Source organism: Methylobacterium sp. CM6247, from assembly GCF_054817925.1.
The window spans coordinates 3,949,468-4,064,810 of the sequence record NZ_JBTXKX010000003.1 but is presented as its reverse complement, the minus strand read 5'-3'; the positions used below and the strand labels follow the sequence as shown (position 1 = coordinate 4,064,810).

Below are 115,343 nucleotides of genomic sequence, written 5' to 3'. Positions count from 1 at the left end.
TCACCGAACTGAACATCACGACCGTCTGACCGCCCGTTCCTCGGCCTCCCGCGCGTTCCGCGGGTCACCCGGAAAGTCCAGCCATGTCCTACACCCCCCCGAGGAAACTCCAGGCCGCGATACTCGACTGGGCCGGGACCGTCGTCGATTTCGGCTCCTTCGCGCCGACCCAGATCTTCGTCGAGGCCTTCGCGGAATTCGGCGTCGCCGTCAGCCTGCCCGAGGCGCGCGGCCCGATGGGCATGGGCAAGTGGGACCATATCCGCACGCTCCTGAACCAGCCCGAGATCGCCGCGCGCTACGCGGCCGCCCACGGGCATCCGGCCACCGACACCGATGTCACCGCGATCTACGAGCGCTTCATGCCGTTGCAGATCGAGAAGATCGCCGAGCACTCGGCCGTGATCCCCGGCGCCCTCGACGCCATCGCCGACCTCAGGGCAGGGGGGCTCAAGATCGGCTCCTGCTCCGGTTACCCGGCGCGCGTCATGGAGCGCGTGGTCGCGCTCGCCGCCACCAACGGCTACGTCGCCGACCATGTGGTGGCCACGGACGAAGTTCCGAACGGGCGCCCCTTTCCGGCCCAGGCGCTGGCGAACGTCATCGCGCTCGGCATCGACGACGTCGCCGCCTGCGTGAAGGTGGACGACACGGTGCCGGGCATCCTCGAAGGCCGCAAAGCCGGCATGTGGACGGTGGCGCTCACCTGCTCGGGCAACGCGCTGGGGCTGACCTACGACGCGTTCCGGGCGCTGTCCGCCGATCGCCTCGCCTCCGAGCGGACGCGGATCGCCACCCTGTTCGCGGAATCCAAGCCCCACTTCCTCGTCGACACGATCGCCGACCTGCCGGGCGTCGTCGCCGATATCAACGGATTGCTGGCCGCCGGACGCATGCCACAGGCCTGCTAGAGCTGCACCCGACCACGTTGGGCCGGGGCAGCTCCAGCCCTCCATTTTTTGCCGCGCTCCTTTTCGCCGAACCGGCATCCGCTTCGGCGGAGAGCGCTCTAAGGGACACCGCGTCACGGCTGGAGACCGTTTCACGGGAGCAATCGAAAGGTTTCAACATCGACCCGCGGCCAAGCGCCGGGGGTCGATTTCGGCCGTCCGCAATCAACGTAAGTAATTCTGCGCCATGATCTTGAAATAGGCAGCATATGCAAAAAGCCTGGACTTGATTGCACGGGGTTTTGTCTTCTTCCTGTCATGCATCAGGATTTAAACGTCGGAACGACAAGACTCCGGAGCATTATCGATGAAGATCCTCGGCCTCCTCGCTCTGACCCTCGCCCTGACGTCGCCGACCCTGGCCATGGCCGCCGAGCGCACAAAGCTCACGATCTACACGGCCCTCGAGAACGATCAGCTCGTTCCCTTCAAAGCCGGGATCGAGCGGGCGGTGCCGGAGGTCGAGGTGGTCTGGGTGCGCGATTCGACGGGCGTCATCACCGCACGGTTCCTGGCCGAGAAGGATAATCCCCGCGCCGACATGGTGATGGGGCTGGCTGCCTCCAGCCTGCTGCTGTTCGAGAAGCAGGGCCTGCTCGCCACCTACGAGCCGACGGGCGCCGACGCGCTGAAGCCCGCCTTCCGCGATTCCATCGGCCCCTACAGCTGGACCGGAACCGACGCCTCCATCGGCGTGGTCTGTTTCAATACGGCGGAAGCCGAGAAGGACGGGGTGAAGACCCCCGTGCGCTGGGCCGATCTCCTGGTGCCCGCACTCAAGGGCAAGGTGGTGATGCCGCATCCCGCCTCCTCGGGCACCGGTTACCTGCTGGTCGCCGGCTGGCTCCAGGGCATGGGCGAGGAGGCCGGCTGGGCCTACATGGACAAGCTCCACGAGAACATCGCCGCCTACCTGCATTCCGGCTCGGCTCCCTGCGTCCAGGCGGCGCGCGGCGAGCGCACCGCCGGCCTGTCGCTGGACATGCGCGGCGCCTCGGAGAAGACGAAGGGGGCACCGCTGGCCGTCGTCGTCCCCGCCGACGGTACGGGCTGGGACGAAGAGGCCTACGCCATCGTCGGCACCACCAAGCACCTGGATCTGGCCCGCAAGGTCGCCGACTGGGGCACCACCAAGGCCGCCAACGAACTCTACGCCAAGAGCTACGCGGTGGTGGCCTATCCGGGCGTCGCCAACGTGCCGGCGAACTACCCCGCCAATGCCGAGGCCGCGATGATCAAGAACGATCTCGGCTGGATGGCCGACAACCGTGAGCGGGTGCTCGCCGAATGGTCGCGCCGCTACGAGGCGAAGGCTGCCAAGAAGTAGCCGCGAAGACGCAAAGCGAGCCTGAACGACCACACGAAAGAGCAGGGGGGCACCGCCATGACGCTTCGCGATGCGACGCCGTTCCTCAGGGTTTCGGGATTGTCGAAGCGTTACGGGGCCTTCACCGCCCTCAACGGAATCGACCTGGAAATCGGCCGGGGCGAGTTCGTCTGCTTCCTCGGTCCCTCCGGCTGCGGCAAGACCACCCTGCTGCGCCTGATCGCCGGGCTCGACCGTCAGGATTCGGGACGTATCGAGATCGGCGGCGTCGACGTCTCGACGGCGCCCCCGGCGGCGCGAGACTTCGGCATCGTGTTCCAATCCTACGCGCTGTTTCCGAACCTGACGGTGGCGGCCAACGTCGCCTACGGCCTCGTCAACGGGCGAATGCCGAAGGCGCAGGTCACCGCTCGGGTCGCCGAACTCCTGGCCCTGGTCGGGCTGCCCGAACAGGGGCCTAAATACCCGGTCCAGCTTTCGGGGGGCCAGCAGCAGCGGGTGGCCCTCGCCCGGGCGCTGGCGACCTCGCCCTCCCTGCTCCTCCTCGACGAGCCGCTCTCGGCCCTCGACGCCAAGGTCCGCACCCGGCTGCGCGACGAGATCCGCCAGCTTCAGAAGCGCCTCGGGATCACCACCATCATGGTCACGCACGACCAAGAGGAGGCGCTCGCCATGGCCGACCGGGTCGTGGTGATGAATCGCGGCGCGATCGAGCAGGTCGGCACCCCGGCGGAGATCTACCGGAACCCGGCCACCGCCTTCGTGGCCGACTTCATCGGCGCCATGACGTTCCTCGACGCCCGGGTGGGATCGGCCCGGCAGATCCGGGTCGGTTGCGTCGATCTCGTCTGCGAGGACGGGCGCGGCTTCGTCCCCGGCAGTCCCGTGCGCCTCGGCTTCCGCCCGGAGGAGATCCGGGTCGGCAACGTGCGTCCCACCGACGTCAACGCCTTCCAGGTGCGGGTGCGCAGCCTCGAATTCCTCGGAGCCTTCACCCGCGCCCGCCTGGAACCGAGCCTCGACCTGGGCGGCTCCCTGGTCGCCGACGTCTCGGCCAATCTCCACGGCGACCTCGCCCTGACGGAAGGCCAGTACCTCTACGTCTCCCTGCCGCCGGCGGCCCTGCGGGCCTTCCCCGTGGCCGCCCGCCCGTGAGCCGCGCCATGGCCGAGGCCGTCCTGGGGACATCTCCCCTCGTTGTCTCCCTGCCGGAGGCGGCCCTGTCCCTGCCGGAGGCGGTCCTGTCCCTGCCGGAGGCCTTGCCCGCCAAGCGCCGCACCGTGCCCGAAGCCGCCATCGGCACCGCCCTGATCGCGGTGCTGTGCCTGTTCCTTCTGCTCATCATCGCGCTGCCGCTGGGCACGCTGCTGATCAAGAGCCTGGAGGCGCCGGATGGCGGGATGGCGGGCCTGTCCAACTTCCGCACCTACTTCGCGACGCCGACCCTGGTCGATGCGCTGCTCAACAGCCTCACCGTGGCCGGCATCGTCGTGGCACTCGTGGTGCCCCTGGCCTTCGGCTACGCCTACGCGCTCACCCGCACGGCAATGCCGTTCAAGGGCCTATTCCTGGCCCTGGCCCTGCTGCCGCTGTTCGCGCCCTCGCTGCTCTCGGGGATCGCGCTCACCTACATCCTCGGCAACCAGGGCTTCCTACGCGGGCTCCTGTTCGGCCACAGCGTCTACGGGCCGATCGGCATCACCCTCGCCGAATGCCTCTACGCCTTCCCGCACGCCCTCATCATCCTCGTCACCGCCCTCGGCCTCTCGGACGGACGCCTCTACGAGGCCGCCTCCGCCATGGGCACGAGCCGCCTGCGCACCTTCGTGACCGTGACGCTGCCGGGCGCCCGCTACGGCCTCGTCAGCGCGGCCTTCGTGGTCTTCACCCTCGTGGTCACGGATTTCGGCATCCCGAAGGTGATCGGCGGCCAGTACCCGGTGCTCGCCACCGACGCCTACCGCCAGGTAGTCGGCCAGCAGAACTTCCCCATGGGCGCCGTGGTCGGCCTCCTGATGCTGGTGCCGGCGGTGCTGGCCTTCATCGTCGACCGGCTCATCCAGCGACGGCAATCGTCCCTGCTCTCGGCCCGCTCCGTACCCTACGAGCCGAAGCCCCATCCGGTCCGCGACCGCCTCGTCCTGGTCTACGCCATGCTCGTGGCCGGCGTGATCGTGGGCACCTACGGGGTCGCGGTCTGGGCCTCGTTCATCCGCTACTGGCCCTACAACCTCGGCCTGACCCTGGACCATTACGACTTCGCGGCGGCCGATTCCGATGGCTGGTCGCCCTACTGGAACTCGCTCGCCATGGCGCTCTCGGTCGCGGCCATCGGCACGATGACGATCCTCTGCGGGGCCTACCTCATCGAGAAGCTGAGGCTGTTTCCCGCCGGTCGGGCCTTCGCGCAGTTGCTGGCGATGCTGCCGCTCGCGGTGCCGGGCCTCGTGCTCGGCCTCGGCTACGTGTTCTTCTTCAACGCGCCCTGGAACCCGCTGAACGTCCTCTACGGGACCCTGGCGCTCCTCGTGATCAACACGCTGGCGCATTACTACACGGTCGCCCACGTCACGGCGACGACGGCCCTCAAGCAGATCGACCCGGAATTCGAGGCGGTGTCGGCCTCCCTGAAGGTACCGTTCTGGCAGACCTTCCGCCGGGTCAGCCTGCCGATCTGCCTGCCGACCGTGCTCGAACTGTTCGTCTACCTGTTCGTCAACGCCATGACGACGGTCTCGGCGGTGATCTTCCTCTACGGGCCGAGCACCAAGCTCGCCGCCATCGCCATCGTCCACATGGACGAGGCCGGCACCACGGCCGCCGCCGCCGCGATGGCGAGCGTGATCATGGCGACCGCCCTCGGCGCCCGCCTCGCTCTGGCGCTGCTCAACCGCTTCGTGATCGCCCGCGCCCAGGGCTGGCGCCGCCGTGAGGCGACCGCATGAGCCGGGACGCACGGATCGCCGAATCCGAGGGCGACACCAACCGCACCGACCGGCGCGCCGCGTGGCAGGCGCGGAGCCTCGACAGGGCGACGCACGGGCTGCTGGCGCGGGATTCGGACGCCTTCCTGCACCAGTCGGTCTCGACGCCCTGCCTCAACGCGATCGTGCGGGCGGAGGGCATCTGGATCGAGGACGCGGCCGGGCGCCGCTACATGGATTTCCACGGCAACAACGTCCACCATATCGGCTATGGTCATCCGCGCCTCAAGCGCGCCATCGCCGAGCAGATGGACGCGCTGCCCTTCGCGCCCAGGCGCTACGCCTGCGAGCCTGCCGTGGCTCTGGCCGAAAAGCTCGCTGCGATCACGCCGGGCAACCTCGGGAAGGTGCTGTTCACCACCGGCGGCTCGGACGCGGTCGAGGTGGCGGTGAAGGTCGCCCGCACGGCCACCGGCCGGCACAAGACCCTGTCGTTCTGGGATGCCTTCCACGGCGCCGGCACCGGCTCGGCGGCGATGTCGGGCGAGATGCTGTTCCGCTCCGGCCCCGCCGGGCCCCTGGTGGCCGGTGCCCTGCACGTCGCCCCCTTCGGCGGCTATCGCTGCCCCTACGGCACCGACAGCGCCGAGGCGAGCGGCCGGGCCTGCGCCCGGATGATCGACTACGTCCTCACCCGCGACCCCGACGTGGCGGCCCTCGTCGCCGAGCCGACACGGGCGGTACCCTACATCCCGCCGCCGGGCTTCTGGGCGGAGGTCCGGCGCATCTGCGACCGGCACGGCGTATTGCTGATCTTCGACGAGATCCCCACCGGCCTGGGCAAGACCGGGCGGATGTTCTCCTGCGAGCATGACGGCGTCGCCCCCGACATCCTGGTGATCGGCAAGGGGCTCGGCGGCGGCATCCTGCCCATCGCGGCGGTGATCGCCGACCCGAGCCTTGATGTCGGCGGCGCCTGGGCGTTCGGCCACTATACCCACGAGAAGAACCCGGTGACGACGCGGGCCGCCCTGGAGACGATCCGGATCATCGAGGACGAGGATCTCGTCGCCAACGCCGCGCGCGTCGGGGCGCTGGCCGTTGCCCGCCTCGGCGCCATGATGGAACGCTGCCCGTCCATCGGCGACGTCCGCGGCCGGGGCTGCCTCATCGGCATCGAACTCGTGCGCGACCGCGCCAGCCGCGAGCCCGATTCCGACCTCGCCGAGGCGGTGCTCTACCGGGCGCTCCATGCCGGCCTGTCGTTCAAGACCACCATGGGCAACGTCCTGACCCTGACGCCGCCGCTGACCGTCACGCCGGAGCAGATGACGGACGCCCTCGACATCGTCGAGACAGCCATCGAGGAAGCGACACGAGAGCGCCGGAGATAACCGGCCCCCTGCTGCTCCGCGACGGTTCTTGCGGTTCGCAGTCAAGTCTCGGGAGCACAACCATGCATTCGGCGCCCCTCAGGCCACAGTCGCGTTCACCGGATTGGGAACTCAGGTCTATCGGCCTTTCAGAGTTGGATGAAACAGGGCTTTCCGGCCGATGACGCGATGGAGGTGGTCCATCAGCGCCCCGGTCCGACGTTGTCGGCGGCGAAGGCGTCCCGGCCGCCGAGGGGTTTCGGCCGACCCTCCGTGCTGTCGCGGGCGGTCTGGCGTTCCATCTCCGAGTTGATCTCGGCGCCGAGCAGGACGACCACGATCGACAGCCACATCCACGACATCAAGCCGATGCCGGCGCCGAGCGACCCGTAGATGCGGTTGTAGCTGTCGAAGCTGGCGACGTACCAGGAGAACACCCCGGAGGTGCAGACCCAGAGAAACGCCGCCAGCGCACTACCCCAGGTCACCCAGCGCCATTTCGCCCGGCGCCGGCTCGGGCCGTAGCGATAGATCAGCGACAGGCTCAGACTCACCACGACCAGGATGACCGGCCACCGCGCCACGGACAGGAGCGTGTCGGCCAATCCCCCGAACCCGACCCGCTCCAGGATCGCGGGAAGGAGGACGACCACGCTGATCGTCAGGAGGAGAAACGCGGCCCCGCAGAGGGTGAACAGGAAGGTCGTGGCATAAAACCGGACCAGGGTCCGGTCCTCCCGCTCCCGGTAGATGACGTTGAGGGCATCGAAGAGGGCGCTGACGCCGGAATTCGCGCTCCACAGGGCGATGAGCAGGCTGATCGTCGAGGTGAGACCGAGCGACCCCGTGCTGCGTTCGGCGATCCGCACCAGCTGCTCGGCCAAAAGATCGAGGGCCGCGGTGGGGAGGATGTAGGTCAGGAGGCCGACATGCTGGCTGATCACGGCGGGATCGGAAAACACCCCGTAGATCGAGACCACGGCGACGAGGCCGGGAAACACGGCGAGCAGGGCGAAGAAGGCGACGCCGCCGGCGGTGGTCAGCACGCGATCCTGCGGCAGGGCCCACAGGACACGCCAGAGGATGTCCTTCCATCCCGCCCCCGGAATGTCGGAGGGACGGCTGGCATCGCGGCCCCGGTCCGGCTCCCGCGCCCGCTGCCGGGCCGTCTCGAGGGCGGCGGAATCCTGCGACCGCGTGCCGACCGAGCGCCAGTCGTCTCCCTCGTCAACGTCCTGGACCATGGCTGCGTCTCTGTGGGGGCCGGGTCGCGTCATCGGGCCGCAAGCCTCGGAACCGGCAAGCCTCGGGACCGGCGAAACCGGGAACCCGACGATGGGCGCCATCTCACCTTATGGCATCCGCCGGGACGGCGCATCGGCGTCAGAAAAGCACGGCGCATCGGCGTTGGAAAAGCCCGGCGCATGAGGCGACCGCAATCCGAGCCGGGCCTGGGTCCCGCCTCAATCCTGCGATAGCCCGTACCGACCTTGACAGCCCGTTAACCGGCCGGTCGTCCAGGTTGCATGGGACGGCAGTTTTCGGGGGCACGAGTGTTCGGACGAATTGAACGGGATGGGCGTGCGGCGCTCGTCCTGACGGCACTACTCGCCCTGCCGGCCTGCGCCGGCCGCCCGTCCGGCGTGCTCCTGCCCATCGCCGATGCGGGGGCGGTGCCCGGGACCTCGCGTGTCGACATGCTCGTTGCGACGACCCGCAAATCCGCGGCGGACAAGGGCGTTCTGTTCTCCGGCGAGCGCGGCGAGGCCGTGACCTATACCGACCTCGCGGTCTCTATCCCGCCGGACGCCACGCGACAGCCCGGCTCGGTTCAATGGCCGAAATCCGTTCCGGGCAATCCGGCCACCGACTTCGTGGCGCTACGCGCCGACCCGGTCGAGCGGTCGAAGGTCGCCACCTGGACAGGTCGGTCGGTCCGGCGCGGGGCCAAGCGCCACGCTCTCGTCTTCGTGCACGGCTTCAACAACAAGTTCGAGGACGCCGTCTTTCGGTTCGCGCAGATCGTGCATGATTCCGGCGCCGAGGTCGCACCCGTCCTGTTCACATGGCCGTCGCGCGGCAGTGTGCTCGCCTATGGGTACGACCGGGAGAGTACCAACTTCTCCCGCAACGCCCTGGAGACGCTGTTGCGCGACCTCGCGCGGGACCCGAATGTCGGTGAGATCACCGTCCTGGCCCACTCGATGGGCAACTGGCTCGCCCTGGAAAGCCTCCGTCAGATGGCCATCCGCGACAAGCGCGTGGCCCCCAAGATCCGGAACGTAATCCTGGCGGCACCCGACGTCGATATGGACCTCGCCCGCGCTGCGTTCCACGACATGGGCAAGGATCGCCCACGCCTGACGCTGATGGTCTCCGGGGACGACCAGGCTCTCGCCGTCTCCCGCTTGGTCTGGGGTGACAGCGTCCGGTTGGGGGCCATCGACCCTGCTGCCGAGCCCTATCGTTCCGAGCTGGAACGGGAGAACGTCGCAGTCCTGAACCTGTCGACAGTGAAGTCGGACGATGCGCTCAACCACGGCAAGTTCGCATCCGGCGAAGTCGTCGCCTTGCTGGGCAGACGGCTTGCCGACGGCCAGCCGATCTCGGACGGGCAGATAGGCATCGGCGACCGGCTGGTGAGCACGGCCGCGGGTGCCGCGTCGACGGTGGCGACGGGGGCGGCGTTGGCGGTTGCGGCCCCGGTCGCGCTCGTCGACCCGCAGACCCGTGAAACATATGGCGAGCACCTGTCGAACATGGGCTCGGGCCTCCGCGACACCGTGGGCTCCACGGTCGACCTCGCCGGTGCCCCGGTTCGCGCGCTGGGTGGAAGCGGGCGTTAGCGGGTCGCTCGGACGGAGGCGGAGACGTCCGGTCTCACGGCGGGGCAGGGGCAGGGCGGGCGTCGGAGAATGCCGGCGTCCCGGCGCTACGACCGGATGAGATTCCGTTAGCTTCGTCAAGGCGCTGCTTCGTCGTCAGGATCGGCTTGGCTGCGTCCATGGCTTCGGGATGCCGTACCGATCTCCTCCACCGCTCTCGCGACCCGTTCCGGCCACTCGTCGGCACGCGTGCTCCGCTGGAATGTCGGCATCGCGGGGGTTGACGAGGCGCTGTCTTCGGCCAGTTATATAGCACACTACATGATAGCAAGCTTCACAAATGGCCGACGATCGACAAAGCACCGCCGCGGAATTCTCCTTCGCGCTCAACGCGGCCGCCAACCGCATGGTGCGGCTGCACAAGCCGTTCCTGGAGCCGCTGGGTCTGACGTTCTCGCAGTACCTCGTCGCCCTCGAATTGATGAACGGCTCGCCGCAATCCGTAGGCGAGTTGTGTGCCCGCCTCGACATGGAGACCGGCACCCTGACACCGTTGCTCAAGCGGCTGGAAGCCGCTGGCGTGGTCACGCGGACGCGTGACGCGTCCGACGAACGCCGGGTTCTGATCGATCTCACCCCGCATGGCCGGGCCATGGAAGACGCGCTTCGCGGCATTCCCGACAAGATCCGGACGGCGTGCCAGCTGACCCCGGACGGCCTCGAATCGCTACGGCGCACGCTGGACGCTCTGGCGCGCCCGACCACCGCCCCCTGAAGGGGCCATCCATCCAACTGCAAAGGAACCAGGCATGAAGATCGGCGTCATCGGCACCGGCAATATCGGCGGCACGCTCGCCCGCAAGCTCAGCGCGGCAGGGCACGAGGTCCGCGTCGCGAATTCCAAGGGCCCCGACGGCGTCCGCGCCTTCGCCCAGGAGATCGGCGCGGCTCCGGTCGATATCCGTGGCGCCGTCGAGGGCGCGGACCTCGTGATCCTGTCGATCCCGTTCCCCGCCGTGGCGACGCTGCCGAAGGACCTGTTCGACGGCTTGCCCGCGGCCACTCCGATCGTCGACACGGGCAATTACTATCCCGGCCTGCGCGATCCGCAGATCGCCGAACTCGACGCCGGGAAGACGGAGAGCGTCTGGGTGTCGGAGCAGATCGGCCGCCCCATCATCAAGGCGTTCAACAACATCCTCGCCCATTCCCTCGCCGAACTCGGTCGTCCGGCGGGAGCGCCCGACCGGATCGCCGTCGCCGTGGCCGGCGATGACGATGCCGCGAAGCGGACCGTCATGGGCATCGTGGACCAGATCGGCTTCGACCCGGTGGATGCCGGAATGCTGGCGGAATCTTGGCGTCAGCAGCCCGCGACCCCGAGTTATTGCTGCGACTACGACGCGGAGACGATGCACGAGGCCCTGCTCGCCGCGGTGAAGGGAGAGGCGCCGAAGACCTTGAACCGGGTCTACGGCCTCATGGGAAAGCTCGGTCCCAACCCCAGCCATGCCGAGATCATCGCCATGAACCGCTCGGTGCATTCCGACAACTGAGAACGGCCAAAGCGAACCCTGGGAATACGCGACTTGAAAACCTGCTCCTGCACCGCGGTGACCCTGGCAGACCTGCCCGAAGCACTGGCGGCCGCCGATCTGGCACGCTCGCGCAGGCGGCGGGACCTGATGTTCGCAGTCTACCAGGAGCGGTTCGAATTCGGGACCAATCCGGGTCGGGACTTCATCGTGTGGCTCTCGCAGATCCTGAACGCGGCTTAGAGCCAGCATTCCTGTCCGCCTCTCGTGCAGGGCGCTATCGACCCTACTTGGCCGCCGAGTGAACGAGGCATTCCCAGTCTGAACTCGCCACCCCGTTCGGCTCGGGCGGCCTTGCGAAACCGAGCCGTCCTCGGTAGCCCATCCTCGATTCCGACGGCAATCCCGTCGCACCGCCGATGCCGACCACCGCACCAAGTCTCACCGATCCCGACCGATGGGCCGGCCTCGGTGAGACCCGGCGGATGGCTGCCGCCCGGTCGGCGCCCGGACAGGCCTCGATGAATCAGGCCCAACAGGCTTGGCATGACGCCTCGGGATGGGCGCTCCCTATCTGCCCCAGATGGCTGACGCCGAAGCCCCCGTATTTCGACGCCGCTCCCGAGGCGGCGGTCGAAGCCGACATGCGCGGCCCAGACGAGACCCGCCTCAAGGCTTGGGGCGAGTCACCTTGCTCCCGGACCGGAGCGGCTGCGTCTCAGCTTGGATCAAAGGCATCTGACCCAGCGGCGGTGCGGTCGTTGCGGCACGCGTCGGACCTCGAGGCAGCAACGGCGCGTCGAAGGAAGGTGGCGAGATGGCCGGCGGTCCGAATTCGGACGCCGCCCATCGGCTCGGGCGCGATCCGTCCATTCTGCGGAGAACGCGCGTTCCAGCGGATCGGCTGGCCACTCCGACACCGAAACATCTGACCGCCTGAGGCCAGGATGCGCCCGCTTCCATCGCGTCCACGACGCGCCCGCGCGGATCGATCGACACATCCGGAGGATGGGGATCCTCCCTCGTAGGCCCATCCGCTGAAACGCACGCGATCCGAACCGACCTCCCCCAATCGATTCACCCCGCCAAAGCACGGCTCTGAATGTTCGGAATTCAGAATGCTGATGACAAACCAAGCAGAGCCATGCTCGAAATTTGCTCTTGAGGAAACAATATTGATGTGAGAGAAATTAATTGAAGGCTCGAAAGTCACCTGGGTAGTTTCATTTCGGCTCCGGCACGGACCGGAACAGAGGACGCCCACGCGATCCAGTCTATCACGGCTTTGGATAGTCCGTCGCCAACGACTATCCAAGTAATCATTCAGTCACCCGACCTCCATTTCGAACTCGTGTCGAAGGCTGCCCACTCATGTCAGACGATGAACATCGCCCTCAGCATTCCATGAGCAGGCGCCACCTATTCAGGAATGGAGCGAGCCTCACAGCGGCATCCGTCCTGTTCGGCGCGGGGATGTTTTCGGGACGGGCTGTTGCGGGAAATGTTGCGGCGGCCAATACCACGGGCCTCGCCGTGACGGACAGCGAGGTGACGGTCGGGATCCTTCACTCGATCAGCGGCACGGTGGCGATTTCAGAAACGGGTGCCACACAGGCGGAGAAACTCGCCATCCACCAGATCAACGCGGCGGGCGGTGTCCTCGGCCGCAAGATCAAGTTCATCCAGGAAGACGGCGCCTCGGACTGGCCGACTTTCGCCGAGAAGGCCAAGAAACTTCTGGTCAGCGATCATTGTGCAGCCGTGTTTGGCTGCTACACATCCGCCTCGCGCAAGGCCGTGCTCCCTGTCTTCGAGCAGTACAATGGCCTTCTTTATTACCCGACTTATTATGAAGGCCTAGAACAATCAAAAAATATTATTTATACGGGACAGGAGGCTACCCAGCAAATATTAGCGAGCCTCGATTGGATCTCCAAAGAGAGGGGAGCCAAGTCGTTTTATCTCCTCGGATCGGATTACATCTGGCCCCGGACTTCGAACAAGATCGCCAGGAAGCACATCGAAAACGCACTGAAGGGTAACGTAGTGGGCGAGGAGTACTTCCCGCTCGGCCACACCCAGTTCAATTCCGTTATCAATAAAATAAAGCTGACCAAGCCGGACGTGATCCTGAGCGACGTTGTTGGCGGCTCGAACGTGGCGTTCTACAAGCAGCTGAAATCCGCCGGTATCGACCTGAACAAGCAGATGCTGCTGACGCTTTCGGTCAGCGAAGACGAAGCGGATGGTATTGGCGGAGACAATATCGCCGGTGCCTACTCGTCGATGAAATATTTTCAGTCCATCGATACTCCCACCAATACAAAATTTATCGCCGATTTCAAAGCGATGTGGGGCGACAAGACCGTCATTGGCGACGTGACCCAAGCTGCCTACCTCGCGCCGTTTCTCTGGAAGGCGGCCGTCGAAAAATGTGGCTCCTTCGACGTCGACAAGGTCGTGGAAGCATCGCCTGGGATCGAATTGGCCAATGCCCCCGAAGGCTACGTCAAGATCCACCCCAACCACCATCTCTGGTGCAAAACACGCGTGGGCAAGGCGCTTCCCAACGGACAATTCGAGGTCGTCTATGTCAGCCCGGAATTGATCGCCCCCGATCCTTTCCCGAAAGGCTATCAATAGCCCCCGTCGAGGTGATGACGCGGCCTCATGCTCGCGACAGTAAACGTCAACGTCGTTGCCGGCCATGAAGCCGGCCACAGCGTTCCGTGCCGAGGCATGGCGATGGCTCATCGTTTGCCTGAGTAAAACCTCACCCCGCGGAAGCGCTGACCCGTTCGACATAGAGGATCACGTCAAAATACAATTGACATCAATCGTATTTCTTGCCGATCGCTCTGGAGCAAAAGGATTGATATGACCGCGGAGCATAAGCCGGGCTATTGCGCGCTCTGCACATCGTCTTGCGGCGTGATTTATACGGTCGAGAACGACCGTATCACCGGCGTGAGAAACGATCCGGACCATCCGACCGGCCAATCCATGTGCCTTAAAGGCAAGTCCGCCGCTGAACTTCTAGACAGTACCGAGCGGCTTACGTCCCCCCTGAAGCGGACGCGCCCGAAGGGCGATCCCGATCCGGGATGGAAGCCAATCAGTTGGGAGGAGGCACTGGACGCAGTCGCAGGCAGGCTGCGGACGATCAAGAAGGAAACCGGGGCCCACACCGTCGCGTTCGGAATCACCACGCCATCGGGTACGCCCATGGCGGATAGCGCGCCCTTCGTGGAGCGCTTCGTATTCCAATTTGGAAGCCCGAATATTTCTTATGCTTCAGAATTGTGCAACTGGCACAAAGAAAACGGCCATGCCTTTACTTTCGGGCGCGGTATGCCGACGCCGGACTACATCCATTCCGACCTCATCATATTATGGGGTCATAATCCTACGAATACCGTCTTGTCCCAGGCCCATGCCATTGGGGAGGCCCGAAAGGCGGGAGCCAAGCTGATTGTCGTCGATCCCCGTGAGACCGCTCTGGCGCGGGAAGCCGATGTATGGCTGAGGGTCCGTCCGAGTTCGGACGCCGCCCTCGCCCTCGGCATCGCAGGCGCACTCATCGACCGCGACCAGTATGATCACACCTTCGTTTCGCGATGGTCGAACGGAGCTCTGCTCGTCCGGGACGATAACGGCCTGTTCCTGCGGGGCGGCGACCTCGGTCTCACTCCCGCGGACGCTTACGTCTACTGGGATCACGAAGCCGGCAAGCCGGTTCCATTGGCCGTGGCACGGCCGGGCGAGGGGAGGCCGGTGCCGAGCGAGGCGGCGCTACGCGGACGTTTCCTCGTCGAAACTGACAGACCGTCACCCATCCCCTGCCGGACGGCCTTCGACCTCTACGCCGAAGCCTGTGCACGGTTCTCCATCGACGAAACGTCCCGGACCACCTGGATCGAGCCGGCTCTCATCCGTGCCGCCGCCGATCTCATCGCGGACAGCGCGCGCACCACCCTGCATAGCTGGACCGGCGTGGAGCAACACGCCAACGCCACGCAGAGCATGCGGGCGATGAGCTGCCTCTATGCCCTGACCGGCAGTTATGACAGCCTCGGCGGCAACCGCATCTTCGGCGCGCTTCCCTTCAGCCCCGTCAACGATCCGGCCCAGCTGCCCCCCGAGCAATTGGAGAAAGCGCTCGGCCGTGCGGAGCGCCCGATCGGGCCACCTGCCAGCGGTTGGATCAGCACCCGCAATCTCTACCGCTCCATCCTGGACGGTGCCCCCTACAAGGTTCGCGCCTACGTCTCCTTCGGCGCCAATCCACTTTTATCCCAGGCGGACACGACGATGGCGGAGGCGGCATTTCGCGCCCTCGAATTTCATGTCCATTGCGACCTGTTCATGACTCCCACCGCGGAATACGCCGACATCGTTCTGCCGGTGAATACCCTCTGGGAGAGGGAGGCTCTGCGGATTGGCTTCGAGATCTCGCCCGCAGCGGCAGAATGGGTGCAGCTCCGCTCGCGCATGGTCTCGCCCCGTGGTGATTGCCGTTCCGACGCAGAGATCGTCTTTGCCCTGGCCGGGCGCCTGGGCATGGCCGAAACCTTCTACAACGGTTCACTCGATCGCGGCTGGAACGCCATGCTCGAGCCATTGGGACTGACCACGCAGATTCTGCGGGACAATCCCGCGGGAATGCGGATTCCACTTGCCCATCCGACGACCAAGTACACGAAGGAGGGCTTCGCGACGTCATCCGGCCTGGTCGAGCTGTATTCAGAGCTGATGCATGTTCACGGTGCCGGCGCCCTGCCTGATTTCGACGATCACGACATCAGCCAGCCGTCACAGCGCTATCCGTACGTTCTCACCAACGCGAAGAGTGGCTATTACTGCCACAGCCAGCACCGCAACATCGCGAGCCTGAGACGGAAGGCACGGCAACCAACACTCGACATCGCAACGTCCCTGGCCGTGGAGAAGGGGATCCAGGACGGCGACTGGGTCGTCGTCACGACGCGGACCGGGAATGCACGGTTCCGCGCACGGATCGACGGCAAGCTCGATCCACGGGTCATGGTCGGTGATTATGGGTGGTGGCAGGGCTGCACGCCACTCGGCCAAGCGACGATGCCCGTCAGGGGCCCTCGCACCAGCAACTTCAACGCTCTCGTCGATGCGCGCGATGCCGACCCCGTGAGCGGTTCGGTACCGATGCGGTCCGTCGTCTGCGACCTCCATCGGGAGAGCCGAGCCGGCCGTCAGCCGGAGCGGTGGAAAGGGTTCCGCGCCTTCGGCATCCAGCGCATCGTCGAGGAAGCAGCAGATGTGAAGCGTATCCACCTCGCTCCCATCGGCGGAGGCAAAGTGCCCGGTTTCGAAGCCGGTCAATACATCTCCCTGCAACTCAACATGGGGGACGGCCTTGTCACGCGCTCATACTCGCTCGTCGACGGGGCCGGCACGGAGGAGGCATCCGAGTATGTGATCTGTGTCCGCAACGCGAGGCGACCGGACAGTGAAGCTTCCGGCCAGGCCAGTGTCTCGGCTCATCTCGTGGATCGCGCACGCGCAGGGGATACGCTCGGCGTGCAGATGCCCCAGGGCAGCTTCATTATTCCGGTTCATTCAGAACGCCCCGTGATCCTGTATGCGGGCGGGATCGGCATAACGCCGTTCATGGCAGCCCTCGATGCGGCTGCGGCGCAATCCTCGGCCTCTGAGTTTTATCTCCTGTACAACAACAGGAACAGCGCAACACACGTCTTTCGCCAACGCCTGGGGGCTCTGAAGACCCGGCTTCCGGGATTGAAGATCATCGATTACTATAGTAAGCCCCTCGAAGACGACCACGTCGGGAGCAATTTCGATCGAGTCGGATATATCTCCCCGGAGGCCCTCCCGGCAGGATTGCTCGCGCGGCGCCCGCTGCATTACCTCTGCGGTGGTGATGCATTGATGCGTGACATGACACGAAGTCTCGTATCCGACGGGGCTTTTCCATTCGATATCATGCAGGAGCGCTTCGTAAGTCCGATGCCTTACACGGCCATCGGGAAGCAATCCTATGTCGTCACCTTTGCCCGGTCGGGACAGAGTCTCACCTGGCATGCCCATCAAGGGCCACTCCTCGCCTTTGCCGAGCAATCCGGCATCACCGTTTCGAGCGGGTGCCGAGTCGGGCAATGCGACAACTGCACCGTCAGAATCGTCAGCGGACAGGTCAGGCACCTGCATGACGGCGAGCCGCCCGACGATCACGTCTGCATCTCCTGTCAGGCCGTCCCCACTTCCGATCTGACCCTGGATGCCTGACCGCCACGCCGCGAAATCCGCGGATCGCGGCTTCGATGGTTGGGAAAGCAACCCTTCCAAAAAGGATAGCTCGAAGCCGAGCCATATCGACACTCTGCCGAGGAGACCACGATGAGCATTGCCGCCACGACACAAGTACTTGTCAACATCGACCCTTCGGGAAGCAAGAGCGGCCAGGAAATCCGGGGGCCAGCGACTCTCGGCTCCATCGTAGACGGTGAGTGCCTACAGGTCCTGGATGTATTCATGACCAACGAGAAAGGTAATTTTCTCGCAGGCGTCTGGACCTGCACTGCGGGGACCATGAAACTGACGGATTATCCATTCAACGAAATGGCGGTTGTCATTGAGGGAAGTATCGTCGTGACTGACGAGGACAGCGGCGTTGTCCAGGAATTTGGTCCAGGCGATGGCTTGGCGATCCGAAAAGGTTTCCGGGGTACGTGGCATATGCCATCGGCAGTATTGAAACGCTTCGCGGCTGAAATTCCCGATTGATGGGAAGCGGCTGCCTGTCATAAAGCGGCTCAGAACCGTTCCCGCGGATATCGAAGCCGTACGCGCCCGGCGCGTCGAGAGGCGAGGGGGCGCGCGCAGCCGGATGACGGATACACCGCGCCCGCCGGCTCAGGCGTCGATCTCATAGAAGAAGCTCGATTTGGTCGGCCGACATCACCACCGCATCCGGACGATGGCCGGTGAGGTCGGTCGCGTAGTGCAGCGCATCGTGCCGTGTGCGGAACAGACCGCCGCCGAGGCCGTGGACTTCCATGGCGACCCAGTTCCCCTGCGGGTCCTGGCCAACGATGAAGCGTGTCGAGGGAGGCTCGGCCGCTTTCGAGGCGAGGGCGGCGGCCGGAATGGCGACGGGCATGGAACGGCTGGGGTTCGCGCGATCCATCGGTGGACCGCCCCCATAAGCTGGATCCGGGCGCATAAAGGTTCGAGCGGGAGACGGCGGCTTCCGCATGACTATCCCATCAGGATTCCCCGCAAACGCAAGGACCGACTGAAAGGCGCGCTCGCGGGCTCCTACGGCACCGACCCGCCTATCTTACGCCAATGCGGACGGATCACCCGGCACCCGATCCCCGAGCGTCGGAGATCGGGCATCGGGAAGGGACGGTATCCCTCTCAGACGAACCGCAGGTTGCTGCGCGTCAGCTGGTCGATGGACGCGCAGCCCATCAACCTCATGTCGCGTTCGATCTCGGACCGCATCAGGTCCAGGGCGCGCTCGACGCCCGGCTGACCGGCTGCGGCGAGAGGGAACAGGTAGTACCGACCCAGGCCGACCGCCTTCGCGCCGAGTGACAGGGCCTTCAACACGTGGGTACCGCGCTGAACGCCCCCATCCATGATCACGTCGATCCGGTCGCCGACCGCGTCCACGATCTCCGCGAGCTGATCGAATGCCGAGCAGGAGCCGTCGAGCTGGCGTCCGCCGTGATTCGACAGCACGATACCGGTGCAGCCGATCTCGACCGCACGCTTGGCATCGTCAACCGACATCACGCCTTTCAGGCAGAACTGGCCGCCCCATTCCCGAACCATGGCGGCCACGTCGTCCCATGACAGGCAGGGATCGAGCATCTCGGTGAAGTAGCGGCTGATCGAGAGCGCCCCCCCACCCATGTCCACATGGCCGTCGAGCTGAGGCAGCTTGAAGCTCTCGTGGGTCAGGTAGTTGATCGCCCAGGCCGGCTTCACCGCGAACTGCATCATCCCGGCGAGGGTCAGGCGAAACGGGATGGAGAAGCCCGTCCGCTTGTCGCGCTCGCGGTTGCCGCCCGTAATGCTGTCGACCGTCAGCATCATCACCTCGATACCCGCCTGCTTGGCCCGTTCCATCATCGCGCGGTTCAGGCCGCGGTCCTTGTGGAAGTAGAACTGATAGACCTGCGGACCGCTGCTGATCCGGCGCGCCTCTTCCAGGCTCACCGTCCCGAGGGAGGACACGCCGAACATCGTTCCATGCTTGCCGGCCGCAGCGGCGACGGCCCGCTCGCCCTCGTGGTGGAACAGCCGCTGCAAGGCGGTCGGCGAGCAATAGACCGGCATGGCGAGCTTCTGGCCCATCACCGTCACGGACATGTCGATCTCGCCCACGCCACGGAGGACGTTGGGGACGAGCTGGCAGGTGTCGAACGCGGCGGTGTTGCGCCGGTAGGTCACTTCGTCGTCCGCTGCCCCGTCGATGTAGTCGAAAATCGGTCCCGGCAGGCGCGCCTGTGCCATGCGGCGGAAATCGTGGAAGCTGTGACAGTCGCTCAGACGCATCGTGGGTCTCCGCGGGCGCGTCGCGCCATCGCCGAATGAAGGAAAGAAGCGGGGGCGCTCCTGCGCCCCCTGCCAAGATCTGCGCTCTCTTATCGCCGAACCGGCATCCACTTCGGCGGTGAGCGCTCTAGCAGGTTTCAATGCGCCGGGACCATGGCTGTGAAGGACGGCAGATAGGTTTGCGGCATCACCAGCACACCGACGAGGCAGGCAAGCGCGATCGAGTGGAAGATGTCGTAGCGCAATATCGTCGCCTCAGTGCCGTACCACTGCGTCGCAGTGGAGGCGACGACGATGGACTGCGCGTCGATCATCTTGCCAATCACGCCGCCGGAGGAATTGGATGCCGCCATCAGGACCTGTGACAGCCCGAGTTGCTCTGCCGTGATCTTCTGCAGGTCGCCGAACAACACGTTCGAGGCCGTAAGGGCAACACCGAGCCAAACCAGCATGGCACCGGTGCCGGAGTACGCGGTGACAGATGCACCACATCGACACCGCTCACGCCAACGGCGTGCAGCGCGAGGAAGCGGATGCGGATGCAGAGGGCGTCAGGCTCAAGCGAGTTGGAGATGCCGGATCCGGCGACCTGGGGCGATGGCCTGGGCCGCCGTGGCGATGCCCCGTGCATCGATGCCGAAATGCCGGTGGAGGTCGGCGATCGTGCCGGTCTGCCCAAAATGCGAGACGCCGAGGGCGCGGGTGCGGTGACCCAGCACCGAGCCGAGCCAGCCGAGGGTGGCCGGGTGGCCGTCGAGGACGGTGACGAGGCCGCAATGGCTGGGCACGTCGGCGAGCAGTCGCTCGATATGGCTCGACGCGCCCGGCGCCCCCCGCTCGCGCAGCCCTTGCGCAGCGGTCCAGCCGGCCTGCAGCCGGTCGGCGGAGGTAACGGCGAGGAGGCCGACATCGCGCCGATCCTCGGCCATCAGGCCCGTGGCGGCGATCGCCTCGGGGGCAATGGCGCCCTGATAGGCGACGACGACCTCCGCGTTCGGGCCGGGCCGGCGCAGCCAGTAGGCCCCCGCCACCATGTCGGCGGCAAGATCCGAATCGATCACTCGGACCGGCTGCTCCACGGCCCGCGTCGAGAGCCGGAAATAGGCCGAGCCGCCGGCCGCATCGGGCAGGCAGGTGACCGGGTCGGGCTCGGGCGCGCCGCTCCGCTGCATATGCGCGAAGGCGAAGCGCAGCAGCACGGCGAGTTCGTCCACGAAGGCCGGCTCGAAGGCGGAGAGCCCGTCCTGGCCCATGCCGATCAGCGGCGTCTTGATCGACTGATGGGCGCCGCCCTCGGGGGCGAGGGTGATGCCGGCCGGCGTCGCCACCAGGATGAAGCGCGCATCCTGGTAGCAGGCGTAGTTCAGGGCGTCCAAGCCGCGCTCGATGAAGGGATCGTAGAGGGTGCCCACCGGCAGCAGGCGCTCGCCGAAGATCGAGTGCGACAGGCCGAGCGCCGAGAGCGCGGTGAACAGGTTCGATTCGGCGATGCCGAGTTCGAGGTGCTGGCCGGTGGGCGAGAAGGTCCAGTTGAAGGTCGAGGGAATGCGCTCCTGGCGGAAGAGGTCGGCCATGGCTTGCTTGGCGAAAAGGCCACGCCGGTTCACCCAGGCACCGAGATTGGTCGAGACCGTGACGTCGGGCGAGGTGGTGACGATGCGCGCCGCGAAGGCGCCGTCGGTCTTGGCGATCTCGTGCATCAGCAGGCCGAACCCGGCTTGGGTCGAGAGCGAGGCCTGCCTCGGAGTCGCGAGACGCTCCGGCACCGGGATCGCCGGAGCCTCGTAGCGGCGGCGCCCCCGCTGGACGAAGGGCACCTCGGCGAGGAAGCGCCGCATGGCCTCCGGCGCGATGTCGAGGCCCTCGAAAGGGTCCCATTCGCGGCCGGGCCGGATGCCCATCTCGGCCCGGAAGCCCTCGACCTGGGTCGGGGTCAGCAGGCCCGCATGGTTGTCCTTGTGGCCGGCGAGCGGCAGGCCGTGGCCCTTGATCGTGTAGGCGATGAAGCAGACCGGGCGGTCATGGGCGCGGGCCGCCTCGAAGGCCTCCAGCAGCATGGGCAGGTCGTGGCCGCCGAGATTGCCCATCAGGGCGGCGAGTTCCGCATCCGAGCGCCGGTCGATCAGGGCCGAAACGTCGCCCTGGTCGCCAAGTTCCTCCGTGAGGCGCCGACGCCAGGCCGCGCCGCCCTGGAAGGCCAGCGCCGAATAGGTCTGGTTCGGGCAGGACTCGATCCAGTCCTTCAGGCGCTCGCCGCCCGGCTCCGCGAAGGCGGCGCGCTGGAGCGTGCCATGGCGGAGCACGACGACGTCCCAGCCGAAATTACGGAACATCGCCTCGAATTTCGACCACAGCCCCTCGCGCACCACCGCGTCGAGGCTCTGGCGGTTGTAGTCGACGATCCACCAGGTGTTGCGCAGGCCGTGCTTCCAGCCCTCCAGCAGGGCCTCGAAGATGTTGCCTTCGTCCATCTCGGCATCGCCGATGAGGGCGACCATCTTGCCCTCGGGCCGCTCGCCGCCCCACCCCTTCGCCCGTACGTAATCCTGCGTCAGCGACGCGAAGAGCGTCTGCGCCACGCCGAGGCCGACCGAGCCCGTGGAGAAGTCGACGTCGTCCACGTCCTTGGTGCGCGACGGATAGGACTGGGCGCCGCCGAAGCCCCGGAAGTTCTCCAGCTTATCACGGGTCTGCTGGCCGAACTGGTATTGCAGGGCGTGGAAGACCGGGCTCGCATGGGGCTTCACCGCGACCCGGTCTTCCGGGCGCAGCACGGCGCCGTAGAGCGTCGTCATGATCGCGCAGAGCGAGGCCGAGGAGGCCTGGTGGCCGCCCACCTTCAACCCGTCCGCCGAGGCGCGGAGGTGGTTGGCGTTGTGGATGATCCAGGTCGAGAGCCAGAGGCTCTTCCGGGCCAGCGCGGTCAGGTGGGGTAATCGCGGATCGCTCATGAGCCAATCGTAGCCACGGCGTGGGGCGAAAAGGGACCAAACCCACTTGCCGGATGCAAGGATTGTGGCTCAGATCGGCTGCCGGGGTCACGATCGCGAGTGTTCTGTGCCAAAAGCCGATTTCGACGCCATCGACTGCAATATCCTCGTCGCGCTCCAGGAGGATGCCCGTCTGACGGTGCTGCAACTCGGCGAACGGGTCGGGCTCTCCGCCTCGCCCTGCGCGCGGCGCGTGCGCCGCCTGGAGGCCGCCGGGGTGATCAAGGCCTACGTGGCGGTCGTCGACCAGGTCGCGGTCGGGCTGCCGGTCAGCGTCTTCGCCTCGGTGAAGCTGGAACGCCAGCGCGAGGAGGAGCTCGACCGCTTCGCCATGGCCGTCATCCGCTGGCCGGAGGTGGTCGATTGCTACCTGATGACGGGGCAGCGCGACTACCTGCTCCGGATCGTCGTCGAGGATCTCGAAGCCTACGAGCGCTTTCTCAAGAACAAGCTCACCCGCCTCGACGGCGTCGCAGCGATCGAATCGAGCTTCGCCCTCGGCCAGATCAAGCGCGCGAACGCGTTGCCGATCCGAGCGGAGGATGGAAAACGATGAAGACCGGGCCTCGCCCTCGATCCGCTGGGGTCGGAACATCCAGGCGATGACACGTCGCCTCTGAGCCGACCCGCTCTCGTGGTGCCCCCGGCCCACCGAAGGGTGGAACGGGGGCACGGGTTGCTCGCAGCCGCGACGATCAGGCCGCCATGGGTCCGTAACGACGGTGACCCTTCACGTCGAACCGGTCCAGCATCATGACCTTGTCCCAGACCCGCACGAAATCCGCCACGAACCGGCTTTGGCCATCGCTGCCGGCATAGGCATCGGCGATGTTGCGCAGCTGCGCGTTCGACCCGAAGACGAGATCGTTGCGCGTGGCCTGGAACTTCGTCTGCCCGCTCTCGCGGTCCTTGAGGGCGAAGGACGTCCCGGCCGAGTCGGCCTTTTCCCAGACCAGATTTGTATCGGTCAGGTTCCGGAAGAAGTCCGTCGTCAGCACGCCGACCCGGTCGGTGAAGATGCCCCGGTTCGACCCGTCGTGGTTGGCGTTGAGGGCGCGCAGGCCGCCGGTCAGCACCACCCATTCCGGCGCGGTCAGCGTCAGCAGGTTGGCCTTGTCGAGGAACATCTCCTCCGACGCCAGACGCTGCGCCATCTCCCCGAACCCGTCATCGACGTAGTTGCGGAAGCCGTCCACGACGGGCTTCAGCCACTGGAACATCTCGACGTCGGTCAGGTCCTGCGTGGTATCGACCCGGCCGGGCGTGAACGGCACCTGCGTCTCGACCCCGGCGTCCCGAGCCGCTTTCTCCACGGCGACGCAGCCGGCGAGCACGATGAGGTCGGCCAGTGAGACCTGCTTGCCGTCGCTGCGCCCATGGTTGAAGTCGGCCATGACCCCACGGAGCGCCTCGACCACGGGTGCGGCTCGCCGGTTGACGGCCCAATCCTTCTGCGGGGCCAGGGCGAGCCGGCCGCCATTGGCGCCGCCGCGCTTGTCGCTGTCCCGGTAGGTCGAGGCCGCCGAGAAGGCTGTGAAGGCGAGGTCCGAGACCGAGAGGTTCCGGGCCAGGATCGCCTGCTTGAGGACGGCGATCTCCGCCTCGCCGACCGGGGCATAGGCGGCATCGGGGATCGGATCCTGCCACAGCAGACCGTCCTCGATCGTCACCTCCGGGCCGAGGTAGCGGTGCTTGGGGCCCATGTCGCGGTGGGTGAGCTTGTACCAGGCCTTGGAGAAGGCCTGCGTGAAGGCATCGAAGTCGTTGAGGAACTTCTCGCAGACCTTGCGGTATTCCGGATCGACCTTCAGGGCGATGTCGGAGGTCATCATCATGAGGGGATGCATCTGCCCCGCCACATGGGCGTCGGGGGTCTTGGGCGCGTTCGGATCCGTCGGGGTCCATTGCAGGGCACCGGCCGGGCTCTTGGTCTGCTCCCACTCGAACCGGAAGAGGTTCTCGAGGTAGGCATTGTCCCATTGCGTCGGATCGGGAGTCCAGCTGCCCTCGATGCCGTTCGTCATCGTGTCCTTGCCCGAGCCGGCGCCGTTCGGGTTGTGCCAGCCGAGCCCCATCGCCTCCATCGGCGCCATCTCGGGCGGCGGTCCGATCTCCTTGGCGGGCGTCATGCCGTGGCTCTTGCCGAAGGCATGACCGCCGGCGATGAGCGCCACGGTCTCCTCGTCGTTCATGGCCATGCGGGTGAACGTCGTCCGGATGTCGTTGGCCGAGCCCTGCGGGTCGCCGTTCGCGTAGGGTCCCTCGGGGTTCACGTAGATCAGCGATTGGTGGGAAGCGGCGAGGGGGTTCTCCAGGTCGTAGTCGGCGTCGCCGTTCTTGCCGCGCCAGCGCTCGTCACGGTTGACCATTTCGTCGAAGCTCGAGACCTTGCCCATCTCGACGACCTCGGGCCCCCAGTAGGTGGCGTTGTCCGCCTCCCAGGCGTCGAGACGTCCACCGGCGAATCCGTAGGTCGGCAGGCCCATGATCTCCAGGGCGCAGTTGCCGGTGAGCACCATCAGGTCGGCCCAGGAGAGGGCGTTGCCGTATTTGTGCTTGATCGGCTGCAGCAGCCGGCGCGACTTGTCGGTGTTGCCGTTGTCCCACCAGCTCGAGATCGGCGCGAAGCGCTGCATCCCGGTGCCGGCCCCGCCCCGCCCGTCCGCGATGCGGTAGGTACCGGCCGAGTGCCAGGCCATGCGGATCATCTGCGGGCCGTAATTCTTGTAATCGGACGGCCACCACGCCACCGACGAGGTCAGGAACTGCTTGATGTCGCTTTTCAGGGCATCGAGGTCGATCGTCCGGAATGCGCTGGCGTAGTCGAAATCCGGTCCAAGCGGATCCGACGCGACCCCATTCTGGTGCAAGAGTTCGACCCTCAGACGGTGGGGATACCAGTTCTCCAGTGCCGGACGGCTGCCGAGTGCTCCGCCGATGCGATCGCCGCCAAACGGGCACTTGCCGGCCATCGGGTACGATTCGGTATTGGTCTTGTCGATCATCAACTCGTTCATCAACGTTTCCCTTGGCGCAGGGCCGGCGCCATCGGACGGATCGGGTCGCCTGTCTGTCGCCTGATGCGACGTGGAGCGTGCAACGCCTCGAGCGACAGCAACTTTCGCGCGACCCGACGCTGCGAGCGAAATCTGGCGCGTCTAACAAAAATCAAGGTGCGGTCGCCTTCGATCTTTGCGGGACGCCGTCGGAAACGCCTGACGCGAAGCCGCCTCACGTTTGCGCGAGGCCTCGGCGCGCAACCCGCTTCAGAGCCGAGCGCGATGATGCATGCAGAGGTAGCACCGCAAACGTCGCTCTGCCGAGGGAGATCGCGAGGGGGATCGGATGCGTCATCATCCGATCCTCCGGGCGACGGGAGCGAGGCGATCGGATGCGACCGCGGCCAGGAGGCCGATGCTGAGGCCGACGGCCATCAGAAAGGGGAGGCGCGGCTCGACGTAATAGAGGGAGGTGCCGAGGATCGGCCCCACCACGAATCCGAGAGCCATGGCGGCGGAGACCAGTCCTGCGGCGGCGCCTTGCTCAGCCTGCCCGACCGCCAGGGAGGCCGTGGTCTGCAGACCCGGCATGATGACGCCGTAGCCGACGCCCAAGGCGATGCAGCCAGCGACGATGAGGGCAAGATTCTGTGCCAAGGCGAGGGCGACGAAACCTGTCAGTAGTCCTGCCGCTCCAAGTCTCAGCATCGTACGCGGCGTCGGCGAGAGCTGTCTGACGATGAGAATTTGGCTCGCCAGGGCGGCCAACGCGAAACCGGCCAGGGCGAAGCCGACGTGTCGCGTCGCAGCCGCAGAGTCGAGGCTGAGCAGGTCCTGGACGTAGAAGGACAGGGTCTGCTGGGTCATGGCGATCGTGACGAAGGCGAGCGCGGCAAGGAGCAGGGTCGGCCATAGCCGCGGATCGCTGGGTTTCACCGCGGCCTTGGCTGCCTTCGTCTCGGGTCCCATCGGTGATTCGACCCACACCAGGGTCGCGATCGCCGCGAGGCCTGCCAGGCCGGCGGTGGCAAAGAGCGGTGTCAGCAATCCCCAGCCGACGAGACCGGCTCCGATCACCGGGCCGAGGATGGTTCCGAAGACAAAGCCTGCACCGATCAGTGCCATGCCGGAGGCACGCCCCGCCTCGTCGGTTGCGGCCGCAACGATCGCCGACGCGGAGGGTTGGATGGCTGCGGCGACCAGCGCGTAGAGGACCCGGCTCGCGAGCATCAGTCCGAAGACCACGTAGACCGAGATGTCGCCGATGAGGCCGAGATGCAGCACATAGGCGAAGAGCGCGGTCGTGACGGCGTAGCCGGCCAGGCCCAGCGTCAGCGTGCGCGTTCGTCCCCAGCGGTCGGCGGCACGCCCCCAGAACGGTGAGACGACCACGACGACAAGCGCCGAGACCGTGACGACGAGACCGACATCGACGACGTCGAGGCCGATATCGCGGGCGACAGGGCCGAGCATCGCGAACAGCACGGTCTGGCCGATCCCGAACACGATCAATCCGAACAGGATGGTGGCCAACGTCTGACGGGACAACGAATTCATGCAGCGATCTCCTGGGTCGCGATGGCGCGAAGACGAATGATGGTTTGACGCGGAGCAGACCTTCGTCGGGCCATTCGTGCGCGTCCCGGCCGTGGCAGGGCGCGGCGCTCGATCCGCAAGCTTATGCGGAGAAGAGGGAGAGGCGGTCCTCGCCGATGCGGACACGCATCTCCGGACGCTCGATGCCGGGTCCTTCGCGCGGAGCGAGGCACAGCACGCTGATCTTCCCGACATGGCGGTTGCCCCGCATGCACTCGACGCAGGCGATGGCATCCGACAGGGGATAGGTCCGTGACAGGACCGGGGTGATCACGCCCTGGCAGACGAGATCATTTGCCTTCCACGCCTCGTAATAGGGGCGGCTGCACCGATCATCGCGCGCGCCGCCGCCACTGCTTCCGCGTCATCGCCCGGCCGCCTTGCAGGGAACAGCGCATTCGATCAGGACATAAGGGGAGAACTTACTCGAATTCTTATTATGAAAATGCGATTTCATTCGGTGGAGAGGGCATAGTATTGACCTGTTCCAGTAATACACATGACCGCCCCGCACTTCCGAAGCCTGGATGGTGAGTCCTATGCATCATTGCGAGGGCCTTTGCGCGAAGGATCGCATTTGTGATTCGTCAAAAGATCTTTGCTGCGATCTTCCAAATTGGAAGAATTTTGATCTCGCTTCACAGTGTCCGGCTGCCCCTTGAGCGGTGGGATGAGGAGCTGCCACAACACAGCGTGGAGTCAAAAATTCTTGTTTTCGGCAATGCACGCTGCTAGCACCATGCTTGACTGAGTTTCGGTGCAAACAAACATCGTCATTGTAATAATTCTACATCATAAAGACTGTTCACACTTTCAAATGCACGGGAGCTGTTGCGCATCTTGGAGCGCGGTCGGCATGGAAGGCGGAAGGGAATGGTGTGTCGCTGCGACGCCATCTGCGATTGGGAGAATCCGGGTACGGCGGTCCACCCACCGGAGACACTCAGCGGAAAATCGGCGAAGTACGATGTCGTCTTCAAGGAGGATGGCGTCACCCTGCTCTCCACGAACTTCCAATCGGTCGAGCCGATTTTCGTCGAGGCGCAGACCTTTCCTTGCGTCTGCATGAGCATCGTCCTCGATGGGCGCGCCGAGGGGCAGACGGCTGGGTTCGATGACAGCTTTTCACCGAACGAGGTATGGGTCGCGACCTCGAACGCGCGCATGCACATACAGAAGGTGATCATGCCGGACCTCCCGGTCCGGACCGTTGAACTCATCGTCTTGCCGGAATGGTTCGAGCGGAACGAGCAGCGCTTCCTGAAGGACCGGCCCTTCATGCGGATGTGGGCGGCCTTGAACGGCCCGACATCGGTCCGGCGCCGCCCCCTCGACGCGCGCCTGAAACGCATCGCCTGGGCTGTCCACCATCCGCCGCGTACCGACGGACTCATTGCGTTGCACTACCAGAGCCGGGCTCTCGATCTCCTGAGCGCCCTGGCGGACGAGTTCGACCACGTCGATCCCAAACCGAAGGCGCCTTCCCTCAGTGCTCAGTCGATCGAACGCATCATGGCGGTGCGCCAGTGGATCGACGGCAACCCGAGCGGCACGACATCGATCGTGTCCCTGGCGAGCGAGTTCGGCATGAGCCCGAGCAAGCTCCGGCAGGATTTCTGCGTCGCTTTCGGGGTCTGCATCGGCAGCTATATCTCCGACCGCCGGCTCAACTACGGGCGGGAGCTCATCCAGACCATGGGCCTCACCGTGTCGGAGGCAGCCTATCGTGCCGGCTATGCGCATCCGGCGAACTTCGCGACGGCGTTCAAGCGACGTTTCGGCCATCCCCCGAGCGCGGCGCGCAGCTGAGACCGTATCCCGGACTCGTCGCTCGCCCTCCTTCGCGGTGGCCCGGGGCGGGGGCGTCATGCCCCCGCATAGGCCTTTTGTCAGACTGCAAACGGGATACCGGTAACCTTGGCCGTTGTCGTTTGAGAGACTGGCACCCGGTTCTTCCTTCCGAGTGTCATCATGATCGTCCGCGGCAGCCTTGCCCTCATTCTTGCGTCCGCCGCATCCCCGACTCTCGCTCAACAGGTCGCTGCACCGGCGGATGCCGTGACCCTCGATGAACTCAGCGTGACGGCGCAACACCGGCCGGAGCGGGCCGGTGACGTGCCGATCAGCCTCGGTCTGCGAACAGCGGCCGATCTCGAACGTCATGAGATCCGCCGCGCCGATCAGGCGATCAACGAAATCCCGAATGCCCAGATGGGGACGCTGAGCGGCAGCCTCTACACCAACTTCACCGCCATTCGCGGCATCGGCTCCGGCCTCATCGACACCGACCCGGCGGTCGGCTTTTACAAGGACGGCGTGTCCGTCGGGAATTCTCAAGGCTATTCGGGTGGGCTGCTCGACGTCGACCGCGTCGAGGTTCTGCGGGGCCCGCAGGGAACTCTCTACGGCCGCAACAACCTCGCAGGAGCGATCAACGTCATCTCCAGCTTGCCCGATCCCGCACGGGTGTTCGGCGAAGTCGGGATCGAGTACGGCCGCTTCAACCAGTTGCGCGGCTTCGGCATCGTCAACATGCCGATCGCCAACTCGGGCTGGGCTGTCCGCGGCGCGCTATCGGGCAGCCGGAACGACGGATACACGCCCAATCTCGCCACGCACCGCGATCTGAATTCGCTCGAAGACCTGCACGGGCGCTTCAGCGTGAAGGGGGACATCACCGACACGCTCGAATTCATCGGCAGCGTCGAGAGCCAGAGTCAGCGCAGCTACGACGCGGCTTTCCAGCGGGATCAGGATTTCCGCGCCGGCCGCGCTCGTGTCGATATCCTCGATCCCTTCAACGGCACACTCAACACGACGACGGCCCGCACCCAATTCACCCTCAAGCGCGAGAACGGCGACCGGATCGTCTCGATCACGGGCTTCCAGGACAGAAACAACGAGTATCGCGGCAACACCTTTCCCCGCGGCTACTTCGCGCCGCTGGAGGCGCAGTATCAAGCCTTCGGAATCGCCGGATTTCGCTACCGCACCGACAACCCGTTCCGCGGCAGCTACCAGCAGTTCTCGCAGGAATACCGCTACATCTCCGATTCCGACGACCGGTTCAAATGGCTGGCCGGCGCCTATGTGGAGCACAGCAAGGGCTCGAGCACCTACGGCCTCAAGAGTACGTTCTCTCCCGGTGGCTTCCTCACGGGCGACAGCGTGAGCCTGGCGTCGAAAGCCGACATCGCGACGACCGCCGTCGCGGGCTTCGTCGACGGGTCCTATGCCCTGACCGAACGTCTCAAGCTCTTCGCCGGCGCTCGGGTCGGACATGACTGGAAGGACATCGATTATCGCTTCAGCGTCGACAACCCGTCCTTCGCAGCCCTCGGATTCACCGCCGCCTTCGCGTCCTCGTTCCGCAATACCCTGTCGGAGGCCTACGTGACCCCGCGGGCGGGACTCCAATTCGCGCTAAATCCGGAGGTGAACATCTATGCGAGCGTCAGCCGGGGCTACAAATCCGGCGGATTCAATTCGGCATTCGTCAGTGTGGGTGACGACCGACCATACAAGTCCGAGTCTTTGATGACGTACGAGGCCGGATGGAAGGCGCAGCTTCTCGACAACCGGCTTTCCATCGACGGCGCCGTTTTCTTCAACGATTGGAGCGACCAGCAGGTCCAGGTCAACAACATCGCGACCCAATCGACCCCGATTCAGAATGCCCTCAGCAGCCAATCCTATGGTGCCGAGGCCGAGGGCCGGTTCCGTATCGACGAGCATTGGTCGGTCCGCGCCGGCATCGGCTATGTCGATGCGACCTACGAAGATTTCAAGAATGCCATCGCCACCGGACGCTCGGTCGCGATCGACGCCAGCGGAAACCAGCAGCAATACGTTTCGAAATATAACGGCTCCATCGGCGGAAGCTATGCATGGAATACAGGTTACGATAATCTGACCGGGACCGTCGATGTATGGTACAATGCAAGATCCGGTTTCTACTTCGATGCAGAAAATACGTTGCGGCAACCGGGATACGGTTTGCTCAATGCCCGCATCTCGTTCGAGAACGAGCGTTATGCGCTGAGTCTGTTCGGCACGAATCTGACCGATACCCGCTATCGCAGCATTGCTCTCGACGTCGGCTTCGGTCCTTTGGTCGCCATCGCTCCCCCTCTCATGGTTGGGGGTTCGGTTCGGCTCAAATTCTGACACCGGGATAGGCCCAGGCGGCCAATGCGATGCGACGTCGAGACATCGTATTCTGGCGGGAAAAATGGAATGACCGAAGGAAGACGCTCCTCCGTGCCGACCGAAGACGATCCGGGTCAAAGCCTCGATGCGCCGCCCGTCGTCGTGCTCGACCTGCCGCCACCGGGCACCCCTGACCGGCTGCGCTCGCAGCATGATACGCTCGACCGTCTCATTCAAAACAAGAAGGCGTTCGCGATCGTCACGACCGCCTCCGGCGGAGACGAGACTGCGGAGGAACGCGCGACCCAGGCCGCGTGGCTCAAGGTGCATCTCAATGAGTTTGCCCAGGTCTGCCGCGCGTACTTCGTCGTTGAACCCGATGTTTCACGGCGTGCCGTGCTTCGTCAGCAAGCAGACAAACTCTCGAAGGCGTTTCCAATTCCCATGTATTTTGCAGAGTCAAAGAACGATGCCGTTGCTCAAGCATATAAATTCATGACAAATCGATAAACGCGAACGGGGCGCCTACCAGGCCTACGTCGACCGCGTCTTGGCGTCCGAGCTCGTTCCCGGCGACATCGTCGTCATGGACAACCTCGGCAGCCACAAGGGGCCTGCCGTGCGAGCCGCCATCGAGGCCGCGGGCGCATAGCTGTTGTTCCTCCCGCCCTACAGCCCCGAACCGAAGGACCGCGCAGCGACTTCAACTCTATCGAGATGGCCTTCTCGGAGCTGAAAGCGCTGCTGCGCAAAGCCAAGGAACGGACCGTCGAGGGAATGTGGTCGGCCATCGGGCGCCTCGTCGACGCCGTCACACCCGACGAGTGCGCCAACTTCTTCGCCGCAGCAGGATATGAGCCAGATTAAATCGAGAACGCTCTAAGGGTGGTGGCTCGGGGCTCATAAGGAGCGTGGCTCTTTCCTTTCAGCGGAAAGAAGCTCGTGTCCATATTCTGCAGCATGACAACCGATTTGCTCTGGCAGTTCGCCCGGCTGCCCGAGCGCAAGCGAGCTTGGCGGTAGCGTCAGAGTCAGCCTGGGATCGGTGGATCGAACGAGGTCGGGGCCACCACGTACAACAATTCATTGCATGTCGTTTTATTAAGGTTCCGCTCACTTTGGTGTCATCCCAGCTACGGCATTCAATTGTTTATCAAGTTCTGGCTGCGACGTTGCCTCGTCGCTTCAGGAGCAGGCCATAAAGATGGACCGTATCCCCAGATGTGACGACGAAAGGTTAGAGCATGTCTGGCGCGACTATCGAAAATCAGGCAAATCCTGAGGGTGGGACTGTACAGGAGGCCGTCAATACGACCGCCGGCGGTACAGAAGTCAGCATCCTTTTGCAGGGACTGCGAAGGGCAGTCGGGCCTAACGGGGGTCCACCGACCGTCCCGGAGGTGGCAGGCGAAGACAGCGTGCTCGATGAATCGAGCGGCTATGGCTCCACGATTCTGAGGGATGCGGAGAATTACGGGACTAGATCGGCATTCGCACAAGGCTTCAATGACTGGGCGGCCAACTTCGCGAGCTCACTGTCGCCAGATGGAGCTGCAGTCTTCATTAGATCACTTGGGTATCTTGGAAACGCTGTGAGAGTCGGAGGCGAGTTCGCCGGGCCGGCTTCTGCCGTGGTCGCGGCGGGCATCCTACTTTATCCGGTGGCCAAGGGGTCGCCGGATGAGCAGGTGTCGACGCTGCAACCCGGCACCCCTTGGAACCCGGACGGCACGCCCACGGCGCCATCGATCCTCCCCACCCATGGGGCAGTGCAAGTCCTCGCTGTCGCCAATCAAGCCCAGCTCGCCGCCGCCATCGAGACGGTCAACGCCTCGCCTGGCAACTACGCGATCCATGTCACGGCCGACATCTCCCTGAATGCGGACCTTCCAGCGCTGAACCAGCCCCTCGGCGTGGTTCGGATCGACGGCGAAGGACACGTGCTCGACGGTGCCGATACTTACCGCGGCCTGATGGTGGACGATACGCAGGCTCTCTTGAAAGACCTTACTATTCAGGACGCTGTCGCCCAGGGGGGCGCCGGCGGCATCGGCAAGGCCGGCGGCGGCGGCGGCGCGGGTCTCGGTGGCGGCGTGCTTGCGGTCAACCACGCGACGATCGCCCTCGATGACGTCTCGTTCACGAACGACGCCGCCACCGGCGGACAGGGCGGCGCAAGGGAGGCCGGCGCTCTGCTCGGGAGTGCGGGATATGGCGGCGGCGGTGGCATGGGCGGCGCCGGGGGAGCGGGAAGCGCCTGGCATTCGAGCGTCGGGGGTGTGTTCGGCGATATCGGCCAGCACCTCAACCCCCTAGTTCAGGCCGACGAGGACGATGGGCGGGACGGCAGCAGCGGCGGTGGCGGCGGCCTCGGCATTGCGGCGACGGGGAGCGCCAGCGGCCCTGGTGGGCGCAGTTCCATCCTGACCGGCGCGGATGGTGGCTTGGGCTTGGACGATGGCACATCCGCCAACAACGATGCCGCGGGCGTCGGTGGAGGCCTCGGCGCCAATGGCGTTCAGGGCGGTTGGGGAGGCGGTGGCGCCGGCAGCGCCGGAGATGGCGACAGCGGCGACGTCGGCGGTAATGGCGGGTATGGCGGCGGCGGCGGTGGTGGTGGTGGAGCCGCCGGCTACGGCGGTGGCGGTGGCGGTGGTGGCGGCGCCGTTGGCATCATGGGCGTCGACCAGGGCCAGGCCGGATTCGGCGGCGGTGCCGGTGCTAGGGAAGGCGGCGGCGGTGGAGCGGGTCTCGGCGGCGGTGCCTTCGCCGACGGTACCAGCACGATCAGTATCGAAGGTGGCAGCTTCACCGGCGACACGGCGACCGGTGGCCAGGGTGCGAGCGGTGGAGGAAGCGGCCAGGGATACGGAAATTCGATCTTCCTCTCGGGCAATCAGGTCCTGACGGCCTTCGCCAAGCCGGGCGAGACGACGACACTCGGTGGGGGAATCTCCGACCAGTCCGGCGTCCATGATCCGAGCGGTCAGGGCGGCGCGGCAGTGGTGATGGCCGTCGGCGGCGGTACCGTCGCGATCACGGAAGAGAACGCCCTCTCGGGAGGCATCGTCATCGGTGACGGCACCACGCTGGAGCTCGCGGTGAGCGGGGCCGCAGGCGCCACCAGTGCGATCGCCTTCGGAGATACCGGCGACGGCGCGACCTTGCGCGTGGATGCTCCCGCCCTTCCCGCTGGCGGCCTTCTCGTTACGGGCTTGCGCGATATGCAGACCGGTGATCGGGTAGACTTCGCAGGTCTCGCCGGTGCGACCCAGGTCACGGTTGGGACGGTCGGCGGAGCCATGGCTACGGACGGGCAAACCGCCACACAGGTCACGGCCTCGAACGGCGCGCAGTCGGAGTCGGTCCTGATCGAAGGTCTGAACGCCGGGGCTACCTTCGCCGTGGCGAGCGATGGCCAGGGCGGCTCGACCTTGACCATGACCCAGGCGATGCCGGCACCGACTGGGTTGGTCGAGACGACCGCTGCGGATGGCTCGCCGGTCGTGTCCGGTCAGGCCCAGGCCGGAAGCTCCGTCACCCTGTATCAGGTGCAAGCGCAGGCTGGCATCCTGCTTCAACTCGGGACTGCGACCGCCACATCGAATGGCACGTTCAGCCTGTCGCCCGATACTCTGCCGGATGCCGGCGCCGGCCCCATCGCGGCACTGTCTGCCGACGCCTCGGGCAACCGGTCGGCACTGTCCGCCGCACTCGCCCTTCCGGCTGGGACCGGCGGTACGCCACCCGCCACCGATGCGAGTTTCGGCACGCCGACCCTGGGAAGCATCGTCCTGCGCGTCGGCACCGAGGCGCAGCTCACCGCGGCGATCGACCAAGCCAATGCCGGCACCACGCCGGGGCCGCTGGCGATCGAGTTCACCAATGACATCACCCTCATGGGTGCGAACGACCTGCCCGTGCTGCAGGGCAGCAGCCCCGTCACCATCCTGGGCCAAGGGCATACTCTCGACGGTAACGACTTCGTACGTGGGCTGATGGTGCTCGGCGGGAATGCAGCCATCGAGGACCTGACGATTGCCGATACGGTCGCGTCCGGCGGAATGGGAGGTATCGGCGCGTCCGGCGGTGGCGGCGGCGCGGGCCTCGGTGGCGGCCTGATGGTGGCCGGCGGTGCGAACGTTCTGCTCGCCGACGTCCACTTCTCCAATGACGCCGCGCAAGGCGGTGAGGGAGGGATCTCCGGCGCCTACGGCGAGGGCTACGGCGGCGGCGGCGGCCTCGGCGGGAGTGGTGGCAACACCGCCTCCAGTCTGGTCGGGCTTTCCGGCGGCGGCGGTGGTATCGGAGCCCAGGCGGTCGGGGGCAACGGCATTGATGCCGCGACGGGATCGCAGGGGACGGCGGGTCCGATCACAGGTGCTCCGTCGGATGCCGGCATCGGAGCTCACGGAAGTGTCGCGGGCGGCGGCGGCGATGGTGGTAGCGCCATCTGGCAAGGCGGCGCAGGTGCCGGCGGTGGGATCTACGGTTTGAGCGGCGCCGACACGAGTGAGGGCGGCGAGGGAAGTACTGGTGGCTGGGGCGGCGGCGGCGGCGGCAACAACACCTATGGCGGCAATGGTGGCTTCGGCGGCGGCGGCGGCGGGTCTCAGACCCAGGGAGGCTATGGCGGCTTCGGCGGCGGCGGCGGTGGCGGCGCACCGCTTTTGTCAGGCACAGGCGCCCCAGGGGGCTTCGGTGGCGGTGCGGGAGGGGACGGCACGAACAACCCCCAGAGTGACGGCGGTGGCGGCGGCCTGGGTGCGGGAGGCGCTGTCTTCGTCGAGCAGGGGTCGAGCCTGACGGTCGTCAATTCCGGCAGCACGGGCGATACCGTCGCCGGCGGCCAGGGACAGAACGGCGGCGGCGACGGCCAGGCCTATGGCGCGGGCTGGTTCATTCAGGGCAATCAGGCGATCACACTCGGGGCTCTCACCGGTCAGACCACGACCATCAACGACGTCATTTCCGACGAGACCGGGTCACATGATGCAAGTGGCGCGACCGGTGCCGGTACCGTAATCGCCGCAGGGCCCGGCACGGTCGCGCTCGAGGTGCAGAATACCTATACCGGCGGCACCGTCATCGACGGCGGCACCCTCGAACTCGGTGCGGCCGGTGCGGCCGGCACCGGCGACATCACGTTTGCAACCGGCAGTGTGGGCACGCTGAAGGTGGACGCGGCGGTCACGAGAAGCGGCACCCTCCTCAACGGCATCTCCGGACTGGCGGCCGGCGACGCGATCGACCTCGCCGGCGTCGCGTACCAGCAGGGGGCGATGACCCAGGCCATCGGTGCGCCCGGTAGCGCACCAACCGCCGCCGGCGGTATGGCAGCCTCGCAGGTGCTGATCGGCAACGGCACAGACCATGCCGTTCTGGCGATCGAGGGACTGGCACCGCAGGCTGCCTTGACCCTGGCGAGCGACGGCCAAGGGGGAACTCTGGTGAGCCTCGCTCAGCCGGCCGGGACTGCCTCAGCCGATTCCTCGGCCGTAGCCGCAGCCACTCCGGGGGGCGCCGATGCGGCACCTGCGACGGAGCTGTTCACCCTGCCGCCAGGGCAGATCAGCAGCCTTGGAACCGGCGATCCACGGAATGCGGTCAACAGCATGCTGTTTCAGGCCTCGTCTCCTCCCGGAGTTGCGGTCCCGGTTGCCGCGCCAGCCGGTGGAGTCGCGGCGGCGATCCACGATCCGGAGGCGCAGGCCGGTCTCTTGCCGATGCCCGGAGAGGACGACCGTCACGGAGTAGCGGGGCTCGCCCACGAGTCCGGTCAAGCCACCTCAAGCCTCCATCAACGCTGAAACGAGCCGTGCGGCCTCTTTCGGGAGGCCGGACACCCTCAGATCTGCCAGGACCACAACGATGCCGGACTCCCCTTCCACCGCCGGCCCGCCTCCTGGCGGGCCGGACGGTTCCGATCCGGCTGAACTGCGCATCGCCGCCGTCGCGGCGGCGGCGCGCTTTCACGGCATCGACCTCGATCGCACCCGGTTGAGGGAGGAGGGCGTGCCACCCTCACCCGCTGCTTTGGCGGCTTGGCTATCGGAGGCAGGGCTCTGGGCGCGGGCGGTCAAGCTCTCCTGGCGCCAACTCGCCCAGGCCGCACCCGACCGCCCGGTTGTCGTGCTCTTCACCGATGGAAGCGCCGGCCTGGTCGTCGCGGCCGATACCAAGCGCGACCTCGCCTGGCTGCGGGATCCGGCTAATCCACGGGGCGAGCCGGTCCCGATGGACGCCCTGCGGCTTTCACAATGGTGGTCGGGCGAGGCGCTGTTGGTTCGAAAGGGACGTGGTGTTGCGCAGGCCGAGGCACCGTTCGGCTTCGCCTCCGTGGCCCGCCTCGTTTTTGGCGAACGCGAAATCCTTCGCCACGTCGTGCTGGCATCCCTGGTCCTCAGCGTCCTGGCCATCGTTCCCGCATTGCTGACCTCCATCGTGCTCGATCGGGTGCTGGTCTATCAGAGCTGGTCCACCCTGACCCTGGTGGGCGTCATGGTCGGCATCACTGTGCTGTTCGAGGCGCTGCTGACCCATGCTCGAGGCGAAGCGCTACAGGTTCTGTCTACCCGGATCGACGCACGGCTCAATCTTGCTGTGTTCGAGCGACTCCTGATGTTGCCGCTCGATCATTTCGAGCGGCATCCCACGGGCGAGACCAACCACCGCATCGGCCAGATCTTCCGGATTCGCGCGTTTCTGACCGGAAAGTTGATGAGTACCGTCCTCGACGGCACCACGCTGCTGGTGTTGCTGCCGGTGGTGTTCTGGCTTCAACCCATCCTTGCCGCGATGGTGCTGGCAGCGTCCGGCGTCGTCGCCCTCGTGATCATAGCCTTCATGCCGGCGATGCGCCGCGCCTATGGCCGGGCGATCGCTGCCGAGGTGCGCAAGAGCGGGCTGCTGGTCGAGACGGTGCAGGGCATCCGGACGGTCAAGTCGCTGGTGCTCGAGCCGCAACGGCGGGAGGCATGGGACGCCGCCGTCGCCGAGGCTGGTCTCGCGCAGGTTGCGGCGGGCCGGCTCGGCCGCTGGCCGCGCACCCTGACCCTCCCGGCGGAGCGCTTCATCGATCGCGGGGTCCTGCTGGTTGCCGCCTACCTCGTTCTCGACGGAGTCTCCGGCGTACAGGTCGGTGCGCTCGTCGCCTTCGTCATGCTGAGCGGCCGACTCGCGGCGCCCCTCATCGGTTTCGCCCGGCTGCTCGAAGACGTGGAGGAGGTTCGCACATCCGTGCAGCAGGTCGCGCTGGTGCTGAACAACCCGACCGAGACCGCGGCGATGCAAGGCGGCATCTCACCGCGGATCGCCGGCGCCCTGCGCCTCGAAGGCGTAAGCTTCACCTATCCCGGAGCCCGTGGACCGGCCCTCGACGGCGTTTCATTCGGAATCCCGGCCGGAACGATGCTCGGTATCGTCGGCCGCTCCGGCTCAGGCAAGAGTACCATTACGCGGCTTCTCCAGGGGATCAGCCGAGACTATTCCGGAACGGTGCGGGTCGATGGGACCGACCTGCGTGAGATCAACTTGGCGCATCTGCGCCGTTCGTTCGGCATCGTGCTGCAGGACAACGTACTGTTCCGCGGGACGGTCGCCGACAATATCCTGGCCGGACGTCCCAATCTCACCCTTGAAGACGCCATGGAGGCGGCCCGTCTCGCGGGAGCGGACGAGTTCATCGAGCGCCTGCCGCAGGGCTACGGCACGTGGATCGAGGAGGGCTCGTCCAATCTGTCCGGGGGCCAGCGTCAGCGTCTCGCCATCGCGCGAGCCTTGGTCGCCGACCCGCCGGTGCTGATCCTCGACGAAGCCACGAGTGCCCTCGATCCCGAGAGCGAGGCAGTGGTGAATGCCAACCTGCAGCGGATCGCCCGCGGTCGCACGATGGTGATCGTGTCGCACCGCCTGTCCTCGCTCCTGGATTGCGACCTCATCGCGGTTCTCGACCAAGGACGCCTCGTCGATATCGCGCCGCACGACGCGCTGGTCGAGCGATGCGCGATCTACCAGCAGCTCTGGCGTCAGCAAAACCGTTACCTCGACCGTGAACCCAAGGGGCGGCCGGTCCAGGCGCCGGCCGATGCCCACGAACTTGTCGCGGCGGAGATCTGAGATGTACGGGTTCCATCGTCAGCCGGACGACGGCGCTGCCGCTCTCCTCGACTTCGCCGGCCCCAGCCGCGCCCTGGTCACGCTGCCAATGCAGCCGCTGGCGCGCAGCACTACCCTAGTGATCAGTACGCTGATGCTGAGCAGTCTCGCGGCGCTCGCGTTCATCCCGATCGACAAGGTGGTCACCGGACGCGGCATCGTGGCGGCCCCTAACGGGACGCTCGTGGTGCAGCCGCTGGACACCAGTATCGTGCGCGCCATCCACGTCGAACCCGGGCAACTGGTTCGCAAGGGCGACATGCTCGCTCAACTCGATCCCACCTTCACCGGCTCGGACCAGTCGAGCCGGCAGGAGCAGGTCGCGAGCCTGACGGCCCAGATCGAGCGACTCCAGGCGGAGATCGCCGGTCGGCCCTACGCTCCTTCGACGCAGGATCCCGTGCACGTGCAACAGGCTGCCCTCTTCGAAGAACGGATGGCCGAACACCGCGCGACCCTCGCGCGCTTCGACGCCGAGACCGGCGCGCTTCAGGCGCAATTGCAGCGGGCGCAAACCGACGTCGCGATCGGCACCAAGCGTCTCGGCATCGCCACCGATCTGGCGAGCCGCCGGGCCGAGTTGCAGCGGCTGCAGGTCGGCAGCCTGATGAACACGCTGGCGGCCAACGACACACAGGCGCAGATGCAACAATCCCTCGAGGAGGCACAGAGTGCCGTCACGGCGGGACTGAGCGCCCTGGAAGCCAAAGCCAGCGAACGCGAGGCTTATGCCCGCGGCCGGATCGCCCACAACGAGGCGGACCTGACGTTGCTACAAAGCCGGCTCTCAGGCGCCCAAGCGGCTCTGGCCAAGGCGGACCTGCGCCAAGGACTGGTCTCCTTGAGGGCACAGGCCGATGCGATCGTGCTGAGTGTCGCCCGTGTTTCCGTCGGGTCGGTGCTGCAATCCGGCGCGGAACTGATCACCCTCGTGCCGAACGACGCTCATCTCGAGGTGGAAGCGGCGGTATCGGGTCGTGATGTCGGCTGGGTCCGGCCCGGCCAGGCCGTGACGGTGAAGTTCGATACTTTGCCGTTCTCGCGCTACGGAACGGCGCAGGGAACCGTCCAGGCGATCAGCCCTGCAAGCTTCACCGAGCGCTCGGACCCTGCCGCGGCATCCCTGCCGCGGCAGGATAGCACCGAGCCATACTACCGGGTCAGGGTTTCCCTCGACCGGACAGCCCTGCACGACGTTCCGGAGGGGTTTCGGGTGGTATCGGGCATGCCGGTGGCAGCGGATGTCTCTGTGGGCCGACGCACGGTGCTGGACTATCTGCTGATGCGTGTGCTCACTCCGCTTCAGGATGGCATGCGTGAACCGTGACCCAGATGGCCCCTTCAGGTGGGTGATGGCGTGGCCATGCGCGGCCTTGCGGCGGCATGGCCTCTCGCGGCTCGCTCGACAGGATGTACGCGGCTTGCGCAGCCTTGCACGCGCGGCGCGAGCTGGCGATGTCGAGGCGTGTTTCCACCTGGGGCGAGGCTATTCCACCGGCAAGACGGTTCCCCAATGTGCCACGGAAGCTATCCGGTGGCTGCGCCTTGCTGCGAGTGCGGGACATTCGGGAGCGCAATTCCACCTCGCTGCCTTGCTGGCACAAGGCAATCGCGCCAGTCCGCGCTCGCAAGGTCCGTTCGACAGCGGCTGCGCCCGAGACATCGTGGAAGCCGCCTCATGGGCACAGCGCGCCGCCGAAGGTGGCATCGCGGATGCGCAAGTTCTGTACGCCTGGATTCTTCGGGATGGCCCGGCGGAATTGCGTGACCCGGAAGCTTCGGCTGTCTGGTATCGCCGCGCGGCCGAGAGCGGATCCCCGGAGGGGTGGCTCGGCACCGGGATTGCGCTACTGCGGGCAGCCCCTGGTCCCGCGGATGAGGCGACCGGCGCCGCAGCGGTGACTCGAGCAGCGGATGCTCGTTTGCCGGCCGCGTTGCATCTCCTGGGCATGCTGACAGAGGCGGGGATCGGTGTGCCCGTAGACAAATCGGCGGCTCACCGCCTGTTCCAGGCCGCCGCTGCAGGCGGCTCGCCAGCGGCCCAAGCCAAGTGGGGAGATATCCTGTTGTATGGCCGTGATGGAGGCCGGCGAAACGTCGGAGAGGGGCTGCGCTGGTTGCGCCGTGCTGCCCATTCGGGAGATGCGGAGGCCGCGGCCTTACTGGGCGACTTATGCTTCCGTGGCGAGGCTGTTCCGGTTGATGTAGTCGCAGCCAAAGCTTGGTATCGTCGGGCTGCGGCACTCGGGCACGAAGCTGCTCGGCGGATCTTGCATGAAATGCCAGATAACGCCTCTCCTTGAGGTCATCAGATCGCTTGAAATGTCATCGATCCGTTCGTGCCGGAAGCAAGAAACTGCGGCACGAGCCAAGATTGCGCGATGATTATTTGTAGAGGTGGTGGGCGTCAATCTGTCGAAAACAGTCGTTTTCTCCCTGGTACTGACACAGGTAGTCGACCTTGGTCATGAAGTTGCAGGAGAAAAACCGATTTTTCGCTATAACATTCCTATCGGCTCCGATCTTTCGTAATGGTTGTGCTCCAGGTGAGGACTGGTTCAGGCTTATACTGCGCAGGCAGGTAGCTGTCCGCTAGGCTTCCCTGAACGCCGCAGAACGGAGGCGAGGATGCCACGCTACCGTTACGACGCTCGTCGAGCCTGAGGAGATGTCCGGATCGGTGAATCCGAAGCGTCCACCCTTCAGCATCATCGTCATCGCCTGTCTCGGCCTTGTCCCACGCTACATCAAGGACTTCACCGTCCATCCGTCCAACGCCGATGAATTCGCATGTGAAGATACCCTGGATTGGCTCGTCTGCACGCACCAGGACTGTAAAAGTCGTTTTATCCCGTGGTATGATTTGAAGACTGCCGGTCCCGCTGATCCACGCACCCGCAAATCCCTCTCGCGGAGGGCCGATTGCGTCGAGCCAGTGCTGCCACGTCTCGAGGTAGCGTTGCAGACTTCCGGCCCCTGTCGCGTTGGCATTGTCGCTATCCTCGACAAAGAACCTTTGCTTGTCTTGAAGATCACTTGTCAGGGCTCGGTCACCCTGAAGTCGCCCTCTGGCATGTTTGTAGGCGGTTGCAACCTCGGAATCGAGACGCTTTATGATGGGATCTTTGCAAACTGCCGGATCTGGAATGGTAGATTTATCGCCACATGGAGACGAGGCGACTAGAGAGCTTTCTTGAGCAATGGAGGCCACGGGCAACAAGGCGAGTAGCCCGATGCTTCGGCACAGCATTCTGCCAAAATGGTTTTGCTTCTGGCTGCGTCGTGCACAAGATTGGTTCATCAGATCAATCCAAGGACAGAAAAGTATTAGAAGGGATTTTCCAATCGCCGAGGAAAACCTTCTAATTTTCTCTCTGGACAAAACTATAAGCACTCAACGCAAGCACAGCACATATAAGACCCGCCACAGCACTGGCATAGAAACTATGCGGAATATTCAGCAGGCTCATGGCGAGATATGCCAGTAGATTGGAAAATCCCATAAATAACCCGATAAACCACTTTCTGTTTGCGGCACTGGTTCCATTTTTAGGCATGGCATGGTCCAAAAGTGTGCTAAGCGATCTCTAGTGGAGAGGGTAACGGCTTAAAATCTCGTTAGTGCGCTGAACTGTCTTGTCATATCGACAAGCATAGACCGCTGGAAGAACTCCGTGGCCGTTGTTCCACTCGCTGAAGATAAGGTCGCCGCAATCCGCATCCCGGAACGCCATCCAAGCTCGTTGAGCTGCCGCGAGTTGTGCTGTCCATGCAGTCTTTGCCTTGGCAACCTCCCCGGGGTCATCTTGACCGCGGTCATCCTGCTCGATCACCGATTGAGCCTTCTTGTACGCGAGGTTGAGTTTTTTATCCGCTTCGTTGAGGGCGTTCATTATGCAAACCCCTGTCGCGGTAGTGGTGGGCTCGCTCGTACATAATTTGGCCGAAGGCTGATCTGCCAGCGCCAAGCCCGCAGAGCATGTAATAACACCAAAAATTCCGCCTATAATCGCGACTAAGCGAAAGCGATATACATGGCCTGCCGTATCAATGATGATTTCAGGGCGATTGTTCACTTTGATTGTTCCGCGCCAGCCATGTCTTAGATGCGCCTTATACAATCATCTTTACGAGCGTGCATCTGTCCGCGCAGGCGTATCTCCCGCTATGGTATATCGGGGGTATAGCTATTGCCAATTCGTGGGCCTGCCGTTTCCAAGCGCGAACTGGTGGTAAAAATCTGACAGATGTCGCCCTCCCGAAGCGTCCGAGATGGGTGGCTTTCTTCAGGTCTGCCTCCGGGCAGAGGCCGCCAAAGCAGATCTATTGGTCAGGCCAGCGTCACGCCTGTACTACGATGCGGTGACCGTCGGGGTCCGGCCCTGTACGAAAGGTATCTCCTCCACAGCAAGGAAAATCGGGAGAAGGACGGTGGTGAACGCCATCGGCGGCGGCCTTGAAGCGGTGGTCGGCGGGGACGAAGACGTGGTGGCTTCGACGTTGGGCATCGGAGTTGATCGGCAGGATGGTCAGCGGTCCGAGCCCGGTGGGGTCGAAAGCGTCGAGATGGGTGGACGAAGGGGTGTGGTCGCTGGCGGGGCAGCGGGATGAGGGCGTTGTCGGCCATGATAAAATCCTGACATGCGGCCGCGCTGGTGCGGTCAGGTCAGGATTCCCGTTGCCCGTCGGATCATGAACGAGAATGGGTAGCGGCAGTGGCGGTGGCGGCGTGCCGGACAAAGGCTCGGTGGTAGCGGGATGCCGGATCGGTGTCGGCGGAGTGGGCAGGGGGACGTGCCGACGTGGTGGCTGCGTGGGCAGCGCGTAGGTAGTAGGTGGCGTAGCGCCGACTGCTCGTACGTAGTGCCGTAGGTGGTTGGGTGCATGCCGGCGCCTACCGGACGGCTACATGCCGTACTCACTATCCCATCCGGTACTCCAATGCCCTTATACTTTTATAGCGCGTTCAAGTATCCGAAAACACGCGGGTGTGCCCGGTCCCTCTGTAGCGTTGCGCCGGTGTGTCGTCCGCCTCGCTGGTGCGACGGGTGTTGCGACGCCGATTAGGCTTGCTGCTTTAGGATGGTGCGGGTGACGAAACGGTTCATCGTGTGTTCCGCGAGATCACGCAGTGCATAAGCTATCTCGTCAAGCCAGAACGGCTCGAATCGATACCGGATGCATAAGACCAGTTCGGTCTGTTCCTGCCCTGATCGTGAACGGATCAGGGTCCAGTCGAACGAGAGAGCCAATCCGGTCCCATCCTCACCCTGATCGGCGCCGATCATTCCATCTGTGACGGTCGTGAATCGTTGCTGCGATATGCTCGTCGTCCAGAGGGGGCATCGTTCCTCGATTGCACCGTCGTTGCGGCGAAGCGTGAGGGCTCCTCGTTCACCCCGTACGGCAGCGAGGCGGATACCGACGAGGGGGAACCGGAAAGAATCCGGGCGGGATGGAAAGAGATTCGGGCACTGCAGTACCGGCCCGATCGCATCGGTTGCGGCGCACAGCGAAAGGGCAAATAGTTGGGCGAGTCAGAGGATCTGACTCGAGAAGTTCAGTGTAAGGGGTAAGTCGATGTGTCGACGTATGTATTATGACTGAATCGAGGCGTTGCCGAACGTGCTCGGCAACGTTTCTATGATTCTGAATCTGCTTAATCGAAAGTACTATGCTCTGCAGGAAGCGCACTCACCTCTTTCGGGTTTTTGCCGCCAGGGCAACGCTGCCCGCCAGTATATACGATTGATGGATTTGCGAAATACCAACGCCAAGAAAGACAATATCGGCGATGATGCCGATATTGTGCCTGTCTTGCCGCCGAGAGATGCTACGGCACGAGCAATCCTTTTCGCCGAAGCGGCGATTTATTCATAGCTAAGTTAGACATCCGCCATCCTATTACAGCTGGTTTTCTACGGAAAAATCTTTGCAATCCGCAGCTGGAAGAATGTCGATTGCTTCGTTCCATTCTCGACAATGAAGTCCTGGCCAATCATCGCCTGGATTTGAAGGGTCGGCTCGGGAAAATAGGCGACCGCGAGACGGCCATATTGGGTCGCTTGTGAATTTCGCAGCGACGTCTGCTCGAAGGATTGGTTGCCACCGATCTTGCCGCCGAGGCCACCGCCTACTTCCAAAGCAGGATTGATCTTGTATCGAAGATAGGCCTGCAACTCGAATTGAGGGTCCTGTGAGAGCCGACCGATGCCGCCGAGGTTATAGCGTGTGTTGTCCGAGTAAAAGGCGACATCGCCGATCAGATCGAGCGACCAAACCGGATTGAAGTGCTTGACGTAGGCCGCCTGAATGACGCCCTGCCAGCGATTGGTTCCAAAATTCAGCGCTTTGTTCTCGTCATACGTCCCCGTCGGGGCGATGAGATAAGGTGTGATGGCGAAGACATCGTTGAATTCGGTATTGAGTTTGAACTTGAAGGCGGTGGCCATGATGATGTCGCCCACGCCGCCCGGCGATCCAAGGGGTGACAGGACACCGCCGGTCGAGATCGCCCCAACCGGGAGGAGGAATTGCGGGTCGACCGTCACGCCCGGGGCGATCTCATAAACATGCAGCAGGCGGATGATGCCAACATTCGTCTCGAGCTTCGCATCTGATGTCGTTTTGGCACCCCGCGCGTAGGCTTCGTCTCCACGGCCATGCTGATAATACAGCAATCCGATTGTCGCCCCGGAGGGGAACTGTTCGTAATCGCCGGGATTCACTTCAAGCGCCTCGGCACTAAAGCTCATGCATGTGGATAGGGCAGCCGAAATCAGGCTCAGACCAAATCTTGATTTCATGAGAGACCCCTCGACCCCAGATCAAATGTCGGGGTTTTTCTTCAGGGTCAGCATCCGGATTTTCCGCCTGCGGTCTTTATCCGCAACCATCTTTCGTTGTTCGATTCCTGCTGAAGCCGGCAGCGCGAGCGCGAACGGGCGTTCGCAACGATTTGATCGTCTCGATCCATCCGAAGGAATGGCCGGCCGACGGGAACTCGTCCGGGCTCCGTGGTCATGGCCATGGACGCGACTCGGCCCGGCTCTGCACGCCGCCGGGTTGCGCCTGCGGAACAGCAGGCGTCGAGCGCCGAATGACACCGATACCGCTCCCGAACCAGCGCTCTCGACCCTTGCATCGTGTCATGGAGAAGAGCGCGCTCAATCGATCCTCCGATCTGCGGTCTTCTTGCGGACCCCATCCATGTCCGGAGGTTGGAGACGTCTCTTCGGAGCAAACCGCAGCGTCTATTTCTGAGCGGAGGAACGCATCTGGGCCGGGGTCACGCCCATCGCCTTACGAAAGGCGCGCGTGAAATTCGCCTGCGACGAGAAGCCGATCGCCGCTGCGATCTCGGAGATCGGTGTCTCCTCGGTCACGAGCCGATGCTTGGCGCGTTCGAGCCTGCGTCCACTCACATACTCGTAGGGCGTACGCCCCGTCGCCGCACGGAAACTGCGGGTGAAATGCGCCACGCTCATGCAGGCGGCCGACGCCAGATCGGCGACCGCGAAATCCTCAAACAGGTGCGCCGTGATGTAATTCTCAACCCGTTCCAGGCGTCGTCGATCAAGGGGCTTGTCGCCGCTCTCCGGGATGCGGATGGTCGCGGCCGAATAGCGATGGACCAGATGGGCCGCCAGCGCGACTCCCAGTGTTTCGATAAGAAGACGTCCGGCTGCGGTCTCGTGCTCCATTTCATCGATGACGCGACAGGCAACATATTCAATGAAGGGATCCTGCTGGATCACATCGTAGCGCAATTCACACCGGGCGGGGTCTATGTCGAGATCCCGCAGCATCGTCTGCTCGAATGGGTGAGCCGGCATGAACATATGCAGGCAATCGACCATCGGATCGGCGATATTGATATAGTTTTCTTCGATCCCGGCCGGGCAGAGCCAAATCGTGCCGCGATGGCCGTGAGTCTTTTGACGCCGTCCGTCCCCGACGCGTTCGACGAAGGTGCGACCGCCCAACTGGACGGCAATTTCGGTATCGTGTGGGGTGAGGGACGGGAGCTCGCCGGGCATATGGCTCCAGCGTTCGGCGTGCAGAGTCGACCAGCGCAAATCGTTGGAGGTGTCGAGCAACCGGCCTGTCACGTACTTGTCGACCGAATGGCCCAGCATGGCTCCCTCTCTCGCGTCAGCACTTGGAATCGCTCCAACCGGTGCACAAACCGCGCCATTGAGCCTGAGGTTTAGAAAGACCGTCCGTTCCGCCGGGCTGAGGACCGCAGTCGAGGAATACGAAGGCGCAGGTCCCGATAATGCCCGCGGCCTCGATTATTGGCACGCTCTCCTCCTGTTCGAGAATTACTCAACCGGAGAGTGGATATGGCTCGCGAAGTCGTCATCGGCGCATGCCCGCACGATTGCCCCGATACCTGCTCGATCCTCACGACGGTGGAGGACGGCAAGGCGATCGCTGTCCGGGGCAACCCGGATCATCCCTTCACCAAAGGGCGCCTCTGCGTGAAGGTCAACGATTACCAGAACCGGGTTTATAGCGACCAGCGCGTGCTCTACCCGATGGAGCGCGTCGGTCCGAAGGGAAGCGGCCAGTTCGCGCGCATCACTTGGGACGAGGCTCTGGACGAGATCGCGGGCCGTTGGAAGGCCATCATCGCCGAGAGCGGAGCCAAGGCGATCCTTCCCTACAGCTATCTGGGTACCCAGGGCATCATCAACGGCCTCAACGTCGGCGATCCCCTCTTCAACAAGCTCGGCGCCAGCGTCTGTGAGCGCACCTTCTGCGATTCGGGCGCCTGTACCGCCTACATGATGACAATCGGGCATACGCCGGGCGTGGACCCCGAGAGTTTCGTCCATTCCAAATACATCATCCTGTGGGCATGCAATACGCTCAGCACCAACTCGCACCATTGGCCGTTCATCGAGCAGGCCAAGCGGAACGGTGCCAAGCTCGTCGTCATCGATCCCGTCCGCACCCGCACGGCGCGGCTGGCCGACTGGCACATCCCGATCCAGCCCGGCACCGATGGCGCCCTGGCGATGGCGATGATGCACATCATCATCAAGGAAGGGCTCACGGACCGCGACTACATCGACAAACACACTCTCGGGTTCGACGAACTCGCCGTGCGGTGCGAGGCCTACACGCCGGAATTCGCCTCGGCCGAGACCGGTATCCCGGTCGAGGACATCCTGAAGCTCACCCGTGAATACGCCACGACACCGGCAGCGGTGGTGCGGATCGGCGTGGCGGTCGAGCGCCATGCGGGCGGCGGCCAGACCGTCCGGGCGATCGCCTGCCTTCCGGCGCTGATCGGCGCCTGGAAGCATGTCGGCGGTGGCCTGCTCCAATTGCCGATCTGGGCCTTCCCCGTGAATTGGGCGGGCTTGATGCGACCGGATCTCCAGCCGGAATCGATGCGGGTCATCAATTCCTGGCGCCTCGGCCCGGCTCTCACCGGCGAGATGTCCCTCGACCCGCCAATCCGGTCCTTAATGGTCTACAACGCCAATCCCATGGCGATGGTCTCGCAGCAGCAGGTGATCGAGCAGGGCCTTGCGCGCGAGGACCTGTTCACGGTCGTGAGCGAGCATTTCTTCACCGACACCGCGCGCTACGCCGATATCGTGCTGCCGGCGACGACCCAGCTCGAGCAGGAGGACATCATGTTCTCCTGGGGGCACCTGTATCTGTCCTACAACAACCAGGCCATCGCCCCCCTCGGGGAGGCCGTATCGAATACCGAACTGTTCCGTCGACTCGCCAAGGCGCTCGGGATCGACGATCCGTTCTTCTTCCGGTCGGACGAGGAGATGATCGAAGCCTCGATGGATTGGTCGAGCCCGGTCCTCGCCGGGATCACTCTCGATGAGTTGAAACAGAAGGGCTACATGCGTCTGACGATGGACGCGGCCGATTCCTGGGCCCCACACCGGGACGGCAATTTTCCGACGGCCTCCGGCAAGTGCGAGTTCAAGTCGAGCCTGGCCGAAGGCGGAAACTTCGTAGTGCCATTGTTCCGCCAGGGCTATGGCGGCGATCAGGCGGGTGAGCCGGTCGATCCGCTGCCGCACTATGTGCCCCCGAACGAGAACCCGCGCACCGCGCCGGCGCTGGCCGAGCGCTTCCCCCTCAGCCTGATCTCGCCGAAAAGCCACGCGTTCATGAATTCGAACTACGGCAACCTTCCGGCTCAGGTGGCGCAGGCGGGCGAGCAGCAGGCAGTGCTCCTGCACCCGGAGGATGCCGCGCCCCGTGGCATCGGCGCAGGAACGCCGATCCGCGTGTTCAACGAACGGGGCGCCTTCGAGGCCTTCGCCACCCTGTCGGCCGATGTGATGCGCGGGGTGGTCGTTGCCCCGGCGGGCTTCTGGCAGCGCTCCAACCAGCGCGGGCCGACCGTCCACGCCCTGACGCCCCCGGCCTTCGCCGATCTCGGCCGTGCCCCGACCTTCTCGGACATGCTCGTAGACGTGGCCGCCGCCTGACGGCCCTCTCAGCCTCCCGTCAATGCCAGAGTGAGTAAGACGTCCATGGCTTATGTCGTCACCGATGCGTGTCGAGGGTGTCGCTATACCGAATGCGTCACCGTCTGCCCCGTCGAATGCTTCCATCTCGACGAGCAGATGACCTACATCGACCCTGAGAACTGCATCGATTGCGGCGGTTGCGCGCCGATCTGCCCGGTCGGCGCGATTCACCCGTCCTGGCAGATGCCGGCGGGCAAGTCCGAATGGGTCGAGATCAATCGCCTGCGGGCAGCCGAGACCCCGGTGATCGCCGCCAAGATTCCGCCGTTACCCGGCGCCGACGAGCAGGCAAGGCGGCTGGCCTCATGAGTGCGCTCGCTCGCATCGCAGTGGTCGGGAGCGGTCCTGCCGGCTTCTACGCGACCGAGGCGCTCCTGCGCTCCGGCGTGCCGGTGGCGGTGGACATGTTCGAGCGCCTGCCTGCTCCGTTCGGGCTGGTCAGGTTCGGCGTCGCGCCGGACCACCCGAAGTTGAAGCAGGTGACCACGGTGTTCGACCGGATCGCCGGCCTCCCCGGCTTCCGCTTCATCGGCGGGGTCGAGGTTGGGGCCGATGTCGGCGTGGCCGAACTGAGTGCCTGCTATCATGCCGTCATCCTGGCGAATGGCGCCTCCATGGACCGGCGGATGGATATTCCCGGCGAAGATCTGGCCGGCAGCTATCAGGCGGGCGCGTTCATCGGCTGGTACAACGGTCATCCCGACGCGGCTCACCTGAGCTTCGATCTCTCGGCGGAGCGGGCGGTGGTGATCGGACACGGCAACGTGGCGCTCGACGTGGCCCGCATCCTCCTCAAGACCACCGACGAGTTGCGCCATACCGATATCGCGGCCCATGCGCTGGACGCCTTGGCGGAGAGCCGGATCCGGGAGGTGCAGATCGTTGGGCGCGGCGGGATCGAGCGCGCACGCTTCTCGCCGAAGGAACTCGGTGAGTTCGGCGATCTACGCGATTGCGAAACGGGGCTCGACCCCGATGACCTGCCCGAGGGCATTCCGGAGCCGTCGATAGACGCCGGCATGGAGGCACGCGCCATCGCTCCGATCCTGCGTGGTTTCGCCGACGCTCAGGGCGGTACGGGCAAGCGGCGGCGTTGTCTGATCCGCTTCGGGCTGGAACCCGTCCGCCTGTCGGGCGAGGGCCACGTGCAAAGCTTGCATCTGCGCCGAACCGGCTCGGACAGGACGATCGACCTCGATTGCGGCCTCGTCATCTCCAGCATCGGTCGCCGGACCGCGCCGGTGCAGGGCGTCCCCTACGATGCGCGGGCGGGCATTCACGCCAATCTCGGCGGGCGAATTCAGGCGGAGGGCGTACCGGTGCCCGGCCTCTATACCTGCGGCTGGAGCAAGCGCGGCCCCCACGGCACGATCGGGACGAATCGCGCCTGTGGCGTGGAGACGGCCACGGCCTTGCTCGCCGACCTCGCGTCTCTCCCGGCTCCGATCGGGAACGCCGACGCGCTGTTCGCCAGCCTCGCAAAGCGGACCGGGCACATCCTCGATTATGCCGCCTGGCGCCGGATCGAAGCCGCCGAAGCCGCCCGTGGTCGAGCGGTCGGAAAACCCCGCGAGAAGTTCGTGACGCGCGCAGAGATGCTCGCGGTCGCGGGCGTGGCGGCTTGAGATGGCAGCACAGAATGCGGCCTCCACCTGCGGGCTCATCGACAGCTTCGGACGACGCGTGACCTATCTGCGTCTCTCGGTCACCGACCGATGCGACCTACGCTGCGTCTACTGCATGTCGGAAGACATGACCTTTCGCTCTCGACGGGACATTCTCAGCCTGGACGAATTGGCTCGGCTGGCGCGTCTGTTCATCGCCCGCGGCATCGACAAGCTGCGCATCACCGGGGGGGAGCCGCTGGTGCGGCCCGGCATCCTCGGGCTGTTCGAGGAATTCTCCCAGCCGCTCCGGGACGGCTCGCTGCGCGAACTGACCCTTACGACGAACGGAACGCAGCTCGCCCGTTTCGCCGAGGATCTGGCCCGGACGGGGGTGCGCCGGATCAACGTCTCGCTCGACACCCTCGACTCGGAGCGCTTCCGGATGCTGACCCGTGGCGGTTCCCTCGCCAAGGTGCTGGAGGGGATCGCCGCGGCCCGCGCGGCGGGGCTCGCGGTCAAGCTCAACGCGGTCGCATTGAAGGACGGGACGGAGGGCGAGATCCACGATCTCATCGCCTTCGCCCACGATCGGAACATGACGCTGAGCCTCATCGAGACCATGCCGCTCGGCGATGTCGGTGTCGATCGCCTCGATCAGTACCTACCCCTGGACGCCTTGCGCCGGCGGATCGAGGAGCGCTGGTCGCTCATCGACGTCCCGATGCGAAGCGGCGGCCCGGCCCGGTATGCGCGTGTCGCGGAGACGGGTGGCCTGATCGGTTTCATCACCCCGCACACGCACAACTTCTGCGCGGATTGCAACAGAGTGCGGATCACGGCGTCGGGCACGTTGCACACATGCCTGGGCCAGGACGACGCGACGGACCTGCGGACACTCCTGCGAACCGGCGGGACGGACGACGATCTCGTGAGAATCATCGACGTGGCCCTCGGCCGGAAGCCCAAAGGCCACGATTTCGTTTTGAACCGTGGAGCAGCCACCCAACTCGCGAGAAAGATGTCCGAAACCGGGGGATGAACCTAATCGTGGCCATGTCGTTGATGAGCAAATTGTGAAGATTTTAGCTTTGAACTCTATCTCGCCAATTCAGGATCTGCGGATTTTACGGAAGATTAATCTTGAGAAAGATCGAAGCAAGTCGGTGGAAAACCACCCTCGGCCGACGTGCGGTGAACCAGGCATACGGCCATGATCAACGGCTACGGTGTTGTTCGGTCATGTGAGTCGCTGCGTACGATCACATTGGCATCGACGAGACCGAACGCCCGCCGCAATTGGTGGATGATCATGGGCCGCTGCAGACTGTCCGTCGTCAGATGATTTGGGACAGTCTGCGGTGTTCAGGAGCGGAGGTTCTGGTCCATCTGGGGTGAGAGGTTAGGCGGCCTGCGCGTGGTGGCGCAAGCGGCGATCCATCAGGGTCTGGCGCTTGATGCGTTCGCGCTCGGCCAGGATCCCTTCGCCGCGTCCAAAGTAGACGTCAGCGGGCGTGAGGTTGCTCAGGCTCTCATGGGCTCGGGCATGGTTGTAGTGTTCGACGAAGTCGGCAACCTGCGTCTCCAGCTCGCCGGGCAAGTAGGCGTGTTCGAGCAGGATGCGGTTCTTGAGCGTCTGATGCCAACGCTCGATCTTGCCCTGCGTTTGAGGATGGCATGGCGCACCGCGGATGTGGGTCATGCCCCGAATGCCGAGCCAGTCAGCCAGGTCGCTGGCGACGTAACTCGGCCCGTTGTCGGAGAGCAGGCGTGGCCGCTGCATCACCCGCGCCTGATCGAGTCCAGCCGCACCCAGCGCCAGGTCGAGCGTGGCGGTGACGTCGCTGGCCTGCATCGTCGTGCACAGCTTCCAGGCGACGATGTAGCGCGAGAAGTCGTCTAATACGGTCGACAAGTAGTACCAGCCCCAGCCAACGACCTTCAGATAGGTGAAGTCCGTCTGCCAAAGCTGGTTGGGAGCGGTGGTCTTATCGTGGAACTCGTCGGCGGCCTTGATGACGATATAGGCCGGGCTGGTGATCAGGTCCTGAGCCTTGAGCAGCCGGTAGACGGTCGCTTCCGAGACGAAGTAGCCCCGCTCGTCGGTGAAGCGTACCGCCAGTTCACGCGGGCTGAGTTCAAGCTGCTCCAAGGCCAGGGCAACGATCTGCTCGCGGATCTCCGCAGGTAGGCGGTTCCAGACCCGGCTCGGCCGCGAGGGATGGTCGCTCAACGCCTCGGGGCCGCCGCGCTGGTAAGCGTCGTACCAGCGGTAAAACGTCGAGCGCGTAATGCCGAGCTTGTCCAGGGTGGCACGCACCGGCAGGTGGGATTGCTCGACGAGTCGGATGATCTCCAGCTTCTCGGGGGCCGGGTACCTCATGCCTCGTCGCCCCCAGCCCCGCTCATGCTTTTTTTAAGCAGACGGTTCTCCAGGACGAGATCAGCTACGACCTCCTTCAGCGCCCCCGTTTCGCGACGTAGATCCCGCACCTCATCCGTGGTGGCCGCACGAGCCGTATCGCCCGACAGGCGCTTCTTGCCAGCCTCCAGGAACTCCTTGGACCAGCCGTAGTACATCGAGGCGGCGATCCCCTCACGTCGGCATAACTCGGCGATGCTGTCCTCGCCACGCAAGCCTTCCAGAACCACGCGGATCTTCTCCTCGGACGAGAACTGCCGACGTGTGGCCCGACGGATGTCCTTGATCACCGCTTCTGCCGGCTTCTTGGCCGGTCCGGATGTCTGCTTCATCTTCGCTCCTCAGGGGCTACGATGAACCAGCCATCCTCCGTTCGTGAAGACCCTCAATCTGTCCCACAGGTGCTGACGTCGGACAGCCCGTGTGGGGCGGCAATCCGGTTTCCCGCTGGGGCGGCGGTTCTTCACGATTGGCGATGTCGCCCTGTTTGTTGGGCCGGGGGCAGCGTGTTGTTGCTTCGGCTCGGAGCCATCAGCGTGTTCGGCTGTCTTCGTCTGGATTTTGGTGAACGTTTGAGGGAGGCCGGCTTGCCTAGGGGCAAGGCTTTGCCGGGCATTGGCAAAGCCTTGCATCAAACCGAGGGGTCCGGATCTCGGAGCCACGCCGTCGGTCGACCGGCGGATCGAAGGTGCAACCTTGTTATAGGCGAGGCCGGGGTTGTGCTGTCGGCCTTTGCGCACCGCTTCCCGCCACCTTGGACGGACAACGCGAACGGAACCTATCTGCTCAATCCGCGGACATCGGGGTCGTTCTGGAGGTTTGGGGCAACCCGTTCCCTCCATCCTGCGGTCTGCCCCATTTGGACGGACCGCTTGCTGCCGATGCCCTTCGACTTGCGACCCGGCGATCCCCATCCCGTCTGGTTAGCGGTGGAGGCTCGGGGCTCATAGGGAGCGTGGCTCTTTCCTTTCAGCGGAAAGAAGCTCCCCGCGATGTTCCTCAGCAAGACAAGCGATACGCCAAGACGATCGCACGGCGTGTCGAAGGGCTAGACAGGATCGGTTGCCCCCATCGTCAGGAACATGGCCGAGGAAATCCTGTTGGACCGGCATTCATTCCGGAGACAGGCCATGACGACCGACCCCCTCTATAAGTACCCCCGGCCTCCGTTCGAGGCCCAGCCCCAGGGCTTCCCCGGCAAGACCAGCAAGATGACCCCCGAGCCCGATCACGGCGAGGAGAGCTACAAGGGTTCGGGCAAGCTCGACGGCAAGGTGGCCCTTATCACCGGGGGCGACAGTGGCATTGGACGGGCGGTCGCCATCGCCTTCGCCCGCGAGGGGGCCGACGTCGCAATCTCCTACCTGCCTGAGGAGCAGGCGGACGCCGTGGCGGTCCAGGGTTGGATCGAGAAGGCCGGCCGGCGGGCGCTTCTGCTACCGGGTGATCTCAAGGACCCGGCCTACGGACGTGAGATCGTGGCACGCACTGCCGAGACGTTCGGCGGCCTCGACCTCCTCGTCAACAACGGCGCTTTCCAGCAACCGAACGAGGGGCTCGACGGTATCGACGACACCGTCTTCGAGGACCATTTCCGCACGAACGTGTTCGGCCCGTTCTACGTGACGAAGGCGGCGCTCGCCCACATGAAGCCGGGGGCCTCGGTGATCTTCACCTCGTCGGTGAACTCCAAGCACCCCATGCCGTCGCTGCTCGCCTACAGCGCCACCAAAGGCGCCCTGAGCAACATGGTGTTGAGCCTCGCCCAGTTGCTGTCCGAGAAGGGCATCCGCGTGAACGGAGTGCTGCCGGGGCCGATCTGGACGCCCTTCATCCCCTCCGGCATGGATCAAGACTCGGTGAAATCGTTCGGTTCGAAGGTGCCGTTCGGACGACCGGGACAGCCGGCCGAGCTCGCCTCGGCTTACGTGATGCTGGCGTCCGACGAGAGCAGCTACACCTCGGGTGCCCTCGTCACCGTGGCGGGCGGGATGCCCGTCCTCTGATCGGCGTCGCTTAGAATGGGGCGGTCGTTCTGGCCGTCCCGTGCCGATCGGGAGGCGCCGCGGGCATCGCACGGCCTCCCCGAATCTGGCCTGTTGTCGGGTCAGAAGGTCGGCGGCCCGAGGTGACGGAGGAAATCCGGCTTGCCGAGGGCCACGCCGGATGCGCGAAGAATCGCGTAGGCCGTGGTGACGTGGAAGAAGAAGTTCGGCAACGCGAAACCGGTCAGGTAGGCCTGTCCCGTAAAGCGATAGCCGGTGCCGTTGGGAAAGTTGAGCACTACCTCGCGCTCGGCGCTCGATGCCAGCGCGGCCGGATCGACGCTTTCGATGAAGCTGATTGTCCTGGCGCAACGCTCCTTGAGTTGGGCGAAGCTGGCCTCGGTGTCCGGCATCGAAGGCGCTTCGATGCCGGCGAGACGAGCCACCGCGTTCTTCGCACTATCGGATGCCATCTGATATTGGGCGGGTAAGGCCCGCATGTCGGGCGCGAGGCGTCCGGCGAGAAGCTCGGCCTCCGGCTTTTCGGACGCCGCCTTGTCGAGCCAGGCGCTCATGTTGCGGAGTCCGTTGACGAAGATCGGAACGCTGACGTCGTGCATGCTGGTGCTCATGGCAGCCAGCTAGGCCGCGGATCCCGATCAGGGCAATGGGTTTACCGGGCCTTCGACGCCAAACTGATCGACCGGAGGCGGTGGACCTTCGCCCCCGTGCGGTTCGGCACCGGCCCCTAAGATCCCTGAGGAGATCCCCGTAACTCGATTGGCCACGGTCACGTCCCAAGGCGCCGGCGTCTGGAAGATCTCTCCGAGGAAAGTCAGGAACGCCTTCACGTTTGGGTTTCCCCCGCGGCTCTCCGGCCACAAAGCGGTGATTGGGTGACGGTCAACGGCGTAGTCATGCAGGACCGGGACAAGGTCGCCTCACTCGACATGGGTCGCCGCCAGTAGGTGGGCGAGATGCCGATCCCGCCGCCGGTGACCAGGATGGCCGCGACGGCGTCGCTGACGTCGGTGACGATCCCGGCGTCTGCCACGATGTCCATATTACGGTCGCCTGGCACCTTCGAACCGGCGGAGGGTGGCGGGCCCTGCCAGCGGGCTTCCACAGCGGCGCTGGGTCGTCGAGCGGAGCTTTGGCTGGCTTAGCCACAGGTTGGCCTGAACCGCGAGCGCGCCGGTCGCCTCGACGTTGCAAAAGGTCGTCTCTCCTGCGTCGCCAGCCTCCTGGCCGCCAACTCCCTCAACGATTCAGCTTGAAATAGAGAACTCACTCAGGCTATTATCGACAAGTAACGCATTAACAAAATTTTATTATATACTGCTATAGATCGACTGGCTGGCCGGAGCAAACAGCCGCCATCGGTGGGTCTAATACGGTAAATGCTTCCGGAATGATGCCGCATAGACCTAACTGAGATGACATATAGTATGATTATTCAAAGCATTTAAGCTGAAACGAAAGAGGAGAATGGAATGTCTGAAGAACAAAATTCCGACGCCGTGCTGGTATCCACGAGCGATACGCCGTTGCTTGGGCGGGAAGTACCCTCTGTCCCTACCTCGGAGACGGTGAATAGGGATGTGGACCTGAAAGGGGTGGGCGAGCCCGTGGACAGCCATACGCCTCTTTCAGACGAGGCCCTCGACAGCATGCAGGGCGGTATCTCCGGCGCGGGTATCGGCGGCATTGCGGGCGGCACTCTAGGGGTCGTCGGTGTCGGAGTTCTTGCGGTCGGCTCGGGGGTCGTCGCTGTCGCCAGCGCTCCCGTGCTCATTGCCGGGGCGGTCGTAGGCGGCGTTGCTGCCGGGATCGGCGCAGGAGTGGGTGCTTTGGTGGATTGGGCCAAAAAGTAACCAGGGCCAAATTCCTGCGACGTGCCGCGGAAGATCGGCGCAAAGGTGTGCTGCAGCAAGGCTCCACACCGGGTACTAACGCGCTGGCCACCGTGAATGGTGGCGTGAGCTGGGCGGCGGTCGGCTGCGCGATGACCGCCCCGTTCATCAAGGGACGAGCTTCGCCGACATGGCCGCTGCGATCGCCGGCTTGAGCGGCTGCGCCGCGGCCACGCTCGACGTCGGCACGCTTGCAGCCGGGGTGGTGGGCGCGGGAATCGCCGCCGCCAGTGACGAAGCCACCGAAAACAGTCAAGCCGCAAGGGTGATCGACGGGGCTGAGTTCCGATGGCAGGCGGAAGGCTTCCCTTCCGTTTCCTGCCGCGTCGTCGTTCAAACGAGGGCGCACGCCCCCTCGCTCCGAGACCACACTCCATGACGGCAGTTCTCTACCGCAAAGAGGCGCTCGATAGTCTTGCGGGCCCCGACAGGCTCGACGAGATGGTTCGGGTCACCTCTCCGCATGGCTGGGCGGCACTGGGTACGGCGCTGGTGATCGTGACCGGCTGCCTGGGCTGGTCCATCCTGGGCAGTTATCGCACCACCGTCAGCGGCCATGGCCTGCTCGTGCCGGCGGGAGGCGCTTTCGTCAGCGTCTATGCTCCCAAGGCCGGATGGCTCGACAGCTATCGCCAGCGCGGTGACAAGGTGAAGAAAGGCGATCTGATCGCCCGGCTCAGCGCGCCCGAGGACGCCGCCCGCCTCAACGACGTTGATAGCCGCGTCACCCAGCTCACGGCACAGCGCGTAGAGCTCGCTGCTCGTATCGGGGACCGCATCCGCGTGGAGACGATCGCGGCCCAGCGCAAGCGAGAAGCCTTGCAGGAGACGATCGATCTCGGAGAATCCCGGGTGGACGCGCTCAACACCTTGCTCGGTCAACGCGAATCGCTCTCGTCTAAAGGGCTGATGCCCTCCGACCGGATCATCGAAACCCGCGAGAGGCTGTTCGCCGCGCGCGAATCGATCTCCCGGGCGCGAACGGAACTGTTATCGCTCGACGCCACGCTCCAAACCTTGCGTCACCAGACCGATCAGGAGCTCGCGGCGTTCGATCGCCAGCTTCGCGACGCCGAAGGGCAACGTGCCCAGACCCATCTCAGCGAGAATCTGGCGACCGTCATCGTAGCTCGCTCCGACGGCGCTATCACCACCAACGAGGCCGGTGACCATGCGCTGGTCAGCGCCGGCCAAAAGCTGATGGTGATCGAACAGGGCGGCCCCAGGCTCGACGCGCTGCTCTATGTGCCGGCCGATAGCGGGAAGGAGGTCAAACTCGGCATGGCGGTGCGCCTATCGCCCTCCACCGCCAAGAAGGAGGAATATGGCTCGCTGATCGGCACAGTGACCCAAGTTGACGACAGCCCGGAGAACGAGACGGCGCTGAGCAATCGACTCGGCAATCCCGATCTCGCCCGCCTCTTCACCCGCGCTGGGCCGCCACTCCAGCTCGTTGTGCGGATCAGTCCCGGTTCCGGCGGCCCGGACAGCTACGCCTGGACCTCCAAACGCGGCGAGCAGGTTGAGCTCGCCTCGACCACGCTTCTGGAAGGCCAGGTGACGGTGAAATCGGGCCGGCCGATCAGCCTGTTCATTCCCGCACTACGCCGGTTCATCGGCCTATGAGCGAGGTGCCGCCCCTGCGTTTCCCGCGGACCGGCCGCAAACGGGTACCGACCATCCTGCAGATGGAGGCCGTCGAATGCGGCGCCGCCTGCCTCGCCATGATCCTGGCGCATCACGGCAAATGGATTCCGCTCGAGGAGTTGCGCATCGCCTGCGGCGTGTCGCGCGACGGCAGCAAGGCGAAGAACCTGGTGCAGGCGGCGCGCCGCTACGGCTTGGCGGCCGAGGGCTGGCGCACAGAGCCGGACAAGCTTGCCGACAAGCAGCTACCGGCAATCCTGTTCTGGGAGTTCAACCATTTCGTCGTGCTGGAAGGGGTTGGCCGCAAGGTCGTCTATCTCAACGACCCCGCCAGTGGGCCGCGCACGGTCTCGCATGAGGAATTCAACCGCGCCTTCACCGGCGTGCTGCTGACCATTACGCCGGGGCCAGAGTTCAGGCCTTCGGGTGTGCGAACCAATGTCTGGCGTGCGGTGCGCGACCAACTCGCCCCCTCGCGCGGCGCCGTCGTCTTCCTGGTTTTAGCCGGTATCGCTGCCCTCGTCCCCGGCATCTTCGTTCCAGCGGCGACGAAGGTCTTCGTCGACGACATCCTCGTCCACCACTTGACGGACTGGATGCGACCGTTGCTGCTCGGCCTCGCCTGTGCCGCTATTCTCGGCGGCTTGTTGAGCTGGCTGCAGGGCTATTTCCTGGCGCGCCTGCAATGGAAGCTCGGCGTGTCGCTGGGCTTGAGGCTGACATGGCACCTGCTGCGCCTTTCGCCGAGCTTCTTCGCCCAGCGTTATGCGGGTGACATAGCAAGCCGGCTCGCGACGACAGAGCGGGCGTGCGACCTGATCGGGAGCCAGGTCTCGGCCTTGCTGGTAACGGGGCTCTCCGCAGTGTTTTACGGTGCCCTCATGGCGGCCTACGATCCGGTACTGGCCGGCATCGGGCTGGCGCTCGCCCTCTTCAACGTGGTGTTCGCTCGTCTTGTCGCTCGGCGGCAGGAGAACGCCGCCCGTACCGTGATGCGCGAGCAGGCGGCGCTCGGCAGCCTTTCCATCAGCGGCATTCAGTCGATCGAAACCTTGAAGGCGACCGCCTCCGAGGGCGATTTCCTGAACCGCTGGGCCAATGCTCAAGCGCGCACCTTGAATGCGGTGCATCGTTCTCAGTTGCCGCTCCAGTTCCTCGGTCTGATCCCGCGCGCGCTCGGCGCGCTGACGATGGCCGTGATCCTCGGCGTCGGCGGCTGGCGCGCCATGGAGGGGCTGATCACGGTCGGGACGCTCGCCGCGTTCCAGACCGTGCTGTCGAGCTTCCTGTCGCAGATGAGCGGGCTCGTCGGCGTCGTCTCGGGCATGCGGGAATTGCGGGTGGCGATGGAGCGCGTCGACGACGTGCTGCGCTATCCGCTCGATCGCCGGCTGGTTTCGAAGGTCGCGGAAGCGGTCGAGGGCGCGCCGCGCCGCCTCTCGGGCGCGGTCGAGATCACCGATCTCGCCTATGGCTACAACCCGCTTGATCGGCCATTGATCGAAGACTTTTCGCTGACGGTCGCGCCGGGGGCCCGCATCGCCCTTGTCGGCCCCTCGGGTAGCGGTAAGTCCACGATCGCACGGCTGATCGTTGGACTGGCCGATCCCTGGGCAGGTAGCATCGCTTTCGACGGCCAGCCCGCCGACCGGGTTCTGCCTGGCGTCCGCGCCGCCTCGATCGCCTATGTCGAGCAGTCCGTGGTCCTGATGGAGGGCACCGTTCGCGAGAACATAACGCTCTGGGACCCGCAAGTGAGCGAACGCGCGCTCGTCGATGCCGCCCGCGATGCCGAGTTGCACGACACGATCGCGGTGCGCCCCGGCGGCTACGACGCTCCGGTGAGCGAGGGCGGCAGCAATTGGTCGGGCGGCCAAGCCCAGCGTCTGGAGATCGCCCGGGCCCTGGTAGGGGAGCCTAGCCTCCTCGTGCTCGACGAAGCAACCTCGGCCTTGGATTCCACGACCGAAGCGGCGATCCTGGACAATCTACGCCGCCGCGGCTGCACGATCATTCTCGTCACCCATCGCCTCAGCGCCATCCGCGATTGCGATGAGATCCTCGTGCTCGATCATGGCCGGATCGTCCAGCGCGGGTCGCATGAAACGCTCTACCACCAGCCGGGCACCTATGGGGACCTGATCTGTGCCGCATGAAGCTCCTCACTGGATCGCGGCCTCCGGCACGACGGTCGTCGACCATACCGGGGGGGTGCCCATCGCATCAGCCGGCCTGCGGGTCGATATCGGCTCGGCCGATCTCTATCTTGACTGGGCCGGCCGGGCGGGACGGCGCCGACACCTGGCAACTCTCGGTCTCCACGAGATCGCCCTGCCGCTTTCCCTTACGGCAACCGCGTTGTCGATGCCGGCGGAAGCGCGGCTCCTTGCTTTCCCCAGGCCGGGCTCGCGGCTATCGTCCTTCGCAGTTGAGCCCTTCCTAGCCAGGCTCGATGCCGGCGAGGCTGCCGCGATCGAAGCGGCGGAAAACTGGGTCGACCGCACTGCTCGCGCCGCAGGCGAGGTCTTGACGGGTACATCCGTCTTGCTCGGCGAAGGAAAAGGCACGCTGGAATCGGGTTGCGTCGCGCGACCGGCGCAGGGGCTGCTCTGGGTTGCAGCCGGCGACGCAGCAATTCTCACTAATCTGCCGGGAGCCGGCCCGAGCTTGCCCGGTATGCCTGCGGTTCCGGTGACCTCCGGTGGAATCGTCGCCGATCGCAGCACAGTAATCGACTGCCGCACGAGCGCGGACCTTGCCGTGGAAGGCGGTCTCGCGGACGCCCTGCTCGGACATCACGAGCGGGTCACCCGTGCACTCGCTTTCTCTGAAGCGAACAGGGAGGCCGACGAGGTCACGCGCATCGCCGGTAAGGCAGCCCGCGACCGCGCCGTCCTCGCCGCAACCGTCGCGCCGCTTCTAGCCCCTGCCGCTGGCGGCTCGCCTCACGACGACTCGCTCGCGTCGGCTTTCCGCACCGTCGCCGAGGCCACGGCGGTCAGCATGCCTTCCACGCAGCCGCCCGATGCGAGCAAGTATGACGGCCTATCGATCGAGGGGCAGATCGCCGACCTCGCCGCCTGGGCTGGCGTTCGGACACGCCGCATAAGGCTGGAGCCAGGATGGTGGCGCCGCGGTGGGCAATCGATTCTCAGCGTCCGTCGCGAGGATGGCCGCCCGGTCGCGCTGATCGCCGGAACCGGTTGGCGAGGTGGCTACCGCATTCGCGAGGTTGGCCGGGACCGCCCTGTCGATGCGCGGACGGCCGCCGCTATCGTCGATCACGGCTATGTGCTCCAGCGTCGTTTGCCCGATGCGGCGATCGACGGCGGCGGGCTGCTCCGTTTCGCCGCGCCACTCGCCTGGCCCACTCTGACGGCCATTCTGATCATCGGACTCGTCGGCAGCCTGCTCGGCCTCGTGACGCCGATAGCGACCGAAATCCTGTTCGAGACGGTTATCCCAGCGGCCTCGCATCCCGAACTGCTGCAGCTGACGGCCGGCATCGCAGCACTCGGGCTCGGCGGCATCGTCTTCGAGCTCGTTCGCGGCTTCCTGGTGCTGCGGCTCGCTACACTTCTGAACACTGATCTCGAAGGAGCGGTGTGGGACCGGCTCCTGCACTTGCCGGCTGGTTTCTTCCGGAACTACGCGGCGGGCGATCTCGCCTTGCGAGCCGCGGCGATCAACCAGATGCACGACGTGGTCGGGGGGACCGCGGTCAGTTCACTGCTCTCGGCTGTCTTCTCGGTCTCCAGTCTCGCTCTGATCCTCTACTACGAATGGCGCCTCGCCCTCGTTGCGATCGGGCTCGTCCTCCTTCAGCTTGTCGTGACGGTGGGGGTCAATCTACGGATGCTCTCCTGGAAGCAGCGAGCCCTTGAAAAGGACGGCCAGTTGCAGGCATTGGCGCTGCAACTGATCCAGGGCATCGCCAAGCTGAAGGTCGCGGGTGCCGAGGCGCGGGCCTTCGCTCGCTGGTCGCCGCTATTCATCGCGAGGCGGGCTTTAGGTTTCCGCCAAAGCGGACTTTCGTCCGCCTTCTCCGCTTTCGCAACGGCCTTCGGCATCGCTTCCGCAGCCCTTTTGATCGGGATCGTTGGCCTCGGCGGAATCGAGATTGGAATAGGCCGCTTCGTTGCTTTCAACGCCGCCTATGGCCAGTTCATGTCCGCGACTCTATCGCTGGGAAGCGCGCTGCCCGCTTTGTTGTCCCTGAAGCCGCTCTACGGTCGTGCTGCGCCGTTGCTGGCGGCCTTACCCGAAAACATAGGCCGACACGGCGCGCTGCCCACTCTGCGGGGTGGGATCGAGGTCAGCGATGTGGTCTTCCGCTATCGCGCCGACGGCCCCGTCGTTCTGGACGGGGTATCGATTAGGGTCAATCCTGGCGAATTCGTCGGCATTGTCGGCACCTCCGGTTCCGGCAAGTCGACTCTGATGCGTATCCTGCTCGGTTTCGAGACGCCGGAGAGCGGCTCGGTGTTCTTCGACGATCAGGCATTGAGCAGCCTCGATCTGCTGGGTGTGCGCAGGCAGATGGGCGTCGTGCTCCAATCCAGCCGCGCCACGAGCGGTACAATCCTGGACAATATCCTCAACGGCGCCACGCTGACCGAAGCAGATGCCTGGGAGGCGGCGCGCATAGCTGGGCTGGAGGCCGATATCCGGGCCATGCCGATGCGCATGCACACCTTCGTCGGCGAAGACGGGACGCTGCTCTCCGGCGGCCAGCGGCAGCGCTTGCTGATCGCGCGCGCGGTGGTGCGCCGACCGCGGATCCTGCTCTTCGACGAAGCCACCAGCGCCCTCGATAACCGGACCCAGCAGATCGTTTCCGAAGGGCTCGCATGGCTCGACGCCACCCGCGTCGTCATCGCACACCGCTTGTCGACCATCCAGCACGCCGATCGCATCTATGTGCTGCAGGGAGGACGAATCGCCGAGGAGGGAAGCTATCGGGAGCTTCTGGAGAAGGGCGGAGTGCTTGCCGAACTGGCGCTGAGGCAAGTCGCGTGAGCAGGATATAGTCTATCTGTCTGAGTTAGAAGGTCGGTTGCGGTTTTTTGTTTGGTGGTTTTGTGTGAGTATTGTTCGCACGGAAGCTTTCGATGGCACGTGGTCCCAAACCCGCCGCTATTGACCTGACAGCGGACGAGCGAATGCGCCCAGCGGGGCTCGTCCGCCATAAGATCGGCTAGGCGTTGGCTCCCTGCGTGCAAATCGTGCAGGCCTGCGCCGAGCCGGGATCGACCAACAGCGGCGTTGTGCGTGATCTTGCGTCAGCCGGATGAGCGTCACACCTGGCACGCCCGCCTCCTTGCCCATCGCCTCGTCGGCCTTGTAGACCTTCCCCAATCGGGTGCGCCGCGTCCCGTCGCGGACTCGGCCATCGAAGGGATGGTCACCCTTACTCTGCAGGGACAGCCGGAGAACGCCACGCACTCGTCGACCTGGGCTATGGCCCGGAGGGTCGACATGAGCCAGGGCATGGTCTCGCGGGTCTGGCGCGCCTTCGGGCTGCAGCGCTCATACCGGATTGTTCGCGTTCACGCATTCAAGCTCTCGGCCGGAGTGTTCGCGCGCGGTGCAGGCAGTGATGTGTTGAGGGACACGGGACTGGACCCTGCACGAGGGACCTTTTCGGCGATGTCGGGGTGCCGGCCTCTCCCAATTCCGTCCACCTGTCGAGTGAACCGCGCCGGGTTTCCCGGAGGCCAGTTGGCTTGGGCTGAGATGATCGGGGGCCGAGACCTTGGCCTAAGGATTGGTTTTGCACCCCCGTTGATGCCATGGGGCTGAGCTACAGGTCGGCGGTCGCGATGAAGGGGCGATCCGGGCAGAACTGGCGCGGTTCGGGTTCCATATTTTCAAACACTTAGACTGAGCTGATTTCGCGAGAAGTGTGAGATGTGGTCACTCGGGTGGTCAGGTGACCGGTGGCGTTGTGTGGCCGTGTTCGAGGTGCCGGTAGTGGTGGGTAGTGGGTCCAGATGAACGTTGGTTATTCAGGTGGTGATGCACCCGGCCGCCCGCGCTTCCTCAGCGTATTGGATATCGGCCGGTCTGGGGTGATGTGGGCGTCACGCTCGATCGAGAGACGGAGGCGGCCGCGCATTGTATGCAGTTCGCGGATGAGGACGTCGCCGAGTTCCGGGTAGCCGTGGCCGGTGTCACAGAGGCCGAAGGCACGGTCGGGCTCGGTTGGGTCGAGTTCGCTGAGGAGCCAGATGCCGGGGCCGTCGGGCATGAAGAGCTTGGTCACCGGGGGCGGGTCGAAGTCCGGGTCATGCTGTGATGTGCGCCCGTTCATGAGCAGTTAAGCGCGGTCGGTGTCCGCGATGAGGTTGGCGGTGGTGTCGGCGCTTGGGGGCATGTGCGGGGGGATCGTATTGGATTGGGGCGCGCGGCGCGCGGTCTCCGCCCTGACCGGTGAGGGCCAAGGCGGGTCCCGCCCGTCGTAACGGGAACGATTTTAACGATGATTGGCATTGCGCTCACGCGCGTAGCCGTCGGGTGGGCGGGCGGCGGCGCGGGCACGCCCGAGTTTGGTGCGACCGGTCATATCCTCGTCGCTGGCCTCGTGCTCAGCGTCATCCTCTTACTCGTTCGGTTTGCTCGCGGCTTCGTCGCCAATGTCGCTGTGCTGATTGGCATTCTCGTCGGCTATACTGTGACCGCGGCGATGGGTTGGACAAATCTCGACGGCCTGGGTGCCGAACCGTGGCTACGTGTCGTCTTGCCCTTCGCATTCAGCCTTCCGACCTTTCACCTTGTGCCGTCCCTAATCCTCTGCCTCGTGATGACGATCGTCCTCATAGAGGCAACCGGCATGTTCCTGGCCCTCTCGGTCATGACGGGCCGCCCCGTTGGGACACGCGATATCGCCCGGGGCTTGCGTGCGGACGCGCTCGGGACATTGATCGGTGGTGTGTTCAACACCTTTCCCTACCTGTCCTATTCGCAGAATGTCGGATTGGTTGGTCTCACGGGCGTCCACAGTCGCTGGGTCTGTGCGGCGGCCGGCGGAATCATGCTGTTGCTCGGGCTCGTGCCCAAGGTGGCCTTCGTCGCGGCCTCGATCCCCCAACCCGTCTTGGGCGGCGCTGCGCTCGTCATGTTCGGGATGGTTGCCGCGACCGGCATTCGCATCCTCGGGCAGGTCGACTTCGGCCGGCTAGGCCGCCGAGATGCGCTTATCATCGCGGTCTCACTCGGGATTGGATTGATCCCCATCGTGCAGCCGCAGTTCTTCAAGCTGGTGCCCGAGGCGTGGAACCCTATCGTCAAGGACCCGATCCTGCTGACCGCACTCGCGGCCCTAGCTCTCAATGCCTTATTCAACGGCGCGGGTAAGCGCGCTATCGCTGATCAGGCCGGGACGGACAGTTTGGGCAGCGGGATTGGTTTGCGACCTTCCGATATTGCCGCATCGAGCAGATCGAGTCGATCCTGACCCCAGAACGGCTCTTCGCGGTAGAAGTAAAACGGCGCCCCGAAGGCCTGCCGGGAAATCGCTTCGTGCGTCAGGGCTTGCTCGCGCGCGAGCAAGCCCTGCGCAGATGCACCTTCCAGAAGACGTAAACCATCGAGCCCGGACGCATTGGCGAGCCGTACGATCGTATTTGGATCGGCAATATCGAGTTCGTCTGCCCAAACCGCCGACAGACCTGCATGGACGTAATCGGCGACGTCGGCGCCTTCCTCGAGTGCACCGAGCAGCACGCGGTGCGCAAGCGAGGGGTCGGCAGGGTAGAATTTCGGGTGAAGGACCAGCGGGATGTCGCGGATCTTTCGCCAGCGCTGCATTTCGACAAGCCGGTAGGCTTGGCGTTGCAAAGGCCGCTCTTTGACAGGCTTGCCGCCGCCCGTCGCAAAAACTTCCAGCAGGTTGACGGGTTTATATATAATCTCAGCGGCGTGGCGTTGGGTGAGCGCCTGGAAAGCCCCGCTGCCAACGTAAGACCACAAAGAAATGAAACTGAAATAATAGGTGATCACGGGCCGTTGCGCAGGCTCTGTCACTAATTCGTTCCTCTTTTACGCCGCCGGTGGAGAGCACATTGTTGCCACGTCGCTCTGTGCTGGGGCGATAGTCATCCACATAGTGCTGGTCCGCGGCACGTTCATGCCAAAGGACGACGTGGCGGCACTATATCCCACCGTCGTGTTCTCTCTCAATTTGTGGGAGGCTCTAGGCGATTGGGAGTGCGCGCGATGCGCCATCTATGGCCATCGTCATGCGGTTCCATGAGGCGTGTCCTCTCTACGCTGAAACACGCGTTACCCCCGCCCAAGAAACCAAGGAAGGATTACCTGTCCATTCGCATGGCACGCCGTCAGCGCCGTGAACTCAAGGAGGCCCGAGCGCGCCGGGAGCTCCGATAGGGGTGAGGCGTGGAAGGGGCAGGCCGGCTGGGTCTGTGTGAAGGAGAGTCAAGCAATGTCGTTTAAGGGTCGTGAAGTGGGGGGAGGAGATCAGGTCCCGCTGGCGCGGGCGTGTAAAGTCGATCGTGAGATCGTCGAGAATACGCCCGGGGCGCGGGGTCATTACGACGATGCGGTCGGCCAGGAAGAGCGCCTCGTCGACGTCGTGGGTGACGAATAGGATCGTCGTCCTGTTCTGGCCCCAGACCCTGAGGAGGAGTTCCTGCATCGTCAGGCGCGTTTGCGCGTCGAGGGCCCCGAAGGGCTCGTCCATCAGCAGAACGCGAGGCCGGTTGATCAGCGCGCGAGCGATCTCGACGCGTTGCTGCATGCCGCCCGACAGTTCCGCCGGGTAGCGATCCTCGAAGCCCGAGAGGCCGACCTGGGCCAGGAAATCGCGCGCCTGGGCCAGGCGCTCGCGCTTGGCCACGCCCTTCATCTTGAGGCCGAAGGCGACATTGTCGATGACGCTGCGCCAGGGAAATAGCGTGTGGTGCTGAAACACGATGCCCCGATCGGGATGCGGGCCGGCGATGTCACGGCCGTCGAGGCTGACGCGGCCGGAGCGGAGGGACAGATGTCCTGCGACGGCCCCCAGCAACGTCGACTTGCCGCATCCCGAGGGGCCGAGGAGGCAGACGAACTGCTCGGGCGCGATGTCGAGGTCGATGTCCTCGACGACGTCGAAGGCGGCGGCTCCTCGGCCGAGCCGGATCACGCCACCCTCCAGGGCGACGTGGCCGCCGATGGAGCGCGCGGGCTTGGTCATCGTGCGCCTCCCAGGGCGGCCCAGGGGGTCAGCAGGGATCCGATCCCGCGCACCAGCAGGCTAGATCCCATCCCGAGCAGCCCGATCAACAGCATGCCGACGACGATGTTGTCGTAGTTCTGCAGCGTGTAGGATTCCCAGGTGAAGTAACCGATCCCGTACTGGCCGGAGATCATTTCGGCGGTCACAAGACAGAACCACGCCGTGCCCATCCCGATGGCAGCCCCCGTGACGATGCTCGGGGTCGCGCCGGGCAAGATCACCTCACGGAGGATCGCGGCCCGTCCCGCGCCGAGGCTGCGGGCGGAGGCGACGAGGCGCGGACTCACCGTCTCGACCCCATGCACGGTGTTGAGGAGGATCGGAAACACCGCGCCCGTGAAGGTGATGAACGCCATCGACAGTTCGGAGGACGGAAACATCAGGATCGCCAAGGGAATCCAGGCGACGGCGGGGATGGGCCGAACTACCTCCAGGGGCGGCAGCAGGAGGTCCCGGGCCAGGCGGAAACGGCCGATGGCGACACCGAGACCGATTCCGACGGCGAGCGCTGCCAGAAAGCCCAGCATGACCCGCACGAGGCTGGCGCCGAGATGGGGCCAGAGAATCGGGGATCGGAAGAGGGCGAGGGCCGCCTGCGCGGCCTCGATCGGGGTCGGCACGTTGCGGAAGCTGACGATGCCGAGATCGACCTTGCCGTTCGCGAGGAGATGCCAGGCGGCGAGACTGGCGAGGAGCGAGGTCCCGCGCAGGACGAGGCGCCGCTCGGGCAGGCGACGCAGGACGCCGAGCCATGCCGGCCCCCGGCTTCGCGTTCCCGCTGGGGCAAAGGCGGCCGTGACCGAGGCGCTCACCGGGCGCTCAACTGCGCACCGCCACCGCTGCGGGCGGTCGCGAAATCGATGACCTCGCCGCCATTCCGCGCGGCATGGGCTTCGGCGTCACCCCTGAGTAAGAAGGCGTCGAGGCGCTTGCTCGCGTCCCGGACGAACCAAGCCTGCGTTGCCAGGAGCTTGATTCCCGATTGCCGATCCTGGGCGTAGAAGGCGCGGGCCTCACGTCCCTCGCGGCTCAGGGCGGCAAGTCCCAGCAAAGCCCCTTCGGGGGTAGCGTAATGCCGGACCTTTGGCTCACCGCGCACCCAGATCTGAGCCACACGCGTAACATCGGTGATCGGCAGACCGGTTCCGGCATCGTTCGCGACCAGCGGCGATTGTGCGTAATCCTTCAAGTGGGCCTCGTAATCGAGGCCGGCCTGCACCGACGCGGCACGGATGAAGCGGTCATCGACGAAGCGATCGAGATCGATGTCGGAATCCGCCTTCTTCAGGAGTTTCAAGGTCTCGAAGGAGGTCTTCACTGCTTGGCGGTATTCCGGCTTCCAAGTGATGTCGCGGGTCTGAAGCCCGAGGGGGCCATGGAACAGATAGGCGACCTCCGCCTCGATCCCGGTGACCTTCTCGATCAGTTCGGCGTAACGTTCGGGCTCGGCGGCGACAAGCCGATCCGCTTCGATTCCGGCCCGCAGATAGGCCGTGACGATCTCGGGATATTTCGCCGCGTAATCCGCGTCGGCGAGGGCGCCGTGGAAGGTCGGGGCACCCGCCTGCGAGCCGTCATAGATCTTACGGGCGAAGCCACGCCACGGAAACAACTCCGCGAAGGGTACGAAGTCGGCATGGGCGTCGATTTTGTTGGCGAGCAACGCCGAGCCCGCCACTTCGGGAGCCTGAGTGATGATGGTGACATCGTGCGCCGGGTCCCAGCCCTGGGCCTTCACGGCCCGCAGCAGCAATCCGTGCGCGGTGGAGGCGAAGGGGACGGAGATGGTCTTGCCCTTCAGATCAGAGAGAGACTGGACCGGCGAATCTTTCGGCACCACGATGCCGTTGCCGCTTCCCTTCACGCTGCCGGAGAGCACGCTGATGAACAGGCTGCGGCGTCCGGCCTTGGCGAAGGCGTAACCATTGAGTGAGCCCGGGAAATCAGCCATGGCACCGAGATCGAGCTTGCCCGCCACCATCTCGTTGGTGAGTGGCGCCCCGCTGGTGAAGTTCCGCCATTCAATGGCGTAGGTCGCGTCCTTATACTTGCCGTCACGAGGCAGATACTTCTCAAGAAGCTTCAGCTCACGGATCAGCAGGCCGCCCGTGGCGCAGTTGATCGTGGTGTCCTGCGTGCCGACTGCAATGCGGATCGATTCAGCACGAGCGGCGCCGAGGGCCGTGCCCATGAGAAGAAGCGCTGCGACCGTGCGGCCGAGGCCCCGGGCAAGCGGACGAGGATTGATCACGCGTTGGTCTCCATCGAACTGGCGGATCGCGGAAAATTCAGTGCAGCGACGGTTCAACCGCCGGGAACTCGAAGCCATGCACCGGGACCATTAGGCGAGAAGCGATCCCGCTGGGCGAGCAATTAATTTCATCGCCAAGCGAACACTTGACATGAATTGCGGATGATCTGTTGCTTTGGAAGCAATGTCTCTCGCGGGGCCAACTATTGGAAGATCGTAGCCTTCCAACGTCTGAATTTAGAATTGCTCCAGGCGGCCTTCGCCCGATAATCACCGCGCAGCCCATCCTTGGTGCCGGTGTCGGTTCCCCAGCGCGTGGGCTGCTCGAGAACGAGTCCCATCATGTCTTCGGCAACGCTCGCACACACGGAATTCCGCAGGCCCGCGCCCCTCATCGCGAGTGCCCTGTTCCTCAGCGAGACGACGGATGGCCTCGATGACGGTGCAAGCTTCCTCGACGGCCTGACGCCGTCGGAGATCGCTCGTGTCCGCGCCGCCGGACGTGTCCTGAGGCTTACCCCCGGCGAGAGTGTGTTCACTCAGGGCGAGCCGCATGCGGGCATCTTCCTGATCGAGGAAGGACGCGTCAGGGTGTTCTACTCCGGGCCGTCCGGCAGGGAGGTGACGCTCGCCTATTGGACGCCCGGCCATTTCATCGGTGGCCCGAGCATCTATGGCGGTGGTTCGCACCAATGGTCGGGGGTCGCGATCGAGCCGGTGCGCGTCACCGTCCTGTCGAGCGCGACCCTGCGTAGCCTGATCCGCCAGATGCCGGGCTTCGCCCTCTGCCTCATCGCGGCGCTCGAGGCGAAAGGCCGTTGCTACACCGCGATGGCGCAGATGCTGGGAACGCGCTCGGTGATCGAGCGCCTAGCTCAGCTTCTGCTCAATCTCGGCGAACTCTACGGAACTCCGGAGGGCGGCCGAGAGGGTGGCGTCGTGGTTATTCATAGGCGCATCACCCATGATGAGATCGCCGCCCTGGTCGGCTCGACCCGCCAATGGGTAACGATGATGCTCAAGCGATTCCAGCACGATGGGATCGTCGCGATCGACAAGGCACATATCCGCCTGCTCCGTCCAGGACGGCTGCAGGAAATCGTGCAGACCGAGGGCTGATCTACGGAGCTGGCCGGTTCCGCCCGGGGATCGAGCGAGGCCGTGGGGCGCCTCTTCGAAGGCTCCCCCGGCACTCTGCTCAGGCATTCAGGCGGACAATTGCTCCAAGGCCCAGCGCACGGTCTTGCGGACGTCCGGATCGGAATCGTCCGCGACCGCCGTGAGGCCCGACCGTGCAGCAGGATCGGCAATTTCACCCAAAGCTGCAGCGGCCTCCTTGCGCAAAGCCGGTCGTTCGTCATCGAGGGCGGCCAGGATCGCGGATACGGCGCTCCGCTCCTTCAGCTTACCGAGACTGCGCAGGGCCTTCTGGCGCACCTGCCAGTAGGAGTCTTCCAGCGCATCGAGCAGGGCGGCAGAGCGCACGCCCGGTCCGGTCCTCCCCAACGCCTCTGCGGCGATCTCCCTCACGCTCCAATCGGCGTCGCGGAGCGCATCCGCAATCGCATCCACGGCGTGGCCGTGCCGGGAAAAGGCGAGCGCACCGACTCCGGCCCGCCGTACTTCGGCATCCGGATCGCGGGTGGAACCGATGAGGGAAGGCAGCGCCTCTTCCCTCTTCAAATAGGCGATGACGCCGACGGCTTCCGCCCGCACCGCCGGTTCCGGGTCACCGAGGGCTGCGACGGCAGGGCCGAGGGACGTGTCGAGACGAAGGTTGCGCAGGCCTCTCAGGGAGGCGGCGCGCACGAAGGCATCCGCATGCCGGACGAAGGGCAGCAGCGGCGCGCCGGCGGCTGGATCTTTCAGCTCGGTCAGGCTTTCCGCCGCCGCCTTGGCCACGTCGCGATCGGGATCGGCAAGGGCTCCGGCGAGGGCGGACGCCACCGCCGGACCGTCGAAGCCGCCGAGGGCTTCGGCGACCTGCCGGCGCACTCCGGCATCCGGATCGACGGCGATGCCGGTGAGATGCGGGACCGCGTTGGGATCCGCCGTCTCGGCGAGGTCCAGAACCGCGACGCGACGCACGGCCGGATCGGGATCGGTCAGCCTGAGGGCGAGTTCGGCGACATCGCCGAACTCTTCGAAAGGATCGGTCACCGCCATCATGGTCACCGCAGCAGATAGGGGATCTGGACGCTCACGGCGCCGGTCGGGCAGTCGGTCTCGCAGGGCATGCAATACCAGCACTCGTCGTATTTCATGTAGGCCTTGCCGGTGAGATCGCTGATCCGCAGCACATCGAGGGGGCAGACATCGACGCAGACTGTGCAGCCCTTGTCGGCGATGCACTTGGCGGCATCCACGGTGACGGGCACCGTACTCGGGGCGTGGGCAAGGGGCATCGGTATCCTTCTGGACTGACGTCGCGTCGAGGTGTTTGCTCAGGCCTGCTTACGGACGCGCTGGTGGTCGTAAGCACCACGCTCCTCGTCCGCGATGGCCACGATGTAAGGGGTGATGGGCCGCTTCTCGCTAATCATGCGCCCGGCCTCCTTGCGCAGGATGGTGTGGCAGAACCAGTCGGAATCGTTCTTGTCCGGATGGTCCGTGCGGTTGTGATAGAGGCCCCAGCGGCTCTCGGTCCGGTAGAGTGAGGCCGCCGCCGCCATGTCGGCGCAGTCGAGGATCGAGGAAGCCTCAAGGGCTCGCATCAATTCATGGCTGTCGCGGGCGACCATGCGGGTCTCCAGGTCTTCGCGGATCTCGGCGAAGCGGCGCTGGCCAATCTCCATTTTGGCCGTCACCTTGGGCGGCTGCAGGTAGTCGTTCACGAAGCGCCGGGTCTTGTATTCGATCTGGTTCGGCGGAATGCCGTCCTCCCGCCGTGTCGGAGCCAGCACCCGGTCGCGCTCGCGGGCGATGTCCTCGGCCGAGACCTCCGGCCAGTCGATCTCCGCCGCACGGTCTACGGCATGCTCGCCCGCGATGGCACCGTTGGTGAAGGCGCCAAGCATGTAGCTGTGAGGCACATTGGCCATGTCGCCGGCCGCGTAGAGCCCCGGCACGGTCGTGCGGGCGAATTCGTCGACGAAGACGCCGGACGCGCTGTGGCCCGAGCAGAAGCCGACCTCCGAGATATGCATCTCGATCATCCGCTGGCGGTAATTCGTGCCCCGGTTCTCGTGGAAGCGTCCGCGCGAGGGCCGCTCGACCTTGTGCAGGATCGTCTCTATCTCGCCCACCGTGTCGGCATGCAGATGGTCGAGCCTGAGGAAGACCGGGCCCTTCCCGCTCTGCAACTCGTTATAGAATTCCTGCATCATCTGGCCGGACCAGTAATCGCACTCGATGAAGCGCTTGCCCTCGCTATTGGCCGTGTAGGCGCCGAACGGACCCGCCACGTAGGCGCAGGCCGGGCCGTTATAGTCCTTGATCAAGGGATTGATCTGGTAGCATTCGAGGTTCGCGAGACCGGCGCCGGCATGGTAGGCCATGCTGTAGCCGTCGCCCGAATTGGTGGCGTTTTCGTAGGTTCCCCAGAGATAGCCCGATTGCGGCAGACCGAGGCGTCCGGCGGCTCCCAGGCACAGGATCACCGCCTTGGCGCGGATGACCAGAAATTCGGCACTGCGGGTGTTGACCGCCACGGCCCCTGCAATACGCCCATCCGGCGCATTGAGGAGCCGGGTTGCCATGAAGCGGTTCGAGATCAGCACCTGCGCCTTGCGCAATTGCCGGTAGAGCGCCTTCTTCACCGTCTCGCCATTGGGCATCGGTAGGACGTAGGTGCCGAGATGATGCACCTTCTTGACGTCGTAATCGCCGTTACCGTCGCGCTGGAAGCGGATGCCGAAACGGTCGAGTTCCTGAATGATCTCGTAGCAACGCTCCGCGTATTTGTAGACCGGCGCCTGATCACAGATGCCGTCATTCGCGATGGTGATTTCCTTGGTGTACTGCTCGGGAGTGGCGTAGCCTGGGATGACGGCGTTGTTCAGCCCGTCCATTCCCATTGCGATCGCGCCCGAACGCTTCACGTTTGCTTTCTCCAGGAGCACGACCCTGGCTTTCGGGTTGCGCAGCTTGGCCTTCAGGGCTGCCATTGGGCCCGCCGTGCCGCCGCCGATGACCAGCACGTCGCACGCGATCTCCGACGTGGCATCGTGAATCTCATCCATGGCCGGCCTCGGATGTGGTGCTGGCGCCCTCGGCCAGCGTGCGCAGGTAGGACCACGGGAAAATCCCCCGGTCGTGACCGTCGGAGAAGACGAGGTTCACCGCATAGGCGCCCACCGGCAGGACATCGCGGATCACCAGATCCGCCGTTGGGACCGAGGGGACCGCATCCACGGATGCCCGCACCGAGCCTGCGCTCCGACTTCCCGCCCTGAGGGTCGCGGCCGACAGGGACGAGAGGGTGCCGTCCTCCCACCGGACGTCGAGGCGTCTGGACCCTTTCGTCAGTCTGATCTCGCGTGGGATGTCCACCATCGCCTCCTTCTCGTCGAGCCGAAGGCCAGGGAGACCGGCGGCTCGGAACGGTTAGAGCGGAGGGCGTGCCCGGTTGTTAAGAAACTAATTGCCTCGGCGGCGAGCCCGGCCTTAAAGCCAAGCCATCACACCAAGCCTTGCAAGGCGGTTTGCCGCCCGGAGCCTGTCCGTGCCGGCAACGCGAGCGCTGACGTTGCAAACATCCCCCTTTTCAAGCGGATGAGCATGCGTGCCATGACGTCAAACCGAACGCTGTCCGACGGGCGGTTCCAGGTCCCGCTCGTCAGAGTCGGCGGCATCGGGAAACCCTGACATCGGGATTTTCCAGAATATCGTTCCCATATTCGTCACAACAACGAACGCTCATTCTGCTGCATGAAGGCTATACAGAGGCATACGCAATACGCCTCTGGGTTCATCCGCGGATGCAAGCACTGTAGCGGCCAGCCGATGAGCGAAATAGATTTGTATCTCGAAGACAAACGCCGCGCGCTTGATTCTCGCCAAGAGCGCGTCCGGCAGGGCAAGGTTTCCGCGGTGCCCCTGACGGCGCGCGCGTCGGTGGAGGGCCGCAGCGGCGTGCGCCGCATCGGAATTCGCCGGCACGCGATCGTGTCCGACAGCCAGCCCGACTTCGCGGGGTTCGACCTCGGGCCGAGCTCCCCGGAGCTTCAGCTCGGCGTCCTCGGCTCCTGCCTCGCCCATACGATCCTGATCCAGGCCGCCCTTCAGGATCTGCCGATCACCTCCCTGGAGGTCGAGGTCGCGGGGACGTTCGACCCGCGGGCGGGCACGGAGGGCTTCGAGGATATCCCCGTGCATCCGCGGGACCTGACCTACGAGGTACGCCTCGATTCACCGGCCGAACCGTCGACGGTCCAGGCGTTTCGGGCCCGGGTCGAGAAGGCCTGCCCCATCCTCAATCTGCTTCGCCTGCCACAATCCGTGAGCGGCCGCTTCACCCACACCGCGCCCGGCCATGGGGCGGATGCCACTCTACAGGAGACGAACCCGTGACGATGACCCGACGCCGTGTGCCGGCCTTGCTTCTTGCCCTCGGAACGGGCCTCGCGGCCTTTACTGGGGCGGTCGCCGATGAGAGCGCACCCAAGGACTTCCGCATCGGCTATCAGAAGATCGGCCTTATCGTCGTCGCACGCCAGCAGGGCGTGATCGAGAAGCGCTTGGCGTCCCAGGGCACAAAGGTACAGTGGGTCGAGTTCCAGGCGGGACCACCCCTGCTCGAAGCTTTGAGCGCAGGCAGCATCGACTTCGGCTATACCGGCGACGCGCCACCGATATTCAATCAGGCTGCGGGCGGCAATCTCGTTTATGTCGCCGCCTCGGCGCCCTCGGGAGACGGAGAGGCGATCCTGGTCAAGGAGGACTCACCGATCCGCTCGGTTGCCGACCTCAAGGGCAAGAAGATCGCGTTCGGACGTGGCACCTCTGCGCACAACCTTCTCATCGCCGCTCTTGAGAAAGCTGGCCTGACCTTCGCCGACATCACGCCGGCCTACCTGACGCCGGCCGATGCCGGCTCGGCCTTCGCCAACGACAGCGTCGACGCCTGGTCGATCTGGGACCCTTACTTTGCTGTCGCGCAGGCGCGGAGCAAGACACGGGTTCTTGCCACCTCGGGCCAGACCCTCGACGTGTCCGCCTATTTCCTGGCGAACAAGACCTTCGCCGACAAGCATCCGGGCGTCGTGGTCAGCGCCCTGTCGGCACTCTCCGAGGCGGCGGCCTGGGCCGAAGGACATCGCGACGAAGTGGCCCAAGCGCTAGCGACCGTGACCGGTATTCCCTTTGCGATCCAGAAGACGGCTGCGGACCGAACGCAGTTCGGTGTGCGGCCACTTTCCGACCCGATCCTTGCGAACCAACAGGCGACGGCGGACCGGTTCCATCGCCTCGGCCTGATTCCCCGCGCCATCCAGGTCCGTGACGCCGTATGGACACCGCCTCGCACCTGAGCGCGGCGGCCTCGGTCTGTTGCAGAGTTGAATCGCCTTTAGAACGCCCGATGAGACGAATACGACGTCGTTCGGCTTTCGTCCGAAAACTAAGTTGCCGGAAGAACCGCCCGGCAGTAGACGAACAGATGTCGGTATCGATCTTGCTACCCCGTAGAACAATCATCCATTAAATCGAATTAATATAGTATTAAGCCGATCTTATTGCAGTGCAGCTGAAGAATACATTGTTCAATACGTGGACATCGTGGCTTGTCGGGACAGCTCGGCTGTCTTGGCCTTCGGCGTGTGTGACTGGAGGCGGCGGAATGGTGTTAAGAAATATGCGAGGCGTCGCAGGTGTGATGCTAGCGCTCGCGCTAAGTCCGGTATGCGCAGAGCCCGAGCGGCAAGGCGGGACCCTGACCGCGATCGTCCAGCCAGAGCCGGTGATCCTGACCGCGGCGGTCAGTTCAGCCGCTCCAACCGGGGTGGTAAGCGGGACAATTTTCGACGGGCTCGTCGACTACGACCGCGACCTCAAGCCGATTCCGGCTCTCGCCACGGCCTGGGAGACTGCACGCGACGGGCTCAGTCTGACCCTGCACCTGCGCTCCGGCGTGAGCTGGCACGACGGCCAGCCTTTCACGGCGGCGGACGTTAAATGGACCCTCGAGAACGTCTGGACCAAGATCCATCCGCGCGACCAGATCAGCTTTGGCCCAGATCACCTTTGGTAAGGTGACGACCGTCGAGACGCCCGATCCGCTTACCGTGATCCTGCGCCTCAGCCAGCCCCCGCCTGCGATCCTATCGTCCCTCAATAGCAATGGCGCGCAGGTGCTTCCCAAGCACCTCTATGAGGGCACGGACGTGCTCTCGAACCCTTACAATAAAAAGCCGGTCGGCACGGGTCACTCCTCGATGCTGCCGTGGGATACCTGTCGCTCCCGCTGTTTCTCCTGATCTAGGAAGCCGTGTCGCAGGCGGGCATCGTCAACACCGTGCTTTTCCCGCCGCCGACCGTCGTGGCGCAGGCGCTGCACGAATGGCTGATCTCTGGTGAACTGCCGTCGGACCTAGCCGCGAGCCTTGCGCGGGTTCCTGTGGGCTTCCTGCTGGGATCCATCCGGCCGCACCTGTCGAGCACCGCGCGTTGACAAGCAGCCGTCACCCGCCCGCGAGTTCCCGCGTGATGTGCTTCACCGAGGGCGTGACGATGGCCACGAACTGCGCCTCACGCAGTCGCCGGAAGGGTTCGGAGCCTTCGAGATACCCGCGCGCGCCGAACTGAAGCATGGCGGCTTGCGCCGCCTCCAGGGCGAGCCAGGAAATGTCGAGGCGTAGGCGCAGGGTCTCGCGGAACGCGCCCGCCGCCGGGTCGGCATGGCGTTCGGCCGCGTGCACGAACCGCGTCCACAGGTCGGCCGCCCGCGCGTCGATCCCCTCGGCCCCAAGAGGAAGCGCCGCGCCGTCCCGGCTGCCCCGGCCATCCGCGCGCATCAGCGCGGCGACGCCACGGGCGAGCCCCAGTCCCATGCCGGCCTGGAGTAGAACGAAGCCGTTGCGGATGCGGGGGACGAAGGCCGCGGCGTCAGGGGCGATCACGTCGTCGTCAGGCACGAAGGCGTCGCGGACCATCACCGTGTAGGTCCCGGTGCCTTCGAGGGCTACGAAGCGGGCATTGGCTGCGATGGCAACCCCTTCCTGGCCTGCCGCGAACACCGCCATGACACGGCGGCCGTCGTCCAGGGCGAAGATGCTGGCGAACGGGTGACCGGGGCCGAGATTGGAGACCCAGGGCAAGCGCCCGCGCACCCTGTAGCCGCCTGGCACCCGTCGACCCGTGAGGGCGAGGGGCTCGATGCCGGCGAACGCCTTCATCGGATTAGACAGTCCGGTGCCGCCGAGGCGTACGCCGTTGGCGATGTCGGCCAGATGGCGGTCGCGAGCAGGCGCATCGCCATGGGCGAGGTACCAGGCAAGGGCGTCCTGGCACCAGACGCAGAAGGCCGTCGACAGGCAGGCGGCCCCCACCGCCGCCATCGCTTCCACGGCTCGGATCAGTCCCTCGGGTGTACCCTGCGTGTGGTGGGCATAGGCACCGGCTGCGCCGAGGCCGCGCAGCACGCCGTCTGGATAGAGCCCCCCGTCGATCGCACCGACGATCGGCGCGAGTTCGTCACGCACGACGCCGGCGACGTCCCGAGGGACTTCGGGAAGCGCCGCGGGGCGGGCGAGGGCCGCGCTCATCGATTGCGGACGAGGCTGACGGCGACGGGATTCCTGACCGTGTTGAGCACCGGCGACCAGTCACCCGCATGGGCCACGAGGTCGTCGAGTTCGGCTTGGCTCGCACCCTCGATGTCGAGGCGCGCAGTCAGGCGCACGGCAGTGAGGCCGACGGTCTTCGGCGACAGGTCGCCCGTCCCCCAGACCGAGGTGATGTTGATATCCCCCTCGCTCTCGATCTCGATGCCGCGCACGGTCCAGCCGCGCGCGACTGCGTTGGCTTGGAGGCCAACCGCCACGCAGGTGCCGAGGGCTGCGAGCAGCGCCTCGGTGGGGTTCGGGGCGGTGTCATCGCCGAGGAGGCCGGGCGGCTCGTCCACCACGTGGGCGTCGAGGTTGCGCACGTAATTGAGATGGCGGAAGCGCCGACCCTCGGCGATGGTCCGGGCGCGCACCGTGCGAACGGCCGTCGGATCGGCGCGGCCCTTCTCCGACAGGGCCGCCAGGGCGTCCCGGTCGATGGTCTCGAAAGTCTGGACGATCTCTCTCACGGAGGCGGACGACATGGGCGTTCCTTTCAGGTCGCGGGAATCCAGCGGGCGCGGGCAGCGAGCCGTCCGAGGCCGGCGTCGAGGGCGTAGCCGATCAGTCCGATCAGCAGGACGAGGGCCGCCAAGCGGTCGTACGAGAGGGTGTCGCGCGCATCGTTGATGGCATAGCCGAGGCCGCTAGTGACCCCGAGATACTCGGCCGGCACGAGCACGATCCAGGCGACGCCGAGCGCTAGGCGCAGGCCCGTGAGGATGTCCTGCAGCACCGCCGGAACCACGATCCGGTGCAGGGTGGCGATCCGGCCGCCGCCGAGGTTGCGCGCGAGGGTGAGCCAGATCGGATCGATCCGCTTCACGCCGGCCGCGGTCGAGAACAGGATCGGCCAGATCGCGGCGGCCGCGATGAGAAACACGATGGCGCCCTCCCAGGTCGGGAAGGCCAGCACCGCCACCGGCATCCAGGCCAGCGGCGAGACCATGCGCAGGAGCTGGAAGGGGGGCTGCAGGGCGCGTTCGGCCAGCGGCGAGGCCCCGACGAGCAATCCGAATGGCACCCCGAGCACGAAGGCGTAGGCGAGGCCTTGGCCGATCCTGGCAAGGCTCGGCAGCGCGGCCCGCCAGGCCTCGCCGGAGGTGAGAAGATCGGCGAACGACGCGATGGCCGGTCCGGGAGCGAAGCCCGCGAAGGCGGTATAGGCCGGATCGTTCGCGAGGAAACGGCCGGCCGCGAACCACAGCAAAAGGATGGTGCCGACACCGAGAAGCGGCGCTGTCCAATGCAGCACGCCGGCAAAGGATCGGCTCTCCGGCCAGGCGCGCGCGGACGTGGGGCCGCCGATGTCCGATGGTGCGGACTTCATGAGGCCCACGGTCATAGCGACAGCGTCTCGGTGCGGTCGGTGCCGGACCCGGGGAACGCATCCGGGAAGCGCTTGAGGGATGCGGCCACGAAGCGGTCGTCGACGAGGTCGCGCGCGACGAAATCCGGATCGAGCCCGTTCAGGAAGGTCGCGTCGCCCTCCACCACGGTCCGGCCCATGGCCTCGACGATCAGGCGGGTCGCGGACGGGTAGGGCCAGGGCTGGAAGTCGATGCGGCTCGCCGCCCAGTCCGCGTGGCGGATGGCACCGCTCGCCGCATAGGCGGGACCGTAATCGGTCATTGCCTTGACCACCACGTCGGCGGCCATCGGCAGGTAACCGCGTCCGTCCTTCGAGATGAGCCGGGCCACGGCCTCCTTGTTGGCGGACGCATAGGCCTGCGCGCGCACGATGGCGTCGATGGCCTTGCCCGTCCATTCGGGGCGCTCCACCGTTGTCCGCTCATGGGCGACGACCACGCAGCAGGGGTGATTTTTCCAGATGTCCCCGGTGAAGCGCAGCATCCGGGCGCCGGCCTTGATCTCGCCGAGCGCATTGAACGGCTCGGCCACGATGTAGCCGTCGACCTTGCCGGCCGCCAGCGCCGCCGGCATCTCGGGTGGCGGCAGGATCTGGAGAGCGCATTCACCTGGGCCCGCCTCGCCCCGGATCACCGGCGTGATGCCGGATTCACGCAGCGCGTACTGCAGCACTACGTTGTGCATCGAGTACCAGTACGGAACCGCGACCCGCTTGCCGGCGAGCCCCCTGAAGTCGGTGATGCCGCCCTTGCCCCCGACGACGATGCCGGAGCCGTTGGTGTGGGCCCAGGCCAGAACCTTGACCGGGAACTTGTTGTTGTAGCGCATCCAGACCGGGATGGGCTTGAGCAGGTGGGCGAGGTTGAACTTGCCGGCGGCGAAGCCTTCGACCAGGGCCGACCAGGACCGCACGGGGGTTGGCTCGGCCACCTTGAGGCCTGCCTCCTCGAAATAGCCCTTGGCGTGGGCGACCAGGAGGGCGGTGGCGTCGGTGATCGGAAGGTAGCCGATGCGCACCACATCGTCGTCGGCCGCGTGCACGGCCCGGCTCGACAGGCCGAGGCCGGCACCACCCAGCAGGGCGGCGAGGCCGCCGCGCGCGAGGCTGTCGAGGGTGTCGCGGCGGGTCCAGTCCGCGCGCGTCCATTCATGCGTCCAAAGGGCGGAGAGGTCGTCGGGAGCGGTCATCAGGAGGGTCCGGTTCACGCCGCTTCGCGGTCGACGGGGAGGGGTGATGCGCCGAGCCGCGCCCTCAGTTCGACCGCGGATCGGACGGGGAAATCCGCGACGATCACGGCGGGAGTGCCTGCAAGAACGAGGGCACGTTCGGCCAGAGCTGCGACGTCGGCCGGATCGTGGGTCACGATCACGAGCGTCAGGCCACGCTCGCTCGCAAGGCGCTTCACGTCCGCGCGCAGGGCGGTCCGCATCTCCGGATCGAGGGCGGAGAACGGCTCGTCGAGGAGGAGGAGGCGCGGCCGGCTCGCGAGCGCCCGCGCCAGGGCCACGCGCTGCTGCTGGCCGCCCGAGAGCTCATGTGGCTTGGCATCGACCCTGTCGGCCAGGCCGACTTCTCCGAGGATGCGCAGTGCGTCCGCGCGGTCGCCGCCGGGGCTTCCCAGGGGTCGGCCGGACAGGCGGGCCGGCAGCAGCACGTTGTCGAGGACGCTCGCCCAGGGCAGCAAGGCGGGCCGCTGGAACATCATCGTGCCCCCCGGGACGGGGCCCTTCACGCGCGCACCGTTGATCGTCAGGTCACCGGAGGATGGTGGGACAAGGCCGGCGGCGATCTGCAGCAGCGTCGACTTCCCGACGCCGGACCGCCCGACGATGCCGATCCGTTCACCGGGGGCGATCCTCAGCGAGATCCCATTGAGGATCGGTCGGCCGCCGCGCCGGAAACCAACGGCATCGAAGACGAATTGTGGCGATGGCGCAAGATTTTCAGGCACAGGGAATGGTACGCCGAACCGAGAGTTTTTCATCGAGCCAAGACCATCAAGTCTCGTCTCTAGAACATGAAGGCCTCGGCGAGCTAAGTCGATAGATTAATATAATAAAAATCGAGGCCGAAGTAGAAGGCGACTTCCTGAGTTTCGGAGTAACGAAGAAAAACCTCTCCCTATTGGCTGCATGATACCCAGCGCGCCTACGAGTGAAGCCTTTCACAGCTGGAGACGCGATCGGGTTTCATTCGGCACCGGTGCGAGGTCGACCGTGACCGATATCGTCAGAGTTCGCGTGGGCCGCGCTTCATCGAGTTGGATGCGCTCTGGAAGGCCCACGAACTCGACGATCTGGCCTCGACGGCGGTCGAATCGAATTCTGCGACAACCGCGGCCGTGAAGCAGCCGATGCACTTCCAAAGGAAAAACCACTTGGGTCCTTGTGTGAAGATGCTGGCGCTATGGTAGGCCTACAAGGACGAGCCCAAGGCGAAATCGCTCCTGGGAACATCGCATGTCTGAAGCCAGGTTCTTCGTCGATCTACCGCGACCGCATCGTCGGCGCCTTCGCAGTCAACAGCACGGCCCGCCACGCGAGTAACGCGTCGGTACGGCCTGAGGCAGGCATGCGATACCGACCCGCCGCGACCGCATGCGCCTCGGCGCCTTCCCATATCCCGGCGGCCTGACGATCTCGGTAGCCCGAGGAGGACCGAACTTCGAGGTCACGGTCTGTTCCGTTCAGCTTGAAAGTCAGCAGGCTAACGAAAGCCTCCTCTTGCCGAGGTTCTGACCTCGATCGTGCCGTAAGCCCGCGCCGGTAGCGAGTTGGGGGATAGATCGCTGGGTTCAGGCCGGAACTCGAACCTCCGGGCTATCCGCGAAACGGCTCGGCGGCCGGGCGAGACCGAGATGGTCCCGCAGAGTGATTCCCGAATAGGCGGTGCGGAACAGGCCGCGCTTCTGGAGGATCGGCACAACGGCGTCTACGAAGGTCTCCAGACCGTCGGGCAGCACGTCGGGCATCAGGTTGAAGCCGTCCGCCGCTCCGGCCCGGAACCACGCCTCGATGTCGTCGGCCACGGCCTCCGGCGTGCCTACGATGATGCGGTGGCCGACACCGCCTCCGAGGGCCCGCAGCAATTCACGCACCGTGAGGTTGTCGCGACGGGCGAGCGCCACGGTTCCGAGGAACATGGTGTGGTTGGCATTGGCGGGCAGTGGCAGCGCGTCCGGCAGCGGCTTGTCGAGGGCGAGGCGCTCCGGTGCGATCTGGAGCGTGCCGGCGAGACGAGCCAAGCTGTATTCGAGGGGAACCAGATCCCATAACTCGTCCTGGCGGCGGCGCGCCTCCGCCTCGGTGCTGCCCAGGATGGTGGTGAGCCCCGGCAGGATGACGAGGGAATCCGCCGGGCGCCCGAAGCTGGCGGCCCGGGCGCGCAGATCTTGCGCATAGGACACTCCATCCGGGATGGTCTGCGACAGGGTGAAAACCGCCTCGGCGGTGGCCGCCGCCAGATCACGTCCATCCTGCGAGCCGCCGGCCTGAACCGTCACCGGGCGGCCCTGGGGTGAGCGCGGCACGTTGAGGGGCCCGTCGACGGAGAAGTGAGTGCCCCGGTGGCGGATGGCATGCACCTTCCCCGGGTCGACGAAGCGGCCGCTGGCTTTGTCGCCGATGAGGGCATCGTCCTCCCAGCTGTCCCACAGGGCGTGAGCGACCTCGACGAATTCCCGGGCGCGCGCGTAGCGCGTCCCGTGCTCGACGGCAGCGGTCAGCCCGAAGTTCCGGCTCGCGGCGGCATCGGCCGTGGTGACCACGTTCCAACCGACCCGTCCGCCGCTCGCGTGGTCCAGTGATGCGAAGCGGCGGGCGAGGTTGTAGGGCTCGTTATAGCTGGTCGAGGCCGTCGCGATCAGCCCGATCCGCGCCGTGGCCGCGGCGATGCTGGCCAGCACGATGGTGGGCTCCAGGGCATTGAACGGGCGGTAATCGAGGCGGTCCGAGATCGAGGGGGTGTCGGCGAGGAAGATCGCGTCGAACAAGCCCCGCTCGGCGACCTGGGCGACCCGGACGTAATGGGCGATGTCGACGAAGGCGTCGGGCTGACTGCCGGGCAAGCGCCAGGCCGACGGGTACACGCCCGAATGCAGCAGGTTCACGTTGAGATGCAGCTGGCGTGGAGACATCGGGAAGGTGATCCGTCGATCGCGGGGTGGGACGTGTCAGGGCGAGCGTGGCGCGGTGCGGTCATGTCCGGGAGACGATCCGGTTCTTCGCGCCAATGCGAGTCGAAGTTTTCGTCTCCGCAACGCCGGCTCGGCGCTGGTAAGTTTCCAAATAGCGCGATGCTGTCGGTTGCCTGGTATTTCCCAGTTGATTTTGGCTTCTACGTCGCACTAGATCACGCCAGCAACAACTAGACCGATCAAGATCAGAGATGAAGTCAAAAAATTCCCTCAGCATCAATTAGGGAATGTTTTGCTCGCGTTGAGTCTGGTCGTAGACAAAGCATATCCCGAGCTGAGATTGATGAAAAAATTCGTTTCCTTGCTTGCGCTGGCCACGATCTCCGCGACCGGGCTCGCTCCTCTGTCACCCGTCGATGCTGCGGAACCGCAGCCTCGGCCCGGCGGCACCCTCACCTGGGGCGTGACGACGGAGCCGTCCTGCTTCGATCCGCATCGCTCGTCGCAGCAGGCCGCCTTCTTCGTGGCGCGCAACTACATCGACTCGCTGGTCGGCAAGAGGGCGGACGGGACCTTCGCGCCCTGGCTCGCCACGGAATGGACGATATCGCCGGACGGAAAGGTCTATACCTTCACCTTGCGCGAGGACGTCATCTTCCATGACGGTGAGGTGTTCGATGCGGCGGCGGTGAAAGCGAATTTCGACTTCGTGAAAAACCCCGCCAACGCAGCGAACGCCGTCGCGCTGCTCGAATATTTCAGCTCGGCCGAGGTGATCTCACCGCACGTGGTCAGGCTCACGCTCTCGAAGCCGGATTCGACGTTTCTTGAATCGGTTTCCAACGTCAAACTCGGCCTGATCTCGCCCAAGTCCCTGGCCAAGGGCGATCTCTGCGGCGGCGGTCCGTCCCTGGCCGGCACCGGCCCGTTCGTCTTCGAGCGCTACGTGCGCGGCCAGTCGGCGAGCTTCGTGCGTAATCCGCGCTACGCCTGGCCCCCCGGCTACGCGGCCCGTCGGGGACCGGCCCATCTCGACGGGTTCAGCTTCCGGTTCCTGCCCGAATACGCCGTGCGCACCGGCGCCCTCACGTCGGGGCAGGTAGACGTCATCGAGGGCGTTCAGGCCACCGACGTGTCCCTGTTCGCGGACGATCCGCAGTACCGGCTCCTCATCGGCCCGTCGGGTGCCAGCACGTCCTTCACCCTCAACATCAACTACACCCGGGCGCCGGCCGACGACATCCGGGTTCGACGCGCCCTACGCGACGGGTTCGATCCCGAGCCGATCGTGCGTCAGGTCTATCTCAGTCACGTGAAGCGGGCCTGGTCGATCATCGGGCCGGCCAACCCGGCCTACAACAAGGCTCTGGTGGGGGCCTGGGGCAACGACATCGCGGGCGCGAACCGGCTGCTCGACGAGGCCGGGTGGACGCAGCGCGACGCGCAGGGGTTCCGCACCCGGGAGGGCCGGCGCCTCACCCTCGATGTCGGGTATCCGCAACCCTACGTGCGCGACAACCGGGAGATCCTCATCCAGGGCATCCAGGCGGCCTTGCGCAAGAACATCGGGTTGGACCTCAACCTGCGCATCGTCACGGCGGGCGAGTACGCCAAGGGCAACGCCACCGGCACTTGGTCGATCTATCCCAACACCGACAACCCCGCCGACCCGGCCCGCGAATTATGGGACATGCTCGGCTCGAAGGGCTTCCTCTACACGAAGGTGCCCAATCCCGACCCGGAGATCACCGGCCTGATCGATCAGGCCCTCCAGGCGACGGACCCGGTCGCCAAGCGCGCGCTCACGGACCGCATCCAGGTCCTGGGCGTCGAGAAGGCGTTCATCGTCCCCCTGTTCGCGCCGAGCTGGTTCCTGGCTGCGAAGACGGCCGTGCGCGGGCTGGGCTTCGAGGCGGGGCTCGACTCGCCGTCGAACGCCTACGACGTCTGGATCGCAAAGGAGTAGCCCCCATGGGTTCGCGCGCCCTCTGGTCCCGCGTCGTCGCACGCCTGGGCACGAGCGTCATCGTCGCCTGGGCCAGCGTCACGGCGGCCTTCCTCGCCCTCCATGCGCTCCCGGGCCGGATCGAGGACATCCTGGCGGGCGACATCGATACCCCGGGGCTGCGCGAGGCCATCGCCGCCGAATGGGGGCTCGATCAGAGCCTGCTCGCGCAATATTGGGCCTTCCTATCCCGCATCGCCGGCGGCGACCTCGGCACTTCCTACGTCCTGCGCCAGCCCGTACGCGAGATCGTTGGCTCGCAACTCTGGCCCACGGTTCAACTCGCACTGATGGCAGGCATGCTGGCGGTGGCGCTCGCCGTGGCGGTGGCGCTTCTCACCGCCGGGCGGGGCCGGCTGTCCCGGAAGGTCGCCTCCGCCATTGAACTCGTCCTGGCCTCCACCCCGGTCTTCTGGATCGGCATCCTGCTGCTGATGCTGTTCTCCTTCACCTTGCGGTGGTTTCCGGTCTCGGGAGCGAATGGCTGGCAATCCCTGGTCCTACCCGCGATCGCCCTGGCGCTGCCCACCGCCGGCCTTCTGGCGCAGGTGCTCCGGGAGGCCGTCGAGAAGGCCCTCGACCAGCCCTTCGTCACCACGATCCGCGCCCGTGGGGTCGGCGAACTCACGATCCGGACCCGCCACCTCCTGCGTCATGCCTCACTGCCGGCCGTCACCCTCGGCGGCTGGCTGATCGGTGGGCTGCTGGGCGGCGCGGTCATCACCGAAAAGGTGTTCGGCCGGCCGGGACTCGGCAGCGTCACCCTTGGCGCGGTGCTGACTCATGACGTTCCGGTGGTGCTCGCGGTCGTGCTCCTCGCTGCCTTCATTCACGTTGCAGCCTCGACGCTCCTCGACATCCTGTACCTACTGATCGACCCGAGATTGAGGACCGCATGACTGCTTCCGCTCGCATCGTTCCTCCCTCTGGCCTGCTCCACGATCCCGGCGCGCCCGCGCGGGCCGGACATGATCCCGCCAGTGTCGCGTTGAACCGGCACCGCGCCTATCCGCTTCCCGTCCTGGGCTCTGCCCTGTTCCTCGCCGCCCTTTTCGCTGTGGCGGCGGCGCCCGGCCTCTTCACGGCCCACGACCCGCTGGTTGGCGATGTCCTGGAGGGCCTGAAGGCGCCGGACTGGGCCCATCCCTTCGGCACCGACCGGCTCGGCCGGGATGTCCTCGCCCGCACCTTGTACGGGGCCCGCTACTCCCTGCTGATCGGCCTCGGTGGCATGACGGTCTCGGTGCTGGCGGGCGTCTTCCTCGGGATCCTGGCCGGCCAGCGCAACCGCTTTCTGGATGAGGTGACCTCGCGCCTCTTCGACGTGCTCTCGTCGTTTCCCGGCGTTCTCCTCGCCATGTTGGTCGTCACCTTCCTCGGCCAGGGCATGCTCAACATCGCCCTCGCGGTGGGCATCGCGGGCATTCCGAAGTTCGGCCGCATCGTGCGCGCCCAGACCCAACTGGTCCGCGATGCCGATTACGTGACGCAGGCCGCCATCTACGGGCTCGGCCGGCGCCAGATCTTCCTCCGACACGTGCTGCCGAACGTTCTGGTGGCGGTCCCGGTGATCGCCACCGTGTATATCGGCAGTACCATCCTGACCGTGTCGGGCCTTAGCTTCCTCGGCCTCGGCCCACAGCCGCCGACCCCCGAATGGGGTGTCATGCTGGCCGAGAGCCGCGATGTTCTGCGCGTCGCCTGGTGGCCGGCGGTGTTTCCGGGCGCCGCCATCACCCTGACGGTCATCGCCTTCAGCACCGTCGGGGTCTTCCTACAAAAGCGCTTTGAGGGACGCATCGCATGAAGGGCGCGGCCGAGGCCTCAGCCACCGGCGCGCTTCCGCCGCTGGTCGACATCCGCAACCTGTCCATTGGCTTCGGTGGGCCGCCCATCGTCCAGGGGGTCGATCTCGTCGTCCGGGCCGGAGAGTGCGTCGCGCTCGTCGGCGAGTCCGGGTCCGGCAAGAGCTTGACGGCGCGCAGCCTCCTGAACCTCGCTGGCGCGGGCGCGACGGTGGAGGCCCACCGCTTCCGCCTCCAGGGTCGCGATGCGAAAGCCTTCGGGGCCGCCGACTGGCGCCGCCTGCGCGGCACAGTGACGGGCCTCGTGATGCAGGACGCCCTGGTCTCGCTCGATCCGCTGCGCACCATCGGGCAGGAGGTGGCGGAGGTCCTGTCCGAGCATCGCCTCCTGGCGGGACGGAAAGCCATCGGCGCGCGCGTCCTCGACGTCCTGGCCCGGGTGGGAATTCCGGACCCGGAGCACCGCGCCCGCCAATATGCTCACCAGCTCTCCGGGGGGCTGCGCCAGCGCGCCCTCATCGCCTCGGCCATCGCGGGCGAACCCGACCTGATCATCGCCGACGAGCCGACCACCTCTCTCGACGTGACGGTACAGGCGCAGGTTCTGCAGGTGCTCGCGGGGCGGGTGCGGGCGGGTGCGGGGCTCCTGCTCATCAGCCACGATCTCGCGGTGGTTGCCGGGATCGCGGACCGGGTACTGGTCATGCGGCACGGCCGGGTGGTCGATAGCGGGCCAACGGCGGAGGTCCTAACGCGGCCGCGCCACCCCTATACCAAGGGTCTGATCGCGGCGATTCCTTCCTCCGCCTCGCGGGGTCGCCGGCTCACCGGGGCGGCTCAGGCAATTCACCGGGATGGTGGCGATCCGAGACCCGCTCCCCGCCAGGAGGTCGTCCTAGAGGTGCGCGGGATCGCAAAGCATTACGCGGGGGCCGCGGGCTATGGCCGCCCGGCCTTCGCCACGAAGGCCCTCGACGATGTGAGCTTCGTGGTGAAGGCCGGCGAGGTCGTGGGCCTCGTGGGTGAATCCGGCTCGGGAAAGTCGACCTGCGCCAAAATCGTCCTCGGTTTGCTGGCGCCGGATCGTGGCAGCGTCCGCCTCCTTGGGCAGCCCTGGAGCGGCATCCCGGAAACGCAGCGGCGCGGCCTTCGCCCGCGCCTGCAATACGTCCCGCAGGACGCTCTGAGCAGCTTCGACCCGCGATACCGCGTTTCCGACATCATCGGGGAGAACCTCGCAAGTCATGCACGCGCGGACAGGGCCACGCGCGTGGTCGAACTTCTCGAGCAGGTCGGCCTGGCCGCCGACATTGCCGCCCGCAACCCGTCCTCCTTATCGGGAGGTCAACGCCAGCGCGTCTCGATAGCCCGGGCGCTGGCAGCCGAGCCGGCCCTCATCGTCTGCGACGAGCCGGTCTCGGCCCTCGACATCGGCATCCAGGCCCAGGTACTCGATCTACTCGCGGATCTGCGGGCGCGCCTCGGAACGGCGCTCCTATTTATCTCACACGACCTTGGGGTCATTCAGCATCTCGCGGACCGCGTACTCGTCTTCTACCACGGGAAGCTGGTGGAACAGGGTCCGGTGGGCGAGATCCTGACACATCCGACAGATGCCTACACGAAAGCGCTTCTAGCCTCTCAGCCACGCCTCGAACTGGACCAAGCTTTCGCATGAGCCGAGCTTTCGCAAGCAGGTTCCTGACAGTCGGGGCTCTGCGCAGGCTCATGGTCTCTACGAACGACCGCTTCTGGGAATTGTGTAGGGTTGCTCGTACGGCGCAGTTGGGTCGGCTGAGGAATGTCCGCTTCGAGGCGGGCTGCCAGGATCCTGTTGCCCCCTACCTGCAGCGGACTTGCTGGGTCCCATGGGGATGCAGACTTGATCAGTCGATGGCGGTAGGTAGGCGTCCAGTACGAACGGGGCGGCGGCCGTCAAGATCGCCTGTGTCGCGGCGCCCATGACCACCGGGAGGTCCGGTCCGGCGAGGTTGGCCAACCCGACATGGTCACGGTGGCCGTGTGAGAGAATGAGGGCCTTTAGATCACCGCCGCCGGCCATGCCATCCACGGATGGGTAGCAAGACACATCATCCGGTTCGCCGTCTAGCGGAAGGCCGAGGTCGAGGAGGATGCGCGCGCCATCGTGGGCCAATTCCACACAGGTACCGCCGATCTCACGCGCCCTGCGGTGGATACGAACCTGCATCGAATGGACGAGCCCCATACGCCGCACCGATTGCGCAACGGGGATAACCGTCTCGTCTCAGGTTCTCGCAGCAATTGTATCGCAGATATTCGATGGTTTCCCCGGGTGCAAGCTGTTCGCGTCCGCGTCATGGACGAACGAGCCCGCGTGGCGTGGCATCTGCGGCGATTGCGGGTTGAACGGGGGCTGTCTCAGAAGGCGCTCGCCGTTGATGCTGGCGTGGACCGTGGGTACGTAAGCGGCATTGAGCGTCGTAGCTTCAACCCCACCGTAGACATTCTAGATCGCCTCGCGTCCGCTCTGTCGGTCGATGTCTCGAAGCTTTTTGCGTTGCCTGCCGACAACGAACAACCTCCGTCGCCACTGAGACCCGGGCGCCGCCGAAGCTGAACGGCCAAAGCACCGGGGAGGGGTATATCCCGCTACTGAACCGATCCTCAGAAGGTACAAATCTTATGAAGCGAGTATCCGACTGCCGGTGCGAACGACTGCAGATGTCCGCCAGCGTCGTTAGGGCTGAAAATAGGGCCGACAGTGGCGCGCCATAAAAACATCAGCAAAAACAACAACTTATGCGTACGTCTGGCGGACCGTGCCCGACGATGATGAGCACTACGTCTACGCTATAGCCCTCTAACGCGGCCGCCTTTGGTCCGTTCGCGCGGGCAAGAGGCCGTTTGCACGAAACCAGGCCACTTCATCGCGCAGCGTTTCGATGACCGGGCGGAATTCTAAACCCAACTCTCGTTTGCTTTTGGCGGGATCGTAGCGAGAGCGGTCATTCTCCGTCGCGATGGTGCGCGCCATGGCCCAGCTCAACAGCACCGGCTTGCCGGTCATTCGGGCATAGAGCTCATTACCAGCGCCGATCAGGTAGAGAAGACTGAGCGGAACGCGCCGGGCCGGTGCCTTGGCCCCGGTCGTCTGTGCGATCAACGGCAGCAGATCGGCCATGGTCATGTGCCGACCGGCGGCAAGGTAGCGTTCATTCCGTCTTCCCTGATGGTTAGCAAGGATCATCGCCCGCGCCACATCTCGTGCATCGACCACAGAGAAGGACCCGGGGGGAACGCCCGGCAGGCGCTCAAGCGCCACATCCAGGATGGTCTGACCTGCCGATGTCGGTCCGATATCGCCCGGCCCGTGCATCCAACCGGGGAGCACCATGGCCGCCCAGAAATCGGGATGTGCATCGAGAAAGTCGAGCACCACGCGGTCCGCCAGGATCTTGCTGCGATAATAGTCGTCAGCGTCCCGCTCATCCCGCAGCATGGTCTCATCAATGATCTGTCCGGGTGCGCCGCGCAGCACGGCAACCGAACTGGTGTGGACGAAGCGACGCACGCCGGCGTTCCATGCGTGATCGAGCAGGGCGCGGGTGGCCTCGACATTGGCCGCGTAGAGCGCATCCCAATGGCGGCCACCCTTGTAGGAATCCCGGAAATAAGCCGCAGTATGGAAAACCACATTGGCGCCCCGAAGCGCATCCGCGAAACCAGGCACATCGAGCATGTCGCCGGTGACGATCTCCAGATCCAGTCCACCGAACTGCCGCGCTGCTTTTTCAGATGAGCGCACCAGCGCCCGCACGTGCCAACCTTCGGCGATCAATTCGCGCACCAGATTGTTGCCAAGAAGGCCGGTTGCCCCCGTCACGAAGGCAATAGGTGGCCGGGAAGTGATATTGGGATCGTTTGACATGAAAATGTTCCACAATTGAGGGAACACGCTCTATAAGTCTGGACCACGGTCCATGGTCAAGAGTTTGAGAGGCAAAATGCTGATAGGAGAATTTGCACAGCGGACGGGACTGAGCCAGGACACCGTTCGCTTTTATGCTCGTAAGGGCCTGCTCACGCCACAGCTCGGCGTAAAGGGAGGACGCAACCCTTATCAGGTGTTCACTGAACGCGATGCCTCGACGGCCCGGATGATTCGGTTCGCGCAATCTCTGGGTATGTCCCTCAAGGAGATCGCGGAGATTGCCACGGAACTGCAACGCGAGGGGCTCTCACAGGCACGTGAAGTCGAGATCATGGAAGTTCAACTTGCGAAACTGGAGCAGAAGGCGGCCGAACTGGCCGAACTGACCAAATACCTGCGGGCCAAGCGGGATTGGGTCGTGCGCGGCAAGCCGGGCAATGAACCGCGATTTACCGATGAGATGCTTTGCCTGGCTTCAACACTGCCCAGCTTTAGTTAACTGCGCGAATCGGCGGCGTTTGCGTCGTCATCGCGCAGAAAATCGCGCCATAGTGTGGAATCGGCGGGTTTGGCGGAAGGGGTGTCCGCTCTCATAATAAGAATTCATCCATGATATCAATATCATAACCCGGCAACTGACAAACTTACCCACGTTATTACCCATGCCTATCACTCGAATGGCACCGAATAGCTATGAAGACAGGCGAACATGGCGGGCCGAAAGTTAAGTCTACGTTATTGTATAGTTTGTCACGAACGGTAAAGTTCAGACTCGCTCACCAAAGAGTTGCCTGCTCTCGATACTACGTTGTAGAGTGCGCGGCACGTTCCCGCCGGCTCGACATTCTCAGCAGAATCAGCGCCGATTATGGCCATTATCAATGCCCAGATTGTCCGGCCTGCGCGTCAGCCATTGGAGTGTACCGGTAGAGCCGCATCAGATGTGGCAACGAGACGGGTGCGATGGGAGACGTTGACGCCGGCCGGGAATATGCCAAGACCGTGCTACGAGCACAAACTCTAGAAAGGCACGTCGCACGAAGCACTGGGCCCTCCGAACCGTTAGGTTAGGCGCGCCGAGTCTTACCAATCTAAGCACTTAATGAAAAGATAGGACCGACAAAATTTCTTTGCAGATGCAATGAAGTGCATTAACCTTACACTGGGGAACGGACGTTACCCCGTGACAAAATCAAAATAAAAAAGGATAAAGATATATATTATTACAGATAAAATTCCGCCGAGTCAATGCATCAAACGTATGAATACAACTTCGTCCAAGACTTAACGCTAGCAATAAACAAAGGGAATTTGTAGTATGAGCGAGTTGGGCATTAGTTTTTCATCAGGCGGAGAAGAAAATAGAGTACTAACTTTTAAAACTGCCGATTTCTTCAAATCTGCATCAAAATTCCTCATTAAAATGGCGGCAGGCAGTTACACAGATGCACTAGCAGAACTTCCAGATGTAGGGGCATCAATTGGAGTAACAACGTCTCCACAAGAGAGGGTGGGCAACTTAATTACCAGGGCCATACAGAGAGCTTTAAAAATTATCCTTACTGACATAGTCAACGAAAGTTCGAACATAAGTTCCGATGTATATGCCGCTTCTTTTATTGGGCTTTCTGAGAACACAATAATTTCGGTTGATAATGATTTTTTGTCAAATCCGAATAAAATGAATATAATACCTATACTGCAAAATGACATCATACATTGGCTAACAGCAATCGACACGCCTTCGAATGACATAAAAAATGTTATGACTCGCCTTCCTTCAGTGTTTACAAGATGTCTTCATGATGAATGGAGATCAAATCCGACCTATTATAAAGAAATACTTGAGGCCATAGAAAGTCCTTTCATAGGTGCGGCCGTCTTAGAGCAAGACTGGAATCGCTATCGCTCATATCTCAACTCAGTTGTCAACGAGCGGGTTTTTGACGAAACATTTGGCTTGGCCCAAATATTCATACCGCCCAGATGTTTTTATAATAAACGGCAAGACTCTGCGGATAGAACACTTAGATTTTCAGATGCAAAAACACATCGCTCAGACCCAATACGGATAATTGACTGGGCTGAAAGAGAGATAAACCATTGGATTTCAAAAGAAGATAAAGATTTTTCGATTCGAGTCATAGCCGGTGGTCCAGGCTCCGGCAAATCTTCTTTTGCCAAAATTTTAGCCGCTAAGCTTGCCCACGAAACCCGGAAAGTACTATTCGTTCCACTTCACCAAATCGATTTAGAAAGTGGACTTGTCCGCGCAGTTGCGGATTTCTTTAAACAGGCTGGTCACTTCGGCACTGACCCTCTTACAGAAGACGGTCAAAAGCCTCTAGTTTTGATCCTTGACGGGCTTGATGAAATTCAATTGCAGGGGAAGGCAGCGCAAGAATCTGCACAGGGCTTCGTAAATGAGTTAATTAGGTATGTTGAGCGTGTAAACACTATCCATTGTCGACTTCTTTGCTTGATAACAGGCAGAGATTTAGCTGTACAGTCTGCGGATAGCGCATTCCGCACTGAAGGACAAGTAATTCATTTGGTGCCGTACTCCCTTGCAGCAGAGTCACGTGCGAATTTCACAGACAGGGACGACCTATTTTCGTTGGACCAAAGAGATGAATGGTGGAAAAAATATGGAGAACTTACTGGACTTAACTACGACTGCATGCCGGACAACCTCAGAAAAGGCGAAATGAATGAGGTAACCTCTCAGCCACTACTGAACTATCTTGTAGCATTAGCCCATCGCCGTGGACTAAAGCTAGATGAGACAACTAACATAAATTCAGTTTATGGCGACTTATTACAAGCAGTATATGTGCGTGGCTGGGCGAGGAACAATCACCCTAGCGTGAAAGACGTGCCATATCAGTCATTCGTTCGTCTACTTGAGGAGGTTGCCTTAGCTGTATGGCACGGTGCTGGCCGGACGACGACGATTGCAGAGGTGGAACTACATTGTCAACAAAGTAAAGTTGGCGCCTTACTACCCTCCTTTGAGTCCGGCATTTCATCAGGAGTGTCCTCTCTCCTTCTAGCATTTTACTTCCGACAAAAAGGTCGACGAGATAACGGCGAGAAAACGTTCGAATTTACCCATAAGACTTTTGCGGAGTATTTAATATCGCTTAGAGTAGTGCGCCTTGTAGAACTAGTGTGTTCTCAGCTAGCTGCACATCAAGTTAATCCTGACTTCGGGCTTGATGAGCAAGATGCTCTCTTCCGCTGGTTGAATATTTGCGGCAAGGCGACATTAGACAACTACCTACTTGATTTTATAAGGCGTGAGATTGCTTTCAGGGACAGGCAATCTGCTCTAGCCCTGCAGGTCGGGCTGACTTCTATGTTAGATGCCTCATTGGTTTTGGGTTGGCCCGTACAACGCCTTGAGCGACTTAATTTTCTTGAGCAAAAGCAACATGCGCGCAATGCTGAAGAAACTCTAGTGGCGTGCATCCATGCCTGCGCCATTATTAGCAAGGAAAAAACAATGGTCAGTTGGCCAAGTGAAACTGCAGCAGGGGAAATGTTAAAGCGATTACAAGGGCAGAGAAAAGGTCCAAATAACAAACCCATAATGAGTTGTCTTGCCTATATATCTTTCTGCGATCAGTACTTAGATATGGCCGACTTATTTAATGCGAATCTAGAGAACTGCGATTTCTCGGGAGCCGAGCTAAATTATGCGTGTTTGATGAGAGCTAAACTATCCAACGCGATATTTATAGGTGCAGCTATAGACGGTGCTTATCTTTCAAGCGCCGAACTCGATGGCACAAAATTTTCAATTTCTTTGGTACGGAACATACGTCGAGGCCTTAGGTCTCGAAAAGGTCCTATAGCACTCGATCTGGACGAATTAGGGGACCGCATGCCAACAGGATATCAAGATGTCCATACATTTGCACGTGCACTCTTAAAAAAAGGTGCCTTAGTTATTCATCCTACAGGACATATTATGGAATTAGATGAGATTACTCAATACCTTGTAGAGCAAAATAAATCAAAAGGAAATAATGAACTAAAAATTGCAAATAATGAATAATCATATGTGTGTTTAATGCGCGCTAAATTTGTTATTTTTGCTGTTTAGCACAAGTTCGGCGGCCTAAAAATTTTTACTGAGTTAGTATTTATAATAAATTCTGGCTCGATGGAAACGAAACGCGTTTGAAACGGGGGTGGAATGTTTAGGGGAGCGCTTTTCACGTTTGGGTTTGTTACTTCGCTGTTTATCCCGCCGGTAATCGCTGGCGACCTCGCGCTGAATAGAGATGTTCGCTGGGTCGTCCTCGCGTCTCGGGCCGATCTAAACGAGGCCATTGGTATCGCACGCTATCACCGCTGGCGGCACCCGACTATCCGGGTGATGCGGTCAGCAAACGGATGGTTTGCCGTGGCTTATGGCCCGGAACAGGCCGCCAACCCTCGATTGGTTCGTGAACGGCTCGTGCGCGAAGGAGGACTGCCGAAAGATTTTATCTTGTCCCGCGGCGACAGCTATGTCGAACAGGTTTGGTCACCGCCGCCCGCGACACGGACCGAGAGCGTCAAATACGACGGCTTCCGCGACAGCGTGATGCGAATTGGCGATCTAACTGTCGCGATTAGCAGTGCCGCGACAGCCGGTGGGTCTGAGCGCTATCCGGTCGCGATTGGGCGCCTGGGGGGCCGCCAGAGCTTCAGAATGGCGTTGGAACGATCCGTTCGTGAAGCGCCGGAGGGTCCGGGGACTGATGTCGCCGAATTGAAAGCGGTGCGCCTCGATCCGGCGGCGACGAGACCGAGCCTCGTCTTCACGTCGTTTTGGGGCGGCGCCCATTGCTGCACCGTCACGCAGATTGCGACCGAGGATGGCGCCGCGGGCCGGTGGACCGTGGCGGATGGCGACACGCTCGACGGCACGGGGGGGTATGATTTCGAGGACCTCGACGGGGATGGGGCCCACGAACTGCTTAGCGGAGACCAGAGTTTTTTGTACGCCTTTGGCGCCTATGCGACGGCCAATCCGCCGTCCAGGATTCAGCAGCTGCGCGGCGGTCGCATCGAGGACGTCACGCGGCATCCGGCGTTTGCCTCGTACCAGCGCCAGGAACTCGCCACGATGGAGCATGGCGCCGACCTCAACCCGGAGCGTTGGCGAGACAATAATTTCCTCGGCGGGTGGGTCGCGCAGAGCATTCTCGCCGGGCGCGGCGATGCGGCATGGCCGCGGATGCTGCAACTGTACGACCGCAACGACGAATGGTCGTACGAGGTGTGCGCGGTCAGTCTCCCGCTCGAGAAATGTCCGGACGGCAAGCGCCGAAAGACCGATTTTCCCACGGCCCTGCGGCGGCACCTGGATGAGAACGGCTACGGCTCTTCCGTGCCCGTGTCTCGTCCGACAACGGCCAGCGACGTCCCGTTCGGCCCACCGCGATACGAAGCCGCCGCAGCCCAATTCGACCGCCTTCCGTTTGAGGAACGCATGCGGCTTCAGGTCCTCCTGACGGCTGCCGGCCATCAGGTGGCGGTACCTAATTCCGCATTTTCAAAGCGGCTCTTTGAGACCTTGATCCGCTACCAGACTCAGGCCGGACAACCAGTCACCGGCATGCTCGATGAAGCAGGTCTTGCCACGCTTTCTGCCGAGGCGACGCCGCTCATGCGCAACTGGGGCTTCCGCGAGGCCTCGCACCCGACCCGTGGTCGCCCGATCTGGGTCCCGTTCGGTCTCGGGCTGCGTGAAAAGCGCGGTGACCTGGGCGTGACCTGGACCGACCCTGCGGGACGCGTCGTGCTGAGCTACACCAGCGCTCCCGACAGCTTGGAGGACAGCTACCGAAGCGCGTTGGCGCGCTTCAGCCAGAACGGTGGGCGCGTCAATTACAAGGTGCTCCGGCCCGACTTTTTCGCCATCTCGGCCACCGGCACAGACGGCCTCGACTGGTATATTCGCTTCCATCGAGATGGAGCGGGCGTCCTCGGCTTTTTCCTCGCCTGGAAGACCGCTGAGACCGATCTGCATATGGAGCGGGTTGCCGTCCTCGTATCCGGCTCCCTATCCGCCGCGATGACCGGCGCACCCTTTACCACTCCGCCAACATTCGCATCGCCGCCGTCGGCCGTGGCCGTCGCACGCCCGTTCGAGCCGGCCGTACCACCGCCACCCGCGGTCGTTCCGAAACCGCCTGAGGATCGGCCGCGCCAGTCCTCCTCGGGCACTGGCTTCTTTGTCAGCCGCGACGGGCACCTGCTGACGAATGCGCACGTGGTCAGCGAATGTACGACCATCGAGGTCAACGGGCCGAACGGGCTTGTGCCGGCCCGGCTTGCGGCGAAGGACACAACTAACGACCTCGCCCTGCTAAAGACCGACATCACGCCGCTGAAGGTGGCGGCGGTTCGCTCGGGCGTACGCCTCGGCGAGGCCGTCGCCGTGTTCGGCTACCCGCTGTCCGGTATGCTCTCGACGTCGGGGAATTTCACCCTCGGCAACATCACGGCCCTGACTGGGCTCGGCGACGATTCGCGGTACTTTCAGATTTCGGCGCCGGTTCAGCCAGGGAATTCCGGAGGCCCGCTCGTGGACGCGAACGGTAATTTCATCGGCGTGGTGACGGCAAAGCTCAATGCGTTGAAGGTGATGGTCGCCACGAACGGCGACATTCCTCAAAACGTCAACTTCGCCATCAAAGGCTCGGTGGCGACCACTTTCTTAGAGAGCAACGGCGTAGCCTTTACCACCGGGGCCGAAGCGAGCGCGCTACAGCCCGCTGACTTGGCGGAACACGCGAAATCGATGAGTGCCTTCGTGTCATGCAGATGAATTTGCGCAGCAAACCCATGCGCGCGTGGTCGGAAGCCACCCATCGCCTCCCGGAGGGGCGGGTGCAAATGAATGCGGGGCGCACAATTGGGCACTTTATACTGGCTCAACCAGACAATGAAATTCGTTTGGTCGTTTCAGTATATACACCTTAAATACACGTTGCCCCCGCCGTGACCAACCATCAGCCCCTCTCCGGCCCTTTCGGCCTATTCCTGATCCCACGCCGTGTGAGTACCGACTTGGCCTCCTCCTGATCCGCATTCGGCTCACTGCGCGACCACCGACCAAAGCCCTTGATGGGCACCAAGACCCCGCGGCCCTGCCACTGGTAGCCCTGGAGGAAGATTCGGTCGTTGGCTCGCTGCGTCGCCAGGAATTTCATCATGGGTTCGGCCTCGCGGTTGCTCATCTGCCGCTTGTATGGCCGCCTCCTCCTCGGATCGTGGATTCGCTTGCCGATGCGAGCCGGGTCTTTGATCTGGTATTTGGTCCAACCGAGCTGCTGGCCGGATTCTGAAAATTGAAACGGCCGATTCGTCGTTACTGTCGGAGCAAATGCTTGCACAAACAGGGCATTGATCTCAGCCTTCCGCCCGTCGGTTCGAATGAAACCATGGACGTGAATCGACCACAGCCATCCAGCTTTCGTCCCGTCAGGGGCAAGTCGCTCTTCCCGATTGACGTCGAAGCTGGCGATAATGGCCAACCCATTTAAGCGATTGGCGCGAAGCTTGTCCCGTAGGGCGCGTCCGCATTTCGCAAAGGACGCGACGATTAGCTGCGCGTCATCATAGAGGTGCAATCCCCAAACGAGGGTGAATGGCAGCCACTCACCACCGGACCGAAGTTGGGCCCTGATTTGGGGCCACAACCGGGTCACGAGTGCTGCTCTGCAAGTGCTGCAATCGGCGAGTTCGCAAGGCTCTAATTCGTCGCATTGGATTGGTTTACGAAGGGTGCGTTTGGGGAACTCGAAATCATCTAGCGTCTTTTGGCCACCAGAGGGTGAAGGCCGACGGGGGACATAAACTGACATGCATGGTCTCCGTGATTACCACGGTGACTTTACAAGCCCAATAAATTGCGATGCTGGGGTCGGCGTGTCCCTAATTTTTCATGTCGGAATAGCCCGCAGAAGGCGCCGTCTATTTGATGGGGGAACGCGTCCGCCGGACGGGCGCCCTGTGATAATGACCGAGCACCTGCCCCTTGGCTTTTTTGGGGGGATGCAAAGCGGTGAAACCCAACTATCGAATGGTCGTCCACGCGCGGTGCATCAATACCCGAGACCGGATGTGGAACCGGCGGCTAATAAGCAGCCCCTGTAAAGTCACGGTGCAACCGGAGAAAGCCGCACCGATGAGACCGCTCGACACCCTAACCTTCGCCCCGAGTGTTTTTCCCCCTGTGACGGATCAAGGTCACCGTCCTGTCCCCATTAAAGCGAGTGGGTCGTCCCACGTGGGACGAACGTGTGAAGATGCCCCGCCTCTTCCACGCGATGGTGGGTCCTCCCACCACAGGGCTTACTCCCGGTTCCGGCAGCCGCGCCGGCCAACGCGCGCCACTATCCAAGCTAGCCAGTCTAACGGTGAGCCCCCCAACGCATGCGAGACCGCGGCAGCCCCTTTGATTTGGCCAGAGCCGTCCCCTTGCGTTAGCGCATTGGCACCAATTCGAACACGGAACCCAAGACTTGGCCAATTCCAGGCAGATGCTTTAGCGACCCCCACCCTGGCAATCGCCCAGAGCATAACCGGTGAACGCCTTCAACGCGCGTCGGCTGTCGTCGCCGGCCGCGATCCCGCGCGTGAGATTCTGAGCCGGTGCTTCGTCGAGTTCGAGGCATTCGCTCAAAGCGAACAGGATGGGCGTGAAAGGGTTAGCGGTGCCCAAGACCACTTCCATTCGCTCCTCGCCAATGCGGTGCGGCTCCATCTGCACGACAGGCAAAATCCAGGAACGCTGGAGTCGTTGTATGTGCAGTACCACGTCCCTGCGGTTAAGGAGGGGCGAAACCCCTACGTCCGGTTGGCGCGACTGGTACTTCGCCCCCGAGTCGGGGATGGAAACGCAGGGTCATCGAACATTCAACGGGCGGCTGCCACGCTTCGGTACGCAGTCGAAAACGGGGTTTCACCCGGAACGCTGCCTGATGAGGTGAAAGCGAGAGGGGGCATGAAGGGGTGCGCAGCCCTTGACGCGAGGGCGCACGAGAGCCCGGAACGTCAACGTGCAAAACAGCGCGACAAGGAACGAATTACCGACATGCGTCGTCACGCGTCCCCTCTATCCGCCTCTGTGCCGCTCGATCAAATGAGACCAGGACAATTTTACGCTCTCCTCGTCGAGGTTACCGAAGAAGGTCTGCGAATGATGGGCTTGAGGCAGGAAGACGAGAATGGAACCCGGAGGTACAGTCCGCTTGGCCGCACCGGCTAAAGAGCGGTTCAGCCTGAGCCGCACCGTTAGACGAGGAGAGGGCTCCATGCTGTACGGGTCGCGGGAGTACGCATTTGCGCAGCCCTTCGCGGAAGCTCTTGGCCACGCCCCAGATTTTAGAGCCTGGGTGATCGGGCAGACAACGTTCGCTGCCTCGGCCGGCACAGCGCGGCTGCTCCGTGAAGAAATGCGAGCACGTCGGAGCCGGGGGGCGGCCACGTGGTGGCGATCACACTTCACCGAGCAGTGTCGGTGCGAGGGATGCCGGGGGCAAGAGACGGACGTCCTCGCGGTTTTCGAGGCCGAGAGTGGAGCGCGCTTCGCGATCCATGTCGAGGTGAAGGGACCAACCGACAGGTTCCCGTCCGGCCGTGATCAGGCAGCAAACTATGGGCTTCGTGCCTCCTGTTGGGCTAAATCTGCGCCGAAGGCCGTGGTACCTCATGGGGATGCGGCGACCATGCTGCTGTGCAGCGCCTCGAAGCTCGCCGAGTACGCGACCCATCTTCCGAAATTTGGCTCCGTGATCACGTTCGAGGCCATCGCTGCCCGGTGGCCGGATGCGACCGCAGCCAACGTCGCAAGTTCTAAGGGCGCGAGCACACCGTAGATACTACGTGGGGTATCGAGGCCACCCCTGGCTGATAGGTTGGAAGGTGTCGGCGCCCACGTTCGCCCGCAACCTGGGGCAAACGGTTTTACCTACAGCGCTCGTTCTACATGGCAGTGGGTGGCGCGCATGGAGCTGAGGCCGTTATGAACGACGACCTTCTACTGCTCTTGAGGTCCCGGCGAGGAGAGGGGGCGGTACCTGCGAACATCTTGAACCGTTTCCGCCCGTACCCCGAGCACCCGCAGAGTTCCGTGCTGATCCCTTTCAATCAAAACAGCGGTGAGCCCGCTCGGCAATTCGTCGGCGATCCCTGCGAGGTCAGCACCATAAGCCTGTTCCCGCAACGCCTGAAGGTGGGCGGCGCGTTTCGAAGCTGCCGCCTGTCGCTCCGGGCTCGGATGGGCCTCGCGATCTCTTTCGGCGCAGCCGTCAAGGCCCCGCTCCTCCTTCATCAGCTGAGAAAACGCGTCCGGCCCAACGCCATTTTCGTGGGCAAAGCGCAAGACGCCAGCATACCGACTCAGGTTGGTGCGCTGCCCCTTGTCCACGCTGCTAAAAACAAGCTTTACGACCGGCGAGAACGGATTGTGCGTACGCTCCGTCACCCTAATTTTATGGCGGGCGAGAAGGCGCGCGTAGCCATCGGGGTCTCGTGATTGTCCGTGCTCGTACAGGAGCGCTGATTTTTGAAGGCACTGGATCAGCAAGTGAGTCCGTCGCTCCTTCGAGTTTTCGAACTGCTGCGCGGCATCGGTGCAATCACGAAAAAGTTTCTCAATAGGCCGCTCATTTGTGGCGCCAGCCGTAACACGCGGCAGGTGCATTTGGTCCTGTCTAGGCTTCGTCGGGCCTGTTTCGCCTGCATTTGCGCGCCTGGGAGATGGCACCGTCCCCGCAACTCTCGCGCTCTGAGCCCGCGCTTCGAGACTTGGTCTTTGTCTCCGTCGGGGGATTGCGGCAAGCGCGTCCTCGCTCATGCCGAGTACCGGCGAAAGGGGCATCCTTGGGGCGATACGCGGGGACATGACCTTCAACGGACCGGGAGTATCCAGCTCATTGAGCACGTCGGGTGTGGGCTCGTCGCTCATGGTCGCACCATGTCACAAAGGATGGGGAGGTCGAGCCTAACGGGCTGGCCGGTTCCGGCAAGTGTTCCGTGCGGAACAGTTCAATAAAAGGCGACCCTCGTGGATAGTGAGGATCGCCCCTCTTGCGACGGTCCACAATTCGGGCAGCGGGCCAAATCTCGGGTGTCCGTGGCCAGATGTCGGGTGAGGGTGACCCGGACCCTACTTTAGCTTTGGAGTACGGCTGGCGGCGGCACAGGTGCACGCAGTTCGCAGAGGCCGTCCGCTAGGCTTAAGCGTAATCTTATCGGCATTTAAAACGGGAAAAGACCATGCCCGGCCAACCGCAATTTTAATTCGTGCCACTGTTCGAACCCACGCATGACCCGGCAGTGGTGCGTACGCCCGAACCATCTAAATTCGGTGAAATGGGAAATCGAGCCGGGTCATATTAGGGCGAACAATTGCGCGCTGATTTTTGAGAAAGCATAATTTGATTTAAATGCGCCGTCGTTCACGAGTTCTCGAAGCGCAGCCGTAGCGCTGGCCGACACCAACGACCCAATGCTAATTTATGAACGAAACCTCGGGGAGCACCAATAACTGCTAATACAGCGTCGCTGCCACAATCATGAAAAAGGAAAAAATCGAGCGCGGTTACGCAATCTAAAACCAGCCCTCATTCCCAAACGTTGGGCGCGCCAACATATTGTTGTCGGCCCCGTCGCTGGACGATGCTTCCGAAGCTGTGGCTGTGATCGCAACACTGCGTGCGGGCGAGATTCACCACCTAACTCTCTCGTAGGTCGAGTTGTACCCATTCGAAATGACGGTGCAGGCCACTTGAAATGTGGGTGCCAAGCCATGGTCCTCGCCTGGAATGACGGATTAAAGGTGCGCGTTCTTTGCGGTCGGGGCCACTCGCTGGTACGACGCCGCCTACCGCAGTGTCTTTAATGCGTTGCTTGAGCGCGACGGGTCCATTGCAGTGAAGCCTGTGCCATTTCGGCTGAGCCAGCAGTGGACCGGCCGGCTTTGGGTATTATCACCTATTAGGACCTGGAATTTTGGCAGCGGCGGCAACTTCCGGCTCTCTTCGCCCCCTCACATGCCCTTACCAAAAGACAACAGCGGGTCATCACGCTTGCAACGGAATCTTCCCATCAGGATTATCCGATATTATTCGCCTAAGTATTGTCCGAATTTTACATAACTACCTGGAAAACACTGCTTTACCAACTCCCGATTTTTATCTGCTAGCTGCTTCGAGCCATAGGGAGAACCCAACAGAACAAACACGTTATACCCCGGTTTAAAACCAACAAATTTTGCCGAGAAATCGTTGAACGTTCGTATGCCGCATTTTCTAGCGATACGATCAACCCAGTCTCCTCCATTTTCGTGCCGATGTGGCGAATCGGAGCCTGTTGAAAGCACTACCCACCAACCGCTATTGTTGTCCTGGCGCTGATCCAATTTCGCAACACTGGATGTCTTGTCATTATTGCCACACGCCAGTTTGAGCTTACGGACATGAACTGCAGCTTCACTTCCGTCAATAGTTATACGTTCCCCTGAAGGTGTCTTTATTCCAAAATCACCATTTTCCACCAAGCGCGACAATGACAAACTGCTTCCCGTGACGGGGAAAATTAGCTCATCGCCGTCACCGTTCACCACCGTGTATGGGACCGCCTCCTCTTTGCCGTCTGCAAAAAGCTTGAGAATCTTGTTTTTGTAAGAATTCATTTTATCCGATGGCGATCCAGTCTGAAAGTTATATTTGCCATTTCCAATACACTTTATCCTCACTAGGGCGTCTGTCTCAGGAACTCCGTATAACACCTCGCGTCTGCGTGAAGACCACCTCCACCTGGGTTGCTCTTGAGTATCAGTGGGATTGGTCGTCGCTGAGATAAGCCGCTCCGGTTTTACAACCAAGTTCTCTGCGTCAGCTATGAATGTTGCAGAGAAGTGCCCTTCTTGTGTGTCGACCTGGCATTTTACAGGATAGGCTTCTCCCACTTTCTTGCGACCGAAGGAGCAGACTCCAACTCCCTGCAAGGGCGTCGGCTGGCTATCCTTCATATGGACAACACGATCTATTTGCATCTTCGTAATCCAGCCGTCATCGATGCTTGTATTTCGAAATCCTGAGAAGGAAACCGTTACTTTTCCGGTGGAAAATATGAACCCATCCCTGCCGTCAGGATGGTGCGTACGTAGGAAATTTGGCTTGCATTCGGATTGGTAATCCAAGGTACGCACTGCCAACTTCACGCACGCTCCAGAAACAGACTCGATTTCCGTGGCACGGCAAGTTGGAGTAAAAAATATAGCAACCAAACCAGCAATCAAGGTTGAGTTTTTCATCGTGAAAGCTTGTCCTTGCCGACTCTAAGAAACTGTGCAGCGCAATTCTCGTGAACATTAGCAGGAAAGTGTTATCAGACGGTCTGCCGCGCCTGAAAAGCAGCGAGGAATCATGGATCGGTTATTAGATAGTTAAGTCAAGCGAGTGATTGTTGAGGAATAATTTTAGACTACTTATTCATACAAACTTGCCCCATGAATTAGTTCTAACTCACGCAGCGGAAGGCTTAAGGTTGCTCGGGCAGATTTCTGCGCCTAACTATTTCTTGTTGTTGTGCGATTATTTAAACAACCATGCTATGTGCAGGGGCATGAGATGCATTCATTAAAGTACTTGAACCCGTGTTCCAACATGCACACGCTCGTATAGCTCAATCACATCACTATTGAGCATGCGGATGCAGCCGGATGAGGCAGCTCGTCCTATCGAACCAGGGTCCGTAGTGCCATGGATACGATAGGTGGACGTACCCAGATATAACGCACGCGCACCTAGGGGATTGTTCGGGCCGCCGCGCATCGCACGCAAGCCTGGGCGACGGCGACGCATATCTAGCGTCGGTGTCCAATTCGGCCATTCCTGCTTGTCGCTGATTGTCTCGATCCCGCTCCAGGCTGCGCCCGGACGCCCCACCGCCACACGGTAGCGGATCGCTTTTCCGTCCCCCTGCACGAGGTAGAGCGCCCGCTCCTTGGTACGAACGATGATCGTGCCCGGCGCGTGCCCCCCTGCGTAGGCCACGATTTGCCCGCGGGTCACCGCACGGGTCGGTCCCGCAGAAAGGGGCACAGGCGGCATCTGTGGTGCCGGAAATGGCAGGTTTGCACTTGCGCTAGGCGGGGGAGCCAGACTCACGGCGGACGAGCCACTCGGCAGTGCAGCATGGCGGATGGGAACGTCGTTCAGGGGTAGGCTGGTAGAGGCAAAGATTGCAGGAGTTCCGCTGGTCACGGCCTGCCCAGGCAGTGCAGTAACGAATTCTGATTCACCGCCCCGGCTGTTTGGGGCGAGCGCGTTTGCGATTGCGGGAGCGCTTCGTGCGCAGCGGAAGACCCGCCTACCGTCTGCGCGCATAGTTATCGGACCAATCGCATCAACTACGATCTGGCGCGTGGCGGCGTTGAGGTCGGCCTCCCGATCCTCTTGCGAGGCGTAGCAGCGTAGGTCGAGCCGGTAGCCAATTGCCGTATCGGACACCCGGGCGATGCGGCAGCGGCTTTCACTAGTGTTCAGGTACGGGCCGGACTGCGCTTTTAATCTGACCTCAAACAACGTCCTCGCCTCCGGGTCCTGGCAGGCCGCTTGTGTCGGTGCCCACCAGCCGTCCGGGAGGTCATTTGGGTCAATAGCATAGGCGGGGTTGGCGCATATTAGCAGCACCGGCAGGACGCGGACGAGAAGACGCATGGCGGTGGGCTCAATTGAGAGAATACGTGTGCGACGGGCTCGAGGGGCGCGCAACATGCTCAGCGTTGCAGCGTGACCTCTTGGAAGCCCGGTCCGGCCCCGGGTGCGACGGCGAGCACGACAAAGCCTTGGGCGCGCGGTCCGGCCGTAGGTGATCTCAACGTTCTGGGCACGGCCTGGAGGGCGCCCGTCTGGCCGCTGATCACATGGGTGGGGATTGGCACGACGGCGGGTTTGGCTGTCGGCGAAGACGGGATAAGCGACGACACAGAGAATGCCTGTGTTGCTGGTGCGTGCCGGTTGGAGCCCTCGGCTGTTAGGTCGGTCGTGACCGGCACGGCAGTACGCGGTGGCGCGAGGTCAGACGGCAAATGGCCGACAATCGCCAGTCGCGGCGTCGTGCCGTGTTCGAATGAGGACGCTGATTTGGTAGCCAAGGCTGCGGTGCGGATTGGCTCTGGCTGCGGTTCGATGGCCGCAACTTGCACAAGTGGGGGCTTTGATGTCGGGACGCGAGGCATCGCGCCGGACGACAACGTTACCGCACGGTTAGGGGGCGTGCCCTGAGAAGACAAGCTGGCGCGTATCTCAGCGGCGACCTTGGTCGCGGAGCCAGTCGAGAGTAGCGTGACCGAAGGCTTACCCGTCACGGTGGACGAGCGTTCATGCGGATCGACCCATGGACGCGCCGCAAGAATCTTAGGCGGGATCACCCGAGGATAAGGACGTGGCTCCGCATCGCTCCTTGCAGACGGCAGGGTTCGTTCGGCCTGAACCGTCGCGACCTGTGGGGATTCCACCGGATGCGAAAACGACTCGCTCGTTCTCCCCCCGCTTTTCGTAGTCATGCCGGACAATCCTTCGTTGCCCGACCCGGTTGCGGCAGCGAAGGCGATCGGCCCCTCTGCCGTCAATTCATGTCCACGTCTTCCACTGAGGGGGATAGGTTCGTGCACGTGTGCACTCCCTCGCAGCGCCATTGTCGGCCACGTCCCATCAGATTCAGCCGAAGCCATTTGTATGCTGTGCGCCCGTCCCAACGTGTTCTGGCCAAGCGCGGCAGCCGCAGAGGCTGATGGATTAGCGTCTTCGCGACTTGCAAGGCGAACGGCTTGCTGCTGATCAAGGCGGCCCAGAGCGACCTGTATGCGCTGTGAGCGCGGGGGCTCAATCGCATCCAGCGCCAGCCGTGTGTCACCCGGCGCGGCCGTGACGTGCACCACCCGGTAGCCATTTGCCTTCAGTTGACGCAGCAATTCTGGCAGTACCGTCACCGTGCGTGCCTGGATGTCGTGCAACAGAATGATGCCTCGGCCCAGGACGTCGAGCCGTCCCATCACCCGGTCCACAACCTGAGCCGGGGTAATCCGCTTCCAATCCTCGCCATCTACGTCGATCGAGAACGGGATCAGGTGCTGTCCGCCGACGTACCGATCGAGCGCTCGCGTGTTGCCCAGGCCTGGGTAGCGGAAGAAGGGAGATAGGCTGGGATTAGCATCGCCTAGCACCGAACGCGCAGCCAAAAGGCCACCGCTGATCTGATCACGCTGTGCAACCTCGCTGCGTGTACGGTTCAGGTAGGCGTGCGACCACGTGTGGGTGGCGATGGTGTGCCCCTCGGCAGCGGTGCGGCGTAAAATGTCGGGGTAGGAGGCCACCATCGTTCCGACCACAAAGAAGGTTGCCTTGACGCACTCTGCGCGGAGTGCATCGAGCACGGCGGCTGTACGGCGTGGCATCGGACCGTCGTCAAAGGTAAGCACGACTTCGCCCGGCGCCAATGGCAGAGTTTGACGGTAGTTTGTGCGCCCCACTGGCCCTTGGGTAAGAGGCACCTCCATGACTCTAGCGGTGCCGAGCGCATCGGGGGGGCAATCCTGTGCGGCAGCAAGGCTGGCGGAAAGCAAAACTGCGCTAGTCAGCGACAGACACCGGAGGGGAAGCACGCATGGACCTCATAGCACAGCTTGGATGGCATGCTACGCGACAAATCATAATCATTAGTTGCTTCAAGGCAGCATGTCGCTAGAGCCGTGCCCGCTCAGCTTGGATCATAGGCATCGTATCCAGCGGCGGTGAGATAGTTGCGGCACTCGTGCGGTCGGAAGGCAGAGAAAGCTTCTCGAATGGCGATGGTCAGGTCGTCGGCGGTTCGCGCTGCGGCGGTCCGAAGGAGGGCTTTGACTTTGGCGAAGAGCTGCTCGATGGGGTTGAAGTCCGGACTGTAGGGCGGGAGGTACAGCACCCGTGCGCCCACCGCCTTGATGGCCTCGCGCAACCGACAGGTTCCCGGCCAGCCGTGATCAGGCAGCAAACTACGGGCTTCGTGCCTCCTGTTGGGCTAAATCTGCGCCGAAGGCCGTGCTGCCTCGCCATGACGCCTGCCGTCGGGAGGTTGCGCATTTTACGACTTGCATTGGGGAGGGGCCGACGCGCAGCGACAAGACTCCTTTGCCCTGCCGCGTCCCGTGCAGGCGAGAATCGAGATTGCTCGCACCTATGCGCCTCGCCGTAAGGAGGGTCTGGGATGGCCGCCTCGCTCGTCACATTCGGCGAGGCAGGCTGATGCGGGGCACACGCTCAAACGACGAAGAGATCGGCGCCCGTGATCGGCGTCTTGTCCAACATGCTGGCGGCAGCGAACGACTCGCGGCCTTGAAATTTTGGCCAAAACCTGTGGTTATGGGCGCACGACAACGGAGAATGGTCACCACGGCATGCTTATTTACACGACCGAAAAATTGAAAGCGATGACCGCGAACGAACGCTTATCACTGAGGAAGAATGCAATAAGTAAGGGTTCGGCAGAAGCTTTAGCAATTGTGGAGCAGATTGACGAGCTAAAATTACCTCTTGGCTCCGGGGGTCTAACAGAAGATCACCCGTTATACCAGGAAATGTACGGAATAATTATGTCGCCGGAAGCAAAAGCCCGGGCACTCAAAGCTGTAGCTGCGGGACTGCCAGCAATGGCTGCGATTGATCCTCTGCTTCAGGAACGGATGGGCAAGCGCTACACCAATGAACAGCAAATGACAGTAAATGCTGGATATATTACAGGAAGCGTTATGATCAGCGCTGGTTATGAAAAAGACAAAGAGGGTGTTCCGCTGCCAAGTGAGTGCGTCGCCAAGTCATCAACTACCTGGAAGCTGAAGAGGCCGTTGAGATAGCGGTCGGTCCTGAAGCATGCCCCAATTGCAATCACCCTGGCGGCACCACTATATTCCAGAATTTTACTTAAAGCGCTGGTGCGCCGTTAACGGCAAACTGGTCGAGTTCAGCAAGCCCTATCGAGATATCGTCAAGCCTAAACGGGCATCCCCGCGGGAGACTGGGTTCATTGACCGTCTCTACACGCTGGAGGGCTTGCCTGAGATTTACTCGGGACAGGTGGAAAGTGAGTTCTTCCGGCCGGTAGATGGTCGCGCCGCGACTGTCTTGCAAAAGATGGAAAGCAACACAAAAGTGTTGGATGCCGAGGAGCGCGTTGCCTGGACACAGTTTCTGATCTCGCTCATTTTTCGGACGCCTGAAAACATTTCCGCAACGCAAGCGAGGCTTTCGGAAAGCCTCCTTGTCACGTCAAAAGAAGCAGAGCGCCGGTGGCGCAAGTCCTGGGAGCCGGGCACACCAAAATCACTCCGCGAAGCTATGAAGCAGGCAATCGGCGACGACCCAACTCGAATTAGTCGGCAGGTCCTCGAGATCGTTGCTGGCAACTCCAGCAGCGAAAAGATCGCCAACCGAATCGTCAGCATGTCGTGGGGTTGGATAAAGATGCCGCTTACGGTCCCTGGCCTGTATGCCTCAGATAGACCGCTCCACTGGTACGGCGGACTGGAGGACGAGAACTGCCATATACTGATGCCGTTAGGACCAAAGCGCGTATTTTGGGCAACCCGGACCAGCAAGATGGCGGAAACGATTCTATCCCAGCAGCCCGAAACCATTGGAAGGTTCCTGAATGATCAGACTGTGCGCCGCGCGCGCAAGTACGTTTATGCGATGAGCGATATGGGCCTGAAGTTCGTTCAGGAAAAGATGGGGACTGATCAGGAGGCTTCGCTGACTGACCTGATCACTACGCTGCCGAGTGACAAGGAGCTGCAGCAGCGGGACAAGAGGTTCAACCCGTCACACGCTCGCCGGAGTTATTCAAATGCTGCACTGTTACGGCCTCTCCCGTAATCGGCGTCAAACTGCCGCCCTAGCTTGACGTCCGCTTCATCGCGCGAGAAATCGTTAAGCAGATCAGTAAAAGTCCGCCCGTTACTGACGTTTATTGCAGGTATCCGACCTTCGATTCGATCCACGAACGGTTTGCCGATGCCCCTGAGCTTTTTTAACGCCGATACGCCGTTCCAGCTGATGCCATAAGGTGCGATCGCGCCCCTCGTCGGGTCCCTGGTCTGGCCGCCCGCCGTCGCATAGCCAGCTCCTACGGAGATGCAGCCATGGCCCGAGACGTTGACGAGGAAGACGACTAGCGCTCGTTCGCAGGATGCCGCTGCCCTTGAGACAGCGCGGCAGCGGGCGCGGGAGCCGGACCGGGGCCGCGATGCGCGCCGTCCCTCCGACATTCCAGGTGCGGGATGGAGGGACATCCTCTGGCGTGTCCTGTGGGCCCTGCCGCAGGATCGCGTGCTGACCACCGCCGGGGGGGGGCGTCGCCTTCTTCGCCCTGCTCGCCGTGGTCTCGATCTGCGGGGTGTTTTCCGATCCCAACGTGATCAGCCAGCATGTCGGCCTCCTGACCTACATCCTCCCCACTGCGGCCCTCGATCTCCTGGCCGAGCAGCTGGTGCGAATCGCCGAACGCAGCACCGGGTCGCTCGGTCTCACCTCGATGATCAGCCTGCTCATCGCCCCGTGGAGCTCGAATTCCGGAGTCAGCGCCCTCTTCGACGCCCTCAACGTCATCTACCGGGAGCGGGAGGACCGGACCCTGGTCCGGTTCTATGCCACGGCCTTCCTGAATACCCTCGGCGGGGCAGCGTTTCTTCTCCTGACGATCAGTGTGGTCATCCTTCCCGCGATCATGGAGCACGTCGGGGTGGGGGATTGGCCGACACGATCCTGTCCGTCGCGCGGTGGCCGGTCATCCTGGTCGTGGTGAGCCTGAGCCTGTCGCTGATCTATCGCTACGGCCCGAGCCGGCGCCGGGCGAAATGGCGCTGGGTGACCTGGGGCAGCGCGCTGGCGGCGTTTCTCAGGGCCTGCACCTCCGGGGTGTTCTCCTGCTCGTCGCCGAAAACAACTCCGAGACGGAACGCCAGACAGCACACAACAGCACGGAGGGTGGCCGAAGCCCCTCAGCGGCCGGAACGCCTTCGCCGCCGACAAACTCGGACCGGGGCACTGATGGACCGCTTCCGTCGCGACATCGGAGGCCCGGCTATTGCACAGAATCTGATACTTCGTACCGGTCCCCTTGTCCGCATTCGACCCTTAGCGAGCCCTGGTACGGTCAGCTTTCAGGACCACTATCAGGAAAGGGAGTACGACAAGGTTGGGTAGATTTCAACCGTACCGCTTTTAGGAAAGGAAAACTGAAAAGCCGACATTTGACCATTAGTGCGCGCTAATCGGTTGCGGACGAGCAGACTCGATGCGGTCGGTTTAGCAATAACCGCCATTGCTGAAGTGTTGTCCTAGACAGCTCGAATTATCTGTTACCCGACCGTGGGCTTAGCACTTTTGGGCGGGCCAATGGTGACCGTCTTGACGTTCCCTTTCTTGTCGCCGGGCGAGAACAGCTGGAAGCTTTCGTTGACGAGCGCCGCGCAGGTGCCGACAGTCTCTTCGATTCGCGTGTTTGACATCGCGTGCCGCTGCGCCTTGAACATAAGGTGATAGAAAGCGGTCCAGAACACCGCGGCGTCGTCGAACCCTATCTCGTTCATTGGAGCAAGCACCGAACGGCATTTGCTTTGCTCAAGCAGTTTTGTCGCGAAGTCGCCACGGGCCGCGAGGCACGACGAGAGGAATAGGCGCCGTCCCTCCAAATGAGGAGCAAGAATTTTCGCCAGTTCGTCATTCAAGATGCTGCCGGTAGTCAACGCTAGACCAATCATCTGGCCTTTGCGGTTGACTTTGCCATGACAGGACAGATGCAAATAGCGATGCTTCGAGGCACCGAATTCACATGCGACCGCTTTAAGCTCTGCGATGCTTTTGATGTACACGTAAGCGCTACGCTTACCGGAGAGCTGCAGGGTCCGGCTGATAATATTCCCTTCACAATGGCTTTGTTCTTCGAGGAATCCAAGACTTTCTACGATACAAACGGTCGGATTCGTAGGCATTAGTTTGCTATTCGCCCTTTATTCGACCGTTAAATTTCATTATAGTTGGCGGAGTTATGGGTATAATACGCATGGAACGCTCTTGGTCTGAGGGCATAAACTTATTCTCCCGGCCATATTCGTATATGCCGTATCACGCAAGGGGAGCGCGCGACTACCTTGGGCCGATTGCGCGTCGGCTACTTATGAAGATCGTGGCCGCGATTACTAACATTTAGCCGAGTTCGATCTGCATTCGGTGATTGGCAGCTTCAATTTCGCTATGCAATGCGATAGATATTGGTCGGCTCGGCACCATCTCCACTAGCGCGGCGACCTTAATCGGCATCACGACTGGGTTCCCTGTTTTTGGATTTCTGGCAACGGTAGGGAAGAGGGCAAGGCACAAGACGGTACCCGCTGCCTTCTTTCCAGCGAAGATGCAGTCGATAGCGGGCTGGCCGTTATCGACCACCACTTGAGAAATCCATTGCTTCATGAGCAGAACGGCTTGTGAAGCTGGTAGTCGCCAATCTATGTAGCATCTTCCTTCTGGCCAAAGACCTGCTTTAAGAATACGCGGGGTAAGATGCAAACAGACGAGTCCCTCTTTTGCGTTGGAGCGTTCGATCTGGGCTACACCTTTTGTCAAGTGCTCGAGCAGGTTCTGGGTATGTTTAGATCGAACCGTTTTAAAGGCGTACGCGCGCGCTGGCTGCCCGTAGTCGAGTGCGATCACATCTGGATTGTCGCCGCTTGAGTGCTTCGGGTGATCAAGGTCGACCTCGACCCCATTTGCCATCAACAAGCATGCCCAATATATCTCAATTAACTTATTGTAAACATCAGCATCTGCGGGCGGCTCATGAGATAGGTGAACAGCGCCACCCGTCAACATTTTGAGATGCGGCAATAGCGTGGCAAAATTCTTATGGTTTTCTACCGCCATGACCTTTGCTGCAAGGTCGTGAACAGCGATGCCAGCAGCGTATTCGGCACGAAGGTCGTCCGGCAGGCCGACGAATCCCTCTCGTATCACTTGGAGGATGTGCCAGAGTGGAAGCATGTCAGCACCGGTTGAGCCATGGGCGCCAATGCTGATCCCGTTACTCTCCAGCAGTGCTTCGAAGCGGTCTGCTAGAGCCATCGCGTTGTTGAGGTCGACCTGCATGCTCACTTTAGCTTCGCCACCTGTATGGACGCGAGCAGCTCAGACGGGACCGCCGGTCTCTACTCCTTCTCTACCAGCTCTCAAGTCAATTGCCATGTGGTGCGCCCGATGGCCCTGTTCGATCGGTCAACCAATCGGTGGCCTCCCATCACCTACCGTCGTGGTGGACTGACGAGCGGTTTGAGGGATAAGGGTTTGCC

The 115,343-nt window shown here is 63.5% G+C and carries 89 protein-coding genes and 5 pseudogenes (1 of these 94 running past the window's edge); 54 read left to right on the top strand and 40 right to left on the bottom strand.

The genetic code is table 11. From position 1 onward, the window contains the following. The 6 genes from ACYQOP_RS20145 to pbfA form a co-directional block, all read left to right on the top strand. Positions 1–29: the end of a 2-aminoethylphosphonate--pyruvate transaminase gene (locus ACYQOP_RS20145; RefSeq protein WP_461223637.1), read on the top strand. 1,078 nt of this gene lie to the left of the window's left edge; the window shows 29 of its 1,107 coding nt (coding positions 1,079–1,107); its start codon lies off the left edge, out of view; it ends in the stop codon at positions 27–29. 54 nt (positions 30–83) lie between these two features. Continuing rightward, positions 84–911 carry a phosphonoacetaldehyde hydrolase gene (gene phnX / locus ACYQOP_RS20140; protein WP_461223636.1) on the top strand — a complete coding sequence of 276 codons (828 nt, stop codon included), beginning with the start codon at positions 84–86 and terminating at the stop codon, positions 909–911. A gap of 346 nt (positions 912–1,257) precedes the next feature. Beyond that, entirely contained in the window at positions 1,258–2,277 is a 1,020-nt protein-coding gene (locus ACYQOP_RS20135; protein WP_461223635.1) for a putative 2-aminoethylphosphonate ABC transporter substrate-binding protein, read from the top strand. A 57-nt stretch (positions 2,278–2,334) separates the two neighbouring features. Further along, positions 2,335–3,432: a putative 2-aminoethylphosphonate ABC transporter ATP-binding protein gene (locus ACYQOP_RS20130; RefSeq protein ID WP_461223634.1), complete on the top strand. Its 1,098-nt coding sequence runs from the start codon at positions 2,335–2,337 to the stop codon at positions 3,430–3,432. 8 nt (positions 3,433–3,440) lie between these two features. After that, complete coding sequence (locus tag ACYQOP_RS20125; protein WP_461223633.1) at positions 3,441–5,222, top strand: putative 2-aminoethylphosphonate ABC transporter permease subunit; 1,782 nt, start codon at positions 3,441–3,443, stop codon at positions 5,220–5,222. After that, positions 5,219–6,595 carry a (R)-1-hydroxy-2-aminoethylphosphonate ammonia-lyase gene (pbfA, locus tag ACYQOP_RS20120; protein ID WP_461223632.1) on the top strand — a complete coding sequence of 459 codons (1,377 nt, stop codon included), beginning with the start codon at positions 5,219–5,221 and terminating at the stop codon, positions 6,593–6,595. Before ACYQOP_RS20125 ends, pbfA begins: the two co-directional genes overlap by 4 nt. 182 nt (positions 6,596–6,777) lie before the next feature. Here pbfA and ACYQOP_RS20115 read toward each other — a convergent pair whose 3' ends face one another. Then, the gene (locus ACYQOP_RS20115) at positions 6,778–7,818 is read right to left on the bottom strand and encodes a YihY/virulence factor BrkB family protein (protein WP_461223631.1); all 1,041 of its coding nucleotides are present in this window, start codon (positions 7,816–7,818) and stop codon (positions 6,778–6,780) included. 309 nt (positions 7,819–8,127) lie between these two features. Here ACYQOP_RS20115 and ACYQOP_RS20110 point away from each other — a divergent pair, with 309 nt between their 5' ends. From ACYQOP_RS20110 to ACYQOP_RS20080, 7 genes are all read left to right on the top strand, one after another. After that, the gene (locus ACYQOP_RS20110) at positions 8,128–9,420 is read left to right on the top strand and encodes an alpha/beta hydrolase (RefSeq protein ID WP_244483693.1); all 1,293 of its coding nucleotides are present in this window, start codon (positions 8,128–8,130) and stop codon (positions 9,418–9,420) included. 319 nt (positions 9,421–9,739) lie between these two features. Continuing rightward, positions 9,740–10,174: a MarR family winged helix-turn-helix transcriptional regulator gene (locus tag ACYQOP_RS20105; protein WP_056434192.1), complete on the top strand. Its 435-nt coding sequence runs from the start codon at positions 9,740–9,742 to the stop codon at positions 10,172–10,174. A 34-nt stretch (positions 10,175–10,208) separates the two neighbouring features. Beyond that, positions 10,209–10,955, top strand: a complete 747-nt coding sequence (locus ACYQOP_RS20100; protein WP_461223630.1) for an NADPH-dependent F420 reductase — start codon at positions 10,209–10,211, stop codon at positions 10,953–10,955. Positions 10,956–10,988: 33 nt separating this feature from the next. Continuing rightward, a complete protein-coding gene (locus ACYQOP_RS20095) occupies positions 10,989–11,177 on the top strand; it encodes a hypothetical protein (RefSeq protein ID WP_461223629.1) in 189 nt (62 codons plus the stop codon). A gap of 1,128 nt (positions 11,178–12,305) precedes the next feature. After that, positions 12,306–13,577 (top strand): urea ABC transporter substrate-binding protein, encoded by a 1,272-nt coding sequence (gene urtA, locus ACYQOP_RS20090; protein WP_461223628.1) that lies wholly within the window; start codon positions 12,306–12,308, stop codon positions 13,575–13,577. A gap of 234 nt (positions 13,578–13,811) precedes the next feature. Then, the gene (locus tag ACYQOP_RS20085) at positions 13,812–17,216 is read left to right on the top strand and encodes a molybdopterin-dependent oxidoreductase (RefSeq protein ID WP_461223627.1); all 3,405 of its coding nucleotides are present in this window, start codon (positions 13,812–13,814) and stop codon (positions 17,214–17,216) included. Positions 17,217–17,327: 111 nt separating this feature from the next. Then, positions 17,328–17,714, top strand: coding sequence for a cupin domain-containing protein (locus ACYQOP_RS20080; RefSeq protein WP_311274506.1), 387 nt, complete (start codon positions 17,328–17,330; stop codon positions 17,712–17,714). Between the two features lie 142 nt (positions 17,715–17,856). Here ACYQOP_RS20080 and ACYQOP_RS20075 read toward each other — a convergent pair whose 3' ends face one another. The 4 genes and pseudogenes from ACYQOP_RS20075 to ACYQOP_RS20060 all read right to left on the bottom strand — a co-directional run bounded on the left by ACYQOP_RS20075 (position 17,857) and on the right by ACYQOP_RS20060 (position 22,447). Then, on the bottom strand, positions 17,857–18,117 hold the full coding sequence (locus ACYQOP_RS20075) for a hypothetical protein (protein ID WP_246747834.1): 261 nt from the start codon (positions 18,115–18,117) through the stop codon (positions 17,857–17,859). Positions 18,118–18,350: 233 nt separating this feature from the next. Beyond that, entirely contained in the window at positions 18,351–19,496 is a 1,146-nt protein-coding gene (locus ACYQOP_RS20070; protein WP_207411293.1) for an alpha-hydroxy acid oxidase, read from the bottom strand. 137 nt (positions 19,497–19,633) lie between these two features. Further along, positions 19,634–19,966 (bottom strand): annotated as a pseudogene (locus ACYQOP_RS20065) (L-lactate permease); the annotation flags it as partial. Positions 19,967–20,053: 87 nt separating this feature from the next. After that, positions 20,054–22,447, bottom strand: a complete 2,394-nt coding sequence (locus ACYQOP_RS20060) for a transketolase (protein WP_461223626.1) — start codon at positions 22,445–22,447, stop codon at positions 20,054–20,056. Positions 22,448–22,553: 106 nt separating this feature from the next. On the opposite strand from ACYQOP_RS20060, the gene ACYQOP_RS20055 reads away from it, so the two are divergent. Further along, the gene (locus tag ACYQOP_RS20055) at positions 22,554–23,042 is read left to right on the top strand and encodes an Lrp/AsnC family transcriptional regulator (RefSeq protein ID WP_461223625.1); all 489 of its coding nucleotides are present in this window, start codon (positions 22,554–22,556) and stop codon (positions 23,040–23,042) included. Between the two features lie 139 nt (positions 23,043–23,181). Here the strand turns inward: ACYQOP_RS20055 and katG are convergent, their stop codons facing one another. The 3 genes from katG to ACYQOP_RS20040 all read right to left on the bottom strand — a co-directional run bounded on the left by katG (position 23,182) and on the right by ACYQOP_RS20040 (position 27,355). Further along, entirely contained in the window at positions 23,182–25,503 is a 2,322-nt protein-coding gene (katG, locus tag ACYQOP_RS20050) for a catalase/peroxidase HPI (RefSeq protein WP_461223624.1), read from the bottom strand. A 336-nt stretch (positions 25,504–25,839) separates the two neighbouring features. Continuing rightward, positions 25,840–27,042: an MFS transporter gene (locus ACYQOP_RS20045; protein ID WP_207411289.1), complete on the bottom strand. Its 1,203-nt coding sequence runs from the start codon at positions 27,040–27,042 to the stop codon at positions 25,840–25,842. Between the two features lie 121 nt (positions 27,043–27,163). Further along, complete coding sequence (locus tag ACYQOP_RS20040) at positions 27,164–27,355, bottom strand: hypothetical protein (RefSeq protein WP_461223623.1); 192 nt, start codon at positions 27,353–27,355, stop codon at positions 27,164–27,166. 599 nt (positions 27,356–27,954) lie between these two features. Here ACYQOP_RS20040 and ACYQOP_RS20035 point away from each other — a divergent pair. From ACYQOP_RS20035 to ACYQOP_RS19995, 9 genes and pseudogenes are all read left to right on the top strand, one after another. Further along, positions 27,955–28,890, top strand: coding sequence for a helix-turn-helix transcriptional regulator (locus ACYQOP_RS20035; protein WP_461223622.1), 936 nt, complete (start codon positions 27,955–27,957; stop codon positions 28,888–28,890). Between the two features lie 162 nt (positions 28,891–29,052). Then, positions 29,053–31,248, top strand: a complete 2,196-nt coding sequence (locus ACYQOP_RS20030; protein ID WP_461223621.1) for a TonB-dependent receptor — start codon at positions 29,053–29,055, stop codon at positions 31,246–31,248. Positions 31,249–31,341: 93 nt separating this feature from the next. Beyond that, a complete protein-coding gene (locus tag ACYQOP_RS20025) occupies positions 31,342–31,740 on the top strand; it encodes a hypothetical protein (RefSeq protein ID WP_461223620.1) in 399 nt (132 codons plus the stop codon). A 7-nt stretch (positions 31,741–31,747) separates the two neighbouring features. Further along, a pseudogene (locus tag ACYQOP_RS20020) lies at positions 31,748–32,097 on the top strand (transposase); the annotation flags it as partial. 821 nt (positions 32,098–32,918) lie between these two features. Then, positions 32,919–37,040, top strand: coding sequence for a beta strand repeat-containing protein (locus tag ACYQOP_RS20015; protein WP_461223619.1), 4,122 nt, complete (start codon positions 32,919–32,921; stop codon positions 37,038–37,040). Positions 37,041–37,101: 61 nt separating this feature from the next. Further along, on the top strand, positions 37,102–39,348 hold the full coding sequence (locus ACYQOP_RS20010) for a peptidase domain-containing ABC transporter (protein WP_461223618.1): 2,247 nt from the start codon (positions 37,102–37,104) through the stop codon (positions 39,346–39,348). Position 39,349: 1 nt separating this feature from the next. Further along, positions 39,350–40,714: an HlyD family type I secretion periplasmic adaptor subunit gene (locus tag ACYQOP_RS20005; RefSeq protein ID WP_461223617.1), complete on the top strand. Its 1,365-nt coding sequence runs from the start codon at positions 39,350–39,352 to the stop codon at positions 40,712–40,714. After that, a complete protein-coding gene (locus ACYQOP_RS20000; RefSeq protein WP_461223616.1) occupies positions 40,695–41,690 on the top strand; it encodes a tetratricopeptide repeat protein in 996 nt (331 codons plus the stop codon). The genes ACYQOP_RS20005 and ACYQOP_RS20000 overlap by 20 nt, the downstream gene beginning before the upstream one ends. A 377-nt stretch (positions 41,691–42,067) precedes the next feature. Then, positions 42,068–42,571, top strand: coding sequence for a hypothetical protein (locus ACYQOP_RS19995; RefSeq protein WP_461223615.1), 504 nt, complete (start codon positions 42,068–42,070; stop codon positions 42,569–42,571). 403 nt (positions 42,572–42,974) lie between these two features. On the opposite strand, the gene ACYQOP_RS19990 is transcribed toward ACYQOP_RS19995, so the two are convergent. Next, entirely contained in the window at positions 42,975–43,463 is a 489-nt protein-coding gene (locus ACYQOP_RS19990) for a lysozyme inhibitor LprI family protein (protein ID WP_461223614.1), read from the bottom strand. 987 nt (positions 43,464–44,450) lie between these two features. Further along, complete coding sequence (locus tag ACYQOP_RS19985) at positions 44,451–44,675, bottom strand: hypothetical protein (protein ID WP_461223613.1); 225 nt, start codon at positions 44,673–44,675, stop codon at positions 44,451–44,453. A 328-nt stretch (positions 44,676–45,003) separates the two neighbouring features. Between ACYQOP_RS19985 and ACYQOP_RS19980 the strand changes: the two genes are divergently transcribed. Then, entirely contained in the window at positions 45,004–45,267 is a 264-nt protein-coding gene (locus ACYQOP_RS19980; protein ID WP_461223612.1) for a hypothetical protein, read from the top strand. A 38-nt stretch (positions 45,268–45,305) separates the two neighbouring features. Here the strand turns inward: ACYQOP_RS19980 and ACYQOP_RS19975 are convergent, their stop codons facing one another. Together ACYQOP_RS19975 and ACYQOP_RS19970 are read right to left on the bottom strand one after the other, a co-directional pair. Then, a complete protein-coding gene (locus tag ACYQOP_RS19975; RefSeq protein WP_461223611.1) occupies positions 45,306–46,142 on the bottom strand; it encodes a transporter in 837 nt (278 codons plus the stop codon). A 498-nt stretch (positions 46,143–46,640) separates the two neighbouring features. Continuing rightward, a complete protein-coding gene (locus tag ACYQOP_RS19970) occupies positions 46,641–47,525 on the bottom strand; it encodes a helix-turn-helix domain-containing protein (protein WP_461223610.1) in 885 nt (294 codons plus the stop codon). A 207-nt stretch (positions 47,526–47,732) separates the two neighbouring features. Between ACYQOP_RS19970 and ACYQOP_RS19965 the strand changes: the two genes are divergently transcribed. The 4 genes from ACYQOP_RS19965 to moaA are packed head-to-tail and all read left to right on the top strand — an operon-like array spanning position 47,733 to position 52,547. Beyond that, positions 47,733–49,859, top strand: a complete 2,127-nt coding sequence (locus ACYQOP_RS19965) for a molybdopterin-containing oxidoreductase family protein (RefSeq protein WP_461223609.1) — start codon at positions 47,733–47,735, stop codon at positions 49,857–49,859. A 45-nt stretch (positions 49,860–49,904) separates the two neighbouring features. Continuing rightward, entirely contained in the window at positions 49,905–50,210 is a 306-nt protein-coding gene (locus ACYQOP_RS19960; protein WP_207411344.1) for a ferredoxin family protein, read from the top strand. Further along, entirely contained in the window at positions 50,207–51,526 is a 1,320-nt protein-coding gene (locus tag ACYQOP_RS19955) for an FAD-dependent oxidoreductase (RefSeq protein WP_461223608.1), read from the top strand. The genes ACYQOP_RS19960 and ACYQOP_RS19955 overlap by 4 nt, the downstream gene beginning before the upstream one ends. Position 51,527: 1 nt before the next feature. Next, the gene (moaA, locus tag ACYQOP_RS19950; protein ID WP_461223607.1) at positions 51,528–52,547 is read left to right on the top strand and encodes a GTP 3',8-cyclase MoaA; all 1,020 of its coding nucleotides are present in this window, start codon (positions 51,528–51,530) and stop codon (positions 52,545–52,547) included. A 360-nt stretch (positions 52,548–52,907) separates the two neighbouring features. Here moaA and ACYQOP_RS19945 read toward each other — a convergent pair. After that, a protein-coding gene (locus ACYQOP_RS19945) for an IS3 family transposase (RefSeq protein ID WP_419951276.1) occupies positions 52,908–54,259 on the bottom strand; the annotation gives its coding sequence in 2 pieces (ribosomal slippage) (positions 52,908–53,923 and positions 53,923–54,259; 1,353 coding nt in all). Positions 54,260–55,057: 798 nt separating this feature from the next. Here ACYQOP_RS19945 and ACYQOP_RS19940 point away from each other — a divergent pair. Beyond that, positions 55,058–55,933 carry an SDR family oxidoreductase gene (locus ACYQOP_RS19940; protein WP_461223606.1) on the top strand — a complete coding sequence of 292 codons (876 nt, stop codon included), beginning with the start codon at positions 55,058–55,060 and terminating at the stop codon, positions 55,931–55,933. Between the two features lie 101 nt (positions 55,934–56,034). On the opposite strand, the gene ACYQOP_RS19935 is transcribed toward ACYQOP_RS19940, so the two are convergent. After that, positions 56,035–56,544: a DUF1993 domain-containing protein gene (locus tag ACYQOP_RS19935; RefSeq protein ID WP_461223605.1), complete on the bottom strand. Its 510-nt coding sequence runs from the start codon at positions 56,542–56,544 to the stop codon at positions 56,035–56,037. Positions 56,545–56,759: 215 nt separating this feature from the next. After that, the gene (locus tag ACYQOP_RS19930; RefSeq protein ID WP_461223604.1) at positions 56,760–56,975 is read right to left on the bottom strand and encodes a hypothetical protein; all 216 of its coding nucleotides are present in this window, start codon (positions 56,973–56,975) and stop codon (positions 56,760–56,762) included. 430 nt (positions 56,976–57,405) lie between these two features. On the opposite strand from ACYQOP_RS19930, the gene ACYQOP_RS19925 reads away from it, so the two are divergent. The 6 genes and pseudogenes from ACYQOP_RS19925 to ACYQOP_RS19900 form a co-directional block, all read left to right on the top strand. Then, positions 57,406–57,786 carry a hypothetical protein gene (locus ACYQOP_RS19925; protein WP_461223603.1) on the top strand — a complete coding sequence of 127 codons (381 nt, stop codon included), beginning with the start codon at positions 57,406–57,408 and terminating at the stop codon, positions 57,784–57,786. A 169-nt stretch (positions 57,787–57,955) separates the two neighbouring features. Continuing rightward, positions 57,956–58,204 carry a hypothetical protein gene (locus ACYQOP_RS19920; RefSeq protein ID WP_461223602.1) on the top strand — a complete coding sequence of 83 codons (249 nt, stop codon included), beginning with the start codon at positions 57,956–57,958 and terminating at the stop codon, positions 58,202–58,204. Beyond that, positions 58,201–59,451, top strand: coding sequence for an NHLP bacteriocin system secretion protein (locus ACYQOP_RS19915; protein WP_461223601.1), 1,251 nt, complete (start codon positions 58,201–58,203; stop codon positions 59,449–59,451). Before ACYQOP_RS19920 ends, ACYQOP_RS19915 begins: the two co-directional genes overlap by 4 nt. Further along, a complete protein-coding gene (locus ACYQOP_RS19910) occupies positions 59,448–61,628 on the top strand; it encodes an NHLP family bacteriocin export ABC transporter peptidase/permease/ATPase subunit (protein ID WP_461223600.1) in 2,181 nt (726 codons plus the stop codon). Before ACYQOP_RS19915 ends, ACYQOP_RS19910 begins: the two co-directional genes overlap by 4 nt. Beyond that, the gene (locus tag ACYQOP_RS19905; RefSeq protein WP_461223599.1) at positions 61,618–64,491 is read left to right on the top strand and encodes an NHLP bacteriocin export ABC transporter permease/ATPase subunit; all 2,874 of its coding nucleotides are present in this window, start codon (positions 61,618–61,620) and stop codon (positions 64,489–64,491) included. The genes ACYQOP_RS19910 and ACYQOP_RS19905 overlap by 11 nt, the downstream gene beginning before the upstream one ends. Positions 64,492–64,583: 92 nt before the next feature. After that, positions 64,584–65,040: pseudogene (locus ACYQOP_RS19900) on the top strand (COG3415 family protein); the annotation flags it as partial. A 436-nt stretch (positions 65,041–65,476) separates the two neighbouring features. Here ACYQOP_RS19900 and ACYQOP_RS19895 read toward each other — a convergent pair. Further along, positions 65,477–65,737 carry a DUF2958 domain-containing protein gene (locus tag ACYQOP_RS19895; protein WP_461223598.1) on the bottom strand — a complete coding sequence of 87 codons (261 nt, stop codon included), beginning with the start codon at positions 65,735–65,737 and terminating at the stop codon, positions 65,477–65,479. Between the two features lie 195 nt (positions 65,738–65,932). Between ACYQOP_RS19895 and ACYQOP_RS19890 the strand changes: the two are divergent. Further along, positions 65,933–66,928: pseudogene (locus ACYQOP_RS19890) on the top strand (solute carrier family 23 protein); the annotation flags it as partial. On the opposite strand, the gene ACYQOP_RS19885 reads toward ACYQOP_RS19890, so the two are convergent. From ACYQOP_RS19885 to ACYQOP_RS19870, 4 genes are all read right to left on the bottom strand, one after another. After that, a complete protein-coding gene (locus tag ACYQOP_RS19885) occupies positions 66,844–67,473 on the bottom strand; it encodes a 2-hydroxychromene-2-carboxylate isomerase (protein ID WP_461223597.1) in 630 nt (209 codons plus the stop codon). The pseudogene ACYQOP_RS19890 and the gene ACYQOP_RS19885 sit on opposite strands and share 85 nt — an antisense overlap. 352 nt (positions 67,474–67,825) lie before the next feature. Then, complete coding sequence (locus ACYQOP_RS19880; protein ID WP_461223596.1) at positions 67,826–68,668, bottom strand: ABC transporter ATP-binding protein; 843 nt, start codon at positions 68,666–68,668, stop codon at positions 67,826–67,828. Continuing rightward, positions 68,665–69,450: an ABC transporter permease gene (locus tag ACYQOP_RS19875; RefSeq protein WP_461225402.1), complete on the bottom strand. Its 786-nt coding sequence runs from the start codon at positions 69,448–69,450 to the stop codon at positions 68,665–68,667. The genes ACYQOP_RS19880 and ACYQOP_RS19875 overlap by 4 nt, the downstream gene beginning before the upstream one ends. Before the next feature lie 68 nt (positions 69,451–69,518). Further along, the gene (locus ACYQOP_RS19870) at positions 69,519–70,901 is read right to left on the bottom strand and encodes an ABC transporter substrate-binding protein (protein ID WP_461225400.1); all 1,383 of its coding nucleotides are present in this window, start codon (positions 70,899–70,901) and stop codon (positions 69,519–69,521) included. A 402-nt stretch (positions 70,902–71,303) separates the two neighbouring features. Between ACYQOP_RS19870 and ACYQOP_RS19865 the strand changes: the two genes are divergently transcribed. Beyond that, positions 71,304–72,080 (top strand): Crp/Fnr family transcriptional regulator, encoded by a 777-nt coding sequence (locus ACYQOP_RS19865; protein WP_461223595.1) that lies wholly within the window; start codon positions 71,304–71,306, stop codon positions 72,078–72,080. A gap of 87 nt (positions 72,081–72,167) precedes the next feature. Here the strand turns inward: ACYQOP_RS19865 and ACYQOP_RS19860 are convergent, their stop codons facing one another. Genes ACYQOP_RS19860 through ACYQOP_RS19845 form a run of 4 tightly spaced genes read right to left on the bottom strand, consistent with a single transcriptional unit; the run spans position 72,168 to position 75,455 of the window. Further along, on the bottom strand, positions 72,168–73,127 hold the full coding sequence (locus tag ACYQOP_RS19860; RefSeq protein ID WP_461225398.1) for a HEAT repeat domain-containing protein: 960 nt from the start codon (positions 73,125–73,127) through the stop codon (positions 72,168–72,170). A gap of 5 nt (positions 73,128–73,132) precedes the next feature. Further along, positions 73,133–73,366 carry a 4Fe-4S dicluster domain-containing protein gene (locus ACYQOP_RS19855; protein ID WP_461223594.1) on the bottom strand — a complete coding sequence of 78 codons (234 nt, stop codon included), beginning with the start codon at positions 73,364–73,366 and terminating at the stop codon, positions 73,133–73,135. Between the two features lie 39 nt (positions 73,367–73,405). After that, positions 73,406–75,142 (bottom strand): fumarate reductase/succinate dehydrogenase flavoprotein subunit, encoded by a 1,737-nt coding sequence (locus tag ACYQOP_RS19850; protein WP_461223593.1) that lies wholly within the window; start codon positions 75,140–75,142, stop codon positions 73,406–73,408. Then, on the bottom strand, positions 75,135–75,455 hold the full coding sequence (locus ACYQOP_RS19845; RefSeq protein ID WP_461223592.1) for a gamma-butyrobetaine hydroxylase-like domain-containing protein: 321 nt from the start codon (positions 75,453–75,455) through the stop codon (positions 75,135–75,137). Before ACYQOP_RS19845 ends, ACYQOP_RS19850 begins: the two co-directional genes overlap by 8 nt. A 450-nt stretch (positions 75,456–75,905) precedes the next feature. On the opposite strand from ACYQOP_RS19845, the gene ACYQOP_RS19840 reads away from it, so the two are divergent. The 5 genes from ACYQOP_RS19840 (at position 75,906) to ACYQOP_RS19820 (ending at position 78,570) form a co-directional block, all read left to right on the top strand. After that, the gene (locus tag ACYQOP_RS19840; protein ID WP_056434221.1) at positions 75,906–76,472 is read left to right on the top strand and encodes an OsmC family protein; all 567 of its coding nucleotides are present in this window, start codon (positions 75,906–75,908) and stop codon (positions 76,470–76,472) included. 2 nt (positions 76,473–76,474) lie between these two features. After that, complete coding sequence (locus ACYQOP_RS19835; RefSeq protein ID WP_461225396.1) at positions 76,475–77,431, top strand: sulfonate ABC transporter substrate-binding protein; 957 nt, start codon at positions 76,475–76,477, stop codon at positions 77,429–77,431. Between the two features lie 428 nt (positions 77,432–77,859). Continuing rightward, positions 77,860–78,150, top strand: coding sequence for an ABC transporter substrate-binding protein (locus ACYQOP_RS19830; protein ID WP_461223591.1), 291 nt, complete (start codon positions 77,860–77,862; stop codon positions 78,148–78,150). Beyond that, positions 78,128–78,376: a hypothetical protein gene (locus ACYQOP_RS19825; RefSeq protein ID WP_461223590.1), complete on the top strand. Its 249-nt coding sequence runs from the start codon at positions 78,128–78,130 to the stop codon at positions 78,374–78,376. Before ACYQOP_RS19830 ends, ACYQOP_RS19825 begins: the two co-directional genes overlap by 23 nt. 11 nt (positions 78,377–78,387) lie before the next feature. Beyond that, positions 78,388–78,570 carry a hypothetical protein gene (locus tag ACYQOP_RS19820; protein WP_056434229.1) on the top strand — a complete coding sequence of 61 codons (183 nt, stop codon included), beginning with the start codon at positions 78,388–78,390 and terminating at the stop codon, positions 78,568–78,570. A 10-nt stretch (positions 78,571–78,580) separates the two neighbouring features. Here ACYQOP_RS19820 and ACYQOP_RS19815 read toward each other — a convergent pair whose 3' ends face one another. From ACYQOP_RS19815 to ACYQOP_RS19790, 6 genes are all read right to left on the bottom strand, one after another. Then, positions 78,581–79,663: an acyl-CoA dehydrogenase family protein gene (locus ACYQOP_RS19815; RefSeq protein WP_461223589.1), complete on the bottom strand. Its 1,083-nt coding sequence runs from the start codon at positions 79,661–79,663 to the stop codon at positions 78,581–78,583. After that, positions 79,660–80,208, bottom strand: a complete 549-nt coding sequence (locus ACYQOP_RS19810) for an OsmC family protein (RefSeq protein WP_056434233.1) — start codon at positions 80,206–80,208, stop codon at positions 79,660–79,662. Before ACYQOP_RS19810 ends, ACYQOP_RS19815 begins: the two co-directional genes overlap by 4 nt. 11 nt (positions 80,209–80,219) lie before the next feature. Beyond that, positions 80,220–81,053, bottom strand: coding sequence for an ABC transporter permease (locus ACYQOP_RS19805; protein WP_461223588.1), 834 nt, complete (start codon positions 81,051–81,053; stop codon positions 80,220–80,222). 11 nt (positions 81,054–81,064) lie between these two features. Beyond that, positions 81,065–82,282, bottom strand: a complete 1,218-nt coding sequence (locus ACYQOP_RS19800) for an ABC transporter substrate-binding protein (protein WP_461223587.1) — start codon at positions 82,280–82,282, stop codon at positions 81,065–81,067. Positions 82,283–82,296: 14 nt separating this feature from the next. After that, positions 82,297–83,046 (bottom strand): ABC transporter ATP-binding protein, encoded by a 750-nt coding sequence (locus tag ACYQOP_RS19795; protein WP_461223586.1) that lies wholly within the window; start codon positions 83,044–83,046, stop codon positions 82,297–82,299. Between the two features lie 843 nt (positions 83,047–83,889). Beyond that, positions 83,890–85,230: an LLM class flavin-dependent oxidoreductase gene (locus tag ACYQOP_RS19790; RefSeq protein WP_461223585.1), complete on the bottom strand. Its 1,341-nt coding sequence runs from the start codon at positions 85,228–85,230 to the stop codon at positions 83,890–83,892. Positions 85,231–85,573: 343 nt separating this feature from the next. On the opposite strand from ACYQOP_RS19790, the gene ACYQOP_RS19785 reads away from it, so the two are divergent. From ACYQOP_RS19785 to ACYQOP_RS19765, 5 genes are all read left to right on the top strand, one after another. Beyond that, the gene (locus ACYQOP_RS19785; RefSeq protein ID WP_461223584.1) at positions 85,574–87,196 is read left to right on the top strand and encodes an ABC transporter substrate-binding protein; all 1,623 of its coding nucleotides are present in this window, start codon (positions 85,574–85,576) and stop codon (positions 87,194–87,196) included. Between the two features lie 5 nt (positions 87,197–87,201). After that, positions 87,202–88,134 (top strand): ABC transporter permease, encoded by a 933-nt coding sequence (locus ACYQOP_RS19780; RefSeq protein ID WP_461223583.1) that lies wholly within the window; start codon positions 87,202–87,204, stop codon positions 88,132–88,134. Beyond that, positions 88,131–89,042, top strand: a complete 912-nt coding sequence (locus tag ACYQOP_RS19775) for an ABC transporter permease (protein ID WP_461223582.1) — start codon at positions 88,131–88,133, stop codon at positions 89,040–89,042. Before ACYQOP_RS19780 ends, ACYQOP_RS19775 begins: the two co-directional genes overlap by 4 nt. Further along, positions 89,039–90,718, top strand: coding sequence for a dipeptide ABC transporter ATP-binding protein (locus ACYQOP_RS19770; RefSeq protein ID WP_461223581.1), 1,680 nt, complete (start codon positions 89,039–89,041; stop codon positions 90,716–90,718). Before ACYQOP_RS19775 ends, ACYQOP_RS19770 begins: the two co-directional genes overlap by 4 nt. Before the next feature lie 534 nt (positions 90,719–91,252). After that, a complete protein-coding gene (locus ACYQOP_RS19765) occupies positions 91,253–91,639 on the top strand; it encodes a helix-turn-helix domain-containing protein (protein WP_461223580.1) in 387 nt (128 codons plus the stop codon). A 243-nt stretch (positions 91,640–91,882) separates the two neighbouring features. Here the strand turns inward: ACYQOP_RS19765 and ACYQOP_RS19760 are convergent, their stop codons facing one another. Next, positions 91,883–92,950, bottom strand: a complete 1,068-nt coding sequence (locus ACYQOP_RS19760) for an SDR family oxidoreductase (protein ID WP_461223579.1) — start codon at positions 92,948–92,950, stop codon at positions 91,883–91,885. Between the two features lie 52 nt (positions 92,951–93,002). On the opposite strand from ACYQOP_RS19760, the gene ACYQOP_RS19755 reads away from it, so the two are divergent. The 3 genes from ACYQOP_RS19755 to ACYQOP_RS19745 all read left to right on the top strand — a co-directional run bounded on the left by ACYQOP_RS19755 (position 93,003) and on the right by ACYQOP_RS19745 (position 99,779). After that, positions 93,003–93,452 carry a MerR family transcriptional regulator gene (locus tag ACYQOP_RS19755; protein WP_461223578.1) on the top strand — a complete coding sequence of 150 codons (450 nt, stop codon included), beginning with the start codon at positions 93,003–93,005 and terminating at the stop codon, positions 93,450–93,452. A gap of 819 nt (positions 93,453–94,271) precedes the next feature. After that, positions 94,272–97,013, top strand: a complete 2,742-nt coding sequence (locus tag ACYQOP_RS19750) for a pentapeptide repeat-containing protein (protein ID WP_461223577.1) — start codon at positions 94,272–94,274, stop codon at positions 97,011–97,013. Positions 97,014–97,364: 351 nt separating this feature from the next. Beyond that, on the top strand, positions 97,365–99,779 hold the full coding sequence (locus tag ACYQOP_RS19745; RefSeq protein ID WP_461223576.1) for a trypsin-like peptidase domain-containing protein: 2,415 nt from the start codon (positions 97,365–97,367) through the stop codon (positions 99,777–99,779). Positions 99,780–99,963: 184 nt separating this feature from the next. Here ACYQOP_RS19745 and ACYQOP_RS19740 read toward each other — a convergent pair whose 3' ends face one another. The 7 genes and pseudogenes from ACYQOP_RS19740 to ACYQOP_RS19710 all read right to left on the bottom strand — a co-directional run. Next, positions 99,964–100,584 carry a hypothetical protein gene (locus ACYQOP_RS19740; protein ID WP_461223575.1) on the bottom strand — a complete coding sequence of 207 codons (621 nt, stop codon included), beginning with the start codon at positions 100,582–100,584 and terminating at the stop codon, positions 99,964–99,966. Between the two features lie 917 nt (positions 100,585–101,501). Next, a complete protein-coding gene (locus tag ACYQOP_RS19735) occupies positions 101,502–101,690 on the bottom strand; it encodes a hypothetical protein (RefSeq protein WP_461223574.1) in 189 nt (62 codons plus the stop codon). Between the two features lie 1,305 nt (positions 101,691–102,995). Beyond that, complete coding sequence (locus ACYQOP_RS19730; RefSeq protein WP_461223573.1) at positions 102,996–103,661, bottom strand: hypothetical protein; 666 nt, start codon at positions 103,659–103,661, stop codon at positions 102,996–102,998. A gap of 1,422 nt (positions 103,662–105,083) precedes the next feature. Further along, positions 105,084–106,277: a hypothetical protein gene (locus ACYQOP_RS19725; RefSeq protein WP_461223572.1), complete on the bottom strand. Its 1,194-nt coding sequence runs from the start codon at positions 106,275–106,277 to the stop codon at positions 105,084–105,086. A gap of 325 nt (positions 106,278–106,602) precedes the next feature. Then, positions 106,603–107,076 (bottom strand): L,D-transpeptidase, encoded by a 474-nt coding sequence (locus ACYQOP_RS19720; protein WP_461225394.1) that lies wholly within the window; start codon positions 107,074–107,076, stop codon positions 106,603–106,605. 668 nt (positions 107,077–107,744) lie between these two features. Continuing rightward, complete coding sequence (locus tag ACYQOP_RS19715) at positions 107,745–109,526, bottom strand: polysaccharide deacetylase family protein (protein WP_461223571.1); 1,782 nt, start codon at positions 109,524–109,526, stop codon at positions 107,745–107,747. Positions 109,527–109,726: 200 nt separating this feature from the next. Further along, positions 109,727–109,963 (bottom strand): annotated as a pseudogene (locus ACYQOP_RS19710) (transposase); the annotation flags it as partial. 439 nt (positions 109,964–110,402) lie between these two features. Here ACYQOP_RS19710 and ACYQOP_RS19705 point away from each other — a divergent pair. The 4 genes from ACYQOP_RS19705 to ACYQOP_RS19690 all read left to right on the top strand — a co-directional run bounded on the left by ACYQOP_RS19705 (position 110,403) and on the right by ACYQOP_RS19690 (position 113,205). Continuing rightward, entirely contained in the window at positions 110,403–110,858 is a 456-nt protein-coding gene (locus ACYQOP_RS19705; protein ID WP_461223570.1) for a hypothetical protein, read from the top strand. 16 nt (positions 110,859–110,874) lie between these two features. Next, the gene (locus ACYQOP_RS19700) at positions 110,875–111,876 is read left to right on the top strand and encodes a DUF4238 domain-containing protein (RefSeq protein WP_461223569.1); all 1,002 of its coding nucleotides are present in this window, start codon (positions 110,875–110,877) and stop codon (positions 111,874–111,876) included. A 520-nt stretch (positions 111,877–112,396) separates the two neighbouring features. Beyond that, complete coding sequence (locus ACYQOP_RS19695; RefSeq protein WP_461223568.1) at positions 112,397–112,804, top strand: YhjD/YihY/BrkB family envelope integrity protein; 408 nt, start codon at positions 112,397–112,399, stop codon at positions 112,802–112,804. Beyond that, positions 112,798–113,205: a hypothetical protein gene (locus ACYQOP_RS19690; protein ID WP_461225392.1), complete on the top strand. Its 408-nt coding sequence runs from the start codon at positions 112,798–112,800 to the stop codon at positions 113,203–113,205. The genes ACYQOP_RS19695 and ACYQOP_RS19690 overlap by 7 nt, the downstream gene beginning before the upstream one ends. 155 nt (positions 113,206–113,360) lie before the next feature. Here ACYQOP_RS19690 and ACYQOP_RS19685 read toward each other — a convergent pair whose 3' ends face one another. Then, complete coding sequence (locus ACYQOP_RS19685) at positions 113,361–113,993, bottom strand: hypothetical protein (RefSeq protein ID WP_461223567.1); 633 nt, start codon at positions 113,991–113,993, stop codon at positions 113,361–113,363. Positions 113,994–114,207: 214 nt separating this feature from the next. Continuing rightward, positions 114,208–115,143, bottom strand: coding sequence for a hypothetical protein (locus ACYQOP_RS19680; protein ID WP_461223566.1), 936 nt, complete (start codon positions 115,141–115,143; stop codon positions 114,208–114,210). Positions 115,144–115,343 lie beyond the last annotated feature (200 nt).

Bases quoted from the DNA above. Each gene is read 5' to 3' on its own strand.
- ACYQOP_RS19975 (WP_461223611.1), bottom strand. From the start codon at position 46,142: ATGAGCTTTAGTGCCGAGGCGCTTGAAGTGAATCCCGGCGATTACGAA.
- moaA (WP_461223607.1), top strand. From the start codon at position 51,528: ATGGCAGCACAGAATGCGGCCTCCACCTGCGGGCTCATCGACAGCTTC.
- ACYQOP_RS19750 (WP_461223577.1), top strand. From the start codon at position 94,272: ATGAGCGAGTTGGGCATTAGTTTTTCATCAGGCGGAGAAGAAAATAGA.
- urtA (WP_461223628.1), top strand. From the start codon at position 12,306: ATGTCAGACGATGAACATCGCCCTCAGCATTCCATGAGCAGGCGCCAC.
- ACYQOP_RS19700 (WP_461223569.1), top strand. From the start codon at position 110,875: ATGCCCCAATTGCAATCACCCTGGCGGCACCACTATATTCCAGAATTT.
- ACYQOP_RS20085 (WP_461223627.1), top strand. From the start codon at position 13,812: ATGACCGCGGAGCATAAGCCGGGCTATTGCGCGCTCTGCACATCGTCT.
- ACYQOP_RS19680 (WP_461223566.1), bottom strand. From the start codon at position 115,143: ATGCAGGTCGACCTCAACAACGCGATGGCTCTAGCAGACCGCTTCGAA.
- ACYQOP_RS19970 (WP_461223610.1), bottom strand. From the start codon at position 47,525: ATGCTGGGCCATTCGGTCGACAAGTACGTGACAGGCCGGTTGCTCGAC.
- ACYQOP_RS20135 (WP_461223635.1), top strand. From the start codon at position 1,258: ATGAAGATCCTCGGCCTCCTCGCTCTGACCCTCGCCCTGACGTCGCCG.
- ACYQOP_RS20075 (WP_246747834.1), bottom strand. From the start codon at position 18,117: ATGGATCGCGCGAACCCCAGCCGTTCCATGCCCGTCGCCATTCCGGCC.
- ACYQOP_RS19770 (WP_461223581.1), top strand. From the start codon at position 89,039: ATGAAGGGCGCGGCCGAGGCCTCAGCCACCGGCGCGCTTCCGCCGCTG.
- ACYQOP_RS19805 (WP_461223588.1), bottom strand. From the start codon at position 81,053: ATGAAGTCCGCACCATCGGACATCGGCGGCCCCACGTCCGCGCGCGCC.
- ACYQOP_RS19810 (WP_056434233.1), bottom strand. From the start codon at position 80,208: ATGTCGTCCGCCTCCGTGAGAGAGATCGTCCAGACTTTCGAGACCATC.
- ACYQOP_RS19965 (WP_461223609.1), top strand. From the start codon at position 47,733: ATGGCTCGCGAAGTCGTCATCGGCGCATGCCCGCACGATTGCCCCGAT.
- ACYQOP_RS19850 (WP_461223593.1), bottom strand. From the start codon at position 75,142: ATGGATGAGATTCACGATGCCACGTCGGAGATCGCGTGCGACGTGCTG.
- ACYQOP_RS19960 (WP_207411344.1), top strand. From the start codon at position 49,905: ATGGCTTATGTCGTCACCGATGCGTGTCGAGGGTGTCGCTATACCGAA.
- ACYQOP_RS19925 (WP_461223603.1), top strand. From the start codon at position 57,406: ATGTCTGAAGAACAAAATTCCGACGCCGTGCTGGTATCCACGAGCGAT.
- ACYQOP_RS19705 (WP_461223570.1), top strand. From the start codon at position 110,403: ATGCTTATTTACACGACCGAAAAATTGAAAGCGATGACCGCGAACGAA.
- ACYQOP_RS20010 (WP_461223618.1), top strand. From the start codon at position 37,102: ATGCCGGACTCCCCTTCCACCGCCGGCCCGCCTCCTGGCGGGCCGGAC.
- ACYQOP_RS19790 (WP_461223585.1), bottom strand. From the start codon at position 85,230: ATGTCTCCACGCCAGCTGCATCTCAACGTGAACCTGCTGCATTCGGGC.
- ACYQOP_RS19845 (WP_461223592.1), bottom strand. From the start codon at position 75,455: ATGGTGGACATCCCACGCGAGATCAGACTGACGAAAGGGTCCAGACGC.
- ACYQOP_RS19880 (WP_461223596.1), bottom strand. From the start codon at position 68,668: ATGACCAAGCCCGCGCGCTCCATCGGCGGCCACGTCGCCCTGGAGGGT.
- phnX (WP_461223636.1), top strand. From the start codon at position 84: ATGTCCTACACCCCCCCGAGGAAACTCCAGGCCGCGATACTCGACTGG.
- ACYQOP_RS19985 (WP_461223613.1), bottom strand. From the start codon at position 44,675: ATGATCGGCGCCGATCAGGGTGAGGATGGGACCGGATTGGCTCTCTCG.
- ACYQOP_RS19865 (WP_461223595.1), top strand. From the start codon at position 71,304: ATGTCTTCGGCAACGCTCGCACACACGGAATTCCGCAGGCCCGCGCCC.
- ACYQOP_RS20080 (WP_311274506.1), top strand. From the start codon at position 17,328: ATGAGCATTGCCGCCACGACACAAGTACTTGTCAACATCGACCCTTCG.
- ACYQOP_RS19870 (WP_461225400.1), bottom strand. From the start codon at position 70,901: ATGGGCACGGCCCTCGGCGCCGCTCGTGCTGAATCGATCCGCATTGCA.
- pbfA (WP_461223632.1), top strand. From the start codon at position 5,219: ATGAGCCGGGACGCACGGATCGCCGAATCCGAGGGCGACACCAACCGC.
- ACYQOP_RS19840 (WP_056434221.1), top strand. From the start codon at position 75,906: ATGAGCGAAATAGATTTGTATCTCGAAGACAAACGCCGCGCGCTTGAT.
- ACYQOP_RS19725 (WP_461223572.1), bottom strand. From the start codon at position 106,277: ATGAAAAACTCAACCTTGATTGCTGGTTTGGTTGCTATATTTTTTACT.
- ACYQOP_RS20005 (WP_461223617.1), top strand. From the start codon at position 39,350: ATGTACGGGTTCCATCGTCAGCCGGACGACGGCGCTGCCGCTCTCCTC.
- ACYQOP_RS19940 (WP_461223606.1), top strand. From the start codon at position 55,058: ATGACGACCGACCCCCTCTATAAGTACCCCCGGCCTCCGTTCGAGGCC.
- ACYQOP_RS20105 (WP_056434192.1), top strand. From the start codon at position 9,740: ATGGCCGACGATCGACAAAGCACCGCCGCGGAATTCTCCTTCGCGCTC.
- ACYQOP_RS20130 (WP_461223634.1), top strand. From the start codon at position 2,335: ATGACGCTTCGCGATGCGACGCCGTTCCTCAGGGTTTCGGGATTGTCG.
- ACYQOP_RS19860 (WP_461225398.1), bottom strand. From the start codon at position 73,127: ATGGCGGTGACCGATCCTTTCGAAGAGTTCGGCGATGTCGCCGAACTC.
- ACYQOP_RS19785 (WP_461223584.1), top strand. From the start codon at position 85,574: ATGAAAAAATTCGTTTCCTTGCTTGCGCTGGCCACGATCTCCGCGACC.
- ACYQOP_RS19915 (WP_461223601.1), top strand. From the start codon at position 58,201: ATGACGGCAGTTCTCTACCGCAAAGAGGCGCTCGATAGTCTTGCGGGC.
- ACYQOP_RS19760 (WP_461223579.1), bottom strand. From the start codon at position 92,950: ATGTCAAACGATCCCAATATCACTTCCCGGCCACCTATTGCCTTCGTG.
- ACYQOP_RS19720 (WP_461225394.1), bottom strand. From the start codon at position 107,076: ATGCCGCCTGTGCCCCTTTCTGCGGGACCGACCCGTGCGGTGACCCGC.
- ACYQOP_RS20035 (WP_461223622.1), top strand. From the start codon at position 27,955: ATGGTGTGTCGCTGCGACGCCATCTGCGATTGGGAGAATCCGGGTACG.
- ACYQOP_RS20030 (WP_461223621.1), top strand. From the start codon at position 29,053: ATGATCGTCCGCGGCAGCCTTGCCCTCATTCTTGCGTCCGCCGCATCC.
- ACYQOP_RS19775 (WP_461223582.1), top strand. From the start codon at position 88,131: ATGACTGCTTCCGCTCGCATCGTTCCTCCCTCTGGCCTGCTCCACGAT.
- ACYQOP_RS19735 (WP_461223574.1), bottom strand. From the start codon at position 101,690: ATGGAAGTGGTCTTGGGCACCGCTAACCCTTTCACGCCCATCCTGTTC.
- ACYQOP_RS20125 (WP_461223633.1), top strand. From the start codon at position 3,441: ATGGCCGAGGCCGTCCTGGGGACATCTCCCCTCGTTGTCTCCCTGCCG.
- ACYQOP_RS19955 (WP_461223608.1), top strand. From the start codon at position 50,207: ATGAGTGCGCTCGCTCGCATCGCAGTGGTCGGGAGCGGTCCTGCCGGC.
- ACYQOP_RS19800 (WP_461223587.1), bottom strand. From the start codon at position 82,282: ATGACCGCTCCCGACGACCTCTCCGCCCTTTGGACGCATGAATGGACG.
- ACYQOP_RS20060 (WP_461223626.1), bottom strand. From the start codon at position 22,447: ATGAGCGATCCGCGATTACCCCACCTGACCGCGCTGGCCCGGAAGAGC.
- ACYQOP_RS19780 (WP_461223583.1), top strand. From the start codon at position 87,202: ATGGGTTCGCGCGCCCTCTGGTCCCGCGTCGTCGCACGCCTGGGCACG.
- ACYQOP_RS19730 (WP_461223573.1), bottom strand. From the start codon at position 103,661: ATGCACCTGCCGCGTGTTACGGCTGGCGCCACAAATGAGCGGCCTATT.
- ACYQOP_RS19765 (WP_461223580.1), top strand. From the start codon at position 91,253: ATGGACGAGCCCCATACGCCGCACCGATTGCGCAACGGGGATAACCGT.
- ACYQOP_RS19815 (WP_461223589.1), bottom strand. From the start codon at position 79,663: ATGAGCGCGGCCCTCGCCCGCCCCGCGGCGCTTCCCGAAGTCCCTCGG.
- ACYQOP_RS19855 (WP_461223594.1), bottom strand. From the start codon at position 73,366: ATGCCCCTTGCCCACGCCCCGAGTACGGTGCCCGTCACCGTGGATGCC.
- ACYQOP_RS19935 (WP_461223605.1), bottom strand. From the start codon at position 56,544: ATGAGCACCAGCATGCACGACGTCAGCGTTCCGATCTTCGTCAACGGA.
- ACYQOP_RS19715 (WP_461223571.1), bottom strand. From the start codon at position 109,526: ATGGAGGTGCCTCTTACCCAAGGGCCAGTGGGGCGCACAAACTACCGT.
- ACYQOP_RS19920 (WP_461223602.1), top strand. From the start codon at position 57,956: ATGGCCGCTGCGATCGCCGGCTTGAGCGGCTGCGCCGCGGCCACGCTC.
- ACYQOP_RS20070 (WP_207411293.1), bottom strand. From the start codon at position 19,496: ATGCGTCTGAGCGACTGTCACAGCTTCCACGATTTCCGCCGCATGGCA.
- ACYQOP_RS19685 (WP_461223567.1), bottom strand. From the start codon at position 113,993: ATGCCTACGAATCCGACCGTTTGTATCGTAGAAAGTCTTGGATTCCTC.
- katG (WP_461223624.1), bottom strand. From the start codon at position 25,503: ATGAACGAGTTGATGATCGACAAGACCAATACCGAATCGTACCCGATG.
- ACYQOP_RS20115 (WP_461223631.1), bottom strand. From the start codon at position 7,818: ATGGTCCAGGACGTTGACGAGGGAGACGACTGGCGCTCGGTCGGCACG.
- ACYQOP_RS20045 (WP_207411289.1), bottom strand. From the start codon at position 27,042: ATGAATTCGTTGTCCCGTCAGACGTTGGCCACCATCCTGTTCGGATTG.
- ACYQOP_RS19835 (WP_461225396.1), top strand. From the start codon at position 76,475: ATGACCCGACGCCGTGTGCCGGCCTTGCTTCTTGCCCTCGGAACGGGC.
- ACYQOP_RS20000 (WP_461223616.1), top strand. From the start codon at position 40,695: ATGGCATGCGTGAACCGTGACCCAGATGGCCCCTTCAGGTGGGTGATG.
- ACYQOP_RS19930 (WP_461223604.1), bottom strand. From the start codon at position 56,975: ATGGACATCGTGGCAGACGCCGGGATCGTCACCGACGTCAGCGACGCC.
- ACYQOP_RS19755 (WP_461223578.1), top strand. From the start codon at position 93,003: ATGGTCAAGAGTTTGAGAGGCAAAATGCTGATAGGAGAATTTGCACAG.
- ACYQOP_RS20100 (WP_461223630.1), top strand. From the start codon at position 10,209: ATGAAGATCGGCGTCATCGGCACCGGCAATATCGGCGGCACGCTCGCC.
- ACYQOP_RS19910 (WP_461223600.1), top strand. From the start codon at position 59,448: ATGAGCGAGGTGCCGCCCCTGCGTTTCCCGCGGACCGGCCGCAAACGG.